At 59.9% G+C, this 113634-nt stretch carries 104 protein-coding genes and 3 pseudogenes (1 of these 107 running past the window's edge); 46 read left to right on the top strand and 61 right to left on the bottom strand.

Going from position 1 to position 113634, the window contains the following annotated elements; all coding sequences use genetic code 11:
• Window positions 1-199, bottom strand: partial view of a sodium/glutamate symporter gene (gltS, locus tag ACTG2J_RS16250; protein ID WP_005348115.1) — the 5' end (the start) only. Its footprint begins 1001 nt before the window's first position; 199 of the gene's 1200 nt are visible here — the first part of the coding sequence; its start codon is at window positions 197-199; its stop codon lies beyond the left edge, outside the window.
• Between the two features lie 446 nt (window positions 200-645).
• Between gltS and ansA the strand changes: the two genes are divergently transcribed.
• The gene (gene ansA, locus ACTG2J_RS16245) at window positions 646-1653 is read left to right on the top strand and encodes an asparaginase (RefSeq protein ID WP_005335195.1); all 1008 of its coding nucleotides are present in this window, start codon (window positions 646-648) and stop codon (window positions 1651-1653) included.
• Between the two features lie 262 nt (window positions 1654-1915).
• Here ansA and ACTG2J_RS16240 read toward each other — a convergent pair whose 3' ends face one another.
• Window positions 1916-2209, bottom strand: a complete 294-nt coding sequence (locus ACTG2J_RS16240) for a YeaC family protein (protein ID WP_005335194.1) — start codon at window positions 2207-2209, stop codon at window positions 1916-1918.
• A 71-nt stretch (window positions 2210-2280) separates the two neighbouring features.
• A complete protein-coding gene (locus ACTG2J_RS16235; RefSeq protein ID WP_429221016.1) occupies window positions 2281-3714 on the bottom strand; it encodes a glyceraldehyde-3-phosphate dehydrogenase in 1434 nt (477 codons plus the stop codon).
• A gap of 211 nt (window positions 3715-3925) precedes the next feature.
• Between ACTG2J_RS16235 and ACTG2J_RS16230 the strand changes: the two genes are divergently transcribed.
• Complete coding sequence (locus ACTG2J_RS16230; protein WP_245133110.1) at window positions 3926-4726, top strand: DUF2989 domain-containing protein; 801 nt, start codon at window positions 3926-3928, stop codon at window positions 4724-4726.
• A 7-nt stretch (window positions 4727-4733) separates the two neighbouring features.
• Window positions 4734-5294 (top strand): NUDIX domain-containing protein, encoded by a 561-nt coding sequence (locus ACTG2J_RS16225; protein WP_323910963.1) that lies wholly within the window; start codon window positions 4734-4736, stop codon window positions 5292-5294.
• Window positions 5295-5401: 107 nt separating this feature from the next.
• Here ACTG2J_RS16225 and lipA read toward each other — a convergent pair whose 3' ends face one another.
• The 14 genes from lipA to leuS form a co-directional block, all read right to left on the bottom strand.
• Complete coding sequence (gene lipA / locus ACTG2J_RS16220; protein WP_439997668.1) at window positions 5402-6370, bottom strand: lipoyl synthase; 969 nt, start codon at window positions 6368-6370, stop codon at window positions 5402-5404.
• On the bottom strand, window positions 6367-7044 hold the full coding sequence (lipB, locus tag ACTG2J_RS16215) for a lipoyl(octanoyl) transferase LipB (RefSeq protein WP_106842844.1): 678 nt from the start codon (window positions 7042-7044) through the stop codon (window positions 6367-6369). The genes lipA and lipB overlap by 4 nt, the downstream gene beginning before the upstream one ends.
• 61 nt (window positions 7045-7105) lie before the next feature.
• Window positions 7106-7369 (bottom strand): DUF493 family protein YbeD, encoded by a 264-nt coding sequence (gene ybeD, locus ACTG2J_RS16210; protein ID WP_005335178.1) that lies wholly within the window; start codon window positions 7367-7369, stop codon window positions 7106-7108.
• A 292-nt stretch (window positions 7370-7661) separates the two neighbouring features.
• The gene (locus ACTG2J_RS16205; protein ID WP_005335176.1) at window positions 7662-8858 is read right to left on the bottom strand and encodes a D-alanyl-D-alanine carboxypeptidase family protein; all 1197 of its coding nucleotides are present in this window, start codon (window positions 8856-8858) and stop codon (window positions 7662-7664) included.
• A 186-nt stretch (window positions 8859-9044) separates the two neighbouring features.
• Window positions 9045-10025, bottom strand: a complete 981-nt coding sequence (locus ACTG2J_RS16200; protein WP_113739666.1) for a septal ring lytic transglycosylase RlpA family protein — start codon at window positions 10023-10025, stop codon at window positions 9045-9047.
• The gene (gene mltB / locus ACTG2J_RS16195; RefSeq protein ID WP_113739667.1) at window positions 9967-10965 is read right to left on the bottom strand and encodes a lytic murein transglycosylase B; all 999 of its coding nucleotides are present in this window, start codon (window positions 10963-10965) and stop codon (window positions 9967-9969) included. The genes ACTG2J_RS16200 and mltB overlap by 59 nt, the downstream gene beginning before the upstream one ends.
• Window positions 10965-12068 carry a rod shape-determining protein RodA gene (rodA, locus tag ACTG2J_RS16190; RefSeq protein ID WP_005335170.1) on the bottom strand — a complete coding sequence of 368 codons (1104 nt, stop codon included), beginning with the start codon at window positions 12066-12068 and terminating at the stop codon, window positions 10965-10967. Before rodA ends, mltB begins: the two co-directional genes overlap by 1 nt.
• Window positions 12061-13989, bottom strand: a complete 1929-nt coding sequence (gene mrdA, locus ACTG2J_RS16185; RefSeq protein ID WP_429231227.1) for a penicillin-binding protein 2 — start codon at window positions 13987-13989, stop codon at window positions 12061-12063. Before mrdA ends, rodA begins: the two co-directional genes overlap by 8 nt.
• 103 nt (window positions 13990-14092) lie before the next feature.
• Complete coding sequence (gene rlmH / locus ACTG2J_RS16180) at window positions 14093-14560, bottom strand: 23S rRNA (pseudouridine(1915)-N(3))-methyltransferase RlmH (RefSeq protein ID WP_439997667.1); 468 nt, start codon at window positions 14558-14560, stop codon at window positions 14093-14095.
• 19 nt (window positions 14561-14579) lie between these two features.
• Window positions 14580-14921 (bottom strand): ribosome silencing factor, encoded by a 342-nt coding sequence (rsfS, locus tag ACTG2J_RS16175; protein WP_005335165.1) that lies wholly within the window; start codon window positions 14919-14921, stop codon window positions 14580-14582.
• A gap of 103 nt (window positions 14922-15024) precedes the next feature.
• Window positions 15025-15675, bottom strand: a complete 651-nt coding sequence (gene nadD, locus ACTG2J_RS16170; protein ID WP_439997666.1) for a nicotinate-nucleotide adenylyltransferase — start codon at window positions 15673-15675, stop codon at window positions 15025-15027.
• A complete protein-coding gene (gene holA / locus ACTG2J_RS16165) occupies window positions 15669-16706 on the bottom strand; it encodes a DNA polymerase III subunit delta (RefSeq protein WP_274160787.1) in 1038 nt (345 codons plus the stop codon). Before holA ends, nadD begins: the two co-directional genes overlap by 7 nt.
• Window positions 16706-17188 (bottom strand): LPS-assembly lipoprotein LptE, encoded by a 483-nt coding sequence (locus ACTG2J_RS16160; protein ID WP_005335160.1) that lies wholly within the window; start codon window positions 17186-17188, stop codon window positions 16706-16708. The genes holA and ACTG2J_RS16160 overlap by 1 nt, the downstream gene beginning before the upstream one ends.
• Before the next feature lie 113 nt (window positions 17189-17301).
• Entirely contained in the window at window positions 17302-19878 is a 2577-nt protein-coding gene (leuS, locus tag ACTG2J_RS16155; RefSeq protein WP_439997665.1) for a leucine--tRNA ligase, read from the bottom strand.
• A gap of 145 nt (window positions 19879-20023) precedes the next feature.
• Here leuS and ACTG2J_RS16150 point away from each other — a divergent pair, with 145 nt between their 5' ends.
• Window positions 20024-20518, top strand: coding sequence for a zinc ribbon-containing protein (locus ACTG2J_RS16150; RefSeq protein ID WP_005335155.1), 495 nt, complete (start codon window positions 20024-20026; stop codon window positions 20516-20518).
• Window positions 20519-20601: 83 nt separating this feature from the next.
• Complete coding sequence (locus tag ACTG2J_RS16145) at window positions 20602-21153, top strand: hypothetical protein (RefSeq protein ID WP_101529549.1); 552 nt, start codon at window positions 20602-20604, stop codon at window positions 21151-21153.
• 62 nt (window positions 21154-21215) lie between these two features.
• Here the strand turns inward: ACTG2J_RS16145 and ACTG2J_RS16140 are convergent, their stop codons facing one another.
• The 3 genes from ACTG2J_RS16140 to fldB all read right to left on the bottom strand — a co-directional run bounded on the left by ACTG2J_RS16140 (window position 21216) and on the right by fldB (window position 24677).
• The gene (locus ACTG2J_RS16140; RefSeq protein ID WP_307896333.1) at window positions 21216-22556 is read right to left on the bottom strand and encodes a TldD/PmbA family protein; all 1341 of its coding nucleotides are present in this window, start codon (window positions 22554-22556) and stop codon (window positions 21216-21218) included.
• Window positions 22556-23956: a TldD/PmbA family protein gene (locus ACTG2J_RS16135; RefSeq protein ID WP_307896334.1), complete on the bottom strand. Its 1401-nt coding sequence runs from the start codon at window positions 23954-23956 to the stop codon at window positions 22556-22558. Before ACTG2J_RS16135 ends, ACTG2J_RS16140 begins: the two co-directional genes overlap by 1 nt.
• A gap of 202 nt (window positions 23957-24158) precedes the next feature.
• Window positions 24159-24677 (bottom strand): flavodoxin FldB, encoded by a 519-nt coding sequence (gene fldB, locus ACTG2J_RS16130; protein WP_307896335.1) that lies wholly within the window; start codon window positions 24675-24677, stop codon window positions 24159-24161.
• A 250-nt stretch (window positions 24678-24927) separates the two neighbouring features.
• Here fldB and xerD point away from each other — a divergent pair, with 250 nt between their 5' ends.
• Complete coding sequence (xerD, locus tag ACTG2J_RS16125; protein WP_307896336.1) at window positions 24928-25827, top strand: site-specific tyrosine recombinase XerD; 900 nt, start codon at window positions 24928-24930, stop codon at window positions 25825-25827.
• A gap of 71 nt (window positions 25828-25898) precedes the next feature.
• Here xerD and mscL read toward each other — a convergent pair whose 3' ends face one another.
• Window positions 25899-26309 (bottom strand): large-conductance mechanosensitive channel protein MscL, encoded by a 411-nt coding sequence (gene mscL, locus ACTG2J_RS16120; protein ID WP_047438040.1) that lies wholly within the window; start codon window positions 26307-26309, stop codon window positions 25899-25901.
• A gap of 316 nt (window positions 26310-26625) precedes the next feature.
• On the opposite strand from mscL, the gene ACTG2J_RS16115 reads away from it, so the two are divergent.
• The 3 genes from ACTG2J_RS16115 (at window position 26626) to ACTG2J_RS16105 (ending at window position 30311) form a co-directional block, all read left to right on the top strand.
• Window positions 26626-27273, top strand: a complete 648-nt coding sequence (locus ACTG2J_RS16115; protein WP_429221013.1) for a disulfide isomerase DsbC N-terminal domain-containing protein — start codon at window positions 26626-26628, stop codon at window positions 27271-27273.
• Complete coding sequence (gene recJ / locus ACTG2J_RS16110; RefSeq protein ID WP_307896337.1) at window positions 27239-28969, top strand: single-stranded-DNA-specific exonuclease RecJ; 1731 nt, start codon at window positions 27239-27241, stop codon at window positions 28967-28969. The genes ACTG2J_RS16115 and recJ overlap by 35 nt, the downstream gene beginning before the upstream one ends.
• 157 nt (window positions 28970-29126) lie before the next feature.
• Window positions 29127-30311, top strand: a complete 1185-nt coding sequence (locus ACTG2J_RS16105; protein WP_047438033.1) for a MerR family transcriptional regulator — start codon at window positions 29127-29129, stop codon at window positions 30309-30311.
• A gap of 67 nt (window positions 30312-30378) precedes the next feature.
• Here the strand turns inward: ACTG2J_RS16105 and lnt are convergent, their stop codons facing one another.
• From lnt to miaB, 5 genes and pseudogenes are all read right to left on the bottom strand, one after another.
• Window positions 30379-31923: an apolipoprotein N-acyltransferase gene (gene lnt, locus ACTG2J_RS16100; RefSeq protein ID WP_439997664.1), complete on the bottom strand. Its 1545-nt coding sequence runs from the start codon at window positions 31921-31923 to the stop codon at window positions 30379-30381.
• 148 nt (window positions 31924-32071) lie between these two features.
• Window positions 32072-32956, bottom strand: a complete 885-nt coding sequence (gene corC, locus ACTG2J_RS16095; RefSeq protein ID WP_005354092.1) for a CNNM family magnesium/cobalt transport protein CorC — start codon at window positions 32954-32956, stop codon at window positions 32072-32074.
• Window positions 32957-33051: 95 nt separating this feature from the next.
• The gene (ybeY, locus tag ACTG2J_RS16090; RefSeq protein WP_236380149.1) at window positions 33052-33516 is read right to left on the bottom strand and encodes an rRNA maturation RNase YbeY; all 465 of its coding nucleotides are present in this window, start codon (window positions 33514-33516) and stop codon (window positions 33052-33054) included.
• Entirely contained in the window at window positions 33513-34562 is a 1050-nt protein-coding gene (locus ACTG2J_RS16085) for a PhoH family protein (protein ID WP_236380140.1), read from the bottom strand. Before ACTG2J_RS16085 ends, ybeY begins: the two co-directional genes overlap by 4 nt.
• Before the next feature lie 138 nt (window positions 34563-34700).
• Window positions 34701-36128: pseudogene (gene miaB / locus ACTG2J_RS16080) on the bottom strand (tRNA (N6-isopentenyl adenosine(37)-C2)-methylthiotransferase MiaB); the annotation flags it as partial.
• 265 nt (window positions 36129-36393) lie between these two features.
• Between miaB and ACTG2J_RS16075 the strand changes: the two are divergent.
• The 3 genes from ACTG2J_RS16075 (at window position 36394) to ACTG2J_RS16065 (ending at window position 39244) form a co-directional block, all read left to right on the top strand.
• Window positions 36394-37557, top strand: a complete 1164-nt coding sequence (locus ACTG2J_RS16075) for an FAD-dependent oxidoreductase (protein ID WP_439989369.1) — start codon at window positions 36394-36396, stop codon at window positions 37555-37557.
• Between the two features lie 49 nt (window positions 37558-37606).
• Entirely contained in the window at window positions 37607-38173 is a 567-nt protein-coding gene (locus ACTG2J_RS16070) for a cysteine hydrolase family protein (RefSeq protein WP_439989370.1), read from the top strand.
• A gap of 132 nt (window positions 38174-38305) precedes the next feature.
• Window positions 38306-39244 (top strand): sensor domain-containing diguanylate cyclase, encoded by a 939-nt coding sequence (locus ACTG2J_RS16065; protein ID WP_005335125.1) that lies wholly within the window; start codon window positions 38306-38308, stop codon window positions 39242-39244.
• Between the two features lie 94 nt (window positions 39245-39338).
• On the opposite strand, the gene ACTG2J_RS16060 is transcribed toward ACTG2J_RS16065, so the two are convergent.
• Window positions 39339-40247 (bottom strand): LysR family transcriptional regulator, encoded by a 909-nt coding sequence (locus tag ACTG2J_RS16060; protein ID WP_319920077.1) that lies wholly within the window; start codon window positions 40245-40247, stop codon window positions 39339-39341.
• A gap of 116 nt (window positions 40248-40363) precedes the next feature.
• Here ACTG2J_RS16060 and ACTG2J_RS16055 point away from each other — a divergent pair, with 116 nt between their 5' ends.
• Window positions 40364-40609 carry a hypothetical protein gene (locus ACTG2J_RS16055; protein ID WP_421330787.1) on the top strand — a complete coding sequence of 82 codons (246 nt, stop codon included), beginning with the start codon at window positions 40364-40366 and terminating at the stop codon, window positions 40607-40609.
• 20 nt (window positions 40610-40629) lie between these two features.
• Window positions 40630-41280 (top strand): HAD-IA family hydrolase, encoded by a 651-nt coding sequence (locus ACTG2J_RS16050; RefSeq protein WP_439997663.1) that lies wholly within the window; start codon window positions 40630-40632, stop codon window positions 41278-41280.
• 114 nt (window positions 41281-41394) lie between these two features.
• Here ACTG2J_RS16050 and ACTG2J_RS16045 read toward each other — a convergent pair whose 3' ends face one another.
• Window positions 41395-41997, bottom strand: a complete 603-nt coding sequence (locus ACTG2J_RS16045) for a nitroreductase family protein (protein ID WP_265783975.1) — start codon at window positions 41995-41997, stop codon at window positions 41395-41397.
• A 488-nt stretch (window positions 41998-42485) separates the two neighbouring features.
• Here ACTG2J_RS16045 and ACTG2J_RS16040 point away from each other — a divergent pair, with 488 nt between their 5' ends.
• Window positions 42486-42968, top strand: a complete 483-nt coding sequence (locus ACTG2J_RS16040; protein WP_439997662.1) for a YMGG-like glycine zipper-containing protein — start codon at window positions 42486-42488, stop codon at window positions 42966-42968.
• Window positions 42969-43048: 80 nt separating this feature from the next.
• Here ACTG2J_RS16040 and ACTG2J_RS16035 read toward each other — a convergent pair whose 3' ends face one another.
• The 5 genes from ACTG2J_RS16035 to ACTG2J_RS16015 all read right to left on the bottom strand — a co-directional run bounded on the left by ACTG2J_RS16035 (window position 43049) and on the right by ACTG2J_RS16015 (window position 47998).
• Window positions 43049-44005, bottom strand: coding sequence for a D-2-hydroxyacid dehydrogenase (locus ACTG2J_RS16035; protein ID WP_439997661.1), 957 nt, complete (start codon window positions 44003-44005; stop codon window positions 43049-43051).
• Between the two features lie 145 nt (window positions 44006-44150).
• Window positions 44151-44915, bottom strand: a complete 765-nt coding sequence (locus tag ACTG2J_RS16030; protein ID WP_111901766.1) for a DUF3530 family protein — start codon at window positions 44913-44915, stop codon at window positions 44151-44153.
• A gap of 134 nt (window positions 44916-45049) precedes the next feature.
• Entirely contained in the window at window positions 45050-45616 is a 567-nt protein-coding gene (gene efp, locus ACTG2J_RS16025) for an elongation factor P (RefSeq protein WP_005362323.1), read from the bottom strand.
• A 45-nt stretch (window positions 45617-45661) separates the two neighbouring features.
• Entirely contained in the window at window positions 45662-46858 is a 1197-nt protein-coding gene (gene earP / locus ACTG2J_RS16020; protein WP_439997660.1) for an elongation factor P maturation arginine rhamnosyltransferase EarP, read from the bottom strand.
• 96 nt (window positions 46859-46954) lie between these two features.
• Entirely contained in the window at window positions 46955-47998 is a 1044-nt protein-coding gene (locus ACTG2J_RS16015; protein ID WP_005348017.1) for a GMP reductase, read from the bottom strand.
• Between the two features lie 381 nt (window positions 47999-48379).
• Here ACTG2J_RS16015 and rloA3 point away from each other — a divergent pair, with 381 nt between their 5' ends.
• Entirely contained in the window at window positions 48380-48874 is a 495-nt protein-coding gene (rloA3, locus tag ACTG2J_RS16010; RefSeq protein ID WP_120415574.1) for a retropepsin-like aspartic peptidase RloA3, read from the top strand.
• A 38-nt stretch (window positions 48875-48912) separates the two neighbouring features.
• On the opposite strand, the pseudogene ACTG2J_RS16005 reads toward rloA3, so the two are convergent.
• The 7 genes and pseudogenes from ACTG2J_RS16005 to ACTG2J_RS15975 all read right to left on the bottom strand — a co-directional run bounded on the left by ACTG2J_RS16005 (window position 48913) and on the right by ACTG2J_RS15975 (window position 55494).
• A pseudogene (locus ACTG2J_RS16005) lies at window positions 48913-50347 on the bottom strand (ATP-binding protein).
• Window positions 50344-51030, bottom strand: coding sequence for a response regulator (locus tag ACTG2J_RS16000; protein ID WP_113739688.1), 687 nt, complete (start codon window positions 51028-51030; stop codon window positions 50344-50346). Before ACTG2J_RS16000 ends, ACTG2J_RS16005 begins: the two are co-directional and overlap by 4 nt.
• A gap of 130 nt (window positions 51031-51160) precedes the next feature.
• Window positions 51161-51793, bottom strand: a complete 633-nt coding sequence (locus ACTG2J_RS15995) for a tetratricopeptide repeat protein (protein WP_216950292.1) — start codon at window positions 51791-51793, stop codon at window positions 51161-51163.
• A gap of 1 nt (window position 51794) precedes the next feature.
• Window positions 51795-52664, bottom strand: a complete 870-nt coding sequence (locus ACTG2J_RS15990) for an SDR family oxidoreductase (protein WP_439989376.1) — start codon at window positions 52662-52664, stop codon at window positions 51795-51797.
• A gap of 42 nt (window positions 52665-52706) precedes the next feature.
• Window positions 52707-53360 (bottom strand): TenA family transcriptional regulator, encoded by a 654-nt coding sequence (locus ACTG2J_RS15985; RefSeq protein ID WP_439989378.1) that lies wholly within the window; start codon window positions 53358-53360, stop codon window positions 52707-52709.
• Window positions 53357-54823 carry an AMP-dependent synthetase/ligase gene (locus tag ACTG2J_RS15980; protein ID WP_439989379.1) on the bottom strand — a complete coding sequence of 489 codons (1467 nt, stop codon included), beginning with the start codon at window positions 54821-54823 and terminating at the stop codon, window positions 53357-53359. The genes ACTG2J_RS15985 and ACTG2J_RS15980 overlap by 4 nt, the downstream gene beginning before the upstream one ends.
• Entirely contained in the window at window positions 54820-55494 is a 675-nt protein-coding gene (locus ACTG2J_RS15975; protein ID WP_439989380.1) for a thermostable hemolysin, read from the bottom strand. Before ACTG2J_RS15975 ends, ACTG2J_RS15980 begins: the two co-directional genes overlap by 4 nt.
• A gap of 144 nt (window positions 55495-55638) precedes the next feature.
• On the opposite strand from ACTG2J_RS15975, the gene ACTG2J_RS15970 reads away from it, so the two are divergent.
• Window positions 55639-56286, top strand: coding sequence for a class I SAM-dependent methyltransferase (locus ACTG2J_RS15970; RefSeq protein ID WP_439989381.1), 648 nt, complete (start codon window positions 55639-55641; stop codon window positions 56284-56286).
• 39 nt (window positions 56287-56325) lie between these two features.
• On the opposite strand, the gene ACTG2J_RS15965 is transcribed toward ACTG2J_RS15970, so the two are convergent.
• Together ACTG2J_RS15965 and ACTG2J_RS15960 are read right to left on the bottom strand one after the other, a co-directional pair.
• The gene (locus tag ACTG2J_RS15965) at window positions 56326-57714 is read right to left on the bottom strand and encodes an NAD(P)/FAD-dependent oxidoreductase (protein WP_439989382.1); all 1389 of its coding nucleotides are present in this window, start codon (window positions 57712-57714) and stop codon (window positions 56326-56328) included.
• Window positions 57715-57742: 28 nt separating this feature from the next.
• On the bottom strand, window positions 57743-58666 hold the full coding sequence (locus tag ACTG2J_RS15960) for an ABC transporter six-transmembrane domain-containing protein (RefSeq protein WP_236294521.1): 924 nt from the start codon (window positions 58664-58666) through the stop codon (window positions 57743-57745).
• Window positions 58667-58773: 107 nt separating this feature from the next.
• Here ACTG2J_RS15960 and ACTG2J_RS15955 point away from each other — a divergent pair, with 107 nt between their 5' ends.
• The 3 genes from ACTG2J_RS15955 (at window position 58774) to ACTG2J_RS15945 (ending at window position 61541) form a co-directional block, all read left to right on the top strand.
• Entirely contained in the window at window positions 58774-59367 is a 594-nt protein-coding gene (locus ACTG2J_RS15955; protein WP_109867214.1) for a TetR/AcrR family transcriptional regulator, read from the top strand.
• Window positions 59368-59473: 106 nt separating this feature from the next.
• Window positions 59474-60700, top strand: coding sequence for a winged helix-turn-helix domain-containing protein (locus ACTG2J_RS15950; RefSeq protein ID WP_439989383.1), 1227 nt, complete (start codon window positions 59474-59476; stop codon window positions 60698-60700).
• Between the two features lie 91 nt (window positions 60701-60791).
• Window positions 60792-61541: a substrate-binding periplasmic protein gene (locus ACTG2J_RS15945; protein ID WP_439989610.1), complete on the top strand. Its 750-nt coding sequence runs from the start codon at window positions 60792-60794 to the stop codon at window positions 61539-61541.
• An 88-nt stretch (window positions 61542-61629) separates the two neighbouring features.
• Here the strand turns inward: ACTG2J_RS15945 and ACTG2J_RS15940 are convergent, their stop codons facing one another.
• From ACTG2J_RS15940 to mscM, 10 genes are all read right to left on the bottom strand, one after another.
• Window positions 61630-62754, bottom strand: coding sequence for a M20 family metallopeptidase (locus tag ACTG2J_RS15940; protein WP_439989384.1), 1125 nt, complete (start codon window positions 62752-62754; stop codon window positions 61630-61632).
• A 25-nt stretch (window positions 62755-62779) separates the two neighbouring features.
• Window positions 62780-63247 carry a YjiG family protein gene (locus ACTG2J_RS15935; protein ID WP_058059223.1) on the bottom strand — a complete coding sequence of 156 codons (468 nt, stop codon included), beginning with the start codon at window positions 63245-63247 and terminating at the stop codon, window positions 62780-62782.
• Entirely contained in the window at window positions 63244-63972 is a 729-nt protein-coding gene (locus ACTG2J_RS15930; protein WP_005335061.1) for a nucleoside recognition domain-containing protein, read from the bottom strand. Before ACTG2J_RS15930 ends, ACTG2J_RS15935 begins: the two co-directional genes overlap by 4 nt.
• A 251-nt stretch (window positions 63973-64223) precedes the next feature.
• Window positions 64224-64580, bottom strand: coding sequence for a fumarate reductase subunit FrdD (frdD, locus tag ACTG2J_RS15925; protein ID WP_005335059.1), 357 nt, complete (start codon window positions 64578-64580; stop codon window positions 64224-64226).
• Between the two features lie 10 nt (window positions 64581-64590).
• Entirely contained in the window at window positions 64591-64989 is a 399-nt protein-coding gene (locus tag ACTG2J_RS15920) for a hypothetical protein (protein WP_005335058.1), read from the bottom strand.
• Window positions 64990-65005: 16 nt separating this feature from the next.
• Window positions 65006-65740, bottom strand: coding sequence for a succinate dehydrogenase/fumarate reductase iron-sulfur subunit (locus ACTG2J_RS15915; protein WP_005335057.1), 735 nt, complete (start codon window positions 65738-65740; stop codon window positions 65006-65008).
• A complete protein-coding gene (gene frdA, locus ACTG2J_RS15910) occupies window positions 65733-67517 on the bottom strand; it encodes a fumarate reductase (quinol) flavoprotein subunit (protein WP_005335056.1) in 1785 nt (594 codons plus the stop codon). Before frdA ends, ACTG2J_RS15915 begins: the two co-directional genes overlap by 8 nt.
• 509 nt (window positions 67518-68026) lie before the next feature.
• Window positions 68027-69904: a methyl-accepting chemotaxis protein gene (locus tag ACTG2J_RS15905; RefSeq protein ID WP_199416147.1), complete on the bottom strand. Its 1878-nt coding sequence runs from the start codon at window positions 69902-69904 to the stop codon at window positions 68027-68029.
• Window positions 69905-70057: 153 nt separating this feature from the next.
• Window positions 70058-70741 (bottom strand): glycerophosphodiester phosphodiesterase, encoded by a 684-nt coding sequence (locus ACTG2J_RS15900; RefSeq protein WP_113739702.1) that lies wholly within the window; start codon window positions 70739-70741, stop codon window positions 70058-70060.
• Window positions 70742-70765: 24 nt separating this feature from the next.
• Entirely contained in the window at window positions 70766-74047 is a 3282-nt protein-coding gene (gene mscM / locus ACTG2J_RS15895; RefSeq protein ID WP_021229779.1) for a miniconductance mechanosensitive channel MscM, read from the bottom strand.
• A 155-nt stretch (window positions 74048-74202) separates the two neighbouring features.
• On the opposite strand from mscM, the gene ACTG2J_RS15890 reads away from it, so the two are divergent.
• Window positions 74203-75540 carry an MATE family efflux transporter gene (locus tag ACTG2J_RS15890; RefSeq protein WP_106842912.1) on the top strand — a complete coding sequence of 446 codons (1338 nt, stop codon included), beginning with the start codon at window positions 74203-74205 and terminating at the stop codon, window positions 75538-75540.
• Window positions 75541-75628: 88 nt separating this feature from the next.
• On the opposite strand, the gene ACTG2J_RS15885 is transcribed toward ACTG2J_RS15890, so the two are convergent.
• Entirely contained in the window at window positions 75629-76450 is an 822-nt protein-coding gene (locus ACTG2J_RS15885; RefSeq protein WP_201989895.1) for a peptidoglycan DD-metalloendopeptidase family protein, read from the bottom strand.
• Window positions 76451-76752: 302 nt separating this feature from the next.
• Between ACTG2J_RS15885 and ACTG2J_RS15880 the strand changes: the two genes are divergently transcribed.
• Window positions 76753-77532, top strand: a complete 780-nt coding sequence (locus tag ACTG2J_RS15880; RefSeq protein ID WP_005335041.1) for a BPSS1780 family membrane protein — start codon at window positions 76753-76755, stop codon at window positions 77530-77532.
• Between the two features lie 66 nt (window positions 77533-77598).
• Here ACTG2J_RS15880 and ACTG2J_RS15875 read toward each other — a convergent pair whose 3' ends face one another.
• The gene (locus ACTG2J_RS15875) at window positions 77599-78498 is read right to left on the bottom strand and encodes a LysR family transcriptional regulator (RefSeq protein ID WP_439989385.1); all 900 of its coding nucleotides are present in this window, start codon (window positions 78496-78498) and stop codon (window positions 77599-77601) included.
• 126 nt (window positions 78499-78624) lie between these two features.
• Between ACTG2J_RS15875 and ACTG2J_RS15870 the strand changes: the two genes are divergently transcribed.
• The 4 genes from ACTG2J_RS15870 (at window position 78625) to oxyR (ending at window position 83071) form a co-directional block, all read left to right on the top strand.
• A complete protein-coding gene (locus tag ACTG2J_RS15870) occupies window positions 78625-79485 on the top strand; it encodes a Vmh family MBL fold metallo-hydrolase (protein ID WP_439997921.1) in 861 nt (286 codons plus the stop codon).
• A 74-nt stretch (window positions 79486-79559) separates the two neighbouring features.
• Window positions 79560-80204 (top strand): DsbA family protein, encoded by a 645-nt coding sequence (locus ACTG2J_RS15865; protein ID WP_439997659.1) that lies wholly within the window; start codon window positions 79560-79562, stop codon window positions 80202-80204.
• 171 nt (window positions 80205-80375) lie between these two features.
• Complete coding sequence (locus ACTG2J_RS15860) at window positions 80376-82016, top strand: methyl-accepting chemotaxis protein (RefSeq protein ID WP_302245410.1); 1641 nt, start codon at window positions 80376-80378, stop codon at window positions 82014-82016.
• A 155-nt stretch (window positions 82017-82171) separates the two neighbouring features.
• Window positions 82172-83071 carry a DNA-binding transcriptional regulator OxyR gene (oxyR, locus tag ACTG2J_RS15855; RefSeq protein ID WP_439997658.1) on the top strand — a complete coding sequence of 300 codons (900 nt, stop codon included), beginning with the start codon at window positions 82172-82174 and terminating at the stop codon, window positions 83069-83071.
• A 48-nt stretch (window positions 83072-83119) separates the two neighbouring features.
• Here oxyR and ACTG2J_RS15850 read toward each other — a convergent pair whose 3' ends face one another.
• Window positions 83120-85591 (bottom strand): penicillin-binding protein 1A, encoded by a 2472-nt coding sequence (locus tag ACTG2J_RS15850; RefSeq protein ID WP_042054572.1) that lies wholly within the window; start codon window positions 85589-85591, stop codon window positions 83120-83122.
• Between the two features lie 300 nt (window positions 85592-85891).
• Here ACTG2J_RS15850 and tapM point away from each other — a divergent pair, with 300 nt between their 5' ends.
• From tapM to ACTG2J_RS15755, 19 genes and pseudogenes are all read left to right on the top strand, one after another.
• Complete coding sequence (gene tapM / locus ACTG2J_RS15845) at window positions 85892-86953, top strand: PilM family type IVa pilus assembly protein TapM (protein ID WP_040066887.1); 1062 nt, start codon at window positions 85892-85894, stop codon at window positions 86951-86953.
• Window positions 86941-87519, top strand: coding sequence for a PilN family type IV pilus biogenesis protein TapN (tapN, locus tag ACTG2J_RS15840; protein ID WP_005353997.1), 579 nt, complete (start codon window positions 86941-86943; stop codon window positions 87517-87519). Before tapM ends, tapN begins: the two co-directional genes overlap by 13 nt.
• Window positions 87516-88115 (top strand): PilO family type IV pilus biogenesis protein TapO, encoded by a 600-nt coding sequence (gene tapO / locus ACTG2J_RS15835; RefSeq protein WP_113739707.1) that lies wholly within the window; start codon window positions 87516-87518, stop codon window positions 88113-88115. The genes tapN and tapO overlap by 4 nt, the downstream gene beginning before the upstream one ends.
• Window positions 88112-88645: a pilus assembly protein PilP gene (locus ACTG2J_RS15830; RefSeq protein WP_005353995.1), complete on the top strand. Its 534-nt coding sequence runs from the start codon at window positions 88112-88114 to the stop codon at window positions 88643-88645. The genes tapO and ACTG2J_RS15830 overlap by 4 nt, the downstream gene beginning before the upstream one ends.
• A gap of 16 nt (window positions 88646-88661) precedes the next feature.
• Entirely contained in the window at window positions 88662-90887 is a 2226-nt protein-coding gene (gene pilQ, locus ACTG2J_RS15825) for a type IV pilus secretin PilQ (RefSeq protein ID WP_439989389.1), read from the top strand.
• 191 nt (window positions 90888-91078) lie between these two features.
• Entirely contained in the window at window positions 91079-91597 is a 519-nt protein-coding gene (aroK, locus tag ACTG2J_RS15820; protein ID WP_005335014.1) for a shikimate kinase AroK, read from the top strand.
• 14 nt (window positions 91598-91611) lie between these two features.
• The gene (aroB, locus tag ACTG2J_RS15815) at window positions 91612-92694 is read left to right on the top strand and encodes a 3-dehydroquinate synthase (RefSeq protein ID WP_113739709.1); all 1083 of its coding nucleotides are present in this window, start codon (window positions 91612-91614) and stop codon (window positions 92692-92694) included.
• Entirely contained in the window at window positions 92684-94264 is a 1581-nt protein-coding gene (locus tag ACTG2J_RS15810; protein WP_113739710.1) for an SPOR domain-containing protein, read from the top strand. Before aroB ends, ACTG2J_RS15810 begins: the two co-directional genes overlap by 11 nt.
• A 70-nt stretch (window positions 94265-94334) precedes the next feature.
• On the top strand, window positions 94335-95207 hold the full coding sequence (locus ACTG2J_RS15805) for a Dam family site-specific DNA-(adenine-N6)-methyltransferase (RefSeq protein ID WP_005335008.1): 873 nt from the start codon (window positions 94335-94337) through the stop codon (window positions 95205-95207).
• Between the two features lie 176 nt (window positions 95208-95383).
• On the top strand, window positions 95384-96058 hold the full coding sequence (gene rpe / locus ACTG2J_RS15800) for a ribulose-phosphate 3-epimerase (RefSeq protein WP_005335006.1): 675 nt from the start codon (window positions 95384-95386) through the stop codon (window positions 96056-96058).
• Window positions 96045-96713 (top strand): phosphoglycolate phosphatase, encoded by a 669-nt coding sequence (locus ACTG2J_RS15795; protein WP_113739711.1) that lies wholly within the window; start codon window positions 96045-96047, stop codon window positions 96711-96713. Before rpe ends, ACTG2J_RS15795 begins: the two co-directional genes overlap by 14 nt.
• 42 nt (window positions 96714-96755) lie before the next feature.
• Window positions 96756-97760, top strand: a complete 1005-nt coding sequence (gene trpS, locus ACTG2J_RS15790) for a tryptophan--tRNA ligase (RefSeq protein ID WP_005362251.1) — start codon at window positions 96756-96758, stop codon at window positions 97758-97760.
• A gap of 118 nt (window positions 97761-97878) precedes the next feature.
• On the top strand, window positions 97879-98094 hold the full coding sequence (locus tag ACTG2J_RS15785) for a hypothetical protein (protein WP_005334997.1): 216 nt from the start codon (window positions 97879-97881) through the stop codon (window positions 98092-98094).
• Between the two features lie 21 nt (window positions 98095-98115).
• Entirely contained in the window at window positions 98116-98697 is a 582-nt protein-coding gene (locus ACTG2J_RS15780; protein ID WP_113739713.1) for an aminodeoxychorismate synthase component II, read from the top strand.
• A 276-nt stretch (window positions 98698-98973) separates the two neighbouring features.
• A complete protein-coding gene (locus ACTG2J_RS15775) occupies window positions 98974-100191 on the top strand; it encodes an aspartate aminotransferase family protein (protein ID WP_439997657.1) in 1218 nt (405 codons plus the stop codon).
• A gap of 76 nt (window positions 100192-100267) precedes the next feature.
• Window positions 100268-101285: pseudogene (gene astA, locus ACTG2J_RS15770) on the top strand (arginine N-succinyltransferase).
• Window positions 101286-101357: 72 nt separating this feature from the next.
• On the top strand, window positions 101358-102827 hold the full coding sequence (gene astD, locus ACTG2J_RS15765) for a succinylglutamate-semialdehyde dehydrogenase (protein WP_439997656.1): 1470 nt from the start codon (window positions 101358-101360) through the stop codon (window positions 102825-102827).
• Window positions 102828-102891: 64 nt separating this feature from the next.
• Window positions 102892-103689: a DUF1338 domain-containing protein gene (locus ACTG2J_RS15760; protein ID WP_270905264.1), complete on the top strand. Its 798-nt coding sequence runs from the start codon at window positions 102892-102894 to the stop codon at window positions 103687-103689.
• Between the two features lie 234 nt (window positions 103690-103923).
• Window positions 103924-104184, top strand: a complete 261-nt coding sequence (locus ACTG2J_RS15755) for a hypothetical protein (protein ID WP_270905263.1) — start codon at window positions 103924-103926, stop codon at window positions 104182-104184.
• Window positions 104185-104269: 85 nt separating this feature from the next.
• On the opposite strand, the gene ACTG2J_RS15750 is transcribed toward ACTG2J_RS15755, so the two are convergent.
• On the bottom strand, window positions 104270-104872 hold the full coding sequence (locus ACTG2J_RS15750; protein ID WP_439989393.1) for an HAD family hydrolase: 603 nt from the start codon (window positions 104870-104872) through the stop codon (window positions 104270-104272).
• A 173-nt stretch (window positions 104873-105045) separates the two neighbouring features.
• Between ACTG2J_RS15750 and ACTG2J_RS15745 the strand changes: the two genes are divergently transcribed.
• Window positions 105046-106422 (top strand): MDR family MFS transporter, encoded by a 1377-nt coding sequence (locus ACTG2J_RS15745; RefSeq protein WP_439989394.1) that lies wholly within the window; start codon window positions 105046-105048, stop codon window positions 106420-106422.
• Between the two features lie 111 nt (window positions 106423-106533).
• Here the strand turns inward: ACTG2J_RS15745 and nifJ are convergent, their stop codons facing one another.
• From nifJ to ACTG2J_RS15720, 5 genes are all read right to left on the bottom strand, one after another.
• Window positions 106534-110079 carry a pyruvate:ferredoxin (flavodoxin) oxidoreductase gene (gene nifJ / locus ACTG2J_RS15740; protein WP_439989395.1) on the bottom strand — a complete coding sequence of 1182 codons (3546 nt, stop codon included), beginning with the start codon at window positions 110077-110079 and terminating at the stop codon, window positions 106534-106536.
• Window positions 110080-110307: 228 nt separating this feature from the next.
• Window positions 110308-111948 carry an alpha-glucosidase gene (locus ACTG2J_RS15735; RefSeq protein ID WP_439997655.1) on the bottom strand — a complete coding sequence of 547 codons (1641 nt, stop codon included), beginning with the start codon at window positions 111946-111948 and terminating at the stop codon, window positions 110308-110310.
• A gap of 200 nt (window positions 111949-112148) precedes the next feature.
• Complete coding sequence (locus tag ACTG2J_RS15730) at window positions 112149-112529, bottom strand: DUF1622 domain-containing protein (RefSeq protein WP_439997654.1); 381 nt, start codon at window positions 112527-112529, stop codon at window positions 112149-112151.
• A 67-nt stretch (window positions 112530-112596) separates the two neighbouring features.
• Complete coding sequence (gene yqfB, locus ACTG2J_RS15725; protein WP_439997653.1) at window positions 112597-112920, bottom strand: N(4)-acetylcytidine aminohydrolase; 324 nt, start codon at window positions 112918-112920, stop codon at window positions 112597-112599.
• 42 nt (window positions 112921-112962) lie between these two features.
• Window positions 112963-113634: a Crp/Fnr family transcriptional regulator gene (locus ACTG2J_RS15720; RefSeq protein WP_245133612.1), complete on the bottom strand. Its 672-nt coding sequence runs from the start codon at window positions 113632-113634 to the stop codon at window positions 112963-112965.

Below are 113634 nucleotides of genomic sequence, written 5' to 3'. Positions count from 1 at the left end.
GCAGGCTGGTATCAAATTGCAGCTCCATCTGCAGGGTGGAGCGCAACAGCAGCAGTACCAGCGCGACCACCAGGCCGCCGGCTACCGGTTTGGGGATGTTGAAGGTACGCAGCAGCCCGACTCGGGTAACCAACACCCGGCCAAGCAGCAATACCAGAGTGGCAGCGACCAGCGTTGCGTAGGAATCAAGTTGTAACATTCAGTACTCCCATGTTGATTGGCTGTGTCTTTCATAGCAAAAGACTTACAGATTCAGCCGGGATGAAACCAGTGTGGCTTATGTGCCAGCAAAGAAGGGGAAACATCTCCCCGCCCCAGGAAAGATGGGGCTTGTGCGGGCCTGAAATGCTCAGGCATCCAGATGAGATTTTAGTAAAATCCGGTGGATTGTAGCAAAAAGCATCGTTTAATTCCATCTTTGTCGTATTAATGCTCGTTTTAGTGGTTTATTGTGACATTTAACACTATGTGGGTAGAGGGCAGAAAAGCCGAAAAGGGTGCATGGAACGGCTGTCATTTGGGGCGCCAGTCTCTATAATTCGCCGGTTTCCGCTGCACGCAGAGGCGCTGGCGGGCGTTGACATTGTGGTTCACCCCGACATGGTTCATGTTCCGGCGGTGTTCACTTCATCAAGAGGAGAGGGTGTGAAGAAGTCTATCTACATTGCCTACACAGGCGGCACCATTGGGATGCAGCGTTCCGATCACGGCTACGTGCCGATGGCGGGCTTTATGGAAGACTGTCTGGCGCGGATGCCCGAGTTCCACCGCCCCGAGATGCCGGATTACCATATCCACGAATATGCGCCCCTCATCGACTCCTCCGACATGACGCCAGCGGATTGGCAGCGCATCGCCGAGGACATTCGAGACAACTACGAGAAATACGATGGTTTCGTGATCCTGCATGGCACCGACACCATGTCGTTCACCGCCTCGGCGCTCTCCTTCATGCTGGAAGACCTGCACAAGCCGGTCATCATCACCGGCTCCCAGATCCCGCTGGCCGAGCTGCGCTCCGACGGTCAGCAGAACCTGCTCAACGCCCTCTACATAGCGGCCAACTACCCGATCCACGAGGTGACGCTGTTCTTCAACAACCAGCTCTATCGCGGCAACCGCAGCAAGAAGGTGCACGCCGACGGCTTCCACGCCTTCGACTCCCCCAACTATCCGCCGTTGCTCAACGCCGGGATCGCCATCTCGCTGGAAGCGGGTGAGCTGGGTGTGCCCTCCGAGCGGCCGCTGGTGCTGCACGACATCACTCCCCAGCCCATCGGCGTGGTGACCCTCTATCCGGGTATCTCCAGTGAGGTGATCGCCAACATCCTGCAACAGCCGGTGAAGGCGCTGATCCTGCTGTCGTTCGGGGTCGGCAATGCGCCGCAAAACCCGGCCATGCTGGCGCTGCTCTCCGAGGCCTCGGCCCGCGGCGTCATCATCGTCAACCTGAGCCAGTGCCTGCACGGCAAGGTCAATATGGGGGGCTATGCCACCGGCAACGCCCTGTCGCGGGCCGGGGTGATCTCGGGCTTTGACATGACCGCCGAGGCAGCACTCACCAAGCTGCACTTCCTGCTGAGCCAGGACTTGCCATCCCACCGCATTCGCGAGCTGATGCAGCAGTCCCTGCGCGGGGAGCTGACTCCCTAAGCGATGCGGCCCTCACCCTAACCCTCTCCCGGCGGGAGAGGGGATAGAGCGAGGTGCTGTTGGCCACGAGGCTTGCCATGAAGAGCGTTGGCAGGTGGCCCGTTCACTGTTCGCAGGTGCGAGCCTGCTCCCTTCTCCCCTTGGCGGGAGAAGAGTTGGGGATGAAGTGGATGAGTCACCCGGCATCGATAGGAAAAAGAGGGGAGCCATCATGGCTCCCCTCTCTAGTTGCGGCCGCAGCTGGTGGCCTGCCGGGTCAGGTTCAGTGGTTGAGGTCGACCCGCACTATCTCTTCCTCGTCGCGATACTGACGCTTGAGCTCGCTCTTGCTCTTCATCACGATCTCGCCGTCACGACCGATGTTCATATGTTCGGGATTGTCGAGGTGCATCGCCTGCCAGGCCATCACAGCCTGTAGCGACGTGGCCTTCTGCTCGTCGGTGAGGGGCTTGCCATCAGGCCACTTGCCCAGCTCGACTGCGGTTTTGAGCCGCTCGTACACCTCTTCGGGCATCTGCCTGATAGCTTGTAAAAACTCACCCTGTTGAAACGACATTTGGCCTCTCCTTGAACTATTGAGCCATAAACAGCGGGATCTGACGGGCCATGCAGGTAGACCCTATCGGTCTATGCCGGCAGATCCTGGCGGACTACGCCAGCCATCTGCTCCATCACCCGCACTACCTGACAACTGTACCCGAACTCGTTGTCATACCATACGTAGAGCACACAGTGATCCCCCTCGGCGATGGTCGCCTGGGAGTCGACGATGCCCGCATAACGGGAACCTACCATGTCGGAGGAGACCAGCTCGGTACTGGCGCTGAAGTCGATCTGGCGGTGCAGGGCCGAGCTTAGCGCCATCTGCTGCAGATAGGCGTTGAGGCTCTCCCGATCGGTGGCCTGCTCCAGCGACAGATTGATAATCGCCAGCGAGACGTTGGGGGTCGGCACCCGGATGGCGTTGCCGGTCAGCTTACCCTTGAGCTCGGGCAGCGCCTTGGCGACCGCCTTGGCGGCGCCGGTGCTGGTCATCACCATATTGAGGGCGGCGCTGCGACCGCGGCGCTCGCCTTTGTGGTAGTTGTCGATGAGGTTCTGATCGTTGGTGTAGGAGTGGACCGTCTCCACGTGGCCGTGGCGGATGCCAAACCGCTCCTGCATTACCTTGAGCACCGGGGTGATGGCGTTGGTGGTACAGGAGGCGGCGGAGATGATCCTGTCATCCGGGCCTATCACCTCATGGTTGACCCCGAACACCACGTTCTTCATCTCCCCTTTGCCGGGGGCAGTCAGCAGCACCTTGGCGGCGCCACGTGCTTTCAGGTGCTCGGAGAGGCCTGCCTCGTCACGCCAGACGCCGGTGTTGTCGACGATCAGCGCATCGTGAATGCCGTAGGTGGTGTAGTCGATGTCGGCCGGGCTATTGGCGTAGATCACCTGAATGAAGGTGCCGTTGGCGATGATGGCGCTGCGCTCCACATCCACCTCGATGGAGCCATTGAAGGGGCCGTGCACTGAGTCGCGGCGCAGCAGGCTGGCGCGTTTCTCCAGATCTCCGTCGCGACCACCGCGTACCACGATGGCGCGCAGTCGCAACGGATTGGCGGCGCCGGTACGCTCGATCAGCAGGCGGGCCAGCAGGCGACCGATACGGCCAAAGCCGTAGAGCACCACGTCGGTCGGCTGCGGCATCTGGCTGCGGCCAAGAGCCGGTGCCAGTCGCGCTTGCAGATAGTCCTCGATCCCCGCTTCATTCTGATGATCCTGCCAGTAGCCAACTGCCAGCTTGCCAAGGTCAACCTCGGCGGCGGTGGGTTTGAGGGCTACGATGGCCTGAAGCAGGGGGAAGCTTTGCTGGATGGGGAGGGGAACGCCCTGGTGGCGGCGGACGACCCGGTGGGCCTTGAGGATATCGATGGTGGAGGCGTTTTGCAGCGGGCGGCCGTAGAGGGTGATCTCGACCCCTTGTTGTCGGTAGAGGCGACCAATCAAGGGCTGCATGGCTTCGGCGAGCTCCTGGCTCTCCTGCCACGCTTGCAGGTAGTGCTCGTGGGTCATTGACCAGATCCTTTATTTCACGTTGTTGGTGTAAATAGAAAATTCGTCGAATGCAGATCAGTGTAGGGGTGTATATTTCGTTATATTATTCTGCAATCGCGGCCTTATATGGCGCGCGCATTGTAATGGATATGTAACCGGTTTGCTAGCCGGAGGTGGCCCGTAAAGGCGCCAGTTGTTACCAACCCGCGTTACCAACAAGATGTGAACCATGGCCAATTTCCCCCTGCGACAGACCTTCATCATGCTTTCAGTCGGCCTTGCCGTGGCTGGCTGCAATGACGACCGGATCCACAACATCTGTGGCAATCATCCCGAGCTCTGCCAGGATCTGGTGGACGATGGTTGGTGTCGCTACGAGCGTACCGATGTGATCCGCAGTCGCTTCTATCTCAAGGAAGAGGGGACGGATCGGCGCAAGTACGAGCTGATGCGTAACCTTGAGCGCTATCTCAAGTGTGCCGAGCGCTCCACCAGCATTGAATACAAGAATGCCCGCGAGCAGAAGAGTCCACGGGTCGAGGGCATGCTGGCGGCCGGGGATCAGTTGGCCCAGCTCGATGCGGCGACCCGCAATTCACAAGATCCCTACCTGCTGCTCTGGCACTGGACCAACAACACCAACGAGCTGGCTCGCCAGCAGTTTATGGCGCTGGAAGGTACCAAGGCGCTGGATGAACCCGAGCTGCAACTGGCGCTCGGCGGTATCTACGCCAAGAGCGACCCGGAAAAGGCCATTGCCACCCTGCAGCACGGGCTCTCCCTCTATCAGGAGGGGGATAAGGTCAACAGCCGCATGTTCACCTCCCTCAGTACCCTCTATATGGGCCAGAAACAGTATGGGCTGGCCTATCTGTGGGGCAAGGTGAGCGAATCGTTTCAGGATAGCCCCGAGGTCTCCGCCAAGCGTTTTGGCATCTACCACACCCTGAGCAAGACAGAGCAGGATGGTTACGATGTGCGGGCTGCCGAAATTGTCGAGCAGCTCCAGCACGGCAACTACCGGCCCTGAGGCAGTGATGACGACGCACTCTCCGGCCAGCTGCTGGCCCAATCCGTTCGATCTCTCTTTCGTTCATGGCGAGGTACGTACTGATGGCCGTACTCTGGAGCGCCTCACGGTGCGTGCCGTGGTGCCCCGTGGCGACGAGCTGCTGCTGGTGCACTCCCGGGTCAACGGCGATCTGATGTTCCCCGGGGGCGGCATTGAAGCGGGGGAGAGCCACCATGTGGCGCTCGCTCGCGAGCTGCTGGAGGAGTGCGGTGCCGAGCTGCGGGAAGTGGGGGGCCTGCTTGGCGAGACCCGTGAATATCGCGCCGCCCGCGAGCCGGGGTTCGATGCCTACTGCATCCGCTCGCTCTACTACTTGTGTCGGATTGGCGATCAGCTGGTGGCCCCGCAGCCACAGCCCTACGAGATCCGCCTTGGCTTCGTGCCCGGCTGGTTTGCCCTCGACGAGGCGCTGCAAACCAACAAGACCCAGCTGGCGGGGCCCTGTCCCCAGTGGACGGCGCGAGAGACCCGGGTGCTGGCCCAGCTGCAACGCTGGCATCAGCAGGGGATCTTCGACCATGGCTGATGAGTACATCAAGCCGCAACGGTCAGTGACACCAACAAAAAGAGCGCCAATAGGCGCTCTTTTTTATTGCGAGGGTGACGGTTACTTGGCCACTCTGTCGTGCGAGATCATTTGACCTCTTCGCCCTTGGCTTGCAGATCAGCATGGTAGGAAGAGCGAACGAAAGGACCGCAGGCTGCGTGGGTAAAGCCCAGCTCCATGGCGACATCTTTCAGCTCGTCAAACTCTGCTGGCGGCACGTAGCGTTTCACCGGCAGGTGGTGGCGGCTCGCTCGCTGCAGATACTGACCCAGGGTCAGCATGTTGACGCCGTGGGCGCGCAGATCCTTGAGCACCTCGACGATCTCTTCGTTGGTCTCGCCAAGGCCCATCATCAGACCGGACTTGGTCGGCACGTGGGGGTGCATCTCCTTGATGCGGCGCAGCAGCTCCAGCGACCACTTGTAGTCGGCACCCGGGCGGGCAACGCGATACATGCGCGGGGCTGTCTCCAGGTTGTGGTTGAAGACGTCCGGCGGGGTTTCGCGGAACACCTCCAGCGCCTGCTCCATCCGGCCACGGAAATCCGGAGTCAGGATCTCGATGCGGGTCTGCGGGCTGTGCTCGCGGATCTCGCGGATGCAGTCGGCGAAGTGCTGGGCACCGCCGTCGCGCAGATCGTCGCGGTCCACCGAGGTGATCACCACATACTTGAGGTTCATCTCTTTGATGGTCAGCGCCAGCTTCTTCGGCTCGTCCGGATCGAGTGCCAGCGGGCGGCCGTGGGCCACGTCGCAGAAGGGGCAGCGACGGGTGCAGATGGCGCCCATGATCATGAAGGTGGCGGTGCCGTGGTTGAAGCACTCCGCCAGATTGGGGCAGGAGGCCTCTTCACAGACCGAGTGCAGCTTGTTCTTGCGCAAGGTGCTCTTGATGTGTTCGATCTTCTGGCTGGAGGGGGGCAGCTTGATCCGCATCCAGTCCGGCTTGCGAAGGAGTTCTTCGTTGGGATCCGGCATGAATTTCACCGGGATCAGGGCCATCTTGTCGCCATCGCGCAGCTTGACGCCCGGCTCCATACGAACGGGTTTGCTCATGATTCACTCTCGGTGTTTGTTATTGTTTGATAGCCAATCAGGTTGGCCAGTTCGGCCACCAGAATGGATTGCGCCTCGGCCACGCTTTGCGGGCCGCCCAGGGCGCTGGTCTGGGTCATGGCCATGCCCGCATAGCCGCACGGATTGATGTGCAGGAAGGGGGTCATGTCCATGTTGATGTTGAGGGCCAGCCCGTGGAACGAGCACCCCTTGCGGATGCGCAGACCCAGCGAGGCCAGTTTTGCCTCCATGCCAAGGTCATTTTTCACATAGACCCCGGGGGCATCGGCCTTGGCATAGGCCTGGATATCGCTTTTGGCGAGGGTGTTAATGATGGCTGTCTCCAGCGCGGTCACCAGCTCGCGAACCGAGAATTTGCAGCGGCGGACATCCACCAGTACGTAGAGCACCAGCTGGCCCGGGCCGTGATAGGTCACCTGACCGCCGCGATCGCTCTGCACCACCGGGATATTGCCCGGATTGAGCAGGTGTTCGGCCTTGCCGGCCTGACCCTGGGTGTAGACGGGATCGTGCTCGACCACCCAGAACTCGTCCGGGGTATCGCTGGTGCGGTTGTCGGTGAAGGCTTTCATGGCGTCCCATACCGGCTGGTAGGGGCGGCGACCCAGCTGCCTGACAATCAGGCTGGACTGGGCGGGGATCTGGGATGACATGGCGTCCTCGCGGCGTGCTGCGGCCAAAACAGTCGCCCCGCAGAACGGGGCGAGAGAGAAATTACAGTACGTATTTCACCAGCTCGATCTTGCCAAGGGCGTGGTACATCGCTTCGATGTGCTCCTTGCTCTGGGCAGTCACGGTCACGCGGACCGAGTGGTAGTTGCCCTTGGAGCTGGGCTGGACTGTCGGGCTGTAGGTGCCGGGGGCGTGCTGCTGCAGCACTTCAACCACCATTTCCGGCAGTGCCGGGTCGGCAACGCCGAGTACCTTGAACGGGAATTTGCAGGGAAACTCCAGCAGTTCATCAAACTTGGTATTCATTTACTCACCTTTTGCGTCATCACCGGGATGACTTCATCTTGGATGGCTAGTGGCCGATGGCCCGTGGAGGCCGCCATTTCAAGTCTATATGGGCACGGCTCATAACTATATGGGCGCGGCCCGGACCGGGATCAAGGCCAGGATCGGTCAGACAAGGATGGAAGTGCTGCTTTTTACCACAAATCAGGGTAAGGCGGAACCTGCAGTTTACAGGGTTATTCACTGCCTTTGCCGGTCACAGACAGCAGCGGCGCCTGTTGGCGCCGCTGTTTGGTGAGGATTGTGCGTTGGATTACTTGAACCAGCTGGTGACCAGCAGTACCAAATAGTCCCACAGACGGCTCATCAAGCCACCTTCCTGCACCTCTTCCAGGGCAACCAGCGGCACCTGCTTGATCTCTTTGTCGCCCTGTTTCAGGAACACGGTACCGACGCGCTGCCCCTTGGCCAGCGGCGCTTTCAGCTCGCTGTCGAGCTGGAAATCAGCCTTCAGGTTGTTACCCTGACCGCGGGTGACCAGCACGGAGACATCTTTGTCGACGCCCAGTTTCACTTCCGGTTTGTCGCCCATCCAGATCTTCTGGGTGACCAGCTCGGTGCCTGCCTTGTACGGGGTCAGGCTCTGGAAGAAGCGAAAGCCATAGGTGAGCAGTTTTTTGCTCTCGGCGGCGCGGGAGGCTTCGCTGCTGGCGCCCAGTACCACGGCGATCAGGCGCATGCCTTCGTTGTTGGTGGCAGAGGAGACCAGGTTATAGCCGACCTGGCTGACGTGGCCGGTCTTGATGCCATCCACTTGCAGGGATTGATCCCACAGCAGGCGGTTGCGGTTGTGCTGGGTGATGCCGTTGAACACGAAGGATTTCTGGGAGTAGATCTTGTACTCCTCCGGCAGGTCGCGGATCAGCGCCTGACCCAGACGGGCCATGTCGTGAGCGGTACTGTAGTGACCTTCCGCATCCAGACCGTGCGGGTTCATGAAGTGGCTGTCATTCATGCCGAGCTTGGCGGCCCAGCTGTTCATCAGGCTGGCGAAGGAGTCGGTGCTGCCTGCCAGGAACTCGGCCATGGCGACGCAGGCGTCGTTGCCGGACTGGATGATGATGCCCTTGTTGAGATCATCGACAGAGACCTGCTTGCCCACCTCGATAAACATCTTGGAGGAGTCGGAGTAGTTCTTGGACCAGGCATTCTGGCTGATGGTCACCATGTCGGTGCGCTTGATGTTCCCCTTCAGCAGCTCCTGGCCGATGATGTAGGAGGTCATCATCTTGGTCAGACTGGCAGGCGGCAGACGCTCTTCGGCGTTCTGCTCGGCCAGCACCTGACCTGAGTAGTAGTCGATCAGAATATGGGCCTTGGCGGAGATCTCCGGCGCGGCGGGAACCACCATGGGCATGGCATTCGGGGTCGGTGTCGGCACCGGCGTATTGGCCTGGGCGGTTACGCTGATCAGTGAGGCCAGAAGAACTGAACGGGCAAATTTGGACATCTTGAAATTCCTGCGAGCCAGATGGGGATAAAATGCGGGCCTAACTATACCAGATGCGCCCGCAGGTTATAGCCCGAGATGGCGATCAGAACTGGTTTTTTATCCATCACTCCCTGTCATCACGCCATAAAACGACGTGATGACAGTGAGTAAGCGGTTAGTCACATCCGCGGCAAAAGGGGGCGATCAGGGCACGATAAAGGCCTGTTCCAGTCCGCCCTGACGTACTTTTTCCAGCACACTTGCCTGCTGATCGGCGGCGACTGGGCCAATCAGTACTCGGAAAATGGCGCCATGGGCATCGATCCGGTAGGGCACGCCGTAACGCTGGGTCATCACCTTGCCCATCGCCTCGGCCCGATCCCGGGAGCCGCTGGCCAGAACCTGGATCATCTTGCCATCACCACTGCTGGCGGGCGCTGCAGCCTTGGCTGGTGCTGGCGTGACAGGTGCCGCTTTGGCTGGCTTGGCGGCGGGCGCCTTGACGGGAGCGGGTTCGGCAGCGGGAGTAGCCATCGCCAGTGCCGTCGGTTCACCCAGGAAGCCATCTTGCGACAGCGTGTTGGAGGCCGCAGCCGGAGTGGTCGGAGTCATTTCGATCGGCTTCATCGGCTCCATGATCACCATCTGATCCGGGGTGTCGCTGATCAGCTCCAGCCGTACTCGGGCCTCACCGCTATCGACCATCTCCAGCTGCTTGGCCGCTGCGTAGGAGAGGTCGATCAGGCGCGGGCTGTTGAACGGGCCGCGGTCGTTGACCCGCACTATGGTCTCCAGCCCGTTGTCCAGATTGGTGACCCTCACATAGCTCGGGATGGGCAGGTTGCGGTGGGCGGCACTGAACAGCTTGCTGTCCAGCACATCGCCGTTGGCGGTCTTCTGGCCGTCCAGATCCGGCGACAACCAGCTGGCGGTGCCCTCTTCGCTGTAGTGTTTGATGTCGCGCCACACCTCATGCTTCTGCTTGCCGATCCAGTAGTCCCGGTTGCCGCTGGCACTCAGGGGCTCGGGGCGCGGAATGGCGCCGGTGGCTTGCGGGATCTCGATAACGGGTGGCTTGCTGACCGGTGCTTGCGGCTCGACGGGGGCGCTCTGTTCCGGCTGGCTGCTACAGGCGGCCAGCAACAAGCTCAGGCTGAGTGGGAGGAGTTTGTGACGAAGATGCATACGCTTCCTGAATGGCTTGGCTAAGTTGATACACCGCCATCGCATAGAGTGGGCTGCGATTGTAACGGGTGATCACATAAAAGTTATGCCGTGCGACCCAGTATTCCGGTCCATCGGCTTGGGCAAACGCCAGTAACTTGACCGGCGTCTGTGGGGCCAGCGGCGTGGCGAGCTCAATCCCTGCCGCCGCCAGTTCTGACCACTGTTGTGTTAACTCGGGCTCAGGCCTGAGTAGAGGTTCGACTGCCATCAACCCGATCTGGGCCGGTTCCACCACGGATTCGCCCCAGCGCCACTGGTGGCTGGCAAAATAGTTGGCCACGCTGCCGATGGTATCGACCGGGTTGGCAAACAGATCCCGCTTGCCATCCCCGTCAAAATCGACGGCGTAGTGGCGGTAGCTGGAGGGCATGAACTGCCCCATCCCCATGGCGCCGGCATAGGAGCCCTTGAGGGCATCGAGTTGCCACCCTTCCTCTTTGGCCAGCACCACCAGCTGGGCAAACTCCTTGGCAAAGAAGTCCGCCCGCTCCGGGTAGTGGAACCCCAGGGTGTAGAGGCTATCGAGCACCGGATGACGGCCCATCTGGCGACCATAGAAGGTTTCTACCCCTATGATGGCCACGATGAGCGAGGCGGGCACCCGATAGGTCTGCTCTGCGCGGGCCAGCGTCTCGGCATGTTGTTGCCAGAACTGCTGGCCATCACGGATGCGATCCGGGGTAACAAACAGCGGCCGGTAGCGATGCCAGGGTTTGGCCTCCCACGGCTTGCTGATGGTGTCGAGCACCTCCTGCCGTAATTGGGCGCGGGCGACCGCGGCCTGCAGCTCCGCCAGCGGCACCTGCTGCTGGTCGGCGAGCAGGGCCAACCGATCCGGCGCTACGGCGGCGGTCGCCATCGTGGTGGCGAGCGAGAGCAGCAATCCGACCCGTCTCATCAGGCGAGCAGTCTTCTATGAGTCTGGATGGACATCAGGATACCGAATCCGGCCATCAGGGTCACCATGGAGGTGCCGCCATAGCTCACCAGCGGCAGGGGCACCCCTACCACCGGCAAGATGCCGCTCACCATGCCCATGTTGACGAACACATAGACGAAGAAGGTGAGGGTGATGGCGCCGCCCAGCAGTCGCTCGAAGCTGTTCTGGGCCTGCATCGAGATAAACAGGCAGCGGCTGATGACGTAGAGGTAGAGCACCAGCAGCAGGGCAACCCCTACCAGACCGAACTCCTCGCTGAATACTGCGAAGATGAAGTCGGTATGGCGCTCGGGCAGGAACTCCAGCTGGGACTGGGTCCCTTGCAGCCACCCCTTGCCAAAGACGCCGCCGGAGCCGATGGCAATCTTGGACTGGATGATGTGATAGCCGCGACCGAGCGGGTCCTTCTCCGGGTCGAGCAGCATCAGCACTCGCTGGCGCTGGTAGTCGTGCATCAGGAAGAACCAGAGCACCGGCATAAAGGCCAGCATCAGCAGGACCGCCAAGCCGATCAGCCACCAGCTGAGCCCTGCCAGGAAGATGACAAAGAAGCCGGAGGCGGCCACCAGAATGGAGGTACCAAGGTCAGGCTGGGCGGCGATCAGCAGGGTGGGCAGCAGCACCATGATGAGGGCGATCACCACATGGCTGAACTTGGGTGGCAGCGAGTGGCGACTGAGCCAGGCGGCCACCATGATCGGCATGGAGAGCTTCATCACCTCGGAGGGCTGGAACTTCATAAAGCCCAGATCGAGCCAGCGTTGGGCCCCCTTGCCGATGTGGCCGAACACGTCCACCGCAATCAGCATCAGCACCACCACGGCGAATAGCGGCACCGACCAGCGGGCGTAGAGGGAGGGGGGCAGCTGGGCCAGGCCGATCATCAGAGCAAAGGCGAGACCGCCGCGCACCAGCTGGCGCACGATGGAGTCCATATCCTGACCGGAGGCGGAGTAGAGCACCACCATGGAGAGGGTCATCACGGCCAGCAGACCGAGCAGCAGGGGCAAGTCGATATGCAGCTTGTACCAGATGCTCTGCTGGCGGGCAGAATTACTCATTGGGAGCGACCTCACTCGGTTGGGACGGCTTTTCCGGTGCCGGTGCCGGTGGCAGTTGCGGATCAGGGGGCAGCAGATAGGCATCCAGCATCTGGCGTGCAATGGGCGATGCAGCTCGACCACCACCACCTCCGATGGAGTTTTCCAGTACCAGAGCTACCACCGCTTTGGGTGCCTCGAAGGGGGCATAAGCAACGAACAAAGCGTTATCGCGATGCTCCGCCTTGACCGTCTTGATGTTGTAAACCTGATTTTCCTTCAAACCGACTACCTGGGCTGTGCCCGATTTGCCGCCTGAGGAGTAAGGCGCCTTGGCAAACGAGTGACGGCCACTGCCTTCACTGCCATGGTTGACTCGCCACATCCCATCCTGCGCCACTTTCCAGAAGCTGTCGTTCTTGAGCTTGAGGGCGATATTGGGGTTGATGGGGGCATCGACCACCCCCGCCTGGGAGGCTGTGCTCTTGAGCAGGTGCGGGGTGACGTCGTGACCATTCTGGGTCAGGATGCTGATCGCCTTGGCCAGTTGGAGCGGGGTGGCGCTCCAGTAGCCCTGACCGATACCGACAGAGATGGTGTCACCCTGATACCAGGGCTGGCGCCAACGGGCCATCTTCCAGTCACGGGACGGCATAACTCCCTTGGTCTCTTCATAGAGATCGACCCCGGTGTACTGACCGAAGCCAAACTTGGTCATGTAGCTGTGGATCTTGTCGATGCCGACCCGATAGGCGAGATCGTAGAAGTAGGTATCTGCCGAGACCTCGATGGCGCGATAGACGTCGAGCCAGCCATGACCCCAGCGGCGCCAGTCGCGAAACTTCTTGGTGGTACCGGGAATGGAGAAGCTGGGGCCGCCGAAATAGCGGTAGCCCGGGGTGATGGCCCCCTCGTTGAGACCCATGATGGACATCATGGGCTTGACGGTGGAGGCAGGTGCATAAATGCCCTGAGTGGTGCGATTCACCAGTGGCCGCGCCGGATCGTTGAGCAGCGCCGAGTAGTTGGCGCTGGAGATACCGGTCACGAACAGGTTGGGGTCATAGCTCGGGCTCGACTCCAGGGCCAGGATGGCGCCGGTTTTCGGGTCCATCATCACGATGGCTCCGCGCTGGCCAGCCAGCAGTTGCTGGGCCTTGAGTTGCATCCGGACGTCGATATTGAGGTAGATATCCTTGCCCGGAATAGGTGGCTGGAACTTGAGGGTGCGGACAATGCGGCCGCGGTTGTTCACCTCGACCTCCTGATAGCCCGCCACACCGTGTAGCTCATCTTCGTAATACTTCTCCACCCCCTGCTTGCCGATATCCTTGGTGGCCGCGTAGTTGGCGAGTTTTTCTTCCTTCTCGAGGCGCTCCACGTCACGGGTGTTGATCTTGGCCACATAGCCCAAAGCATGGGTGAGGGTGTCACCAAACGGGTAGTAGCGCTTGAGGTAGGCCTCGATGCTGGCGCCCGGGTAGTTGTGCTGGTTGACCGAGAAGAGGGCCACCTGATATTCGGTCAGCTTCTCGTAGAGGGCGACCGGCTTGAAGCGGCGCTGGCGCTTCACTTCGGCGAGGAACTTCTCCTTGGTGCCTTCCGGCAGACCCAGCAGGGTGATCAGCTGGTCGGCGGTTTTTTCGAGATCTTTGGTCTCTTCCGGCACGATTTCCAGACTGTAGACCGGGCGGTTTTCCGCCAGCAGCACACCGTTGGTGTCATAGATGAGGCCCCGTGGCGGTGCCACCGGCACCACGCGGATTCGGTTGGAGTTGGAGCGAGTCTGGTAGGTGTCGTAGGACTCGACCTGCAGATAATAGAGATTGCCCAGCAGCACCAGCATCAGCACGACGATGCCGATGTAGGCTACCAGGGTGCGCCGGAAGAACAGATTGCCCTCGGCACTGTGATCGCGCATTTCGATGCGTTGTTTCAGCATGCCTTTACCTCAAGACCCTTGGGGGCAATAAGAGCAGGAACTGCATTGTTCACTCTCTGTGATAGGGGTGAATATGAGAGGTGAGACTCCAGAGACGCATGGCTCACTCTCTATGATACGGATGATTGGTGGTGATGCTCCAGGCCCGATAGAGGCTCTCTGCCACCAGCACCCGCACCAGTGGATGGGGCAGGGTGAGCGGTGACAGTGACCAGCTCTGTTCAGCGGCAGCCTTGCACTCGGGGGACAAGCCTTCCGGCCCGCCTACCAGCAGCGCGACATCGCGGCCATCGAGTTTCCACGCCTCCAGCTGGGTAGCCAGCTGCTCCGTGGTCCAGGGCTTGCCCGGAATGTCGAGGGTGACGATGCGCGAACGCCCCGCAGCAGCCAGCATGGCTTCCCCTTCCTTCTGCAGGATGCGGGGAATGTCGGCATTTTTGCCCCGTTTGCCTGCGCCGATCTCGATGAGTTCAAACGGCATGTCTTTGGGGAAGCGGCGACGATACTCTTCGAAGCCATGCTCTACCCAGGCGGGCATCTTGGTGCCCACCGCAATCAACTGGATCTTCATGGTCGTTACACTTGTGCTCTTATTGCGTATTCATTTGAGCGGCACCGCTCCACAGCTTTTCCAGTTGGTAGAAGTCACGATGTTCATCCTGCATCACATGCACGATCACCGAGCCCATATCTACCAGCACCCATTCACCGCTCAGTTGCCCTTCCACGCTCAGCAGATCCAGACCCGCGTGGCGGGCCTCGCTGGCCAGATGGTGGGCAATGGCGCTGACGTGACGACTGGAGTTGCCGGAACAGATGATCATGGTGTCAGTAATGCTGGATTTGCCGCGTACATCGAGGGTGATGATGTCGCGGCCTTTCATGTCATCGATCTTGTCGATGATAAAGGCATGCAATTCTTGGCCTTGCAATGAGTCTCTCCTGTATTCCGGCGCGCTGCGTTTGCGTCAGGGCGGCGGATTATATCATGGTCACTCCCGTTTCCCATCGGATGGGGCGGGATTACGACAGGGGCTAGCAGCGGTTGGCGCGGTAGAGCCCCTGTTGATCAATATAGTGCGCAACCGACTCGGGCAAGAGGTAGCGGGTGTCTTGCCCCCCATCCAGCAAGGCTCGCAGTCGGGTGGCTGACAGTTCGATGGGCTGGTTGTCCGCCAGCCAGATATGACCGGCCAAACGCTGATGCAGCGCGTTGGCATCCGTGGTGTGATGGCGCGCCAGCAGCTGCGCTACTTCGGCCGGATACTCCGGTTGCCAGCCCGGCCGCACGCTCACCACCAGATGGGCGTAATCGAGCAGTTCCTGCCAGCGGTGCCAGCTTGGCAGGCTCAGCAGGGAATCCATCCCCATCAGAAAACAGAGCGGCGTATCGGGCAGCTCATGACGCAGCTCGATAAGGGTATCGATGGTGTAAGAGGGTTTGTCTCGTCTCAGCTCCCGCTCATCCACCACAAAGTGGTGGTTCTCTGCTGCCGCCAATTTGACCATGGCTAGGCGCTGTTCGCTTGAGCAGAACGGATTGGCACGGTGGGGCGGGATATGGTTCGGGATCAGCCGCATCTCGGCCAGCCCGAGGGCATCGCGCGCCTCGATGGCCGGGCGCAGATGGCCGATATGGATAGGATCGAACGTGCCCCCCAGCAGGCCAATGGGCGCCTTCAGCACGGGCTGCTCTCCATCACCAGCGGCAGCGGGGTGCCATCACGAAAGCCGAGGGCAATGGTCTGCAACATCAGCCAGGCCTGTTCGGTATCGAAGCTGCGCTGGGCGTCGTCCAGCTGGGCCATCAGTTGCCACAGTTGCTGCAACTTGGCAAACGGCAGTCGGGTCAGTGCTTGCTGAATGAGCTGCTGGCGGCTTTGCCAGATGCGCAGGCGGCTGAAGTGCTCACCCAGCGGCTGGCCGTTGCGCATCGCCAACGACAGCTCGGTCAGCTGCTCCAGCTCGCGGCAAAGGGTCCAGGCCAGCATCCCCGGCTCGGTGCCTTCTGCCCGCAGGGCGGCCAGAATGCGCTGGGCCCGGTTCACCTTGCCCTCCAGCAGGGTATCGACCAGCTGGAACGGGGTGAAGTGGGCGTGGCGGATAATGGTCTCTTGCAGATAGGTGACGCTGATGGGCTGGGGCGGCGAGAGCAGGGTCAGCTTCTCGATCTCCTGGCTGGCGGCCAGCAGGTTGCCCTCGTAGGAGTGGCACATGAAGTTGATGGCATCCGGCAGCGCCTTGAGGCCGAAACGCGCAAAACGGGCGCTCATCCAGCGCGGGAAGAACTTGGGCTCCGGATGGTTGACCGGCACATAGGTGCCAATCTGGTAGAGCTTGTCGAACCAGGCTGCCTTCATCTGGGTCTGGTTGAGGCGACCGCCACTCAGCACCAGCAGCAGGTCGGGATGAAGCTGTTTGCCAATTTCGCTGATGCGGGCAGCGAGATCCTTGTCCACCTTGGCGGGCAGCTCCAGCTCGATGATCTGGCGGGCGGAGAAGAGGCTCATGGCCTGACAGGCATCGTAGACCTGATTCCAGTCCAGCCCCTGTTCCACCACGAAGGTGTGGCGTTCATCGAAACCCTGCTTGCGGGCGACCTGACGGATGGCATCGATGGCCTCCAGTCGCAACAGGGGCTCGTCGCCAAAAACGAGATAGCAGGGCCGAAGCCCTGCTTTGAGGTGGTCACCAAATTGTTCCGGGTAGATCCGCATCAGAAGCTGACCTGACTCAACTGCCGGATCACCTGATTGGCCGCCTGCTCCTGCATCTCGCGGTTGAGCTGCTCCTGCTCACGGGAGGAGGCGAGTGCGGCATCCGGCTTGTTGAGGAAGCTGCGGTTGAAGTTGATGGGGAATACCTGAGTTGGCTTGCCCGGCACCGAGATGGTGAACTGGGTACCAAAGCCCAGCACATATTCGGTGTCCGTCCCCAGCGCGTTGACCGAGGCGACCTGACTGGTGCTGCCTACGCCGCCCAGAGTGAGCACCGGAATGCCCTCCTTGTCGGCCAGGGTTACGCCAGAGGCCTTCAGGCGGGTGGTAACCATCCGGTAGAAGTCGCTCTTGTTGTCGCCCACGACCTTCATGGTCATCAGCTCGCTCGGAATGCCGTTGCCGCGCATGTGAAAGCCGCAGCCTTGCAGCAGCAGACCAGCCAGCACGATGGCCATCCAGCGGGTGAAGATGGTGCCCATAGAAAATCCTCTTTGCATTAAGGGAAAGCGGCGGGCGCAGGGCCCGCCGTTATCATCCGTTTGCTGTCACAGATTGGCAATGATCAGTTGGTAACCAATCAGTTGGCAGCCAATTAGTTAGCGACAATATTGAGCAGCTTGCCAGGTACATAGATCACCTTGCGCACGGTCAGACCGTCGGTGAACTTCTGCACGGAGGCATCAGCCATCGCCAGCTTCTCGACGTCGGCCTGGCTGATCTCGGCCGGCACGGTCAGCTTGCCGCGCATCTTGCCGTTGATCTGTACTACTACCAGCTTCTCGGTCTCGACCATGGCCGCTTCATCGGCCACCGGCCAGGCTGCGTGATCGATGTCGTCGCCCTTGCCCAGCATCTTCCACAGCTCGAAGCCGATGTGCGGGGTGATGGGGTAGAGCATGACTACCACGGCTTCCAGCGCTTCCTGCATCAGGGCGCGGTCTTGCTCTTCTGAACCCAGCTTGGAGAGATTGTTCATCAGCTCCATGATGGCGGCGATGGCGGTGTTGAAGGTCTGACGGCGACCCACGTCATCACTCACCTTGGCGATGGTCTTGTGCAGTTCACGGCGTACCGCTTTTTGCTCGTTGGTGAGAGCAGCCACATCCAGAGCGGCAACGGCGCCACCGGAAACGTGTTCGAAGGTGACGCGCCACAGGCGACGCAGGAAGCGCTGGGCACCCTCTACGCCGGAGTCGGACCACTCCAGGGTCATCTCGGCCGGAGAGGCGAACATCATGAACAGACGGACGGTATCGGCGCCGTAACGCTCGACCATCAGCTGCGGGTCGATGCCGTTGTTCTTGGACTTGGACATCTTGGTCATGCCGGAGTGCATTACCTCACGGCCTTCGTTGTCGATGGCCTTGGTGATGCGACCCTTCTCGTCACGCTCTACCTTGACGTCGGTCGGGCTGACCCAGACGTTGCCGCCCTTCTCGTCTTTGTAGTAGAAGGCGTCGGCCAGCACCATGCCCTGGCAGAGCAGACGCTTGAACGGCTCGTCGCTGTTCACGAGACCTGCGTCACGCAGCAGCTTGTGGAAGAAGCGGGCGTAGAGCAGGTGCATACAGGCGTGCTCAATACCGCCGATGTACTGATCCACTGGCAGCCAGTGGTTGGCAGCCGCCGGATCCAGCATGCCCTTGTCGTAGTCCGGGGAGCAGTAGCGCGCGTAGTACCAGGAGGACTCCATAAAGGTGTCGAAGGTATCGGTCTCGCGGAACGCTTCCTGACCGTTGTAGGTGGTCTTGGCCCACTCGACGTCGGCCTTGATCGGGCTCTGGATGCCGTCCATCACCACATCTTCCGGCAGCAGTACCGGCAGTTGATCTTCCGGCGTCGGCACTACGGTGCCGTCAGCCAGGGTCAGCATCGGGATGGGGGCACCCCAGTAACGCTGACGGGAGACACCCCAGTCGCGCAGACGGTAGTTGACGGTGCGCTTGCCCTTGCCCAGCCCTTCCAGCTTGCTGGCGATGGCATCGAAGGCGCCCTGGAAGTCGAGACCGTCAAACTCGCCGGAGTTGAACAGCACGCCTTTCTCGGTATAAGCGGCGTCGCTCACGTCGATGTCGCCATCAACCGGCTTGATCACCGCCTTGATGTCGAGGCCATATTTGGTGGCGAATTCGAAGTCACGCTGATCGTGGGCCGGAACCGCCATCACGGCGCCGGTGCCATAGTTCATCAGCACGAAGTTGGCGACCCAGACCGGTACCTTGCGGCCATCCAGCGGGTGAATGGCGTAGAGGCCGGTGGCCATGCCCTTCTTCTCCATGGTGGCCAGTTCAGCTTCGGCTACCTTGGTGTTCTTGCACTCTTCGATGAAGGCTGCCAGCTCCGGATTGTTCTGGGCCGCTTGCAGCGCCAGCGGGTGACCGGCGGCGATACCGACATAGGTGACGCCCATGAAGGTGTCCGGACGGGTGGTGTAGACCTCCAGCTGTTCAGCCTGACCTTCGATATTGAAGCTGATGTTGACCCCTTCGGAGCGGCCAATCCAGTTGCGCTGCATGGTCTTGACCATCTCTGGCCAGCCTTCCAGATTGTCGATGTCGCTGAGCAGCTCTTCGGCGTAGTCGGTGATCTTGATGAACCACTGGGGGATCTCTTTCTGCTCCACCGGGGTGTCACAGCGCCAGCAGCAGTTGTCGACCACCTGCTCGTTGGCCAGCACTGTCATGTCGTTCGGGCACCAGTTGACGGAGGAGGTCTTCTTGTAGACCAGACCCTTCTCGTAGAGCTTGGTGAAGAACCACTGCTCCCAGCGGTAGTAATCCGGTTTGCAGGTGGCGACTTCACGATCCCAGTCATAACCCAGACCCAGCATCTTCAGCTGGTTCTTCATGTATTCGATGTTTTCGTAGGTCCAGGGCGCCGGCGCGGTATTGTTTTTGATCGCGGCGTTCTCGGCCGGCAGACCGAATGCATCCCAACCTATGGGTTGCAGCACGTTCTTGCCATTGAGGCGTTGATAACGGGAGATCACATCACCTATGGTGTAGTTGCGAACGTGCCCCATGTGTAGTCGACCAGACGGATAGGGGAACATGGACAGGCAGTAGAACTTCTCCTTGTCTACCTTCTCCACGGCCTTGAAGGTTTTCTTGGCATCCCAGTGCTTTTGCACTGCTGGTTCGATTGATTGGGGAACGTATTGCTCTTGCATTGGTGACATCCGGATCTGTGAAATGAATAGATAAATCAGCTGGGAAATCGCAATAGAATACCCATATCCTGCGGCGGCAACAACCGCCAGCGTCCCTTGGGCCTTAAGCCGGGCCAGATCAGGGTTTAGTAGAGGAGTTAGAGCCATGGACAAACGTCAAAAAGGGTACGAAGCCTTCATTGCCGAGCTGCAAAAACAGTGGCAAGAGACTGAAGAGTTCCAGGGGGAGCGCCTCAACCGGATGATTGCCAAGGTGCAGGCCTATCTGGAGGCTGCCAGCGACCTGACCCAAGACGAACTGGCGCTCATCGCCGAGTACGTGAAGCGGGATCTGGGCAACTATGACGAGGGGCGCCATGACGATAGTGCGCAGGTGGAAGAGTCTGCCTTTATGCTGGCCCTCAAAGACACCGCCTGGTCCTGGCTGGCGGATGTGACCGACCGCGCCCAGGTGGAGTGGCGCGAGCTGGCCGACGAGCTGGAGCACAAGGGTGTTTACGAAGCGGGTGACTGGGTGGGGCTCGGGGTCATGGTGTGCGACCAGTGCGGCTGGCGCCATACCGTGCTACACCCACAACAGCTCGATACCTGCCCCGAGTGTGGCTGCGCCGAGTATCACCGCGAGCCGCTTTCACCCTGAGTTTGAAAAGCTTATTGAACGACGTAGTTCGATACCGCAGCGTTGGTGTGAATTGAGAAAACACAATGTGAGGATGCAGTGCAGTGACGCAGATTTTTTTCAAGCCGTATATTGGCGACAAGTATTACGAAAGCCATTACGGTGTGCGAGTAATGGTTCTTGGTGAATCTCATTATGGTGATGCGGAAGATCTTTCTCCCGATTACACACAATTCGTTGTTAACGAACATGCTTTTTGTGCTGGGTCACCTTTTTTCACCAAGCTTACGAAGCTATTACGCTGTGAAGCAGGAGCGGTAAGTATTGAAGAGCGGCATGAAACATGGAGGCATGTTGCTTTTTATAACTACATTCAAGAGTTTGTTGGGGATGTAGGCCGTATCCGACCAACTACTGCAATGTGGGAGCGGGCTGTTTGTGCTTTGAAAGTGGTTGTGCAGGAACTACAGCCAGATGTGATCCTTGTTTTGGGGCATCAAATGTGGGAGCAGTTGCCTGAATTGCCTGTTGAATGGGCATGCGTTAAACATCCTAGTGGTGGAATGTCTTATGCCGATGCAATCCCTGAGTTTCTGGGCGCAATAGAAAGAGCACAAAAGCAATCAGCTAAAAAATCTGCAGCGTTTGTAGAATGAGATAAATAGCAAAAAGGCGCCATCAGGCGCCTTTTTCTTGCTTGCAGATTTCGTCGGGGCGTTTACTTGCCCGCGACGGAGAGGCCGCCAAAACGGATCTGCGGGGCGTAGAAGCCCTTGCCGTCGTTGTGGTGCAGGGTATCGCCGACCGCTTCCAGCTCGCCCAGCAGGCGGTAGAAGTTGCCCGCTACCGTGATGCCGCGCACCGGCTGCAGTCGCACCCCATCGCGGCAGAGGAAACCCGATGCGCCAAAGGAGAAGTCACCGCTCACCGCATCGGCACCCGAATGCAGGCCATCCAGCTTGACCAGCTCCAGATAGTCGCCGCTCTGCACTTCCGCTTCGCAGTGGGGGCCCGCGCCAAACACCAGATGGCGAGCGGTCACATCGAGGGCACTGCGGGCACCGCGAGCGGCCGAGCCGTTGCTGGCGACGCCAAAGTGGCGGGCGGTGGCGCTGTTGTGGAGCAGGGTTTTCAGCTCCCCTTCGCCAATCAGCAGCAGATCCGAGCTGGCAGCTCCCTCGCCATCAAACGCCTTGATGTTCATGCCGCCAGGCATATAGACCCGGCTTTCCAGAGTAAGCCAGCGTGACGCCACGCTCTGGCCGATCTTGCTGCGCCAGGGGTTGATCCCTTGTTGGGCCCACTTGCCCGACAGCACACCCTGAAAGCAGCCAAACAGGCTGGCGAAGCAGTTGGTGCTAAAGATGACGCTGTAACGACCGCTTGGTACTGCCTCGCCCGGCAGCAGGTCGCTGGCGACGGCGTAGATCTGCGCGATGAGCCGCTGGCTATCCAGCTCGTCAAAGCAACGGCCATACAGCCCTTGCGAGTGCATCGACTGGCGGCCATCCCGTTCGACCAGTGCCGAGGTGTAGCAGCCGACGCTGAACTCACCGTGCTGGCAGAGGGTGCCCTGACTGTTGGCGAGCCAGAGCTGGCTCTCCCCTTCGAAGAAGCTGTTGTAGGGGGCGCCGCTCACATCGGGCATGGCCAGCATGTCTGACTCCAGGCGCAGGGCCAGAGCGATCTTCTCCTCAATCGGCGTAGTATCGGGTTGATTGATCTCGGCGCAATCTGTGGTGAGCCGGCTACTGGCCACCGAGATGCGCTGATCCGGGTCTACCTTGGCAAAGCGGCTGGCATCTAGCGCATCCTGCAGCATGGCATCGAGCGCCGCCTCATCGAGGGATTCCGAGTAGGCGATGCCGACCCGGCCCTCCCTGATCAGACGAATGCCGAGCTGCTGACTGCTGGTCACCTTGTATTCGCCGAGTTCGCCCTTGTCGGCCTTGAGGGAGAAGGCTCTCTCCTGATTGGCGATGATGTCCGCTTCGGCGTTGAGTTCGGCCACCTTGTCCAGCAGGCGGGTGAGCAGTTGGTTCATGTCGAGTTGGCTCATCAGGCGTTCCCTCCCACCAGAATATTGTCCACTTTCAGCGCCGGCTGGCCCACCGAGGTGGGGACCGAGCCCGAGACCGAGCCGCACATGCCGGCGGCCAGCGCCAGATTGCTGCCCACCATGGAGATCTCTTTCAGCACCTGCGGGCCGGTGCCGATCAGGGTGGCCGACTTGAGCGGTCTGGTGATTTTGCCGTGCTCGATGAGGTAGGCCTCCTGCACGTTGAAGTTGAACTCGCCGGTGCCGGGCTGTACCGAGCCGCCCCCCATCTTTTTGGCGTAGATGCCGTGCTCCACCGTGGCCAGCATGTCGTCGAGGCTGTGGTTGCCCGGCTCGATATAGGTGTTGCGCATGCGCGAGGTGGGGGCGTACTTGTACGATTCGCGCCGACCCGAGCCGGTGCGGGCATAACCGGTCTTGAGGGCGCCCATTCTGTCCACCAGAAAACCGGTCAGCACACCGTCCTTGATGAGCTGGGTATGCTGGGTCGCCATCCCTTCGTCATCGACGTTGATGGAGCCCCAGACGTTGCTCTGCAAGCCTTCGTCCACCGCATTGACCACCGGATTGGCGATAAGCTGGCCCATCTTGTCGTGGAATACCGAGGCCTTCTTGGCCACCGAGGTGGTCTCCAGCAGGTGGCCGCACGCCTCGTGGAAGATGACGCCGCCAAAGCCGTTCTCCATGATGACCGGCAGGGTGCCGCTCGGGCAGGGGGCAGCCCCCAGTTTCACCAGTGCCTGACGGGTGGCGGTGAGCGCCAGCTCGCGCGGATCGATGCGCTCGGCATGTTCCCAGCCCATCAGGGCGCCCGGCGCCTCATAGCCGACGCTCTGCTCGCTCCCTTCGCGGGCGATGGTCTGGGCCATGATGCGGTTGTAGTGGCGGCGATCTGCCACTTGCAGCCCTTCGCTGTTGAAGATCTCCACCTCCTGCTCCCAGCCCAGCACGTTGCCGGAGAACTGGCTCACCTTGTCGCTCTCGGCGCGGGCCACCGCATCCATGGCGTGCAGATAAGCGATCTTCTGCTCCAGCAGCTTGTCTGCCGACAGCGGCAGCGCGACCGGGTTGCGGTCGGTCAGGCGGGTGAAATCGAAGGCGGTGGCGGTCACCACAGGGTCGCGGCGGTCTTTGGCCGCCAGCAGGGTGACGATACGCAGCAGCTCGTCGCGGCTGGCCAGATTGGTGTAGCCGTAGAGCACCTTGTGGCCATAGCAGAGGCGCACGCCGATGCCGAAATCGAGGCCACCGCTGATGTTCTCTATCTGGCTGGAGAGCAGGCTGAGCTGGCTGCGGCGCTTGCGCTCGACAAACAGCTCGGCGAAATCGGCACCCAGCGCCAGTGCGTGATCGAGCACGTCGCGGGCGATAGCGGGGGCCAACAGGGAGAATGGAGTCATAGAATATCCTTTTCTGGTCTGTCCGTTTGCTTCCGACATCCGGCTCTGATTGTTATGGGATGTCGAGTCCATTGTTGCAGACCAGCACAAAAAAGTCGCTATAGCGTCATGCGATGATACCGATTGAGAAAATCGGTGCGATAACTGCGCCCGGCGGCCAGGGCCAGGCGCTCAGGGTCGTTTTGCCAAAACGTGGGAAAGATCAGAGCAGGGCGTGAATTTCGCTCAGGATCTGCTCGACCCACTGCTCGATGCGCGGATCGGTCTGGTCATATTGGTTGGCATCATCGAGGGCCAGCCCGACGAAGTGACGGCCATCGTCGATCAGTGCCTTGGAGGCATCGAATTCGTACCCTTCGTTGGGCCAGTAGCCCACCAGCTTGACCCCTTTTGGCACCAGCTGAGCGTGCAGCATGCCGAGGGCGTCCTGGAACCATTCGCCATAACCGAGCTGATCGCCGAGGCCAAACAGGGCCACGATGCGTCCCTCCAGATGGAGATCGGCGATATCTTCCCACCGGGACTCCCAATCCTCCTGCAGTTCGCCAAAATCCCAGGTGGAGATGCCGAGGATCAGGATCTCGTAATCCTCCATCCGGCGCAGGGAGACATCCTTGATATTGTGAATATCCACCAGCTCGGGGCCGATGAGGGCGCGGATCTTCTCGGCAGCCATCTCGGTGTAGCAGGTGGTGGAACCGTAAAACAGACCAATCTTCATCGCTCTTCTCTCTGTTGGCGCTTTCTCGCTTGCTTTTGGCGCGTTCTCGCATGCTCGTGTGGGCAGCGCCATGTTGGCAACACGATGGGTAACGTAAGGGGAGGGCGCCAGTCTAGCAGATTGCCATTCGACCTTCACCGCCCGGCAAGGGGCGTGGCATACGAGCCTTACCTTTCCAATGAAAGTGCCTTGTCTTTCCAAGGAGTTGGCGCGTTACAATGGGCCATCTTTCCCCTGATTGCAGCGCACCATGAGCAAGCCTGACCCCCATCCCCTGATTGAACCCTTCCTCGATGCCCTCTGGCTGGAGCGGGGATTGTCTGACAACACGGTCAGCTCCTATCGCAGCGATCTGGAGAAGTTCTCCCTTTGGCTCGACGAGCAGGGGAGCTCGCTGCTGCTGGCGGGGATGGACGAGATCCAGCACTACCTCGCCTGGCGGGTCGATCACCAGTTTGCGGCCAGCAGTACGGCCCGCTTCCTGTCGGCCCTGCGCCGTTTCTATCAGTATCTCAACCGTGAGAAGCTGCGCAGCGATGATCCGACCGTGCTGCTGGGGGGGCCCAAGCTGCCGAAAAAACTCCCCTCCGATTTAAGCGAAACGGAGGTGGATGCGTTGCTGAGTGCGCCGCTGGTGGATGACCCGCTGGAGTTGCGGGACAAGGCGATGCTGGAGCTGCTCTACGCCACCGGGCTGCGGGTTTCCGAGCTGGTGGGGCTCACTGCCGAGCATGTTAGTTTGCGTCAGGGCTTGGTGCGCGTAGTGGGCAAGGGCAACAAGGAGCGGCTGGTGCCGATGGGCGAGGAGGCGATGCACTGGCTGGAGCGTTACTACCGGGAGGCCCGCACCCTGCTGCTGGGGGGCACCAGCTCGGATGTGGTATTTCCCTCCAAGCAGGCCCGTATGATGACTCGCCAGACCTTCTGGCATCGCATCAAGCTCTATGCCCTGCGGGCCGGGATTAACGGCGAGCTATCCCCCCATACCTTGCGCCACGCCTTTGCAACCCATCTGCTCAACCACGGCGCAGACCTGCGGGTTGTGCAGATGCTGCTGGGTCACGCGGATCTCTCCACTACCCAAATCTACACCCATGTGGCCAACGAGCGACTCAAGGCGCTGCACGGGGAGCATCACCCCAGAGCTTGAGTGGCTGGCCTCCCAAAAACAAAAAACCGCCAGCAGGCGGTTTTTTATCTCTACACGACAGGAGATGGCGCTTATTTCCCTTGCTGGGATTTCAGCAGATCACGGATCTCGGTCAGCAGCTCCTGATCCTTGGTTGGGCCTGCCGGGGCGGCGGCTTCCTCTTCCTGCTTTTTCTTGAGGGTGTTGATGGCTTTCAGTCCCATGAAGATGGCAAAAGAGATGATCAGAAAGTCGATGATGGTCTGGATGAACTTACCATAGGCGATAACTACGGCGGGTGTTGCACCTTCTGCGGCCTTCAGAGTGACCGCTAGGTCGCTGAAGTCCACGCCGCCCAGGATCAGGCCGATGGGCGGCATGATTACGTCACCGACAAAAGAGGAGACAATTTTGCCGAAGGCGGCACCAATGATGATACCGACCGCCATATCGATGACGTTGCCGCGGGCGGCAAAGGCTTTGAACTCTTGAATCAGACTCATTATTTCCTCCGAAATTAAACAAGATAGCGCGTTGATTACCCTTACCAAAGGGCGAACTCTTGTCAGGAAAAACAGAGGCTAAGCCGCGTTATTCCTGTCGTCCTGACTAGCTTGCGGGCGTTATGAGTCCTTGGCAATCGGGGGGAGCCATTTTTTTGGTACAAAGTGATATTAATTTTTTGGTAAGTAGCTGGTTGAATGATGAGCTGTGCTGCTGTAGTTTGCTGGGTCGATTCATTCATACCACGTGAGTAAACAAGTGAAGTATTTACTACTGGGAATGATGCTTTTGTGCACATTTGCTGCCAGAGCGGGGATGGATACCCAAGCCTTGAAACAGACCATCACGGCCCGGCTGGGGGTTCCCGTCTATCTGGTTGAACCGACCCCGATTGCGGGGTTGTATATGCTGGGCACCTCACAGGGGGTGCTCTACAGCGATGCCAAAGGGGATTATGTGGTGCAGGGGGTCATGCTGGATATGACTCGCGACATGAAGAACCTGACCATCTCGGGTATGCGCGAGCAGCGCCGACTTGGGCTGGCGCAGGTGGCTCATGCCCCCATCGTGCTCAAGGCCCGTGATGAGCGTCACCGGGTTGCACTGTTTCTCGGCGAGCAGGATGCCAAACGTCGTCAGCTCTCCGGCACCTTGCAACACCTGCAGGCATCCGGGGTGAGCGTGGCACTCTATCCGGTGATTGATCACGCCGAGCGGGCCGCCGACTGGTGCAGCGATCCCCTGCTGCAAAATGATCCGTTAAAAGCCTATTTGCCTCAAACGGCATGTAGTGAGACCCTTATCCAAAATATTGGCCTGAGCCAATGGTTGGGGGTCAAGGTACTGCCGGCCTGGGTCTCCACCGACGGGGATCTGGTGCGCGGGTATCAGAGCCCCGAACAGCTGCTCAAGATACTGGATCATATTGATGTCCCTGCAAATCCGTCGTCGTCCGCGAGTTGATGATTCCCATCTGCCTGCCACTTTGCATCCTCTGCTTCGCCAAATCTTCGCCAGCCGTGGCGTAGAGGATCCCGCCCTGCTGGAGCGCAGCGCCAGCCAGCTGTTGCCGCCCCAGCGCCTCTATGGGATGGAGCAGGCGGTGCCGCTGCTGGCGGATGCCCTGATTGCCCAGAAACGGATCCTGATTGTCGGCGACTTCGACTGCGATGGTGCCACCAGTTCGGCGCTGTGTGTGCTGGCCCTGCGCGCCATGGGGGGTCGCCACATCGATTTTCTGGTGCCCAACCGCTTCGAGTTTGGCTACGGCCTCACCCCCGAAATTGTTGAGCTGGCGGTGGCCCGCGGCGCCGAGTTTCTGATCACGGTGGATAACGGCATCTCCAGCATCGCCGGGGTGGCGGCAGCCAAGGCGGCGGGCATGCAGGTACTGGTTACCGATCACCATTTACCGGGTCAGGAGCTGCCTGACGCCGATGCCATCGTCAACCCGAACCAGCATGGTTGCGATTTCCCCTCCAAGTCGCTGGCCGGGGTGGGGGTAGCCTTCTACCTGATGGCGGCCCTCAACACCCATCTGCGTCAGCTCGGCTGGTACGAACGGCAAGGGTTGCGAGCCCCCAATGTGGCGGATTACCTCGATCTGGTGGCCCTCGGCACGGTCGCCGACGTGGTGGCGCTCGATGGCAACAACCGCATTTTGGTCCATCAGGGCTTGCAGCGGATCCGGGCCGGGCGCTGTCGCCCCGGCATTCAGGCGCTGGTGGATGTGTCGGGCCGCGATGGTCGTCGCCTCACCGCCGCCGACCTCGGTTTTGCACTGGGGCCACGCCTCAATGCGGTGGGCCGTCTCGATGACATGTCCCTCGGGGTCGCCTGTCTGCTCTGCGATGATCTCAATCTGGCGCGCCAGCTTGCGGCCGAGATGGACAGCCTCAATCAGGAGCGCAAGGAGATCGAGCAGGGGATGCAGCAGGAGGCCCTCGCCACTCTGGAGCAGATACGGTTTCGCGATGGCGAGGTGCCGTCGGGCATAGTGCTGCACCGCAACGAGTGGCATCAGGGGGTGGTGGGGCTGGTGGCTTCCAAGGTGAAGGAGAAGTACTACCGCCCGGTCATTGCCTTTGCCGAGAGCAGCGAGAGCGAGCTCAAGGGCTCCGGCCGCTCCATCCCCGGCGTGCACTTGCGCGATGCGCTGGAACTGCTCGATACCCGCCACCCGGGCCTGATGGGCAAGTTTGGTGGCCATGCCATGGCGGCGGGGTTGACCCTGCCCAAGGCCAACATTGAGGCGTTTGGTCGGGCCTTTGAGGCGGTCATCAGCGAGCTGGTGACGCCGGAGCTCTTGACCGGGGTGCTGCTCACCGATGGCGAGTTGTTGCCGGATGAGCTCAATATCGAGCTGGCGGAGCTGATTCGCGCCTCCGGCCCCTGGGGTCAGGCCTTCCCCGAGCCGCTGTTTGACGGCGAGTTCGTGCTGGTGCAGCAGCGGCTGGTGGGGGAGAAACACCTCAAAATGATGCTGACCACCGATTCCGGTCACGCGGTGGATGCCATCGCCTTTGGCGTCGATCTCAAGCGCTGGCCCGATGCCACGGTCAAACGGGTGCGGCTTGTCTACCGGCTTGACGTCAACGAGTGGCGCGGCAACCGCAGCGTGCAGCTGCTGGTGGAGCATCTGGAGGCAGCCGGTCTCTGAGTCAAGAGCATCGCAGCCCTATCGCTGACAACGGCCACCCTCGGGTGGCCGTTTTTGTTGGCGGATCTCTGGAAAAGGGCGTTGACCTGTCTATAGCTTTACAGTTTAAGCTCGTCTCTATCGGGTCACCTGAGGGCCCGCACCGTGAGTGATTGCCATGAAAATATCCGAACTGGCCCGCCGCTGCGGCCTCGCCCGCTCCACCCTGCTCTATTACGAGAAGCTGGGGGTGATTGCCGGCACCCGGGCCGCCAACGGCTATCGCCACTATGACGAGGGGGATCTGCAGCGACTGCAGATGGTGCAGGCCCTGCAGGCAGGTGGTCTCAGCCTCAAGCAGTGCCTCGCCTGTCTGGCTGGCGAGATAGATCAGGCGGCATTGCAGGCCCGGGTCAGGGAGCTGGATGAGGAGCTGGCGCGGATGCAGCGCGCCCGGGATCTGTTGGCGGATCTGGCAGGGCTGCGCCCGCGCTCCGGTGAGGAATTCAAGGCCTGGCAGCTGCAACTGCAGCGCGAGGCACCGGAGGCCTACTTCGCGTGGGTGATGAAACAGGGTTTTAGCGAGAAAGATCGCTACCACTTGCAATGGTTGAGCAAAGATATGAATGAACATGAGCGTTACATCAAAGACTTTATCCAGCTGCTGGATGGCATGAGTTACTGGGGGCCGGGGGATCGCGCCTTCACCCAGCAGCAGTTTGCCGCCTTGCCCATTCGGCCGCGCCGGATCCTCGACATGGGCTGCGGGCGCGGTGCCTCGACCATGGCGCTGGCTCAGGTGACCGATGCCGCCATTGTGGCCATCGATCTGGAAGAGGAGGCGCTGGCCGCCGTGGCGCACTCCGCCCGTGCAGCAGGCTTTGAGCATGTCTCCACCCTCTGCGCCAACATGGCGGCACTGCCGGACGATCTGGCCCCGGCCGACCTCATCTGGGCAGAGGGGAGCGCTTACGTGATGGGGGTTGCCAATGCGCTGAAGGCGTGGCGTCCGCTGCTCGCGAGCCCGCAGGCTTGCATCGTGCTGAGTGATGCGGTCTGGCTGACCGATAACCCGCCCGAGGAGGCATTGGCATTCTGGCAGCAGGATTATCCCGCCATGCAGACGCTGGCGGGCCTGCTTGAGACGGTACAAGCGGCAGGCTACCGCTGCCTGTCACACACTCCGTTGCCGATGAGCGCCTGGAACAACTATCTGGACCCTATCGAGGTCAATCTGGTGCGCTATCGAGACGAGCTGGGGGAGAGTGCTGCCTGGCAGGACTTGAGCCGGGAAGTAGCCATCCACCGCCAATATCTGGGCAGTTACGGCTATGTGATCTGCTGCCTGCAAAAAGATGCGTGATAAGTTGTCGTAAAAAAATGAGGCGCTTGCGGGCGCCTCGTTGTTTATCGGGGATTGCGGATGGCCATTACAGCTCGCGGGCCCAGGGGTGAGCCTTGGGGCGCAGCGCCAGCGCCAGACCCAGCAGCAGCACGGTCAGGCCGTAGAGGGGCCAGCTACCAAAGCGCATGTAGGGGGTCTCGCCGTGGGCGGGACGCACCTCGCTGCGCAGCACGCCCGCTTCAAACTGCGGGATCTGGCCGATGATGCTGCCGTCGATCTCGGTGACGATAGTGATGCCGGTGTTGGTGTCCCGCAGCAGCGGACGAGCCAGCTCCAGCGCGCGCATCCGGGCGATCTCCATATGTTGCCAGGGGCCGATGCTGGTGCCGAACCAGGCGTCGTTGGAGACTGTCAGCAGAAAGTCGGTATCGGCATTGACGTTGCGGCGTACCTCCTCCGGGAAGATGATCTCGTAGCAGATGGCGGCGGCAAACTTGAGCCCCTTGGCGATCAGGTTGGGCTGCACTTCGTCACCCCGGCTGAAGGAGGACATCGGCAGGTTGAAGAAGGGGGCGATGGGGCGCAACAGATCTTCAAATGGCACGAACTCGCCGATGGGCAGCAGGTGGTACTTGTTGTAGCGGTTGGGGTGGTTGTAGTAGTAGGACTCCTTGCCATCAACATCCTGCACCCCCATGCCGAGCACGGTATTGTAGAAGCGCTGTTGCTGCTCGTCGTAGTGAATGATCCCCGCCAGCAGGCCGGTATCGTTCACCTTCATCGCCTTGTCCAGATTCTCCAGATAGGGGCCCATCGCCTTCTCGATGGCCGGGATCGCCGACTCCGGCCAGATGATGATGTCGGCATCCTGATTCTCGCGGCTCAAGTCCTGATAGGTGCGCACCGTGGGGGCCAGCGCCTCCGGATCCCACTTGAGGGACTGGGCAATATTGCCCTGCACCAGTGCCACCTTGACCGGCTCGCCACGGGTCACCCAGTTGAGCTGCATCAGACCGTGGGCACCGGCCACCAGCAGGGCGGGCACCGCCAGCCACAGTGGCGAGCGGGATTTCCACACCAGCCAAATGGCGGAGGCGGAGAATAGCAGTGCTAGGGTGATGCCCTGTACCCCGAGAATGGGAGCAAATCCCTTGAGCGGGCCGTCGATCTGGCTGTAACCAAACCAGAGCCAGGGGAAGCCGGTCATCACCCAGCCGCGCAGCCAGTCAGCGACCAACCAGAGGGCCGGGAAGGCGAGCAGCCAGCGGCTCCAGTGACGGCCGCCAAAGAAGCGGGCAAAGACCCAGCAGGCGAGCGTCGGGTAGAGGGCCAGATAGGCGGAGAGCCCGGCCAGCAGCACAAAGGCGACCGGCAGCGGGATGTCGCCAAACTCGGTCATGCTGACATGGATCCACCATAGCCCCGGTAAAAAGAGTCCCATGGCGTAGCCAAAACCGCGCCAGGCGGCCTGTTTCGGCGTGGCTTTGTCCAGCAGGGCGTAGAGGCCAAGCAGGGAGGGGATCACCAGCGGCCAGTAGCCGAAGGGGGAGAAGGCCAGCACGGCGATGGCACCAGAGGCCAATGCACTGAGGCTTAACAGAATTTTGGAAGTAACAGGGGATAATCTCACGGGCGATGGTGCTCGTCTTGGTGTGCAACTGGGGTCGAATGGCCGGTATCTTAACCTGTAAGCGGGGCAACGGCGAGCCTCGATGCCGGTGGCAGAGAGCACAACGCCCCGAGGTCGGGGCGTTGTTTCACACATCGAGCGGATCTGCTTATTGCGGCTCGGATTGCGCCGCCGCGTGGTGCTCGGGGATCTTCACCTGCAGTTGCTGCAGACGGCGCCGGTCGGCATGCATCACCTTGAACAGGTAGCCGTCCAGCTCGATCTCCTCGCCCTTCTTTGGCAGGTGGCTGAATGCGTGCATCACCAGACCACCCACCGTGTCCACCTCTTCATCGCTGAATTTGGTGCCGAAGAAGTCGTTGAAATCCTCGATCTCGGTCAGGGCACTGATGGAGAAGACCCGCTTGCTGAGGCGGCGGATTTCGTCCGGTTCATCCTCGATGTCGTCAAACTCGTCGTCGATCTCGCCAACGATCAGTTCCAGTATGTCTTCGATTGTCACCAGACCGGAGACGCCACCAAATTCGTCGACCACGATGGCCATGTGGTAGCGCTCTTCACGGAACTCCTTGAGCAGACGGTCAACCCGTTTGCTTTCCGGCACGATCACCGTGGGGCGCAAGATTTTCTCGAGCTGCAGCGGCTCGCTGGCGTGATGGCCGCCAAACCCGAAGGGGAGCAGATCCTTGGCGAGCAGAATGCCCTCCACATGATCCTTGTCCTCGTTGATCACCGGGAAGCGGGAGTGGCCGGACTCGATGATCACCGGCAGGATTGCATCCACCGGTTGGGACTTCTCGATGGTCACCATCTGGGAGCGGGGGATCATGATATCGCGCACGCGAAGATCGGCGATCTCCAGCACCCCCTCGATCATGTCCTTGGTGTCCTGATCGATGAGGTCGCGCTCTTCGGCATCGGCTATCACGTCTACCAAATCATTGCGGTCTTTTGGCTCGCCCTGGAAGAGTTGGCTGAGTTTGTCGAGCCAGGTTTTCTTCGGCGAGCCGGTACTAGGGTGATCGTCGGTCATTTTCTCTCTTGGTTACTCGTATGAACACACTTGAAATAGTTCGGGTTATATAAGGATGGCCATCTGCTGTTTCAAGACGATGACCATCCGGTTCTTTACTCTTCGTCGTTCAGATAAGGATCGGCAAAACCGAGCTCCTGCATGATGTCGCGCTCAAGCGCTTCCATCTCTTCGGCTTCCTCATCCTCGATATGGTCATAACCTAGCAGATGCAGACTGCCGTGCACAACCATGTGGGCCCAGTGGGCCATCAGGGGCTTGCCCTGCTCCTCGGCCTCGCGCTCTACCACCTGACGGCAGATCACCAGATCGCCGAGCAGCGGCAGCTCCAGACCGGGTGGCGCCTCGAACGGGAAGGAGAGCACGTTGGTGGGCTTGTCCTTGCCGCGATAGGTGAGGTTGAGTTCGTTGCTCTCCGCCTCGTCGACGATGCGCACCGTCACTTCGGCCTCCTGCTGGAAGCCGAGAATGGTGCCGTCGAGCCAGCCCTGCAGCTGGGCCTCGCTTGGCAGGCCGTCGGTGCTGGCACTGGCCAGCTGCAGATCCAGGGTTACGCTCATTGCTCGCTCTCTTTGCTGGTGTTTGCTTGGCCGGCAACCTTCTCGGCTGCCTGCTTGGCGTCGAATGCCTCATAGGCCTGCACGATGCGGGCCACCACCGGGTGGCGCACCACGTCGGTAGACTGGAAGAAGTTGAACGACAGACCATCAACGTCCTGCAGCACTTCCAGCGCATGGCGCAGGCCGGACTTGGCGTTGCGCGGCAGGTCGATCTGGGTGATATCGCCGGTCACCACTGCCTTGGAGTTGAAGCCGATCCGGGTCAGGAACATCTTCATCTGTTCGGTGGTGGTGTTCTGGGCCTCATCGAGAATGATGAAGGCATCGTTGAGAGTACGACCGCGCATATAGGCAAGCGGCGCCACCTCGATGATGTTGCGCTCCATCAGCTTCTCGACCCGCTCAAAGCCAAGCATCTCGAACAGGGCGTCGTAGAGCGGGCGCAGGTAAGGGTCGACCTTCTGGGAGAGATCGCCGGGCAGGAAGCCGAGCTTCTCGCCCGCTTCCACCGCAGGACGGGTCAGCAGAATGCGGCGGATCTCCTGACGCTCCAGTGCATCCACCGCAGCCGCCACCGCCAGATAGGTCTTGCCGGTACCGGCCGGGCCAATGCCGAAGCAGATGTCGTGGCGCACGATATTGGCGATGTACTGGGCCTGATTGGGGCTACGTGGCTTGATGAGACCGCGCTTGGTCTTGACCGTTACCTCCTTGCCATAGGGGATGGAGGGGGCCGGTTCGTCATCCTGCTCCAGCACCCGCGACTCCAGAATGGCCAGATGAACCATGTCGGGAGTGATGTCGGTTACCTTGCCACCCTTGAGGGGCTGGGTTTCCACATAGAGGTGCTTGATGATGACGGCGGCGGCATCCAGTTGGGCCGGTTTGCCCACCAGCTGGAAGTGGCTGTCACGGTAGCTGATCTCGACGCCGAGGCGGCGCTCCAGCTGCTTGATGTTGTCATCGAAGGGGCCGCACAGGCTGGCAAGGCGCTGGTTGTCGGCGGGCTCCAGATGCAGATTCAGGGTCGAGATGTGTCGGCTCAAAATATCCTCGTCTCAAGGCGCTCCCCATCCGCCGGGCGAATGGGGAGGAGGGGATTAATGGGGTGTGAAAGCGGCCACGCCCAGCTCGTCCGGTACGTTATCCGGGCGGTTGGATTTAACCGGGATTTCGCTCTGGGCGGGGGTAAACGCGGCTACTCCGAGTTCGTCCGGTACGTTATCCGGGCGACGGGCCAGGATTTCGCTCGGGGCGGTGGCGATCCGCAGGTTCATCTCGCTCTCGCCGCGGATGAACTTGCCGCGCAGGGAGTTGGGACGCACCTCGGTGATCTCCACGTCGGCAAAGCCGCCGATCAGGGTGTGCTGGCCTTCAAAGTTGACCACCCGGTTGTTCTCGGTGCGGCCACACAGCTGCATCGGGTCGAGCTTGGAGGGCCCTTCCACCAGGATGCGCTGGGTGGTGCCCAGCATGGCACGGCCAATCTGCATCGCCTGGTTGTTGATGACGTGCTGCAGGCGGGCCAGACGGGCTTTTTTCACTTCCATGTCGACATCGTCGGGCATGTCGGCGGCCGGGGTGCCCGGGCGCGGGCTGAAGATGAAGCTGAAGCTCATGTCGAAACCCACATCCTCGATCAACTTCATGGTCGCTTCAAAGTCTTCGTCCGTCTCGTTCGGGAAGCCAACGATGAAGTCGGAGCTGATGGTGATGTCGGGACGGGCGGCACGCAGGCGACGGATCTTGGATTTGTACTCCAGGATGGTGTGCGGGCGCTTCATCATGGTCAGAATACGGTCGGAGCCGCTCTGCACCGGCAGGTGCAGGAAGCTGACCACTTCCGGGGTATCTTTGTAGACTTCGATGATGTCGTCGGTGAATTCGATCGGGTGGCTGGTGGTGTAGCGAATGCGATCGATACCGTCGATGGCGGCCACCAGACGCAGCAACTCGGCGAAGGTGCAGATGCCGCCATCAAAGGTCGGACCGCGGTAGGCATTGACGTTCTGGCCGAGCAGGTTCACTTCGCGCACGCCCTGCTGGGCGAGCTGGGCGATTTCGTAAAGCACGTCGTCCAGCGGTCGGCTCACCTCTTCACCGCGGGTGTAGGGCACCACGCAGTAAGTACAGTATTTGGAGCAGCCTTCCATGATGGAGACGAACGCGGTAGCCCCTTCGGCGCGCGGTTCGGGCAGGCTGTCGAATTTTTCGATCTCGGGGAAGGCGATATCAACCTGGGCACCACGGCCCTCTTGCACTTCCTTGATCATGGTGGGCAGGCGATGCAGGGTCTGCGGGCCGAACACGATATCCACATAGGGAGCGCGCTGGCGAATCGCATCGCCCTCCTGAGAGGCAACGCAGCCACCCACGCCGATCACCAGACCGGGCTTTTTGGCCTTGAGCTTTTTCCAGCGTCCCAGCTGGTGGAACACCTTCTCCTGCGCTTTTTCGCGGATGGAGCAGGTATTGAGCAGCAAGACATCTGCCTCTTCGGGCTCTTCGGTAAGCGTGTAGCCATTGCTGGCATCCAACAGGTCGGCCATTTTGGACGAGTCATACTCGTTCATCTGGCAACCCCAGGTTTTAATGTGAAGTTTCTTGCTCATTGCTTCTCTTGACTTGTTTTGAAATCGGCATGGTCAAAGGACCGCGCATTTTACTCCGCAATCTGGATACTGCCTAGCTAATATCCAGCTGGCAATGGTGCTCACCCGATACCTGTTGCCAGCAAGCTCAATAAGCTTTCTCCTTGATTTGACGCAGCAATTCCCCGTTTGTCTCACTGTTTATCAGCCGCCCTTGCGCTATCATGCAGCCATCCGGTTCACGTCCGGGCGTTGTCGCCGGACGCACCCTTTCAGGAATAAATGTATGGAACAGTGTGATATCGCCATCGTCGGCGCCGGCATGGTGGGCGCCGCCACCGCCTGTCTGCTGGCGGCTCAGGGCCTCTCGGTGCGGGTCATCGAGACCCAACTGCCGGAGCATTACGCGCCGGATCAGCCGCTGGATCTGCGGGTCTCCGCCATCAGTCAGGCCTCGGTGGCGCTGCTGGAGCAGGCCGGTGCTTGGCACCATCTGCAGCAGATGCGGCTCTGCCCCTACCGCCGACTGGAGACCTGGGAGCTGGACGGTTTTGCCACCCGCTTCAATTCCGCCGATCTCGGTCTGCCCCAGCTTGGCTACATCATCGAAAACCGGTTGGTACAGCTCGCCCTGCTCAAGCGGATGGAGGATTTTCCCACCATCCAGACCCACACCCCGGCGGCGGTGACCAGCCTGCGCCAGAGTGCAGATGAAGCTGTGCTGACTCTGGATGACGGCACTGAACTGGCCGCGCGCTGGGTGCTGGCCTGCGACGGTGCCGAATCCCACACCCGCAAGCTGGCGGGTATCGGCGTATCGCGCTTCGAGTACCGCCAGCACTGCATGCTGATCAATATCGACACCGACTTTGCGCAGGAAGATATCACCTGGCAGCAGTTCACCCCGAGCGGCCCGCGCGCCTTCCTGCCGCTGCCCGGCCAGCACGGCTCCCTGGTGTGGTATGACAACCCGGCCCGTATCCGCGCGCTGGCGGCCATGAGCAACGAAGGGCTTGCCGCCGAAGTGCGCCGCCACTTCCCGAGTCGGCTCGGCGGATTTACCGTCACTGGCAAGGGGAGTTTCCCGCTGGTGCGTCGCCACGCCAACAACTATCACGTCGGTCGGGTGGTGCTGCTTGGCGATGCTGCCCACACCATCAACCCGCTGGCGGGGCAGGGGGTCAACCTCGGCTTCAAGGATGTGGCCTGCTGGGCTGATCTGCTGCAAGGAGCTGGCGCCGACTGGCATCAGCTGGCGTTGGCCGAGCGTTACGAGCTGCGCCGTCGTCCTGACAACCTGCTGATGCAGTCGGGGATGGATCTCTTCTACGGGGTGTTCAGCAACGAGATTGGCCCCCTCAAGCTGGCCCGCAATCTGGCCCTCAATCTGGCGGACAAGGCGGGCCCGCTCAAGGAGATGGCGCTGCGCTATGCACTGGGGCTGGTTTGACAGGTAGGAACCAGATAACACGGGCTGAATGCGCGAAGGAGCAAAGGTGATGAACAAGGCACTGCTGGTGATCGATTTTATCAACGATATTGCCCATCCCGATGGGCGCATTGCCGCCTCGGCTGCCCATGTGCTGGAGCAGGATGCCATCGCGCATGCCAATCAGGCGCTGGCCCATGCCCGCGCCCACTGCTGGCTGGTGGTGCTGATCAAGGTGGGCTTTGACGGCGGCTATCAGCTGCAGCCCAAGGGGTCTCCCATGTTTGGTCGCGCTCACCAGTTGGGGGCGCTCTCCTTGGCTGACAGCGGCACCGACTTTCACGCCGACCTCGATGTACAGCCCGGCGATCTGGTGCTGACCAAGCCCAGGGTCAGCCCTTTCTATGGCACGGCGCTGGAGCCTGCGCTGCGGGCCAATCACATCGACCACCTCTATCTGTGCGGGGTGAGCACCAGCTGGGCCATTCAGGCGGCAGCGCGGGATGGTCACGATCGCGACTACGCCATCACCATTCTGGAGGATGCCTGCGCCGCCGCAGATGCCACCGAGCATCACACCTCACTGCGGATGCTGGGTCGCATCGCCGAGATCATCAAGGTGTCCCAGCTGGCCTGAAACCTTGCCGGATGGTGTTCGATGGTGAAATTTGGTCTCAGTTGGCTAAGTGGGAATGGGGTGCTTTACTCTATCTGATGACTTAATTGTTAATAGATGGCGGTATGCCACTTTTGCCACAGGATGGCCACCATGGCGGATGATATACAGACGCGGCAGAGTCACTTCGCCGAGCGAGCCCATCATCTGGCTGCACTGCTGGATTCGCTGGAAGACCAGATATCGGTGATAGATCGGGATGGCGTGATCCATTACACCAATCTCGCCTGGGATCTGTTTGCCGAGCAAAACGGTATGCCAAAGGGATATAACTGGATTGGGGTCAATTACATGGGGGCTTGTGACGCTGAATCCGAGCCCTCTGGATTGGCTGCCGTGGAGGGGATCCTTCGGGTTATCCGTCATCAGCAGGAGAAGTTCTATCTGGAATACCCCTGCCACAGCCCCGACACCCAGCGCTGGTTTATGATGCGAGTCGCGCCGGTACCCGGGCTTGACGCCGAGTATTTTTCCATCGCCCATATCAATATCACCGAGCGCAAGCTGCTGGAGCTGGAAGTTGCCAGCCTCTCCCAACATGATCCCTTGACCGGACTGGCCAATCGGCGGCTGTTCAACAGCTTTTTGCATAACGAGTGGCGGCGCAGCATGCGTGAACATACCCCGCTCTCCCTCATCATGCTGGATCTGGATAACTTCAAGGCGTGCAATGACCATCTTGGTCATCAGATGGGGGATGGCTCCCTCCAGTTGGTGGGCCATCTTCTGCAATCCTTCTGCCAGCGTCCGGCGGATCTGCCCTGCCGTTTTGGTGGTGACGAGTTTGCCCTGATCCTCGGCAATACCGATCGAGATGCGGCCCAGCGGATTGGAGAGGAGATCCGCCAGGCCATCAACGATCTCGATATCGTGGTGGCAAATAATATTCAGCTTAGCGCCAGCATTGGCATTGCCACCTACACGGCAGAGCAACTGCTGGAGGGGGAAGGGGCGTTGCTGGCCGCGGCCGATGCGGCGCTTTATTGCGCCAAGGGGGCGGGTAAAAACCGTAGTCACTGCGCCAGCTGTTGAGCCGCATTGCCGCTTTTGTCCTGCATGCGCCCCCTTGATGGGGGCGCACTGTTTTTTGGCTGGTTACGGTGTTAGCCACCAGCGAGCGTTGGTTTCAGCGCTCGGGCGTGGCTGACACCGGCAAGGGATGGCTGGCGATCACCTGCCTGACGAAGTGATCCCGGATGGGGTCGGCAAAGTCCGGATTCCATACCATGCTGACCTCCCACTCGGAGCTGGGGCCAGAGAGCGGATAGAGGGTGACATCGGGCCCTGCGATAAAGCTGACGCTGCGTGGCAGGATGGCGTTGCCGATGCCCGCCGCAACCAACGCCACCAGCGTCTGGATATCTTCGGCCTCCTGGACCATGCCGGTCAGCCGATTGGCGCCGAGAAAACCGGCGATCTGCTGGCTGAGCCCAGGGCAGCGGTGGCCCACCATCTGCAACAGGGGTTGACTGGTCAGTGCCTGCTGGACGTCGAATGCGGCCGGGTCTGGCTCGGTCATCCGTGTCGGCACCGCCAGCACCAGCCGGTCGATCAGCAGTCTGTGTTCCTGCAACTGCGGCACCTGCGGTCTGCGCATAAAGCCCAGCTGCAACTGGCCGGAGAGCAGCTGCTCCTGCTGGATGGCTGAGGGCATATCCTGTAGATGGACCATCACGTCCGTGACCTGCTGCTTGAAGCGGGCGACCAGCGAGGGGGCCAGCGCGAAACTCGACAGGCCAAACCCAATCTTGAGCCGACCGGCCACGCCACTCGCCACTGCCAGCGCGTGACGTTCAAACTCCCTGCCGTGTTTGACCAGTGCGCTTGCCTGAGTGAGCAGCTGGGCGCCGAGCGCCGTCAGCTCGGCGCCGTGGCGGCCCCGTTTGAACAGGGTGCAGCCCAGCGTCTGCTCCAGCCCCTGGATCTGCTTGGTGAGGGCCGGTTGGGTGATAAAGAGGCGGCTGGCCGCTTCCCGGTAGTTGGCGGTGTCGGCCAGCGTCACAAACGCCTGCAATTGCCTCAAGTCAAATTTCATTCCAATTTGTTATCAAAGGTGGCCATTTATTGATTATAAATTATCTAATCGCCTTGTTCTAATGGCTCGGCAAGGGGGGAATCGCCCTCCTCTGAACCGGAACAAGGAGCCATATCATGTCTACCCAACGCTATCTCTTTTTGATCAAGGGCAAGCTGGTGCTGGCCCAGCCATTGGCGGCCCCGGAGACGGGGGCGCTGCTCGCCAGCCTGCTGCAACAGGGGTTTGTGGTCGGCCCCTTGCAAGTGTGGGCTGGCAGTGCCGAGCAGGCGCTAGCCTGTTATGAGCGTGCCGCCCAGCAGCAGGCCTTTGCCGATGCGCTCTCTGGCTCTCTGCCCGAGCTGGCCGGGGTGCCTGTATGAGTGTCTGTATGAGTGCTGGCATGAACACGATCACCCTGTCGGTATCCGCCCTACTGCTCGATATGGATGGCACCCTGGTCTGCTCGACCGGCGATGTGGAGAAGGTGTGGCGGCTCTGGTGTCAGCATCATCAGCTGGCCCCCGAGCCGGTGCTGGCGATGTGCCACGGTATGCGCTCGCGAGAGGTGATCCGGGCGCTGGCCCCGCAACTGGATGTCGAGCGGGAGGCGGCGCGCCTCGACGAGCTGGAGATGGAACATACCGGTGGCGACGCCATCTTTGGGGCTGGCGAGTTGCTGCGCCGCTTGCCGCCAGAGCATTGGGCCATTGTGACCTCCGCCAGTGAGCGGGTTGGTCGCCATCGCCTGAGTTGTGCCGGTTTGCCGCTGCCCCATGTACTGGTGGGGGCCGAAGCTGTGATCCATGGCAAGCCCGATCCCGAGCCCTATCTGCTGGGGGCTGAGCGGCTTGGCGCCTCGCCCGATTGTTGTCTGGTGTTCGAGGATGCCCCGGCCGGTATCGAGAGTGCCCTGCGTGCAGGTTGCACCGTGGTGCAGGTAGGGGGCGATGCGCCGCTCAATCCGGCGGTGGTGGCGGTGATCCGCGACTGGCGCGAGGTGAAGGTGGAGTTGGAGGAAGGCGAGTCCCTGCTGGTAAAGCTGCCCGCCTGAGCGGTGGATAGAGCGTATTACGACCGCAGATTGCGGTATGAACCATCGCCATCAACACTGTATGCCGCAATAAAAACGCCCCCGAGATGCGGGGGCGTGTTGCTTTCTCAACGGTTATTTGAAAACACGGAAACGGGTAGCGTCGTCGATAAAGGTCTTGTCACCGGCCGGTTGCTTGATGCTGCCAAAGGGCATCTGGGCACGCAGCAGCCAGCTGGCGGGTAGGTTCCACTCCTTGCGTACCGCCTCGTCGATCAGCGGGTTGTAGTGCTGCAGGGAGGCACCGACTTTCTCCTGCGCCAGCGTTGTCCAGACCGCAAACTGGGCGATGCCGGTGGCATGTTCCGACCAGATGGGGAAGTTGTCGGCATAGAGAGCAAATTTTTGCTGCAGATCCTTGATGACGCCGGTGTCTTCGAAGAACAGCACGGTACCGAAGCCTGCGCGGAAGCTGCCATCTACCTTGGCCTCACTCTGGGCGTAGGCATCCGGCGGCACAATCTTTTTCAGCTCGGCTTTGACGATATCCCACAGCTTGTGGTGCTGGGCGCCAAACAGGATGACGGCACGGGAGCTCTGGGAGTTGAAGGAGGAGGGGCTGTGCCTGATGGCATCCTGGATCAGGGTCGTCAGCTGCTCCGGCGTATGGGACACCTGGTCGCCCAGGGCATAGATGGTACGACGTGCTTTGATCTGTTCGATAAACGGACTGCTCATAACATCTCCTTTGCTTGATAGTCACCGGGCGCCAGCCTTGTGGCCAGCCATCCCCTGTTGTTCAAGCTATAGACTATACCACCCGATTATCTTCCGGGCGTTTACATGCAGTGGTGACACTTTCAACTGAGGGTTAACACCCCGCACATAGGCGATCCTGTTGCTCCCCAGTGAACGGGGTTGAGGCGCGCTGAACTGCCAGCCCAGCTGAGATTGCGCCACCCAACCCTGCGCAGGTGACAGGAGCTGTCCGATCGCCAGTAGTTGGGGTGGGGCTGCGACAGCCTCCCGCCCCTGCCGAGGGACACGCCATACCTGTGAAATAAAAAATTTCTTGTGGTTATTCAAGAGATTGAAGTCGGGCTTGCCGGTCACGCCTATTGCCGGGTTTCAAGTGAAAATCTACTTGCCGCTAGTCACCCACTGGTTTGCTGCCTGCCGGTTTGTATAGTGCCGCTGAATATTAATCAGGTTTGACAGGAGTACCCATGGAGATGAATTCGCGTGCTCTTCGCGCACTGGCATTGCTGGGCGCCTTGCTGGCTGGCAGCACGACCGTGCACGCCTCCGAGACCTTCAGTACCATTTTGGGTGGCGGCGCAGGTGGTGTGGCGGGCACCATGATCGGCAAGGAGCTGGGTGGCGATACCGGTGCGCTGGTTGGGGCTGCGTTGGGCGGTGCTGCCGGTGGGGCTGCGACGGCCAACAAGGGCAACAAGAATGAAGCGGCCCTTGGCGGCGCTGTAGGGGCGCTGGGCGGTGCCGCCATCGGCAAGAGTGTCGGTGGTGATACCGGTCAGCTGATCGGCGCCGGGGTCGGCGGGGCGAGCGGTTCGGCCATCGGTGCCAAGACCGGCGATGGCCACAAGAGCCAGGATCGCTATTACGATGATGACGACGATCATCACCATCACAAACACCACAAGAAGTACAAAAAGCATAAAAAGCACAGATGGCATGACGACGATTGATGCGTGTGCAGTGAGTGCGGAAGATGCAAAACGGGGCCTGTTGGCCCCGTTGTGCATTGTGTGGTGACTCGATCGTGTAGTCACACCAGCCGGTGCTGGCGGCGACCGGCGGCAAAGGCGTTGATGTTGTCGATCAGCTGATCGGCGAGACGCTGCATCGACTCCTCGCTGGCCCAGGCCACATGGGGGGTCAGAATGAAGTGGGGGTATTGCAGCGCCTTCATCAAGGGATGGTCGGGGGGCGGGGGTTCGACGTTCGCCACATCGAAACCGGCGCCACCGAGGCGACCGTTGGCCAGCGCTTGCAGCAGCGCCTCCTCATCCACCAGCCCGCCACGGCCGACGTTGATCAGCAGGGCGCCCGGTTTCATCAGATCCAGCTCCCGCTCGCCAATCAGGTTGCGGGTGTAGGGGGTGAGCGGGCAGTGCAGGCTGATCACATCCGAACTTTGCAGCAACTCGTCGAGGGGCAAGCGATCCTCGTCGTGACTGGCGCCGACCTGGCTCTGGGCGTAGCGCACACTCATCCCCATTCCTTTGGCCCGCTCGCCGAGCGCCTGTCCGAGTGTTCCTTTGCCGATGATGCCAAGCTGCTTGCCGTGCAGATCCATGATGTTGTGGTCGAAGAAGCAGAACTGGCCGCTCTGTTGCCAGCGCCCCTCCAGCAGCGACTGGCGCCAGCAGAAGAGGTTGCGCGACAGGGCCAGCATCAGCGCCATGGCGTGCTCCGGCACCGAGGGGCCCGAGTAGTTGCGGATATTGCACACCCCGACGTTGGCGGCGCGGCACGCCTCCAGATCCACGTTGTCGCTGCCGGTGGCGGCCAGGGCGATGAGTTTGAGCTCAGGCAGCTGGGCCAGTTCGGCGGCGCCGATCCGTACCTTGTTGATGATGGCAATGCTGGCATCTTTGAGCCGTTCAACCACATGTTCCGGGGCCGTGCAGGGATAACTCTGCCAGTGGTGGGGGAAGTCGGGGTGATGCAGGGTGATGCCCGCATCCAGGGTATCGCTGTCGAGAAATACGATTTGCTGCATGGACCTTCCTGCCATTGTTCAGGTTCGAGAGGCCATGATGCCAAAGAGGATGCAGTCAGAGCCAGCCCATCGCCGTGGTAGGGTTGGGCTTTATCCGGCAGATGTGAGCTGGCGCGCGCTTTATTGCGCCACGGTGGCGGCTGGTTTAGAGCCAGCCCAGATGGTTGAGCCAGCCCTGAATGCGGGTGGGGGTCTCCTCCAGCTCCATCAGGGCGTAGGGGCGATAGTTGAGCTTGTTGCTGCGCCGGCTCTCGCTTCTGCGGGCCTCGGCGGCCAGCAGGGGCCAGCGACCGCCATCCTCCTGATAGAGGTCCAGGGTCGGGATGGCCGCCTGAGCCACCTGTTTGGCCAGGGTCTGGTTGCTCTGCTGATTGGGGAAGAAACCATCGAGCAGCACCAGTGCATCGGGGGCGGGTAACTGTTCGCTGGCGATAAGGTTGGCAGTCCAGGCGGCGCCGGTACCTTGCGCCAGGATCAGCTTGAAGCCCCCCTCCTGCAGCTTGGCATCGGCCAGCTTGCTGATCCGCTCGGCAAACTGTTTGCGAAATGTATCGCTGTTTTTCGCTTTTTTCTCGGCGGCTGGGTCCAGTTCGGTCTGCTGGGGGGAGGGCAGCAGCAGCAGGGTATCAAAGCCCAGTCGGCCGAGGGCGCGAGTCAGTTGCCAGAGCTGGCCGCTGCGCTGCCAGTCGGGCAGTAAAATGGCGAGCCCCAGATAGTTTTCACTGTCGTGTTTGGCGAACAGCACCGTCTGTTTGTCGATTTGGGTAGCATCGGGCAACCCTTTCCAGTCGCTCGCTTGCCAGTGGTCGAGGGGCATAGGTTCGGCAACGGGGGGCGCAACCTCGCTCGCCTCAGCCCCATGGCCAGCCAGCAAGGTCAATAACAGCAGTGATAAGGATAATCTGGCCATAGTGTGCTCCCCCGGTTATCTGGGTTAGCGGCGGCGGCGGGATTTTCTGAAGGCGGGCGCTGTGATGGCAACTCGCAAGCAATAAAAAAGCGAGCCGGTGGCTCGCTTTTTTGCAATCAATTCAAAGCGGTCAATTAGTTGACGCGACGCTTGAATTCGCCGGTGCGGGTATCGATTTCGATCTTGTCACCGATCTCTACGAAAGCGGCAACAGCCAGCTCGTAGGTAGTGCCTTTCAGACGGGCAGGCTTGGTCACTTTACCGGAGGTGTCGCCACGGGCAGCCGGCTCGGTGTACTCAACTTCGCGCACGATGGTGGTCGGCAGTTCTACGGAGATGGCTTTCTCGTTGTAGAAAGTCACTTCGCAGATGTCTTCCATGCCGTCTACCAGGTAGTTCAGCACGTCACCCAGGTTGTCTTTCTCTACGTCGTACTGGTTGTACTCGGTGTCCATAAAGACATACAGGGGGTCGGAGAAGTAGGAGTAGGTGCACTCTTTACGTTCCAGCTGAACAACGTCCAGCTTGTCGTCGGCCTTGAAGACGGTCTCGGTAGCGCTGCCGTTCAGCAGGCCCTTCAGCTTCATTTTGACCACGGCGGAGTTACGGCCGGATTTGTTGAATTCAGCCTTCTGAACCACCATCGGCTCGGTGCCGATCATGACTACGTTACCAGCGCGGATTTCCTGTGCGGTTTTCATGTAAAAAATTCCTGTTCGTGAAACGGACGGATAAAAACTGCCAGATTATATACGGCTTTCTAAAAATTTCACCAACCGTGTGACGAGATCCCCATCCCGGAGCAACTTCTGTGACCAGCTTCGCCCATGTTGCTGCCAAATGGCGCTATATCGGGGCCATTGGGCCCAAAGTTCGCCGCAATCTTCGCCACGGTTGAGAGCCAGATTAAAGCGGCGCAGCCATTGAGCACATTCGGCGGGCAGATCGGCAAGATAGTGGTCAAGGAACTGCTCCAGCTTGACCAGATGAGCCTCCTCCTCCTGTTGGTAGATATGCCAGAGGAAAGGACGAGCTGCCCACTGGGCCCGCACGAAGGAGTCCTCGCCGCGCACCAGATTGAGATCGCAGCTCCACAGCAGTCGATCGTAACCGGACTGATCGGTCATTGGCAGCAGCTTGATGGTGAGGCTGCCCGAGTGGAGCAGATCCCCCGCTTTGGCCGCAGGGATGGCATCTGCCAGACCGGCGCCGGTGAGCACATCGTTGAGAGAGCGCCCCAGCGGCAGCAGCAGGGTGACGGGCGTGGTGCTTTGGCACCAGCTCTCGACCAGGCTTTGCAGCGCATCGCTCTCGTAGGTAAAGAGGCTGACCCGCAGCTCGTTCTCTTGTCTGGGCGGCAAACCGAGGCTGGCCCAGTAGGCTGCCAGTCCCGCATCATTTTGCTGCCACTGCTCCCGTTCGGTGATGAGGTCGTGCTCGCACAAAAGGCCGCCGGTTTTAGCGGTAAAGCCCGGGAAGAAGAAGTATTTGTTGAGGCTCTGGTTGCCAACCCGCTGGGGCGAGGCGAGGCCGTGGCAATCCTCGACCCAGCTCTCCGCCGAGAGGTACTCCAGATTGATCCAGCATGGGGGGCTGGGTTGGCTCGCCATCAGCTCTATGAAGGGGGCGGGCAGCTCGCAGGCAAAGGCCTCGATCACCACCTTGGCCGGTGTCATGTCGCTCGGCAGGGTCTCATGCCAGTGCTGGATATAGATCCCATCGACCCACTGGCCATCCTGCGCCGGGTCGAGGCCCGGACAGATGCGGGCAAAGCTTGCCAGATCGTCCACCCAGAGCCGCACCTGAACCTCATCGCCATGTGCCGCAATATTCCCCTCCCGTTTTAGCTGGCGGGCGAGTCGCCAGGTGACGCCGATGTCACCGAAGTTGTCGACGACGCAGCAGAAGATGTCCCAGTCAAACGGGGGCAGGGGAGTGGTCATGGCTCGGGGTTCCAAATGCAAAAAAACCGGTGCGCAGGGTAGCACACCGGTTGACTGGCTTCTAACCGTCAGCGCGTGACGGCGGTCTGTGGCAGGTTACTCCTTGCCGTAGACGTTGTTCTCTTGCTCGCGTACCCGGATGAAGGTGGTGCGCTTGGTGAGCTCTTTCAGCTGGCTGGCGCCCACGTAGGTACAGGTGGAACGCACGCCGCCCAGAATATCGCGCACGGCGTTCTCGACCGGGCCGCGGTAGGGCAGCAGCACGGTTTTACCCTCGGAGGCGCGGTACTCGGCGACGCCGCCGGCGTGCTTGTCCATGGCGCTGGAGGAGCTCATGCCGTAGAACTTCATGAAGGGTTCACCGTCTACATCAACGATCTCGCCACCGCACTCTTCGTGGGCTGCCAGCATGCCGCCCAGCATCACGAAGTCGGCGCCGCCGCCGAACGCTTTGGCGACATCGCCCGGACAGGTACAGCCGCCGTCACCGACGATCTGGCCGCCGAGGCCGTGGGCCGCATCGGCACACTCGATGATGGCGGAGAGCTGCGGATAACCGACACCGGTCTTGACGCGAGTGGTGCAGACGGAGCCCGGGCCGATGCCGACCTTGACGATGTCGGCGCCGGAGAGGATCAGCTCTTCGACCATCTCGCCAGTCACCACGTTGCCCGCCAGAATGACGTGGTTGGGGCAGGCTTCACGAATTTTGCGCACGAATTCGACGAAGTGTTCGGAGTAGCCGTTGGCCACGTCGACACAGATGAAGCGCAGCGCTTCGGACATGGCGAGGATTTGGCGGGTCTTGGCGAAATCTTCAGCCGAGGTGCCGGTGGAGACCATCACATGGCCCAGCAGCGCCGGGTCGGTCTCGTTGACGAAAGCTTGCCACTGCTCAAGGCTGTAGTGCTTGTGTACCGCGGTCATCATCTCGAAACCGGCCAGCGTGCGCGCCATGGCGAAGCTGCCGACGGTATCCATGTTGGCGGCGATGACGGGTACGCCTTGCCATTGGGTCTGAGTGTGTTTGAAGGTGAACTGACGGGTCAGGCTTACTTGGGAACGGCTCTTGAGAGTAGAGCGCTTGGGGCGGAACAGGACATCCTTGAAACCGAGCTTCAAGTCTTCTTCGATACGCATTACAAATTCCTTATTGAGCCTTGTTGAAAGTCACTTTTGCAGTGGCAAATTTTCGGCAGGCGCAAAAAAACCGGTGGTTTTCAGGCCCTCCGGTTTACAACAGTGTAGGCAAAAATCCCTTCAGAACAAGACTGATAATTTGTAAATCCTTGTGGTAGCCTTTGGCGTCACAACCTGAGGTTAACCACCAGTTTCATCCAGCACCGTTCGGTGCCTTGCTCTCCTTCGATATTCCTGCCCGCTTGGGCCGCCGTTCGGCCACTCTTTGTCGTCTCTCTCCTGACCCGCCAGATATTATCCAAGTAGCTGAAATAAATCGGATTGACCCACAATGGGACTGTGGTAGATCTGGGCGCAGGATTGACAAGGCAGGGCAGTAAAATGGGCAAGATGATGGTGGGGATCGCCTTGATGCTGGCACTGTGTGCCAGTGCGCTGGCAGAGACCCCGACCAGCTATGGCTGGATCGAGAAGGGACTTATTTTGCCTACCGGCGTGGCGGTGAAGATGAAACTCGACACCGGGGCGCTCACCTCTTCCCTCGATGCACGCTCCATCACCAGATTCAAACGGGATGGCAAGCCCTGGGTGCGCTTCATGCTGGTTGTGACCGATGCCGACAGCGGCAAGCTGGTCAAGCAGCAGTTCGAGAGGCGGGTCGAACGCAGCGTGACGGTGCGCGGGGCGGGCGGCATGGAGCAGCGGCCAACGGTGACCATGTCCATCTGTCTGGGGGACAAGGTGTATGAGGAGTGGTTCACCCTGCGGGATCGCAGCAAGATGATCTATCCGGTGCTGCTTGGCCGCCGCCTGCTGGCGGAGCTGGGCCCAGTGGACTCCAGTCGAACCTTTACCGTGCAGCCAGATTGTCATTGAAAGTAAAGAGCCCGCATCGCGGGCTCTTTACTTATCGCTTATCTTGCCGGCGGGAGCGGGAGTAACACGCTCACCTCCAGCCCCCCTTCCGGTCGGTTGTGGACATCGAGGTCGGCGCCGTGCAACTGGGCGATACGCGAGACGATGGCCATGCCGAGACCCACGCCATCCCCCTGCTGGGGATTGACCCGAAAAGCGTTCATACAGCCGGGGCAAGGCGCTGGCGGGAATGCCGGGGCCGTTGTCGCTCACATCCACCCTCACCCGGTTGCCCTCTCGCAGTACCCGCACCCTGATCTCGCCCTCTGGCTGGGTGTAGCGCAGCGCATTGTCGATGAGATTACTGAACAGCAGCTCGAGCAGGGTGGCCTGCCCCATCACCAGCTGCGGCAATTCACACTCCAGCGACAGCTGCTGATCCTTCTTGAGCGCGATGGGTGCCAGGGTCGCGAGGGTGCCTTGCAGCAGGTGGCCTATCTCCAGCTCGGTCAATACCAGCCCCTGCTGGTTGTCGATACGGGCCTGGGTCAGCAGTTGGCGGATCAGCCGATCGCTGCGGTCTAGGGCTTGCAGCATCTTGTGCAGGGATTGCTGGCGGCTCACTTCATCTTCGGCAGCCAGGGCATTTTCACTGTGGATCCGCAGCACCGCCAGCGGGGTGCGCAGCTCGTGGGCCGCCTCGTTGGTAAACTGTTTCTCCCGCTCTATGGTCTCCGCCAGCGCCTGCATCAGCCGGTTGATCTCGTTGGTGAGAGGCGTCAGCTCCTGAGCGCTTATCTTGAGGCTGAGGGGGCTCAGGTTGGCGGGGTGACGTTCACTGATGGCCTGGGCCAGCTGACGCAGGGGGGCCAGCCCGCGGGTGATGAGCCACCAGAGCAGGGCCAGCAGGAAGGGCAGGGTGATCAGCAGCGGCAGCATGGTGAGGGTGGCCATCTTGCTGGCCAGTTCGCTGCGCTCGTCGTCCCGCTCGGCCACCACCAGCCAGGTCTGCTCCTGCTGGTTGTAGAGAGTGAAGGTGCGCCACTGGTGATTATCTTTTTCGACCGTGTCGAAGCCGATGGCCAGGGTGACCAGCGGCTGATCCGGGGCGCTGGGGGCGCGCAGCAGCAAGCCGCCCTTTTCATCGAGCAGCTGGAAGTAGAGATTGCGTTCGAACTCGTGGCCGTAGGGGGTGATCTCCCGATCCTCGCCGGTCAGGTTGAGACTGGGGTCTTTTTGCCACTCATCGGGATTTTGCGCCTCCCACTCCTGATAGACGGTGCCGTTGGCGGGCAGTTGCCCCTGCTGGGCCATGTAGCGAGCAAGCAGCTGATTGGTGATGCGGGCCGACTGGGCGAGGCGGGCATCAAACAGCTCCTCCATTTCGTGGCTCGCCTCCATGTAGCCGATAAAGGCGCTGATGGTAAGACTCAGGCTCACCAGCGTCAGGATACCGGTGAGCAGAAAGCGGCGAATGGAGCGGGGACGTTTCATCGTGGGGGTGTCCGGCTTGGCTGTTCGAGCTGGGGAATGATGTAGCCGACCCCGCGAATATTGCGGATGAGGTCGCTGTAGAACTTCTTGCGCAGATGGTGGATATGCACCTCTACCGCGTTGCTCTCGGCCCCTTCATCCCAGCCGTAGAGGCTCTGTTGCAGCTGATCCTTGCTCAGCACCCGGCCGCTCTGGCTGATCAGCTCCTGCAGCAACTTGTATTCATGGGGGGTGAGTTTGACCGCTTCCCCCTGATAGGTGACCTGCTGGGATTCGGGATAGATGAGGATGTCGCCATACTCCAGTACCGCCTGAGCCTGCCCCTTGCTGCGACGAACCAGGGCGCGCAGGCGGGCGTTGAGCTCCTGCAGGGCGAAGGGCTTGACCATGTAGTCATCGGAGCCGGCATCAAGGCCGACCACCCGATCGTCCAGCGCATCGCGGGCGGTGAGGATCAGCACCGGCAACTGGTGGCCTTCACGCCGCAACTTGCGCAGCAGGCTGAGGCCATCGATGTCGGGCAGGTTGAGATCGAGGATCAGGGCGGCGAACTCGTCGCTCTTGAGGGCTGCCAGAGCGGGCAACCCCTGTTGCAGCCAGTCCACCGTGTAGCCGCTATGGCGCAGTGCATCCTGCATACCATCCCCCAGCATCACATCATCTTCCACCAGCAGGATCCGCATTCTTTTCTCCCTGTTTGTTGGGTGTGGCGATCTGGCTCAGCGCCAGGGCGTGCCGTGGCATAAACAACCCTGCCCACCAGTATGCAAGCTGGTGGGCAGAGTTTAAATAGTTCTTTGATCCATCAGGATTTTATAGCTTGGCCAGCCGATCGCGGATCTCCATTCTGCGCCCTTCGTCGGCCACTTCGCGGCCCGGGCGAGCCGGGGCGGCCAGCGCCTTGTCGAGATAGGTTTTGGCCTCGGCCTTGCGACCCTGATCCAGCAGGAAGTCGCCATAGAAGAAGTTGGGGTCGATGCCATCCGGATTGATGGCCAGCGCCTGCTTGAGCAGCTGCTCTGCCTTTTCGTCATCGCCAAAGCCGACCGGCCAGCCGGGCACCTGATAGTAGAGGGAGCCCAGACTGGTGTAGGCAGAGCCGTCCAGCGCCTTGGGATCCTGCTTGAGCGCCAGCTCCAGCTTGGCTTTGGCCTCTTTCACCAGACCCAGTGCCCCCAGCCCCCCTTTGGCCCCCGCCCAGGTGCTCTTGACGATGGCCGACCAGATCAGCAGATCGGCGCGAAAAGGCTCCTTGGCGCTGGCCGCTTCGGCCTGGGTGCTCAGGGTTTCGAGGCAGCTCTCTTTCGCCTTGCCGCTCTGTTGATACTGGCAGACGGCCCACTGTTGCTGGATGGGGACGAGGGCATCACCCGCGGCCATGACTGAGGTGGATCCCAGCAGGATGGCGATGGCACAAGAGGTCACTGATTGACGGAAAAAGTTCATATTAATGCTCCTTCTTGGTCGGGATCGGGCGGGACAAGTCTGGTTGTGGCGCGCTGTTGGCGCCAGCATCAGCCGTCCCTGGCTGAAGATGACGGGCATAACGTTTGATGATCGGCAGCTGTCTGGCCAGCGCCTTGTCGACAATGCCGGGCAGCATGGCATTGAGCCGCACGAACATTTTTTCCGGCCAGCCGAGCCAGCTGCGGCGGGTTTCGTTGCACAGGGCGATGACCGCCTCTTCGGCCACCTCCTGCGGGCTGTCGGTCTGGGTGCCTAGCGCTGCATTCATCTCGTAGGCAGCCTCGGAGTTGAGCTTGGTGCGGGTGGCGCGGGGGGCAAAGTGCAGCACCTTGATGCCGCTCCCCTCCAGCTCCCGTCCCAGCGCTTCGCTAAAGCCGCGCAGGGCAAATTTGCTGGCGCAGTAGACGCTGTAACCGGGGTAGCCGATGCTGCCCAGGCTCGAGCCCATGTTCATGATGATCCCCGGCTTGCGCATGGTTGGCAGCAGGGCACGGGTGAGCTGGATGGGCGCCTCGATATTGAGCAGCAGTTGGCGCTCTACCTGCTCGAAGCTCTGATCTTCCAGCCAGGCAAACTGGTTGCAGCCAGCGTTGTTGATCAGGATGTCGATCCCATCCTCCAGCGCAGGGTGTTGCAGCAGCTTGGCCCGCTCCTGTGCAGAGCCGAGGTCGGCGAGCACCACCTGATGGCGCTCGGGGTGGGGCAGTGACTTGCACAGCCGCTCCAGTGCCGGGCCACGACGACCGTGCAGCAGCAGGTGTGCCCCCTGGGCCGCCAGCTCCTGTGCCAGCTCCTCACCTATGCCACCGCTGGCGCCGGTGAGCAGCACGAGTTTCCCTTCAAGGTTCATGGTGTGGGTTCCCTTTTTGCTGTCTGCTGATCCGCTGCCAACTTACGGTGTGGCGGTGAGGTTGTAGAGCATCTCGCCGTAGAGGCGGTAGACCACCTTGGTGGAGTGGATGATGGCGGCCTGATCTGCCGGGCTCTCGACCTTATCCATCAGGGATTCAAAGAACTTGAGGTGCTCCTGATCCAGGGCGCCGTGGGAGCTCAGGTAGCTCATCGCCTGCGGTGGCAGGCTGAGTCCCTTTTTCAGCTGGTCGGCGACGGTGAGGGCGATGGCGACGCTGGTGCCTTCCAGTACCTGCACCATGCCGAAGAAGCCCATGGGGTTGCCGCGCTGGATCTGGTCGTAGAGGAAAGCGACCATCAGCTCGATGGGCAGCCCGGGCTGGCCGTGGCGCACCGCCTCGGCATCACCGCCACAGGCGCGGATATCGCTTAAGATCCACTCCTGATGGCCATACTCCTCGTCGATGTACTCGGCAATGGCGCCGCGCACCCACTCGTACTCCTGACCCAGCTTGCCGCCGGTGGCCATCAGCAGTGGAACTGTGTGGCGCACGTGGTAGTAAGCCTGCGCCAGAAAGGCGAGATAGGTGTCACGGCTGATATCGCCACGGCGACAGGCTTCGATAATGGGGGCGTTGAACAGATGCTCACGCTCACTGGCAGTGGCTTGTTGCAGAGTCTGGTAGAAGCTCATGACGATTCTCCTGTAAGGCATTGGCTGATTTGCCGGGAAAAGTGTTGGTAAATCTCGTTGCGACGGGGGCGCCCGTTGGCGGTCAGCAGCCCGGGATGTTGATCCAGCGCCACCGGCAACCAGTGGTGCAGCCGGGCATAATCGGGCAGCCGCTGGTTCAGACCTGCGATCTGGCGGGGCAGATCCGCCTCTTTGCCCGGCAGGGGCTGGATCAGCGCCACGTTGGCGGGCTGGCCATCGCCGAACACCACGATGCGGGCGATGGCGGGGCAGAGCTGGGCTTCAGCCTCGACCCACTCGGGGGAGAAGTTGCGGCCAAAGGCGGTGATCTGGACATTCTTCTTGCGCCCGGTGATATGGAGGTAGCCCTCATCATCCAGATGACCCAGATCGCCGGTGGCAATCTGTTCGGGAGTCGGTTCGTTGCTGCCGAGATAGCCCAGCATGGCGCTGCCGCTCACCATAATTTCGCCGTCGCTGGCGATGGTGACCTGACAGTGGGGCAGGGGGCGGCCGACGCTGCCGGGCTTGTCAGCATCCGGGCTGTTGAGCGCCACCACGGAGCCGCACTCCGAGAGGCCATACCCCTCATACACCGGCAGGCCGAGCTGGCGGGCATGTTTGATCAGGTCGGGTGCTACCTTGCCGCCACCGACGGCAATAAAGCGCAGGCTCTTGAGCTGCTGGGCCAGCGTCGGGGTGCTGGTGCAGAGCGCCAGCAGCAGGCGCAGCAGTTCGGGCACCAGCACCAGACTGTGGGTCGACCAGCGCAGCAGGGCCTCCCCCAGCATGGCCGCATTGAGCGAACTGGATCCGGTGAAACCGAGCTCCCCGAGGGACGGAATGCGGCTGCAGGCGCCGGTCAGCAGCGGCACATAGAGGCCGGTGATGTTCTCAAGCAGGGTCGCCAGTGGCAGCAGGGTCAGGTGTTTTTCCACCTTGGCTGGCGCGACCCGCTCGGCCAGCGCATGGCTCACCGCCATCATCTGGGTCAGTGGCAGGCAGACGCCCTTGGGCTGGCCCGTGGTGCCGGAGGTGTAGGTGATCTTGGCGGTGCCCTTGGGCAGCGCCGGTCGATTGACTGGTGCGTGGCGCCAGAGCGGCAGCTCGCCGGTGATCAGCGAGAGCGGCTCGGCGGCATGCCACCCCTGATGGTGTGGCCCCACCAGCGCATCGGCACCACTGCTCTCCAGCAGCCACTCTTGTTGCGCCAGACTAAAAAAGTGGGGCACCGGGATCACCACGATACCTGCGCGGGTGCAGGCGAGATCCAGCAGCGCCCAGGGCAGGCCGTTGTCCAGTTGCAGCGCCAGACGGCTGATGTCGAGATGTTGCAGCTGGCTGGCCAGACGCTGGATCTGTTGCCACAGGGTCTGGTAATCGAGACGCTGCTGGCTGCTCAGCAGCGCTGGGGATTGCGGATCCTCGTGGGCATGTTTGGCGATGGCGTCGAACAGGTTCATTGGGCGCACCTTTTTTGATGGGGCTGGTTATCACTGCTCTCGCCGGCATCGTCAAACAGGGTCGGCATGGGGGCCAGCAGATTGAGCAGCAGGCTGCGCTGGGCCAGCACCTCGCGCCCCTGATTGATGTCGCCCACCATCACCTTGGGTTGGCAACGGTAGTACTCACCCCAGGCATCGGCGTCGGCCCCCACCTGATGGGCCTGTGCGGGGGCCAGCTCCACTGGGTTTAGTTGCAGGCGGGCAAAGCTGTTGCGCAGCTTGGCTGTGCCGGTAAAGACCACGTAGTCGAGGGCGTTTTCACACAGCAGACGACACAGGGCTGCGAACATCAGGCGGGCATTGCCCGGTTCGCTGCAGGCCAGATTGCCCACTTCGATAATGCGGTTGCGTGCCGGATAGACCCCGAGGCGGGTATTGATGGCGGCCTCGATGGGTTGCTCCAGATACTGTTCCAGATAGAGAGGCCCCTCACTGGCATGATTGAGACCACAGGCACCGACCAGCGTCCCGTCCGCCCTGTAGAGTCCCAGCAGGCAGGGGAGAAAATGGGGGATGTGGGCGTTGAACTCGAGGGTATAGGCTGCCTGGATATAGGTTTGCAGTGCCATGACCTGCTGCGGGGACTTGGCTAGCAGCAATCGGTAGGGGGCCTGGATCTCGATGGTCATGGGTGACTCCTTCTCTTGCGATGGTTTGAGAGTAAAAGGGCAAACTTAAGAAACCCTTAAGGAGCAAAAAAAGTTGTCAGCGACGCGACGGGCAGGCAATCTGCGCCGCTGTTATCCAACAGGAAGCCCCCAAGAGGAACCGTCATGTCATCCACCGTCAGCTGCCCCCTGTGTGCCAGCCATCGCAGTTATCCCCTGCCGGTGGCGGGCAAGCGCTATCATCGCTGCCTCGCGTGCGAGCTGGTCTGGCTGGATGAGGCCGATCATCTGGATGAGGCGGCGGAGAAGGCGGTCTATGACGGTCACGACAATCGGGTGGATGATCCCCGTTATCGCACTTTTCTGATGCGGGCATTTGGTGAGGTACTAGCGCGAGTGCCGCTACCTGCCAGTGGCCTCGATTTTGGCTGTGGCCCGGGGCCGGCGCTGGTGGCGATGGGGCGCGAGGCGGGTTACCAGATGGCGGGGTATGACAAGTTCTACGCCGATTTTCCAGAGTTGCTGACGCGTCAGTATGACTTCATCACCAGTACCGAGGTGATCGAGCATATCGCCGAGCCGCGCACGGTGCTGGCGCAGTTGTGGGATTGCCTCAAGCCTGGTGGCCTGCTGGTGCTGCAGACCCAGCGGGTGCTCAGTGACGAGCGGTTTAAAAACTGGCGCTATCGCCACGATCCGACCCACATCGTCTTCTTTGCCGAGGCATCGTTTCAGGTGCTGGCCGCCCGCTGGCAGGCCGAGCTCAGCTTCCCCCACGCCGATGTGGCGGTATTGCAAAAAAGCACGCCCTGAGGCGTGCCTTCGTCTGTTACTCGTCGGGTTCGCCCGGCGCTACTCCTTGTAGCTCTTGTCCTGCCACTGGTAGTACATCAGGGCAGATTTGACGCCGATTGACTTGAACGGCTCTGGCGGCAGCCACATCGGAAGAGTCTGCTCGGCATGGTTGAACCAGGGATGCTCCTTGCCCTGATAGAGGCTGGCTACGATATCGCCAAACAGGAAGGAGAGATTGATGCCGTGGCCGTTGTAGCCGAGGGCGTAGTAGATGTTCTTGTGAGCCCCCATCACCCCCACCGCTTCAGTGCTGTCGCCGGTCATGCCGAGCACCCCGTCCCACACCAGCTCAAATTTGATCCCCTTGAGGGCCGGATAGAGGGTCACCAGCTCGGTCATCATCATCTCGCTGACCCGGTTGAGATCGCCCTTGTAGTTGAGGCCGTCGTTGAAGACGTACTCGGCATTGCCGCCACCGATGACGATGCGGTTATCCGGGGTCAACACCAGATGGAACAGGATGTTGCGGGTGTCGTAGTAGGGCACCCGACTCTGCCACTGGATGGCGGCCAGCTGCTTTTTGGTGAGCGGCTCGGTGACGGCGCTCTGGGCGTGCACCGGAAAGACTCGCCCGCTGAAGTAGCCAAGTTTTGAGGTATAGCCGTTGGTCGCCAGCACGATGCTGTCGGCGGCCACCTTGTACTTGTCGGCCACATTGAGCTCGATCTGCTTGCCCTCCTTGATCCCCATTACCGGGCTCTGCTCGTAGATGGTGACGCCCGCCTGCTCCACCGCCTTGCGCAGGGCATTGACCAGTTTCATGGCGTGTACCTGACCGCCATTGGGGTCGTAGACCGCCCCCACGTAGCGATCGGTGCCGAGTTTTTCCTCTGTGGTATCGGCGTTCCAGTACTGGAGCGGGATGCCGAGGCGATTGGCGGTTTTCACATAGTCGCGGTACTCGGCTATATCCTCCTCATCGAGGATCGCCTCCACATAGCCATCGAGCTTGAGATCGGCCTTGACGCCGGTTGAGGCAACCAGCGCCTGCAGCTTGCGCATGCTGGCGACGGTGAGATCGTAGTGGCGTTTGCTCGCTTCCCCCTCTTCGTAGAGATCCATCACCTCGGAGCCCGGCAGCACCATGCCGCCATTGCGGCCCGAGGCGCCGCTGCCCACCTGCTTGGCTTCGAAGATGGCGATCTTGAGCGACGGATTGGCCTTGGCCAGATGCCAGGCACTGGAGAGGCCGCTGTAGCCGCCACCTATGATGGCGATATCGACCTTCAGGTCTTGCGCCAGCGGGGCACTCTCCTCTGCCGGTTTCTCCTTGAACCAGTAGCTGGTGTTGGGCTCAAAGTCGCTCATCTTGGGGCCGCAGGCGGCGAGGAAAAAACAGCTGATACACATGGTCAACGCTCGTTGGCAAAGGGTGGTCGGATTCATCTTCTACTCCGGTTACAGATACAAAATGTCAAATCAGTTCATCAGGTTGGGCGGTATTGACCCGGCGACCGATATCTCGCAGCCGGGCCAGCTGATCGGCAAGACCGGGCCCCTCATCCAGGCTGGTGACAAAGTTCCAGAGGTAGGTCATCACAGCATAGACATGGCCTGCCGAGACCTGGGGCTGGGCCATCAGCATGGTGATGGCCAGCAGGAATAGCAGGGAGGCGCTGATACCGACCGCCAGAAAAGCGAGTGCCTCCCGATCCGAAATCCGGATGCGGAGCCAGGCCAGCGCGCGGTAGTGGCGGGCGAGGCTGGCTGACTGGGCATGGGTGACCAGTTTGACCTCGTGTTCCAGCCGATCGTTGAGCCGCTCGTGCAGCAGCTGGTTTTTGCGCGAAAAGCCGGGCAGCAGCAGGCCGAACAGCAGCAATACCCCCATGCAGGCGATGCCGACCCAGAACTCGATCACCATCAGCATCACGGCCGCCCCGACGATGGAGATCAGGCTGGTGGCCAGGATCGGGATATGTTTCTCGAAGAAGTCGACAAACTCCCGCGCCAGGGTGACCCGCGCCACTATGGTGGATTGCCCCTCCTGCTGCTGGCGCTGGGTCAGGATCACCGGCACCGCCAGTGCCGCATAGATATGGGTAAAGGTGCGGGTATCGACCGCCCGGCGCAGGGCGCCGATAAGCCAGAACAGCAGCACGATCAGGGCGTAGCTTGAAGCCTGCCACCACTGGCCCTTGACGATGGCGTCGATGGCAAAGCCGGCGAACAGGGGATAGACCACCAGCAGGATGTTTTCGAGGGCCACCAGCGAGAAGGTGCCCGCCAGCTTGAGGGGATTGGCCCGCGCAATCGCCCCCAGCGAACGACCGGCCGAGTGTGGCAACGGCGTGGCCTGCTCGTCGCAACTGGCTGCCGAAGTGGTTGGTGTTGTCATGGGTTATCTCCTAAGATGTCGGAAACGCTAAGTTTGAGCGAGTGCTCAAAGTTTGTTTGAGCGACTGCTCAAAGTCAAGCAGATCGATTGATATCGCAGGAGGTCAGATGGCACGCCCATCAGCAGAACAGCGCAAAGAGATGATCATCGAGGCCGTACTGGCCCTGTTTCGAGAGAAGGGGATGGCGGCATCGTCAACCCGTGATATTGCCGAGCGCACCGGTCTGGCGCGCAGTCACGTCTACCACTACTTCAAGGATTGGAAGGAGCTTTGCCTCTGCGCCGTGGAGCGTTTCACCTATCAGGAGATCGCCGAGCAGCGGGAGTGGCTGTTGCCGCTGCCAGCCCGCGAAGCGTTGCCGCTCTTTGTGCGAGACAACCTGCCGACCAGTCAGGATGCCTCCTGGGCCATCTACCTCGATGCCTGGAACGAGTCACTGCGCGACCCGGTATTTGCCGAGAGCTACCGCAAAATCATTCTGGCGTGGCGCGAGGTGCTGGAGCTGATCCTGCAAAAGGGGATCGACAGCGGCGAGTTTGTGGCGGGCGATGCCCGGCGACTGGCGCGCCAGATCACCTCCCTCATCAACGGCTATGCCGATGACCTGATTCTGGAGCCGACCCCCGAGACGGTAGAAGCCACTTATCAAGAAATCATGCTGGTGGTCAATCAGCTGGTCTTGCCCCCGGCCCATTCATAGCGGCGCTGGTACACAGGGAGGGGAGGCATACCAGCGTGGTGCCTCCCCCGGTTTTGTTGGCCATCCGCCGGGCGTGCGATGGCCAGATAGCAGGGAGCGGTTGTTGATGTCGATTACCCATTTGTCACTGCAAGATGCCCGTCATCTGCAACTGGCGGCGCAAGGGCTGCTCGCCCCCCGTCGCAGCAAGGCGACTCCGGCCGATCTGTTGGCCACCATTCGCCGCATGGCGCTGCTGCAGATCGATACCATCTCGGTGGTGGCGCGCAGCCCCTATCTGGTGCTCTTTAGCCGCCTTGGCCAGTACGAACCGCGTTGGCTGGAGCAGCTGCTGGCCGACGGCGAGATCTTCGAATATTGGGCCCACGAGGCCTGCTTTGTGCCCCGCGAGGATTACCGGCTGTTGCGCCATCGGATGCTCGACCCCGTCGCCATGGGCTGGAAGTTTTCGGCCAACTGGCTAGCCACCCATCAGCAGGAGATTGGCCAGCTGATCGAGCGTATTCGCCACCATGGCCCGGTGCGGGCGGCTGACTTTGAGCGCACAACCGGCAAGGGGAACGGCTGGTGGGACTGGAAGCCGGAGAAACGCCATCTGGAGGTGCTCTTTACCACAGGTCAGCTGATGGTGCGGGAGCGGCGCAACTTTCAGCGGGTCTATGATCTCGCCGAGCGGGTCATCCCCGAGTGGCGTGATGAGCGGGATCTGCCGAGCGTCGAGCAGGCGCAGCGGGATATGGTGCGCGCTAGTTGCCGGGCATTGGGGCTGGTCAAAACTGGCTGGGTCGCTGACTACTATCGGCTGCGGCGCGGCAAATATGACGCCTTGCTCCATCAGCTGGCGGACGAGGGTGAGCTGCTGCCGGTTCGGGTGGAGGGGTGGCAGCACGGCGCTTTCGTGCACGCCTCGCTGGCCGATGAGCTGGTGCAGGCAGAGGAAGGCCGTCTCAAGGCAACCCATACCACGGCCTTGTCGCCGTTCGACCCGCTGGTGTGGGATCGCAAACGGGCCAGTGAACTGTTCAACTTCGACTATCGCATCGAATGCTATACCCCGGCCCCCAAGCGCCAGTATGGCTACTTCGTGTTGCCCTTGCTCCATCGCGGCAAGCTGGTGGGCAGGATGGATGCCAAGGCCCATCGCCAGCAGGGGATCTTCGAGATCAAGAGCCTCTATCTGGAAGCCGGTGTGAGAGTGACCCGTACGCTTGCACAGGATCTGGCGAAAGCCCTGCAAAAGCTGGCTGACTGGCACCAGACCCCGCAGCTCCGTTATGGTGTCATTCCGGCCAATTTGCTGGCGTTATGGCATGAAAGCGTCCCTGCAAAGTGAGCAAAATCTCTTCTGGGCTAAGCTGCAAGAAGGATAAACAGTCCGGGAGCGGGAGATGAAACGAGCGGGAACATGGTGGGCGGGATTGGCGATGGCCATCTTGTCCCCCGCGCTATGGGGGCAAGAACCGCCAGTGAAGGTCTGTCTGGGGGAGGGCAACGAGTGGGCCCCCTTTACCTACTGGGAGCGCAAGGACGGGGTGCCCGATACCAGCCGCCTGACCGGTTCGGCGACGACGCTGGTGCTCGATACCCTGCAACAGAGCGGGCTTTCGCACCAGATCCGCTATCTGCCCTGGGCACGGGTGCAGCAGGAGCTGGCGGATTATCGTCAGAATGGCCTGTGCGAGCTGACCTGGGATGCCAGTTACAAGCCGGAGCGGGCCGAGTTTGCCTTCTACAGCGTTCCCCTCTACTACACCCACCTCGGTTTCTTCTATCTCAAGCGCCGCTACCCCGAACCGCCGGATCTGCAGACGGTCAATCGCTCCCGGGTGTGCGGGGTGATTGGTTACAACTACACCCCCTACGGGCTTGCGCAGGAGCCACGCCGGGTCAAACAGTTGCAGCAGGCGCTCGATATGCTGGAGCGGGATCGTTGCGACTTTCTGCCGAGCGAAATCGAACCTCTGGTGGCAGGCATCAGCCTTGGCATCTACCGCAGCGAGAGCGGGTTGCTCAATCTCGCCCTGCCCAGCCGCAAGGGATTCTATCTGCTGGTGAGCAAGGGCTCCCCCCGCGGCCACCAGCTGGTGAACATCCTCAATCAGTCGCTGGTGGCATTTCAGGAAGGGGGGCATACGGATGAGGTGATGCGCCGCTTCTTGCCACCGATGGAGTAATAGCGAAGGGTTGCTGTCATTCTGGGGAGCAGATAAACAGAGGGCCAGCCGGTGCAAACCGGCTGGCCCTTTTTTACGTGAGAGCTTGTCAGGCTGCCAGACGGGTCAGTACCTTCACCAGCAGCTCGATGCGCGGGGCAATGCTGGCCAGATCCAGATACTCCTCGTCACTGTGGAAACCGGCACCGATGGGGCCCAGACCATCCAGAGTGGGGATACCGAGGGCGGCGGTCAGGTTGGCATCGGAGCCGCCCCCCACCTCCTGCCAGCTGATTGGCAGTCCCAGTTCGGCGCCACACTCCTCCACCAGCTGCATCAGCGCCAGAGTGCCTTCTGATGGCACCATGGCCGGTTTGTGGGCCTCGCGGGTCAGCTGGATGGTGACGCCGTCCAGATGCGGCCGCTCGGCCAGGGTCAGCAGATGATCGTTGATCTGGTGGTACTCCTGATTGTCCCAGAAGCGGACGTCTACCACGGCGCTGGCATGGGCCGGCACTATGTTGGCGCCATTGCCCCCCTCGACAATGCCGATGTTGAGGGTGGTGCCGCTCTCGAAGTTGGTCAGGGCGTTGATGGCCAGGATCCAGTGGCCCAGCTCGGTGATGGCGCTGCGCCCCTTCTGCGGTTCGTTGCCCGCGTGAGCCGCCTTGCCGGTGAAGTCGATGCGATAACGGGCCATCCCCTTGCGCGCCTTGACCAGCGAGCCATCGGCGCGGGCTGCTTCGGCCACCAGCACCTGTTTTGCCTGTTTGGCCACCGTTGCCAGCCAGTCGCTGGAGTGCAGGGAGCCGATCTCCTCATCCGGGTTCATGCAGACGCAGATGCTCAGGCGATCGCGCACCTCGCGGGGCAGTGCACGCAGGGCATAGACGATGTTGAGCAGGCCGGATTTCATGTCGGAGACACCGGGACCGTAAGCGCGCTCACCATCGATGCTCATCGGGCGGGCGGCGGCGGTACCGAGGGGGAAGACGGTATCCATATGGCCAATCAGCATCACATCGATCTGCGCCGCATCAGGCTGGTTGCGGATCTCCAGCCCCACCCCGGCGGCGCCGCAGTCGACCCGCTTGATCTGCCAGCCACCCATCGCCTCATATTTGGCGGCCATCAGATCGGCCACTGCCGCAATGCCCGGCTGGTGCAGGGATCCGCAATCCAGATTGATCAGCGGGGCCAGTTCGGTCAGGTATTGATCCAGAGAAAAAGTCATTGTTTGCTCCACTATCAGGTTCGGGTCAGAGAAGGATGTTCATCACCAGCATGGCGCCGAAGGCGTTGAGTACCGAGATGGCGACCATGATGGGGATGTAACGCCCTTCGGTGCCGATACAGCCGAGGATGCGGCCCATGTACTGCACCTGGGAGCCCATCAGGTAGATGGCTGGCGCCAGAATGGCGATGTGAGTGCCGTTGAGGATCCCCTGATCGAACAGGGTGATGACCACACCGACTGCACCGCCCATCGACATCCAGGCGCCGATCAGCACGGCTGCCGCCTCACCGGGCAACCCGAAGATGGCCATGATGGGGGAGAAGATGGCGCCCATGGCATCCAGCGCGCCGGTGATCTGCAGCGCCTTGATGATGACGAAGGCCATCAGTACGTTGGGTACGGTGGAGGTGGTGGCGATGACCCAGCCCTTCTTGGCCCCTTCGACGAAGATATCGGTGACGATGGGTTTCTTGATGTTGGCCTGGCTCATTTGGCTTGCTCCTGAGTGTTGAGGGTCTGCTGGGTGTTGTTATCGGTCTGCTTGCCTTCGCTCATATTGAGGTAGACCCGGAACAGGTTGGCCCCGACAAATTTGAAGGCGAACATCACGATGACAGCCAGACCGATGGAGGAGCTGACCGCCGGGCTGCCATCCGCCAGTGTCAGAGTGAACAGCACGGCGCCTGAGGAGAAGAAGTTGACAATGGTGGCACCAGCGGAGAACTGGAACATGGTGAACACGTCGGTTTCACGTTTGGTGATGAGCCCTTCATCCTTGAGCTGGCGGGTCATGGCGGCACCGGCATCGGTACTCTGCAGGGAGGCGATCAGCGCCAGACCTGTGTTTCCCGGGATCCCCATCAGTGGGCGCAGCAGCGGGGTCAGCAACTTGCGGGCCGCTTCCAGCGCGCCGTAGTGTTCCAGCACATTGATCATGCCGAGGGCAAACATCACGGTGGGGATCAGGGTCAGGGCAAACAGAAAGCCATCGCGAGCGCCGTTGCCCCCCTTGCCGCGCATGTCGGTCATGGCGGTCTTGATGCCGTCACCATTCTCGCTGACGCTCTGGACCATGGTGCCGAACGAGCCGTTCAGCGTGGTGAAATCGAATACCCCGTACCACTCGCCGGATTGCAACAGTCCGGAGAAGAAGACCACGGCGAAGGCCAGTGCCAGGTAACTGCCTATGCTCACCGAGCGTGTTTTGTCTGTCATTAGCTAGCTCCATATGAATAATTATTTAATCTGAATAATTATAATTGATATGGATGTCACTAAATTGATGGTGGTCAAAATGGTTTGCTACAAATGACGAATTTATTGGTGTTATGTGACTGTGATCGCCATATGATTGGACGATAATCTGGTTTTTCTCGAATTGTTTGAGTGAATAAAAAGCAGGGGCGGGATAGCGGGGCAAAAAAAACCGGGCACGAGGCCCGGTTTGGTCAATCAGTCAGATGTGATTACTGGAGTACCAGTACCATCAGCAGGCCGACACTAATGGCAGATACCAGGAAGGCAAAGCCATAGAACACATAGTGGTGCAGCTTGGTGGTGTGGATCCCCAGATCGTGCAGACCGTGGTAGATACGGTGCATGCCGTGCCAGACTGGCAGAGCGATGATCACCAGCAGGATGCAGGCACCCCACCAGGAGCTGGCGAACGCGTGCACGCGGTCATAGCTCATGGTTTCCACGTCCATGATGCCCATGGGCACCAGCAGACCAGTGATGAGGACAATGACCGGCAGCAGCATGGCAACGACCATGCCACCCGCACCAAACAGACCCCAGTAAATTGGTTCGTCAGAACGTCTCATTGTTTTCTCCTCAGGCCACGATGATCAGGACAAGCAGGGACACCACCGCCAGCGCCACATACTGGGCGAGAACGATCGGCTTCTCCGGTACCAGGTCTTCACCACGGAAGATACGCATGGCTTTCGGCGCCAGGGCGAACCAGGTTTTGGCATGGAACAGGCACGCCGCCAGAGCGACGACATGGAACAGGATGGCGATCGGGCTTTGCAGGGATTCCAGCCAGCCGTTGAACGCTTCCTGACCCTGAACCAGGCGCATCAGGCCCCACATCAGCACAACGGCGTAGATGGAGACGAAGATACTGGTGCCTTCACGGATCATGTAACCGGTGTAGAAGGCGTTCTTCAGCCACCAGTCTTTCTTCATTTCGCGGACGTAAGGTTTACGTTTGCTATCAGTGTTGTTCATGGTCTTAATCCTGCTCTCAATCTGGCTTGAACATGGCGATCATGTAGTCCTTGGCGCTTTCGACCTTGCCAAGCTGGATGGCCGCCGCCGGATCGACGCCTTTCGGGCACACTTCGGAGCAGTAGCCCACGAAGGTACAGCCCCAGACGCCTTCGTCCTGGCTGATGATGCGCATACGCTCTTTGGCGCCGGCATCACGGTTGTCGACGTTGTAGCGATAGGCCAGAGCCAGTGCCGCTGGACCGGTGAACTTCTTGTTGATGCCGTACTGCGGGCAGGCTGCGTAGCAGAGACCACAGTTGATGCACTGGGAGAACTGCTTGTACTGCGCCATCTGGGCCGGCGTCTGGATGTACTCGCCATCACACAGGCTGCGCGGCTCGCTCGGGATGATGTACGGCTTGATGCTCTCCAGCTTCTCGATGAAGTCGGACATGTCGACCACCAGATCGCGCTCGATCGGGAAGTTGTTGAGCGGCTCGACGGTCATCTTGCCCGGCAGATAGTCGCGCAGGAACGCCTTGCAACCCAGCTTGGGCACACCGTTGACCATCATGCCGCAGGAGCCGCAGATCGCCATCCGGCAGGACCAGCGGAAGCTCAGGGTAGAGTCCAGGTGATCCTTGATGTACTGCAGGGCGTCCAGCAGAGACATCTCTCTCTGGTAGGGCACCTGGAAGGTTTGCATCCAGGGCTCGTTATCCTGTTCCGGACGGTAGCGCAGGATCTCAATTTCAATCATCTCAGCCATTCTTCTTAGCCTCGTCTTGTTTCTCACCCTCGGAGCCGTACACGCGTTTTGCCGGCTGGGACTTAGTGATCTTCACATCGGAGTAATCGATGGAGGGCGTTTCGCCATTTTTGTAGAACGAGAGCGTGTGCTTGAGGAAGTTCACGTCATCGCGCTCTTCGTAACCATCCAGACGCTGGTGGGAACCGCGGGACTCTTTACGATTGATGGCGGAGTGCGCCATGGCTTCAGCCACGTCCAGCATGTAACCCAGTTCGATGGCGTACAGCAGATCGGTGTTGAAGACAGAGGACTTGTCGTTGATCTTGACCTTCTTGTAACGGGCTTTCAGCTCGTTGATCTTGTCGATGGTGCCCTGCATCAGCTCTTCGGTACGGTAGATACCGACACCGGCTTCCATGGACATGCCCAGCTCGTTGCGGATATCGGCCGGGTTTTCGGTACCGTCTACATCCATCAGGGAGAGGTGCTGCTTGATGAGCGCCTCGGCCTTGGCGGCCAGCGCTTCGGTGTTGCCATGCTTCTGAGTCTTGGCAAATTCACCTGCCTGCTCACCGGCCAGCTTGCCGAATACCACGATCTCGGACAGGGAGTTGGAACCCAGACGGTTGGCACCGTGCAGACCGACGGAGGCACATTCGCCCGCGGCGTAGAGGCCGGGCAGACGGGTGGCACACTTGTTGTCAGTCTCGATACCACCCATGGTGTAGTGGGCAGTCGGACGTACCGGGATAGGCTCTTTGGCCGGATCCACGTTGACGTAGGCTTTGGCCAGTTCGCAGATGAACGGCAGACGCTCTTTCAGGTACTTCTCGCCAAGGTGACGCAGGTCGAGGTGAACCACATCGCCCATCGGGCCCTGAATGACGCGGCCTTTCTGCTGCTCTTGCCAGAATGCCTGGGAAACGCGGTCGCGCGGACCCAGCTCCATGTATTTGCTCTTCGGCTGGCCGATCGGGGTTTCCGGGCCCAAGCCGTAGTCTTGCAGGTAGCGGTAGCCATCCTTGTTAAGCAGAACGCCACCCTCACCACGACAACCTTCGGTCATCAGGATGCCGGTGCCCGGCAGGCCGGTCGGGTGATACTGGACGAACTCCATATCACGCAGCGGTACGCCGTGACGGTAGGCCAGTGCCATGCCGTCGCCGGTGACGATGCCACCGTTGGTGTTGTAGCGATAGACACGGCCAGCGCCACCAGTGGCCACGATCACGGATTTGGCCTGGATGAAGCGGGTGATACCGTTCTGGATGTCGAAGGTCAGTACGCCCTGAACGCGGCCGTCGTCCACGATCAGATCAAGACAGAAATGCTCGTCGAAGCGCTTGATGCTCGGGTATTTGACGGAGGTCTGGAACAGGGTGTGCAGAATATGGAAACCGGACTTGTCTGCGGCGAACCAGGTACGGGGAACCTTCATGCCACCAAACGGACGCACGTTGGCTTTACCATCCGGCTTGCGGCTCCAGGGGCAGCCCCAGTGCTCCAGCTGGATCATCTCTTTGGTCGCGTTGTTGACGAAGTATTCCACTACGTCCTGCTCGCACAGCCAGTCACCACCGGAGACGGTGTCGTTGAAGTGGTTTTCGAGGGAGTCGTCATCACGGACGACACCGGCGGCGCCGCCTTCGGCAGCAACCGTGTGGCTGCGCATCGGGTAAACCTTGGAAATCAGGGCGATGTCCAGGTCTGGCTGTGATTCGGCTATAGCGATAGCGGCGCGTAAGCCGGTACCGCCAGCACCGATGATGGCCACATCGGTCTTGATAATATCCACATCTGCCTCCTTAGGGATAGATTTGCTGGGCACGATTTTGCTCTATGAAAAAAATTCAGGCTTGATGCAAGTCAAACTGCTAGGTTTTATTCCCTTTTTATTGGTTGTTTTTCTATAAAACACCCAAATCCCTGGATGAAAATGTCGTTATTATCGTCATTTTTTGGTGTTACTGAGCAGTTGAACACCTAGCTACGAGTACTTTAACTTCTGGATTGTACGTAGTTTTCTTTCAATAAAATGCGAATCACCTCTCTTTTTAGGTACTCGCGAAAAAAATTTTAAGTTTTTTATTGTAATTTTTTAATGAGAATTATTGGCATTTATCTGTTCGGATAGAAATAGGTAATCCGAAATGCGGAGGTGACCACGGCGGTGATCTGATAATTCCAGACGAATTACAAGGATTTCAAGGCGGGGTATTTGGCGGGTAATGTGAGATTACTCACTGAAAATTAAGCGCTATTTAGAAAAATAAAAGGGGCCTGTACGGCCCCTTTTGCTCATGCTCAAATGCGGAACATGCCGACCTGATTGCTCAGTTCACCCGAAATATTTTTAAGTTGTTCAGAGAGATGGCGTGAGCTGTCTGCATCCACTGCCAGTTCGTCCGAGACATCTTTCACCGCCTGAATGTTGCGGCTTACCTCGTCGGTGACGGCCCGCTGCTCTTCAGCCGCGCTGGAGATCTGGGTCGCCATGTCGGAGATCTGGTTGATCGAGGTGGTAATTTGTTCCAGCGCATGGGTGGCGTTGTTGGCGTCATCCACGCTGTTTTGGGCCAGCAGCTGGCCTTCGTGCATGGTGCTGACCGCTCCCTGGGTATTGCGTTGCAGGGTTTCGATCATATTGCGGATCTCGACGGTGGAGCTGTGGGTACGCTGTGACAGGACGCGCACCTCGTCGGCTACCACCGCAAAGCCGCGGCCCTGTTCACCGGCACGGGCCGCTTCGATGGCGGCGTTGAGTGCCAGCAGGTTGGTCTGCTCGGCGATGCCCTGAATGGTGGAGAGGATGGTGTTGATCTCCTGAGCGTTTTTCTCCAGTTCCTGAATGATGTTGGAGGCCTGTTCCACCTGGGTGGCCAGATCGGTGATGGAGCGCTGGTTGCGGGCGATCACCTGCTTGCCATGCTCGCAACTGCTGGAGGAGCTGCGGGCCGCTTCGGCGGTCTGCTCGGCGTTGCTGGCAACCTCGACCGCGGTGGCCGACATCTCGTGTACCGCAGTGGCGATCTGGGAGATCTCGTTTTGCTGGCGTGCCAGCCCCTGATTGGCCTTCTCCGCCATGCTGTGGGAGGACTTGGCCTGTTGGTTGAGTTGGCCGGAGGAGTTGGAGATATCCTGCACCATCACATGGATCCGCTCGATGAAGGTGTTGACGTGTTTGGCAACCGCGCCCACCTCATCCTCACGTTCAATCTTGATCCGGCGGGTCAGATCGCCGTTGCCACGGGAGAGATCGGCAATCGCTTCGCCCAGGGTTTTCAGAGGGGCCAGCGAGCCGTTGATGGCGACATAGGAGAAGCCTGCCACGATCAGTATGGTGATAAGCCCCTGAATAAGAGAGGAGGTAACCATGCGGCGCACCGACTGGTAGGCGGTCTCCTCATCCACCATCATGCCGTAATACCAGTTGGTATTGGGGATGGCGTTGAAGTCAAAAACCTCTTTCTTGCCGCTGATCACCAGCTCGTTGATCATGCCGTCATGGGCTATCTGGTTGATGTAAGATGCGGTTAGTTCCGGTGCCAGAGCGGTAGCGGATTTGAGGCTCAGGGAGGCATCGGGGTGAGCGATGATGGTGCCATTGCTGTCCACCAGCATGGCGTAGGTGCCCTCGGTGGTGACCGCCAGAATGTCCGAGATCAGTGAGCTGATGGAGACGTCACCGGCGATGACCCCCTGGGTATTGCCACGCTGGAACGGCTCGGCAATGGTGACAATCAGCTGACCGGTGGAGATGTCGGCATAGGGGGCTGTGATGACCAGTTTGCCTGCGGCGGCCGCGTCCTTGTACCAGGGGCGTTGACGGGGGTCATAACCGGCTGGCAGGTCGGTTGGTTTGCTCTGGATCATCTTGCCGTCTGCGGTACCGGCATAGACCAGGTCGAAGCCACCGGCATTCATGGACTGGGCCAGATGACTGATGGGCTCGTCTTCTTTGGCGAATGCTTCCTTGGTAGTGCTGACCATGCTGATCCGGGAGTCGACCCAGCGGGAGATCCCCTTGACGTTGGCCATGGAGCTTTCGTCGATGATGTTCCAGACCAGTCGCTGGGTCTCGCTGCGCAGTTGCGAGGTGTTGTACCAGACCTGCAGGCAGGTGATCACCAGGATGATGACCCCGATAGCCAGGACAAGCTTGTTTTTAATGGATAAGTTCATAGTTACATCCTTGTGAGCGTCAGTCTGAAGTGTGTGGAATCTAGTTATTGTTATGAGCCTCTGTTTATCGGCTGAAGTTGAACTCTTTGTATCCCGGTCAGCTATTTAAAGTTAGTGCCTAAATCAGTGGTTATCCATGTGCGTATCCCCCCCTCACTGCGCCAGAAAACGATCTGGTCGATTGGTGAAGATTCCATCGACCCCCATGCTAGAGAGCGTTTCATAATCTTCTGGATAATCAACGGTATAAACCAGAACTTTGAGCCCCCGGCGATGGGCATCATCGACCAGCGCGGCGTCGATGAAATCAACATCGCAATTTATGGACCAGGCTCCCAGCTCGTCGGCAAACTGCGCCAGGTTGAGCGGCAGGTTGGCGGTCAGGGCACCGAGCCGGATATTGGGCCGCGAGGCGGCAAATCGGGCCAGCTCCGGGTGATGGAAGGAGGAGACCACCCACTGGCCGGGAGTAAAGCCCAGCTCGGCCTCTGCCCGTCGGGTCAGGGTTGCCACCGCATCGGCGGTATGAGCCCCCTTGAGCTCGATATGCAGCTCACAGCGTCCGGCGATGATCTCCATCACCTGCCACAGGGTCGGGATCACCTCTCCCTCACCGGCATCGAGCTGTTCCAGATAGGAGCGGGATTGCTCGGTCAGTACCCCCTTGCCATTGGTGCAGCGCTCCAGCCGCCGGTCGTGGAAGACCCACAACTCGCCATTGGCCGCCTGCACGTCGATCTCGATGGCTGATGCTCCGAGCTCCAGCGCTTTGGCCATCGCCTTGAGAGTGTTTTCGGGGGCCAGGCCGCTGGCGCCACGGTGGGCAATAATCTGCATGTTCTGCTCCTTTCAACTCGCGGATCAGCCGCGGCTCAGGTGAATGTCGATCTGTTGATGGGGCAGGGTAAGTCCCTGCTGCTGCATCTTCTCCAGCACCAGCGAGTGAACCTCGTGGGTGATGGGCATCCGGTGATCCATGTTGTTGACGTAGAGGCGGATCTCGTAGATCAGTGCCGAGTCGGTGAATTCGATCAGGAAGACCTCTGGCGTCGGCGTCTCCAATACCAGGGTCGATGCCTGGATGGACTCTTCCAGAATGCGCTGCACCAGTTTCGGATCCCGGGTCAGGCCGATCCGGATCCGCAGTTTGACCCGGGTGATGGCATCGGAGAGCGACCAGTTGATGAACTGCTCGGTGATGAAAGCCTTGTTGGGCACTATGATCTCCTTGCGATCCCAATCCACGATAGTCGTCGCCCGGGTTTTGATCTTGGTGACGGTGCCGGTGAGATCGCGGATGGTGACGGTGTCACCGAGCCGGATCGGCTTCTCAAACAGGATGATGAGGCCGGAGACAAAGTTGGCGAAGATCTCCTGCAGACCGAAACCCAGCCCCACCGAGAGGGCGGCGACCAGCCATTGGGTCTTCGACCAGTCGATGCCGAGCATGGAGAAGCCGGTGAGGGCGCCGATCAGGATCACCAGATACTTGCTGGTGGTCGTGAGGGCAAAGCCGGTACCCGGGGAGAGGCTGAGGTGTTGCAGCAGGGTCAGCTCCATCAGCCCCGGCAGGTTGCGTGCTGTCACCACGGTCAGAATGAAGACGAAGGCGGTCAGCATCAGATCCTGCAAGGTGATGGCCGAGAGCTGCTCGATGCCGCCAATCTTGCTGCTCACCTGCCACACCTCGATATTGCTGAGGAAGCTGAAGGCGGAGTTGAGATCCGACCATTGCACCACCACCAGCATGGTAAAGCCCAGCATCAGCAGGGTGCGCACCAGTCCCAGCGACTGGGCGCTGATGGTATCGAGATCCAGCTCAGTCTCTTCCACCACGTCCGGGGTCTCGGAGCTGAGCTCGTCATGCCCCTCTTCCCGGCCGCGCTGGGCCAAGATCTCGGCCCGCTTGCTCTTGGCGCGCTCGAAGGCAAGGCGGCGGCGCTGGATCAGCATCCAGCGTCTGGCCAGATAGTAGACCAGCAGGCAACCCAGCCCCATCAGCAGGCTAAGCTCCAGCTGGCGCAGCAGGGTGCGCGAGGTATAGAAGTAGCCAAACAGGGCGCCAATTACCGCCAGCAGCGGCGCCAGCATCAGGCTATTCCAGATGAAGTGGTGCAGCAGATGGGGCTTGGTCATGTCGGTCTGGCCCCAGGTGAGTGGCAATCGCTCCCGGTTGAGGCGGGCAAAGAAGAGCAGCAGCCAGAGTGCACCGATCATGAAGGCCATCCGGCCGAGAGAGTCGTAGAAGGCGTGCTCCTGATAGCTGTTGGCCATCCCCTGCACAAAGAAACTCGGGATCAGCACCAGCAGCAGGGTGCGAAACTGCCCCCATACCTTTTGCACCTGTTCCCTAGGCCAGCGGAAGTGGTGGATCAAAATCCCCCGCTCCAGCGTCAGATGGCGGGCCATCACCAGCGCCAGCAGCAGGAACCAGATCTCGCCAAGACCGCGCGCCACCGCCACCGCAAACGGGTATTGCCAGGCCCCTTCGAGCAGGCCGCGCACCATCAACACCATGGCGGGCAAGGGGAGGGCAGCAAGCAGGGAGCGCAGCAGCAAGCGGCTGGTGAGGCTGAATTTGTCCTGAGTTACCTTGCCGATCCGCGGCGCAATATGGTCGCAATAGAGGCTCAGATGACGGGCCAGCTTGAACCAGCTCCAGGCCAGCACCAGCAGACCAATACCGGCCAGCGTGAGGCTCAGCGGGCTGTTCTCGGCGATGGCGTAGGGCAGTTGCAGCCAGTTGTCCGGGTTGAAGGCTAGGGTCAGCGCGGCGGGAATGCCAAGCATCACCTGTGGGGTAAAGGGGCGCACATCCGGCATCCAGAACAGGTGGCTGGCGCTTATTTCACGGATCTCGTCGATCTTGCTGTTCTGGCGGCTGTATAGCAGCTTGAGACGAGTCTGCTCCTGAATGAGGGTGTCGGAGGCGTCGTTGAGCCGGGTCAGCAGCTGGCGCCGGGCCTTGAGCAGGTTGTCGAGCACCGCTTGCTGCGGCCGATCGAGCGTCACCTCCTCTTCGGCCATCAGCTTGTCGCGCAGCTGACGGGTATCCTTGAGCCCATCCTGCTCGCTCTCGTACTGGTACTTGGCCATGCGGGCGCTGACGATGGCGGACTCCAGCTTGTCGAGGGGAAACTGGGGAGGCAGATCGGAGAGTTTGCTGCGCAGGTTCTCGCCGTAGGCATTACTGATCTGCAGCCACTCCAGCTGTTCGCGCACCGAGTTGACCAGCTCATTCAGTTCAAACAGATTCTTGTCGACGCTACGCTGCTCATCCTGCACCCGCTCAATCTGATCCTCCAGCGTGCCGAGCTGGATGGAGAGCGCCTGATTCTGCTGTTGTTGCTCCAGCAGCAGCGGCATGTCGGTGGTGAGTTGTTTGCGCAGCCGTTCGCTCTCCTCCAGCGCCTGCTCGGTCTTCTCCCTACGCAGCTGGTTCTGCTGGGTCAGCAGGCTGGCTTGCCACTCATCCTCGTCGGCGATGGCCAGATTGAGCTCCTGCAGTTTCAGCTTGCCGAGATCGTTGCGCTGCTGGGCCGAGAGCTGCTCCAGCTCCAGCATCTGGATCCGGTCGGAGAGGCTCTGCTCTTTCATTCTGGTCAGCAGCAGTTGTGCCTCCTGCTGGCGATCCGATTCGCTGCTGAAGCTCAGTCGCTCCAGCTGGCTGCGGGTCAGTTGCAGTTGTTTGCGCAGATCGTCCACCCGCAGGTGATACTCCTGACCGGTGCTCTCCAGCTGGTTGAGGCTGTCCATCACCCCCTGCCGCTCCTTGCGCAGGTTGAGCTGGCGGTTGCTGCTCAGGCCAATGGCCTGGCGCAGCGCCTCCTCCTTGAGGCTCGCCAGCGGCGGGCGAGCTGCGGGCTGATAGTTGTGCAGGCTCTCCTTGAGGCGTGCCGACTCCTTGGGGTAATCGATAAGGATCTGCTGATAGGCTTTACTCTGCTCCCGGTAACGCTCGGCCTCTCTGGCAAATTGCAGCGCCTGCTGGTAGCTCTCCCGCAGCTTCTGGTTTTCCGGGGTATCGCTCTTGGGCACGCTCTGCAACAGGGATTCGGCTTGGGCAATGGCATCGTCGGCGCGCACGGCTGGCGGCAACAAGATAAGGGAGAGCAGCAAGAGGGTGAGCAGGCGTTGCAACATGAGGCTCGTTTCCGTTCAGAAGAGGTGGCCCTAGCCTAAAACAGGGCAGGGAGGCGGGTAAAGCAGTCTATATTAATGATTCATAACACAAATAACAGGAAGTCGTGCTGCCGTTTCGCTATGATCCCGGCCGCTTTCTCTCCACCGAGTCGAATATGTCAGCTGTTGATCTGGGCACAGCCCCGCTATCTCGCCTTTTCTGGCGTTACGTAACCCCGACCGTGGCGGCCATGCTGATCACCGGCATCTATGTCACCATCGATGGCATCTTCGTTGGCCATGTGCTGGGTCAGGATGGCATGGCCGGTCTGATGCTGGCTTATCCCATCTGCGCCGTGCTCTATGCGGTGGGGGCGCTGATCGGCATGGGGGCCTCGTCGCTGGTCTCCTTCTATCTGGGGCAGGGCAACCCGGCCAAAGCCCGCCATATCGTCGGCAATGCGCTGGTGATGGTGTTGCTGGCCTCGGCACTGCTCAGTTTTATCGGGATCCGCTATGGCGAGCCCATGCTGGCCTGGATGGGGGCGGAGGGGGAGATCTTCACCGCCGGGCTCTCCTACCTGCAGGCCTACGCCTGGCTGGGCGTCTTTGCAGTGCTGTCGATGGCGTTCAGCTCGCTGCTGCGCAACGATGGCCGCCCCGGGTTTGTCACCCTCATCATGGTGGTCGGGGGGCTGCTCAACGTGCTGCTCGACTATCTGCTGATGGTAGTGTTTCCGTTCGGACTGGCCGGGGTGGCGACGGCCACTATGCTCTCCCAGGCGGTGACGGGCCTTGCCTGCCTGTGGCACTTCTTCACGCCGCGTAGCCAGTTGCGGATAAGCTGGGACACCTTGCGCCCTGATCTACGGCTGATGGGCGAAACGGTGCGCCTCGGGGTCTCCAGTTTTCTGATGTACCTCTATCTCTCGGTAGTGCTGGCGTTGCACAACAAGGCGTTGCTGGCGGTTGGCACTTCGCTGCATGTGGCGGCCTACGGGGTGATTAGTTACACCGAGGCCTTCTTCTATCTGGTGTTCGAGGGGATCGCCATGGGTATCCAGCCCATCGCCAGCTTTAACGCGGGCGCCGGTCACTGGCGGCGGGTGCTGCGGATCCGCAATCTGGCACTCGGAGTGACGTTGGGGATCGCCCTGTGCGCCATGTTCCCGCTTTATCTGTGGCCGGAGGCGGCGGTCTATCTGTTTGCCGGGGACAACGCTACCCTGCTGCCGGTGGCGAGCCTCGGGATCTGGCTCTACTTCTGGGGGCTGCCGATGGAGGGCTTGCTGCTGGTGGGGGCCACCTACTTCCAGGCCATCAATCGGGCCCGCATCGCCTCCCTGCTCACCGGTGGCAAGCTGGTGCTGATCGGCGGTTTCTTGTGGGGATTCTCGACCCTGTGGGGCGTGCCCGGGGTCTGGCTGGCATTGCCAACGTGCAGCTCCTTGCTGGTGTTGGTGATGTGGCGGGCGATGCGTCGGGAGTCCGGCGCCCACGCGCTGGCCGGATAGGTAATCAGGTTCGACGTGCAGATAGCAGACAGGCAGCCATGGGCTGCCTGTTTTGTTAGAGGATGTTTTGTTAACGGGCTCTGCCGATTCAGGGCTTGAAGGCGCCGATAAAGATAGCGGGATCGACCCGGGTATCGTTGAGGCTGACGTTCCAGTGCATATGGGGGCCGGTGGCGCGACCGGTCGAACCGACTCGCCCGACGATGCCGCCACGCGGCAGGCTCTGGCCGAGCTTCACATCGATCTTCGACATGTGGCAGAACATGCTGATGAGCCCCTGACCGTGGTCGACAAAGACGGTATTGCCATTGAAGAAGTAGTTGCCGATCAGGATCACCTTGCCGGCGGCGGGGGATTTGATCGGGGTGCCGGCGCCCACTGCGAAGTCGAGGCCGGAGTGGGGATTGCGCTCCTCGCCATTGAAGAAACGACGCAGGCCAAACGGGCTGGATAGGGGGCCGTTGACCGGCTTGTCGAACATCAGGTTGCTCGGCTGGTTGGGGCTGAAGGTCTGGTAAGCCCGAGTCTGCTCCGCCAGCTCGCGGTTGATGCGGGTCATATCCTCGGCGAGTGGATTGACCTGACGGCTGTTCTTGAGCTTGATGTGCTGCTCGCGGTAGTGCTTGGGGGTGACGGTGAAGCCGAGAGTACGGCCATCACCTGTGGTCAGCTGCTGGGCCCCAAGCGGGTTTTTGAGAGAGATGCCGACGATGGCGATCCACTGGTTGTCTTCGCGCACCACCAGCACAGGTTTGTCGTGATAGCGGGCCGTGGGTGCAGTGGCAGATGCGCCAAGAGGGATCACCGCAACGCCACCCGGCACCGGATGGTTGAGCAGGCGACTGATAAAACCCTCGGCCAGGGCTGACTGGCTGGCCAGTAACAACAACAGACAACAAACAACTCTCATGACGATACCACTCGATGTTAAAGCGCCCGGGATGGCGGGATGACAACCCCCTGTCCGGCAGTCGCCGATCACTAAAGGGTGATCACGACATGCTGGCCACGACAGGCGCGGCAGGGGGAGGGAGCAGATTGTGCCTCGTTATAGTCGGGGCAGCCAGAGGCGGGGCGTGGCTGACGCCCCTTTTGTGCATAGCTGCGTCAGGTTTTATGTCGTGGTCGGGCCGCTTCGCCATTGAGTCGCCCCCGCCCTGGCTCTAGAATCGGCTTCCGGCACTGATGCCACCGACACTCCGAGGAGACGATATGAACGGATTACCCCCTTTGCGCACCACACCGGCCCGGTACACGACAGGTCGTGGCTGGCTCTGGGTTCGCAGCGGGTTCGATATCTTCAACAAGGGGATGGGGATCAGCGTGGCCATGGTGCTGGTCTGGTTTATGGTGGGCATGCTGCTGGAGCAACTGCCAGCGGGTGGCCTTATCTCCCAGCTGCTCTACATGGTGTGGGGCGCGGGTTGGGTGGCGGTCGCCGCTCGGGGTTATCGGGGGGAGCCACTGCAGTTTGCCGATCTCTTCGCCGGTTTTCGCCACAAGCTGACCCCGCTGATGCTAGGCGGTCTGCTGGTGTTGCTGCTGTTCAGCCTGGTGGGCCTCGTCTGTCTCGGTCTGCTCTCCATGTGGGGGCTGCTCCCGCTGCTGACGCAGGATCCCGAGAGCATGGTGGTCTCAGCCAGCCAGTTGCAACAACTGCTGCTGGTATTGCTGGTGGGGATGCTGCTCATCATTCCCGTGCTGATGGGGGTCACCTTTGCTCCTGCGCTGATCTTCCACCACGATATCGGCATCATCCAGGCGGTACGGCTGAGCTTCTTCGGCTGCTGGCGCAATTTTTTTCCCTTCTTCTGGTGGGGGCTGCTCTCAGCCATTTTGTTGCTGTTTGGCGCTGTGCTGTTGCTGGTAGGTCTGCTGGTGGTGATCCCGGCGCTCAACTACTCCATCTATGTGGCTTATCGGGATATTTTCCTGGACGAGAGTGCGCAGCCGGAAGCGCCGCACTCAGAACCATTCGGATTTGAAGCCTGATCAAGGGATCAGAGTGAAGAAGGGGCCCGCAGCGGCCCCTTCTTCATGATCGGGTTTGAGGTATGTTCACTCCTGCCAGATGGGATCCGCCGCCATGCGAGCCAGCAGAAAATCGAGGAAGCTGCGCAGTAGCGGCGACATCTGCTTGCGGGTGGCATACACCCCGTAGACCCCGAGCCGCTTGGGCTGCCAGTCGGTCAGCAGGGGCACCAGTTCCCCGCGCTCCAGATAGGGTTGGGCCGAGTAGCGGGGCTGCAGGCTGATCCCGGCACCTTCAAGCGTTGCTTCCAGCAGCAGGTTGGAGATATTGGCGCTCAGGTTACCGCTGACCGGCACTGACTCGGGACCGTCCGGTCCATTGAACTCCCACAGGCTCTTGCCGAAGTAGGTGTAGGTGAGGCAGTTGTGCAGCGCCAAATCCTGCACCTTGTGTGGCATCGGATGACGGGTCAGATAGGCCGGGCTGGCACAGACTACCGAGTGGCAGGTGCCGAGACGACGCGCCACCAGATTGGGGTCGAGGTCGTTGGTGATGCGCACCGCCAGATCGATCCGCTCCTCTATCAGATTGACGGTTCTGTCGAGCAGCAGAATGTCAATGGCCGTCCCCGGGTATTGCGCCAGATAGTCGTTGGCCGCCCCGACCAGCAGTGCTTCTGACAGGGAGTAGCTGCTGGTGATCCGCAGTTGCCCCTTGGGGGCGTCATCCCCCTTCACGGCGATTTGCTCCATCTCTTCGCCGAGCGCCAGCATGGCACGGGCCCGGTTCAGCGCCTCCTCTCCTGGCCCTGTCAGGCTCAAACGACGGGTGGTGCGGTGCAGCAGGCGGGCGCCCATCCAGCTCTCCAGCTCGGCCAGATAGCGCGACACCATGGCGCGCGACATATCCAGTTTCTCTCCGGCGCCGCTCAGGCTCCCTTGTTCGACTACGCTGACAAAGACCCGCAATGCGGTCAGTCGATCCATGTATGGCTCTCTATATGTTCGGTATGTGCAACAGTGATGCGCTTTTTATGCTGTATTTGCACCTTAAGTGATCCAATACACTGTGTCCATCAAATGAACCCCCGAATACTTAATGAGGAATAGATGATGAACAACACCCTGATCCGCAACCTGACTCTGGCTACCACCCTGCTGAGTGGCGCCGCACTGGCCGCCCCCCTGAGCGTGACCGTCTACAACCCTGGCGAGAAGGCGATCTTCCCGGTCTCCTCCTCACTGGTGACCGGTGACAAAGAAGCCATCCTGATCGATGCCCAATTCGACGTGCAAAATGGTCAGGCGCTGGTCGACATGATCAAGAAGAGCGGCAAGAAGCTGACCACTGTCTATATCAGTGCCGGTGACCCCGACTTCTACTTCGGTCTGGAGCCTGTCATGGCGGCGTTCCCGGATGTCAAAGTGCTGGCCGATCAGCATGTGGTTGACCATATCAACCAGACCAAGGATGCCAAGCTGAGCTACTGGAGCCCGATCCTCGGGAAGGGTGCACCGAAGAGCCTGACCGTGCCGCAAGTGATGACCGCCAGCCACCTGACGCTGGATGGCGAGAAGATTGAAATCAAAGAGATGAATACCCCGAATGCCTACCTCTGGGCCCCTTCCATCAAGACTGCTTTTGGTGGTGTACCGGTCTACCACGGGGTGCATGTCTGGATGGCGGACAGCCAGACCAAGGCGGCCCGCAGTAACTGGGTCAAGGCGCTGGGCAACCTGCTGGCCCTGAAACCCGAGCGCGTGGTACCGGGCCACTTCCTGGGGACTGCTCCCAAAGGCACTGCTGCTGTGACCTTTACCCGTGACTATGTAGAGCGTTTCGAACAGGAGCTGGCCAAGGCGAAAAACTCCGGTGAGCTGATTGATGCTCTGAAGAAGGCCTATCCGGCACTGCCGGTTGACGATGGTCTGGCCATCGGTGCCAAGGTCAATACCGGCGAGATGAAGTGGTAAGCCACTGAGCCTGCTTTCCCTATGTTTTTTACCGGGCCTAAGGGCCCGGTTTTTTATCCGAGATTGAAGTGAGAATGAAGATGAGCGAACAACAAACCACCCTCCATTATGTCTATGACCCGCTCTGTGGCTGGTGCTACGGTGCCGCCCCCCTGTTGCAGGCGGCAGCCACCATTGCCGGACTCAAGATCGAGCTGCATGCGGGCGGTCTCTGGCTGGGTAGTCGCCGTCAGCCGATGGGCGAGGCATTGCGTGATTATGTGCGCCCCCATGATCAGCGGATCGAAGCGCTGACCGGCCAGCATTTTGGCGAACGCTACTTTAACGAACTGCTGCTGCGGGAAGGCTGTCTGCTGGACTCCGAGCTGCCGATCCGTGCGGTTTTGGCCGTCACGGCGTTGGGGGGCGATGGGCTGGTCATGTTGCACCGGATCCAGCAATCCCACTATCGGGACGGGATCTGGATTGGTGAGCCAGCGTTTCTAGCCACGCTGGCGGCAGAGCAGGGGATTTCAGCCGAGGCATTCCAGCAAGCTTATCTGCAGGCCCCCTTGCTGCAACATCTGGCAGATAGCCAGGGCTGGATGAAACGGCTAGGCGGTCAGGGTTATCCCACCCTTGGGTTGATGCACAACGGTAAGGTGAGTGCTGTTCGAGTGGCTGACTTTTTGGGCGATCCTGCCGGGTTGCGTCAGCATCTTCTTGAGTTGATGGAATAGTTATTAGAATGTGAACGGACAAGGTCTCTTTAGAAGTGAAGTGAACGGGCCGATATTCCTGTATGCAGAAGCGATATGAAAGCCTTCGACTTTCTGCTTGCAGACTATGCTCTATGTGACCATTCCCGGCGGATTTGCGGGAGTGCAGACTCATTTCAAGGAAGCCCTCATATGTTCAAAAACATGTCTATTGGCCAGAAACTGAGCGCCGGATTTGCCATTCTGGCCTTGCTGGTTCTTGGCTTGGCCTGGTTCTCCATCAGTCAGTTAGCAAAGCTCCATAGTGATACCGAGACCATTACCGGCAATTTGTTGCCTTCTACTCGTCTGGCGAGTCAGATGCATGTCGCCGTGCTGGATGCGCGCCGTTCAGAGCTGGCCCAGGTAATTGGTGGCCTTAACAAGGATGATCAGGAGGTGAGTGAACGAGCTCTAACCTTCAACAAGGCCAAGCAGGAGTTTGAGCAGGCCGTCCAAAAATACGGTGCTTTACCTTTCACTACTGGTGAAGAGAAACAGGTTTATGAGCAGGTGGTTGCGGCGGGGGCCAAGTATTTTGCGGTGCATGACCAGTTGTTAAGTGCCTTTGCTACTGGCGATCTGGAGCGAGTCAGAAGTCTGCGCAAAAACGAAACCCGGGTCGCGCTGGAGGAGGTGGAAGCAAAATCCTTCCGCCTGCGGGAAATCAATAACGAGATTGCGGCCCAGATGACAAAAGATGTGGAGGCGCTCTACAGCAGTGCCAGAACCATGAGCGTCATTGTCAGTCTGGTGACGCTGGGTTTTGTTGTGGCAATTGCCTGGCTGCTGACCGGTCAGATCCGCAATCCGGTGATGGCGTTGCTGGAACAGACCCGGCGGGTCTCCTCTGGTGATCTCACCTCCCGCATCGATATGCAGCAGTTCAACAATGATGAACTGGGAACCCTTGCCAAAGGGTTTGGTGAAATGCAGACCAATCTGCGCACTCTGGTGAGTGAAGTGTCGGGCTCTGTGGTGCAACTGAGTTCCGCCGCGGAGGAGATCAGCTCTGTTGCCAGCCAGTCAGCCAACAACATGAATGCTCAGCAACATGAGCTGAACCAGCTGGCGACGGCGATGAACGAGATGCAGGCTACGGTGCAGGAGGTTTCGCGCAACACCAGCGATGCGGCCAGTGCCGCCACCTCGGCCAGTGAAACGGCCGAACTTGGTGCGCAAACGGTGAATGACTCCATTCAACGTATTGAACGGGTCGCCGGTGCCATCGAGAGTACCGCGGTGGTGATCCGCCAACTGGGCGATGACAGCCGCAATATCGGCATGGTGCTGGAGGTGATCCGCGGCATTGCCGAACAGACCAACCTGCTGGCATTGAACGCCGCCATTGAAGCGGCCCGTGCCGGTGAGCAGGGGCGGGGGTTTGCTGTGGTGGCGGATGAGGTGCGTACTCTGGCCAAGCGCACCCAAGACTCCACCTCCCAGATCAACACCATCATTGCCGAGTTGCAGCAGCGTGCCGAACAGGCGGGCAGTACCATGCAACAGAGTCAGGAGCTGATGAACACCACGGTTGCTACCGCGCGGGAAGCGGGCGAGTCCATCTCCCAGATCAGTGGCTCGGTCAGCAGTATCTCCCACATGAACATCCAGATTGCGACAGCCACCGAAGAGCAGGGGGCGGTGAGCGAGGAGCTCAACCGCAACGTGGTCAATATCAGCCATGCTTCCGAAGAGGTGGCCGCCGGTGCCACCCAGATGGCTCAGGCGTGCAATGAGCTGAACCATCTGGCAACCCAGTTGCAGGATATGGTGCGCCGTTTCAGGGTGTAATCCCTCGGCGAGTCAAACAGCCCGATTACCGCAAGGTGATCGGGCTTTTCTGTTTGGAGAGGTAGCCAGAGAGGTTCACCGCGAGCGGATGACTTGTCCCGCCGGACGATATTGTGCATGCTGATGGCCCATTTTCCAGGCAGGACTCTTGCTGTATGAATCTTCGCGATCTCGAATATCTGGTGGCGCTGGATGAGGAAAAACATTTTCGCAAAGCCGCTGAACGCTGCTTTGTCAGTCAACCCACCCTGAGCGGCCAGCTGCGCAAGCTGGAGGATGAACTCGGGGTCATTCTGATCGAACGTACCTCGCGCAAGGTGCTGTTTACTCCGGCTGGTGATGCCATGGCCCATCAGGCTCGTCGGGTGCTCAAGGAGGTGCGCGAGCTCAAGAGCATCGGTCAGCACTTCTCCGAGCCGATGTCAGGGGAGATCCATATCGGTTTTATTCCGACCGTGGGCCCCTACCTGTTGCCCCGCATTATCCAGACCCTGCGTGAGCGTTTTCCCCAGCTGGAGTTCTACCTCTATGAGGAGCAGACCCAAACCCTGCTCAAGCGGTTGGAAGAGGGGGAGCTGGATTGCGTCATTCTGGCCGAGATGCCGGGGATGGAGGGGTTTGGTTCAATCCAGCTCTATCATGAGCCGATGTGGTTGGTTGTGCCTTGCCATCACCCCGAAGCACAGGCAAGGCAGGTGCCCCTTGGCAATCTCAAGGGCAAGAAATTACTGATGTTGGCCGATGGTCACTGTTTGCGGGATCAGGCGATGGGATTCTGTTTCGCCGGCGGGATAGGTGAGGATCAACGCTTCAAGGGCACCAGTCTCGAGACCCTGCGCAACATGGTGGCCGCTGGTAGCGGCATGACTCTGGTGCCAAAGTTGGCCGTACCTGCCGATCATGATGAGGGAGGGGTGAGCTATCGACCTGTGGTTGACCCTGTGCCGGGGCGTACCATCTCGCTGCTCTATCGCCACTACTCGGTGCGTCGCCCCTGTTTCAACGAGCTGGCCGCCTCGATCGCTACGCTGATGAGCAAGCAGTTGGCCCAATAAAAAACCGGCAGCCAAGGCTGCCGGTTTTGCTTCTGCCGCGAGAGCAGCTTAGAAGATATCGTCGGTTGAGACAGGCCCTTCCACATCGGGGTTGTCACCGCCGTAGACCTGATTGCCATCCGAGCTCGGTGCTGCGTAGCGGGTCGGTTCGGTCCCTTCCTTGAAGTATTCGTCGGTGCCGCCACTGGTTGCCAGCAGGCCGGTTTCGCTATCAATCTTCACCGTCATGATCCCCTCGGGAACCGGCATCTTGTGCTCAGGCAGCTTTTTGAGGGCGACTTTCATGAAGTCGATCCAGATAGGCTGCGCGGCGCCACCACCAAACTCGGCACGGCCAAGACCACGCTGGTGGTTGTCAAAACCGATCCAGGAGGTAGCAACGATGTCCGGGGTGTAGCCGGAGAACCAGGCATCCCGCGATTCGTTGGTGGTACCGGTTTTACCGGAGATGTCGTGACGTTTCAGGTCGCGGGCTGCACGCCAGCCGGTACCACGCCAGCCGTTGCCACCCCAGATGGCTGTGCTCAGGGTGTCGGTGATCAGGAACGCACTCTGGGCACTGATGGTATGCGGGGCGATGGTTGGCGCGAGAGGGGTCTGCGTGCCATCTTGTGCGGCGCCATCAACAGTTGGCTCTGGCAGTGTGCTCTGCTCGGGTGCGGCCTGCTGTTCGCAGGTGGTGCAAGCAATAGCAGGATTGGCCTGATAGAGGGTGTTCTCCAGACTGTCGGTCACTTTGTCGATGAAGTATGGGGTCACCAGGAAGCCACCGTTGGCGAGAACCGAGTAACCACGCACTACCTCGAGGGGGGTGAATTCGGCAGCGCCCAGCGCCAGCGACTCATGGGGAGAGATGAAGTCGCGAGGGAAACCAAAGCGGGTCAGACCGTCGATATAGGTATCCAGACCGATGGCGCGCATCAGTCGAACCGACATCACGTTTTTGGACTTGGCCAGTCCCAGACGCAGCGGAGTGGGACCATCATAAACGGCCGGGGAGTTCTTGGGCTGCCACATGGGCCCTTTTGACGGATCCCACTGGTTGATCGGCGCATCGTTGATGAGCGACGCCAGGGTATAACCGTGCTCTAGCGCGGTCGCATAGAGGAAAGGCTTGATATTGGAACCGATCTGGCGACGCGCCTGATCGACCCGGTTGAATTTGGAGAGTTCGAAGCTGAAGCCACCGACCAGTGCTTCCAGCGCCCCATTTTTCGGGTTCATGGCAACCAGCGCGGCGTTCACATCCGGGATTTGGGCCAGCAGCAACTCTTCGCCCTCTTCCCGCACCCAGATCTGGGCGCCGACTTTCAGCACATCGCGCGCCGATTTCGGGGCATAGCTCTGACGGTCGTCGGTAATAAAGGAGCGGGCCCATTTAATGCCGTTCCAGCCGAGCTCTGCTTCCTTGCCATTCTTCAGTACCAGTGTGGCGCTGCGATCACCAAGCTTGGTCACGACCGCCGCCATCAGCGGATCATAAGTGGGCTGTTTGCCAAGGTGAGCGACGATCTGCTCGTAATCCCAGGCTGTCTCGCCAGCCTTCCATAACTGAGCCGTCGGGCCGCGATAGCCGTGGCGCATGTCATAGGCAAAAACGCCATCCAGCAGTGCCTGTCTTGCCGCCCGCTGACGTTCGGCAGAGACGGTCGTGTAGACGTGCAGGCCCATGGTGTAGGCATCTTCACCGAACTGCTCGACCATCTTCTGGCGCACCATTTCCCCCAGATAGGGGGCGTGCAGGGTCACTTCGGCGCCGTGAAAACGGGCCTTGATCGGCATCTTGGACGCTTCGTCAAACTGAGCCTGGGTGATCTTGCCAGTTTCCAGCATCCGGCCCAGCACCACGTTGCGGCGAGCAAAGGCCCGCTCGGGGGAGCGGATGGGGTTGAGCATGGACGGGGCTTTTGGCAGACCGGCAATGATGGCGATCTCGTCCAGTCCCAGATCCTTGACCTCTTTACCAAAGTAAACCTGTGCCGCAGCACCGATCCCGAAGGAGCGATAACCGAGGGGGATCTTGTTGAGGTAGAGTTCGAGGATCTCATCTTTTGAGAGATTCTGCTCGATCCGCCAGGCCAGGAAGACCTCCTTGATCTTGCGGATGATGGTCTTCTCATTGCTCAGGAAGAAGTTGCGGGCAACCTGCTGGGTGATGGTACTGGCACCCTGACGGGCATGGCCGGAGACAGCCCAGACGGATGCAGCTCGAATGATACCAATCGGGTCAATGCCCGGGTGCTCATAGAAACGTGCATCTTCGGTCGCCAGTACGGCATCGATCATGGGTTGCGGAATTTCGTCCAGACGCAGCGGAATGCGACGAATTTCGCCATATTGGGCGATCAACTCCCCATCCCGACTGTAAACCCGCATCGGGGTTGCCAGCTTGACGTCACGCAGTGCGGTGACATCGGGCAGTTGGGGTTTGATATAGAAGTAGATACCGATGAGGCTGGCAACACCCAGCACTGCACCCAGCATCATGACAATAAACAGGCGAACGAGCCATTTCAGCATGGAAGAACTACCAATCGTCTTAAAATTAGCCAACGGGCGCAGAGTATAGCCCTTTTGCCATCGGGAATTCGAGGTTTTCCTGTGGCGAGCCACCCACCTCAAAAGGATGCGAGAGGTTAGCACTACGGGGAGCAATAACCAAGGAGGGCCACTTGCCATGAAGAAAGCGAGATGGGTCACTTTTCGGCATAAACTTTATGACATTGATAGTTAGAGCATTTAGGATGAGTGAAGCACTCCTCTGATCGGGTGTCCTACACTCTGTTCAGGAATAAAACCAAATAACGCATGGATGTGTATATGTTTGGGCTTTTTAACAAGGGATCCCTCCTCCCTCTGGTGGGCATTGATTTTGGCAGCCAGACTATCAAGGCCGTTACCCTCAGTGGCCGACCCGGCAAGCTTCATCTCGAATCTGTCGCCGATATTGCCACCCCGAAAGGGACGCTGGTTGACTATCAATTGCAGGATATCGAGCGCGTCAGCCAATCTCTCAAGACCCTCAAGCGTCTTATTCCAACTCACAGCGACTATGCCGCCACTGCGGTGACCGGCTCCAACGTGATAACCAAGGTGATCCAGATTGATGCCCGCCTCAGCGACAAGGAGCTGGAGAGTCAGGTGCAGCTGGAGGCCGAGCAGATCATTCCCTTCCCCCTCGATGAAGTGAGTCTCGATTTTGAGGTGCTGAGCACCAACAACAGTGAAGATCGTCAAGATGTGCTGCTGAGCGCAGCCCGCACCGAGAGTGTCAACGGTCGGGTCAGCGCCCTTGCCGAAGCCGGTATTGCCGTCAAAGTGGTGGATGTGGGCGCCCATGCGCTGGGCCGTGCCGTGGTGGCCTGTCTGCCCGAATTGCAGGAGAGTGAACGGCCGATCGGGGTGATAGATATCGGTGCCAGTGCCATGACCTTTGCAGCGCTGGTCAAGGGGGAGGTGATCTACTCCCGCTTGCAAAACTTCGGTGGCGATCAGTACAGCCAGGCGCTCTCCTCCTTTTATGGCATGACGCTGGATGAGGCTGAGCAGGCTAAAACCAAAGGTACCTTGCCTGTTGACCATGAGCTGGATGTGCTGATGCCCCACATCAACTCGCTGTTGCAGCAAGTGCGGCGCAATATCCAGCTGTTTTGCAGTTCATCCGGTTATCGCGACATCGCAAAACTGGTGCTGACGGGGGGAGGCAGTCTGCTACCCGGTTTGTTGGTGCAGGTAAAAGAAGAGGTCAATTGCGAGGTGTTGCACCCGGATCTGTTCGCCCTGTTTGGCAAGCCGAAAGGGGAGGCCGAGCTGGTACATGGTGCTAAATATATGACGGCATTCGGGTTGGCTCTGAGGAGTTTCACACCATGTCAAATATAAACCTTCTCCCCTGGCGTGAAGCCCGAGCCCAGCGCCAAAAGAAACAGTTCGGGGCCTTGCTGGGGATTTTTGTGCTGGCCACGGTCGCGCTGGGATTTTTTGCCAACTGGCTGGTTGATCGCCAGATCGTCGCCCAGCAGCAGCGCAACCAGAGGCTGGTTCAGGAGATGACTATTCTGGATGCCCAGCTGGGGGAGATCCGTCTGCTCAAAGAGCGTCGCAAGGAGCTGATCGATCGGATGCAGCTGATCGAGCAGTTGCAGATGCGCCGCAATGTGCCCGTCCGCCTCTTTAATCAACTGCCTTCACTGGTGCCCAACGGGGTTTACCTGAACACCCTTTCGATGCAAAACAATATTATTGATGTTAATGGCAAGACCGAAGCATATGGTCGGGTGGCCAGCATGATGCGGCGGATTGATGGTTCCGGTTGGTTGGGTCAGGCAAAGATAAGCACTATTTTTGCGGCTGATGTTGCGCCAGTGTCATTGAGCCAGTTTTCCATGATGTTCCTGATCGCCAACAATGCTGCGGCTGCAGGGAATGTGGCCAAGGAGCAACAATGAACCTTCAGCAACTCAACGAGTTGGATATCAATGACATAGCAAGCTGGCCAAAATGGGCAAAAGGGGTCTTCATCTTTTTCTGCTGCGTGTTGATCGGCGGCGCCATCTACTACTACGTGATTGCCAACTCACTGACCAGTTTGACTCAGGAAGCGGGGAAAGAGACCGAACTGAAAGCCCAGTTTGAAAGCAAGGCGATGCTGGCTGCCAACCTGGGGGCATACAAGGCGCAAATGGTTCAGCTTGAGCAACTGGTCGATACCCAGCTCAAGCAGTTGCCCAATACCCATGAGGTCGCCGGTCTGTTGGACGATATCAGCTTTATTGCTACCGACAATGGCTTGAAATTGAACCGGATCAACTGGGAGCCAGAGGTAAAGCACGAGTTTTCAACCGAGCTACCAATGCGTATCGAGGTAGTGGGCACTTACCATGAAATTGGCAAGTTCACCGCTGACATGGCCGCCTTGCCCCGTATCGTCATTCTTGACTCCTTCACTCTGGGTCAGAGCAAGGATGAAGGGGAGCTGATTTCGATGTCGATGCTGGCTAAGACCTACAAGTACAACGGTAAAACAGTGGAGCCGAAACAATGAGACGCATCTGCTGGTTGTTGCCTGCTCTCTTGCTGGCGGCCTGTGGTGGCCAGGAGGATATGGATAGCTATGTCGCCCAGACCAAAGCAAGGCCACCCATACCTATCGAGCCCTTGCCCGAGCTGAAGCCTTTTGCCCCTATGCACTACCAGCAACGCGAGTTGCGCAGCCCCTTCATGGTTCCCCAGCCTGAGGCGACGGTCGGAAGTACAAGTACTGCCAAGGCCCAGCCTGATTGTGCACAGACCCTGATGGAGCGTGAGAAAGAGGTGCTGGAAAATTATTCGCTGGCCAGTCTGTCGATGCATGGCTCTTTGGGTAAGGCGGGTCAGTTGTGGGCCTTGATCAGCACCCCGGATGGCAAATCGATGCGGGTCGGGCTCAACCAGTATATGGGGCTTGATCAGGGCCGGGTCATCAAGATCACTGACACTGCCGTGGATTTGCTGGAAACCATTCCGGACGGGAAGGGGTGCTGGGTAACAAGAGAAACCCAGTTGGCAATGGCCAATGTGCAAGAAAAACAATAATCAGGGACGAACAGCAATGAGAACAACAATAGAGAGTGTATCCAAAGTGGCTTTGCTGTTTTGCGCCAGCGCCCTCAGTCAGGCGTGGGCAGTGGCAACCCTGCAGGAGATCAAGGTCAATCCGCTGCTTGCCGATCAATTGCTGGTGGAGCTCAGTTTCAGTGAGCCGGTCACGGGCTTTACCGATCGTCTCTCTTACCAACCCAATCAGCTGTTGTTGCATGTTCCCGGTGCGGTAGGGGCGCTGAAAGTGAACCCGCTGCCGATCCAGCGCCTAGGGGTAGATAATATCAAGGTTGAGGGTAAGGGCGCAGGTCTGGATATCAAGATCGCACTCGATCAGCTTGCTCCCTATCAGGTGCAGCAACAGGGGAACAAATTACTGGTGTCATTGGGCGAGGGGGCCTCTTCCGGGCTCATCAATGGTGAGAGCGCGCTGATTGCACCCGCAACCTCGGCTACTCCTGTGCCAGCGCCCTCTGCGATGGTGGCCACACCCTCTCCTTCGGCACTGCTCAACCCTCAGGTCGTCGCCCGGTCGATGCCTGTTGCGCCCGTGACTACGCCGGTAGCCACACAGCCTGCCAGCAAGCCGGTACTTAACAACTATCAGAACAGTGGGGGCGGCGCCTATTTCAACTCGGTTACCGGTGTGGATTTTCGTCGTGGCAAAGATGGCCAGGGGGAGTTTCTGGTCACGCTGGATAACAGCTCGGCCGCCGTCGATGTGAGCAGCCGCGGCCAGACCGTACTGGCCAAGTTTCATGGTACTCGGGTGCCGGATGGTTTGCTTAATCTGATCAATGTGCAGGATTTTGCAACGCCGGTCTCTCAGGTTGAAGTCTCCCGGCAGGGCAGCGATACCCTGTTTGAATTGTCGATCAATGGTCAGTTTGATTACCGTTACGATCAGGCAGACAAGCTCTTCATTATCGAGGTGAAAAAGCGGACGACGGCCACGGCATCCAAGCAGTATCAGGGAAAGCCCATCTCATTGAACTTTCAGGATATTCCAGTCCGTACCGTATTGCAGCTTATTGCCGATTTCAACAACCTTAACTTGGTAACCACAGATTCGGTATCAGGCAATATTACCCTGCGTCTGGATGGGGTGCCGTGGGAGCAGGCGCTCGACATTATTTTGAAGGTGCGGGGTCTGGATAAGCGGTTGGATAACAACATCTTGCTGGTAGCGCCTGCAGAAGAGATCGCAACACGCGAGAAGCAACAGCTGGAGAGCCGAAATCAGGTTGCCGATTTGGCTCCGCTCTATACCGAATATCTGCAGATAAACTATGCCAAGGCCTCGGAAGTGGCTGCCCTGCTCTCTTCCGAAAGTACCAAGTTGCTGTCACCCCGTGGTGCGGTGAGCGTGGATGAGCGAACCAACGTGTTGGTGGTCAAGGATACCGCCGATGTCATCAGCAGTATCAAGCGGATGCTCGATATTCTCGATATTCCGGTCAAGCAGGTGGTTATCGAGGCGCGGATGGTGACCATTGACGACGGCTTTGATGAAGCGCTCGGGGTGCGGTGGGGGGTGACCAAAAACGATGGTCATGGCAACAGTACGTCCGGTTCCATAGCGGGGAATGATGGCTCTGGTAACAACAATGGTGGCTCGGCAATTACCAGACCGACAAAAGACGAACGGTTGAACGTCAACCTGCCGGTGACCAATGCGGCCGGTACTTTGGCCTTCCAGGTTGCCCGTTTGGCTGATGGCACCTTGTTGGATCTAGAGTTGTCGGCGCTGGAAAAAGAGAGCAAGGCCGAGATTATCGCCAGTCCGCGGGTGACCACGGCGAACCAGAAACCGGCGCTGATCGAGCAGGGTACCGAGATCCCCTATGTGGAGTCCTCTTCCAGTGGCGCTACCTCGGTTACCTTCAAGAAGGCGGTATTGAGCCTGAAGGTTACCCCGCAGATCACCCCTGACAATCGGGTGATTCTCGACCTGACCGTAACCCAGGATACCAAGGGTGAAACGGTACCGACCGGTACCGGTGATGCGGTTTCCATCAACGCCCAGTCCATCACCACTCAGGTGCTGGTGAACAATGGCGAGACGCTGGTGCTGGGCGGCATCTATCAGCAGACCATCAAGAGCGATGTGACCAAGGTGCCGCTGCTGGGTGATATTCCCGGATTGGGGGCCTTGTTCCGCAAGACCACCAGCGAGAACAAAAAGCGGGAGTTGCTGATTTTCGTGACGCCCAAGATAGTTACCGACGCCTTCTGAATGCTTTACATGTGAGGGTAAAACACATATAACCTTACGCCCCAATAAGGCTGGGGCGTAAGGGCTGCGGTTGCCAGTCCCGATATCTATTGAGATAATCCCCCTCCTGATCCATCGCAAGATAAGGTTCATAGGTACCCCGATCCAGTATTCATCGGGGTCGTACAGTTTGTAATTACTAACGAAAAGACATGGCTGAGAAACGCAATATTTTCCTGATAGGTCCCATGGGTGCGGGCAAGAGCACCATAGGTAGACATCTGGCAGAACAACTGCATATGGAGTTTTTCGACTCAGATCATGAGATTGAGCGCCGCAGTGGTGCTGATATCGGCTGGGTGTTCGATGTTGAAGGCGAAGAAGGTTTCCGGATTCGCGAAGAGAAGGTGATCGGCGAATTGTCAGAGCAGCAGGGTATCGTGCTGGCGACGGGTGGCGGTGCCATCAAGAGTCGCGAAACCCGCAACAAGTTGTCTGCTCGTGGCATCGTGGTCTACCTCGAAACCACTATCGAAAAGCAGCTGGCGCGCACACAGCGAGACAAACGCCGCCCTCTGCTACAGACCGAAGAACCGGCACGCGAAGTGCTGGAACGTCTGGCACAAGAGCGCAATGCCCTGTATGAAGAGGTTGCCGACTTTGTTGTGCACACCGATGACCAGAGCGCAAAAATCGTTGCCAATCAAATTGTAAAGCTGATCGGTATGTAATCTAGAGGACGTCCATGGAACGGTTGAAGGTCGAACTGGGTGAACGCAGCTATCCCATCGAGATAGCTGCCGGGTTGTTGCAGCGCCCCGAGGCGCTGGTATCGACCATCAAGGGCAAGCGGGTGATGATAGTGACCAACACGGTCGTTGCTCCGCTTTATCTTGCACGGGTAACCGCTCTGCTGTCGGGTTTTCAGGTTGAACACCTGATCCTGCCTGACGGTGAGGCGTACAAGAGCCTGGCGACCTTTGAGCAGATCATGTCTGCTCTGCTTGAAACCAACCATGGGCGCGATACGACACTGATCGCTCTGGGGGGCGGCGTGATCGGGGATCTGGTGGGCTTTGCGGCAGCAAGCTATCAACGTGGCATTCCTTTTATCCAGATCCCGACCACTCTGCTCTCCCAGGTTGACTCCTCTGTCGGCGGTAAAACCGCTGTCAACCACCCCCTCGGCAAGAACATGATTGGGGCTTTTTATCAGCCCAAACAAGTTGTTATCGATACCGAATGTCTGAGTACCTTGCCAGCCCGCGAATTTGCCGCAGGGATGGCCGAGGTGATCAAGTACGGCATCATTTGGGATGCTGATTTCTTCAGCTGGCTGGAGCAGAACATGGTGCGTCTGCAACAGCTGGAACCTGCCGCGCTGGCCTACGCCATCAAACGCTGCTGCGAGATCAAAGCCGATGTGGTCGGTCAGGATGAGACCGAGCACGGCGTCCGTGCGCTGCTCAATCTGGGTCACACCTTTGGTCATGCCATCGAGGCCGAGCAGGGGTATGGCAACTGGCTGCACGGTGAAGCAGTATCCGCCGGCACCATGCTGGCAGCCTGGACTGCGCAGGCCCGTGGCGATATGAGCGAAGCGGACGTTGCGCGTGTGCGCGCTCTGCTGCTGGCCGCCAATCTGCCCATTCATGCGCCTGCCGAGATGGATTTCGCCGCCTTTATTCGCCATATGCGCCGTGACAAGAAGGTGCTTGAAGGCAAGCTGCGTCTGGTATTGCCGGTTGGCATCGGCCATGCGCAGGTGGTGGGGGATGTGTCCGATGTCGAGTTGCTGGCGGTGATCGAGTCTGGTCGTGACGAATAAACTGCTAAAACTTCCTTCCCAGCGGCAGCTGGTTGACCGGCTGCTGCATCTGATTGAATTCAATCACCCTTTCATTTTTCTCTCCGGTAAACCCGGTTGTGGTCGCGGTACCCTGTGCGAATCCCTGCTCGGCGTGTTGCCGGAAAAAGTGCGGGTGGTAAGCCTGATTGGTACACCTGCCATGAAGATGGTGGATGTACGCCAGTTGTTGCTACCACAGGTGGTGGCGCGCCCGCTGTTCAATCCACAGGATGCGCTGGCGGAGAGCTTCTTTCGCATGCTGGAGGGGAGCAAGCCTGCCACCCTGTTGCTGCTGATAGAGCGGGCCGACCAGTTGCCGGTCGAACTGCTGGGAGAGTTGTGGGCGATCATCCGTCATAACGATACTCTGGCGGCGCCCCATCAGCTGGCCATTATCGTCTCGGGCAGTGACGTCTGGTGTCGTACCCAACGACCGCAGCTCAAAGAGCGTGCCATGCCAGCACTTGAGCTGGAAGTGCCGCCACTGAGCCCGCCCGAGCAGCGCATCTTCTTGTATGAGAAAGCCAAAGAGCTCAAGATCCCGGCGACCCTCTTGCCCAAGCCGCAAGTGGAGGAGATCCTGAAAACGGCGAACGGACATCCGTCCACCATCATGCAGTTACTGGAGGATATCATGACCGACAGAAGGCCCAAGAAGCGTCAGGCGGAGTTGCCTGTCAAGAAGATTGCCACTGCTATCGCGCTGGTCGCTGGCGGCCTGCTGGCGCTGAGCTACCTGCTGCCTGCGCTGTTTGACAATGAAAGCAAACCGGCACTGCAGGATCCGGCGCAAAACACGGCATTGCCGATCCCGGTAGCGGGAGGCGATCCCCTCACCGCTGGCGGTTCGAACACCGATGCCGCTGCACAAGGCACGCAAAACAGCGATGCAGCCAGCAATCCCAACGGAGTGGTGAAAGATTGGCAGCCGGAGGCGAAAGTGCTGCCCAAATCGGTGGAGAGCGAAACCGTGACCACCGAATCAACCAATTACGAAGGGCGTCGGGTGGTGATCTCTGACGAGGTCGTGCAAAAGCTGATGACCGAACCCAAGGTGAGCGGTGCATTGCCGACCGATGTGGTGGACGAGCTGACCGGCAAGAACCCGAGTGGCACAGCCCCCAGTGGTGCAGTCGCAACCACGGCGCCAGCCAGTACCGCCAAGGCACTGAATCCGGCGACAACCACAACGCCTGCGGCCACCACCAAAACCGCCAGCAACGAGCCGGTTGCCGCGCCTGCACCCAAGGTGGCCCTGACACCGGTCGCCACCTTGAACAAGAAGCCGCGTAACCACTACAGCGTTCAGCTGATGGGGGCGAGCAACACCAAGGCGGTGGATCAATTTGTTGCCGAGCATGGTCTGGCGGGCAAGGTATGGGTCTATCAGACCAAATTCCGTGGTAGCCCCTGGTATGTGGTGCTGCAAGGGGATTATGCCGGTCTGACCCAGGCCAAGAGTGCCATTCGCAAGCTTCCGCCAGCCTTGCTGAAAGGCCAGCCCTGGCCCAAGTCGTTTGCACAGGTACAAAAAGAGCTGAAGCAATAGCCTTGATACCGGATAAGGGGGTAGAATCGTCCCCCTTTTTGGGTCTTGCCTTCTTACACACCGGATTTCCATGAAAAAAACACGCGCTTTTTTAAAATGGGCCGGGGGAAAATACTCCCTGGTTGAAGAGATTGCCGAGCGCCTGCCGGCCGGGCGTGTGTTGCTGGAGCCCTTCGTCGGGGCCGGGTCAGTGTTTCTCAACACCGACTACGACGCGTATGTGCTCAACGACATCAATCCGGATCTGATCTGCCTGTACAACCACCTCAAGCTGACGCCGGACAGTTTCATTGCCGAGGCGCGCAAGCTGTTTGTGGCAGAGCACAACCACAAGGCGGCCTATTACCGGCTGCGTACCCAGTTCAATCAGACCGAGACCACCTTCGAGCGGGCACTCTTGTTCCTGTTCCTCAACCGTCACGGTTTCAACGGACTGTGCCGCTACAACAAGAAGGGCGGCTTCAACGTGCCGTTCGGTTCCTACAAGAAACCCTATTTCCCGGAAAAAGAGCTGTGGGCCTTTGCCGAAAAGGCGCAGAAGGCGACCTTTATCTGCGAGAGCTACGCCGATGCCATCAAGCGTGCCGAAGAGGATTGGGTTATCTATTGTGATCCACCCTACGCGCCGCTCTCCACTACGGCGAGCTTCACCACCTATGCCTCCGGTGGGTTTACCCTGGATGATCAGGCGATCCTGGCGCGATTGGCCCGCCACACCGCCGCTCACAAAGGGGTGCCGGTACTGATCAGCAACCACGATATCGAGCTGACTCGTGAGCTTTATCGCGGTGCTCGCCTCGACGAGATCCTGGTCAAGCGTACCATCAGTCGCAACGGCGGCACCCGTAACAAGGTTGCCGAATTGTTGGCGCTCTATCCGCCCGGAATCGAACCGGAGCAGGGCTACTATCCCAGCGACAGTGAACTGCTGCCACTGACGTAACAGACCATGCGCCGTTTTTTATGGGCGAGTCCGCGCCCGTGCCGATGTCCTATAACCCGGGTTGCTGGGGGAGGGGAGGTGATTGCCCCATTTACCCCGCATTCGAGTCGTTTTCGCCCGCCTTTTACGTTAAAATTGCGCCGCTTTTTCTCCCTGGCTGCCAATGGATGATGCTGATGAAAGACTTTCTGATTGCCCCCTCGATCCTCTCTGCCGATTTTGCCCGTCTGGGTGACGATGTAGCCAAGGTACTGGCTGCCGGTGCCGACGTGGTTCACTTCGACGTGATGGACAACCACTATGTCCCCAACCTGACCATTGGCCCCATGGTCTGTCAGGCGCTGCGTGACTACGGTATCGAGGCCCCCATCGACGTGCACCTGATGGTCAAGCCGGTGGATCGCATCATTCCTGATTTTGCCAAGGCGGGTGCTTCCCTCATCACCTTCCATCCGGAAGCATCCGATCACGTTGATCGCTCTTTGGGCCTCATCAAGGAGATGGGCTGCCAGGCCGGTCTGGTGCTGAATCCTGCTACCTCGCTCTCCTGCCTCGAGTATGTGATGGACAAGCTGGACGTGATCCTGCTGATGTCGGTCAATCCGGGCTTCGGTGGTCAGAGCTTCATCCCCGGTACCCTCGACAAGCTGCGTCAGGTGCGTCGTCTGATCGACGAGAGCGGCCGCGATATCCGTCTCGAGATCGATGGCGGGGTGAAGGTCGACAACATTCGCGAGATCGCCGAAGCGGGTGCCGACATGTTTGTCGCCGGCTCTGCCATTTTCAGCCAGCCTGACTACAAGGCGGTGATCGACAAGATGCGTGCGGAGCTGGCTCATGTCACACGCTGAGCGCGCATTTGATTTGGTGCTGTTCGATCTGGACGGCACCCTCATTGACAGCGCCGCCCAGCTGGCGCTGGCAGTCAATCTGACTCTGGCAGACCTCGGTCTGGCACAGGCTGATGAAGTTGTGATCCGTACCTGGGTCGGCAACGGCGCCGACAAGCTGATCCAGCGGGCGCTCGCCTATCGCGAGGCCGATCCCGAGCTGTTTGCCAAGGCCCGCCCGATCTTTTTCCAGCACTACAACGCTTGCCTGCTGCAAGGGCTGGCGATGTATGACGGGGTGGCGCAGAGTCTGCGTCGCTTGCAAAGCCTGGGCTACAAGCAAGCGATCGTCACCAACAAGCCGAGCGATTTCGTGGCCCCCATCCTCGATGCCCTCGGCATCAGCGATTGTTTCGAACTCTGGCTTGGCGGCAACTGCGTGCCGGTCAAGAAGCCGAGCCCGGAGCCCTTGCTGCACGCTTGCCTGGAGTTGGGGGTGAGCCCGGCTCGCACCCTGATGGTGGGTGACTCAGAAAATGATGTGCTGGCGGCCAAGGCGGCTGGCATGAAGGTGGTGGGTCTTACATACGGCTACAACTATGGCCGTCCCATCGCCGACTCCCATCCAGACTGGGTATTCGAGCAGTTTGCCCAGCTCGATGCACTTTTGGTCTAATAGCGCAGCTGGGCTGGCTGAATAACAAGGATTAACACTCTCATGACTAAACCAATCGTATTGAGCGGAGCGCAACCCTCCGGTCAACTGACCATCGGCAACTACATGGGGGCCCTGCGTCAGTGGGTCAACATGCAGGATGAGTTCGACTGCCTCTACTGCATCGTCGACCTGCACGCCATCACCACTCGTCAGGACCCGGCAGCCCTGCGCAAGGCTTGTCTGGACGCGGCAGCCCTCTATCTGGCGGTCGGTATCGATCCCAAGAAGAGCACCGTCTTCATCCAGTCTCACGTGCCGCAGCACGCCGAGCTGGGCTGGATCCTCAACTGCTATACCCAGATGGGTGAGTTGTCGCGCATGACCCAGTTCAAGGACAAGTCCGCCCGTTTCGAGAACAACGTCAACGTCGGCCTGTTCGGTTATCCGGTGCTGATGGCCGCTGATATTCTGCTCTATCAGGCCAATCAGGTGCCGGTCGGCAACGACCAGAAGCAGCATCTCGAGCTGACCCGCGACATCTGCACCCGTTTCAACAACCTCTATGGTGAGGTATTCACCATGCCGGAGCCCTTCATTCCGACCGAAGGGGCGCGGGTGATGAGTCTGCAGGATCCGACCAAGAAGATGTCCAAGTCGGATGACAACGAAGCCAACTTCATCGGCCTGCTGGAAGATCCCAAGCAGATCGTCAAGAAGATCAAGCGTGCGGTGACCGACTCCGACGAGCCGGCGGTGGTGCGTTTCGACCCGGAAAACAAACCGGGTGTCTCCAACCTGCTGACCCTGATGTCCGGTGTGACCGGCCGCTCCATCCCCGAGCTGGAGCAGCACTTCGAAGGCAAGATGTACGGTCACCTCAAGACCGAAACCGCCGAAGCCGTGGTTGCGCTGCTGGAACCGATCCAGGCCCGTTTCCACGAGTTGCGTCAGGATGAGGCCCATCTGATCGCGATTCTGGCAGAAGGCGCACAAAAGGCGCGCGAAAGAGCTGAAAAAACCCTGACCAGCGTATATGATGTAGTCGGCTTCGTTCCTCGAGCCTGACATACTGGGAAGGTGTAGTAGAAGAGAGCTGGGTATTTGCCTGGCTTTCTTTATTTTCTGCCCGGCTATTTTGTTTAATTTCTTTATTTCAACCTGGGTAATATCCCCAAGAGAAAGCATGCCTGTTCAACCAACTATTTCTGCTGAAGAGCTGAGTGACAAAGGTCACTGGCTACGTAAATTTCGCAAGGCGAAAAACCTCAATACCCTGCAGTTGATGGTCTCCAATGCCATCGACAAGCACCATAAAACCCCTGCCGTTGCTGCCGCCATCTATCTGGCCGAGTGTCAGCGTGAACGGGAAATGGAACAGGGTCGTTATCTCGATCGTTAATTCTCCGCTGTTGGTTATCTCATGCTGTTGTTGATCGATAACTACGACTCTTTTACCTGGAACCTGGTGCAATATTTCGGCGCCCTGGGACAAGAGGTTGTGGTCAAGCGCAATGATGAACTGACGCTTGATGCCATAGCGCAGCTCTCCCCCCGTTTTCTGGTGATCTCTCCCGGTCCCTGTACGCCCAATGAGGCGGGGATCTCTCTCGACGCTATCAGCCACTTCGCTGGCAAGCTGCCCATTCTCGGTGTCTGTCTCGGTCATCAGTCGCTGGCGCAGGCCTTCGGTGCCCGCGTAGTGCGTGCCCGTCAGGTAATGCACGGCAAAACCTCGCTCATCCACCATCGCCATGAGGGGGTGTTCAAGGGGCTCAACAACCCGCTGAGGGTGACTCGTTACCACTCCTTGGTGGTGGAGCGCGACACGCTGCCCGACTGCTTCGAGATCACCGCTTGGAGCGAGCATGCCGATGGCTCGTTTGACGAGATCATGGGACTGCGCCACAAGACGCTCCCTGTCGAGGGTGTTCAGTTCCATCCGGAGAGCATTTTGAGCGAGCAGGGCCATCAGTTGCTGGCCAACTTTCTGGCGCGTTCATAAAAAGTTGTGATCGCCTTCTCAAGTTCGAGAGAAGGCAAAAAAAATTTCCCTGACACTTTATTCACCCCCTCTCCTGCCCAAATTATCTCTTGCCAAGCCCCCATGAGTCGTTATGCAATGCGGTTGCCTAAAATCTCAAGAGCAATCGAACATTGTTCCTTATAGGCCGTCTTGTTACAGACTTTTTACTTTATTTCTGTGATAATTCCGTCACGTTTACACGGATTTAACTTTTGGGCGGTGGATTATTCTGTCGCCAAATCGAAGGAGAGCTATATGTCAGAGTTGTTGGCAGTGACACGTGAAGTGTTTGATGAAGTGATGGTTCCCAACTATGCGCCCGCCAAGATCATCCCGGTGCGTGGTGAAGGGTCACGTGTCTGGGATCAGGAAGGGCGCGAGTATGTCGACTTCGCCGGTGGCATCGCCGTCAACGGTTTGGGTCACTGTCATCCCAAGCTGGTCGAGGCCCTGAAAACCCAGGGCGAGAAGCTGTGGCACCTCTCCAACGTCATGACCAACGAGCCGGCCCTGCGTCTGGCCAAGAAGCTGGTTGCCGCCACCTTCGCCGACAAGGTCTACTTCTGCAACTCCGGCGCCGAAGCGAACGAAGCCGCTCTCAAGCTGGCTCGCCGCTACGCCATCGAGAAGTTTGGCGAGCAGAAGACCCAGATCATCGCCTTCAATCAGGGCTTCCACGGTCGTACCTTCTTTACCGTCAGCGTCGGTGGCCAGGCAGCCTACTCCGATGGCTTCGGTCCCAAGCCCGGTGACATTACCCACGTACCCTACAACGATCTGGCGGCGCTGGCCGAGGTGATCTCCGACAACACCTGCGCCGTGGTGATGGAGCCGCTGCAAGGGGAGGGTGGCATCATTCGTCCTACCGACGAGTTTGCCAAAGGGGTGCGCGAGCTGTGCGACAAACACAATGCCCTGCTGGTGTATGACGAAGTGCAGTCAGGGGTCGGCCGGACCGGTGATCTCTATGCCTATATGGGTCTGGGCGTCACGCCGGACATCCTCACCAGCGCCAAGGCGCTGGGTGGCGGTTTCCCCATCGGCGCCATGCTGACCACCGACGAAATCGCCTCTTACCTGAAAGTGGGCACTCACGGCTCCACTTACGGCGGCAACCCGCTGGCCTGTGCGGTGGCGGAAGCGGTGATCGATGTGATCAACACTCCGGAGGTGCTGGCGGGCATCAAGCAACGCGAGCAGCTGTTCCGCGAGGGGCTTGAGGCAATCAACGCCAAATACCACTGCTTTAGCGAGATCCGCGGCAAGGGTCTGCTGCTGGGCGCTGCCCTGAGCGATGCCTACAAGGGGCGCTCCCGCGACTTCCTGCTGGCCTCCATCGATCAGGGGCTGATGGTACTGGTGGCTGGTACCAACGTGGTTCGTTTTGCCCCTTCACTGGTGATCCCGGAAGCGGACATCAAGGAAGGGTTGGCCCGCTTCGAGAAGGCGGTTGCCCAGGTGGTTAACGCCTGATTCCAAATTGAGGTGGGGAGCTCTCCCGGCAGGAGCCGGGACCCCACCTGTCGTCAATGAAAGGGAGTTGTCATTTATGTTGGTTATCCGTCCCATCGAGCAAAAAGATTTTGCCGGGCTCAAGACCTGCGCCATCGAGTCCGGCACCGGCATGACCTCGTTGCCCGTCAACGATGAGCTGCTGCAGCGCAAGATTGACGCCTCTACCCAGACTTTTTCCGACAAGCCCGCCGGTAAGGGGGACTGCCTCTACTTCTTCGTGGCCGAGGATCTGGAGACCGGCGAGATGGTCGGCACCTGTGCCATCGATGCTGCGGTTGGCCTCTCCCAGCCGTTTTACAACTACCACATCGGCAAGGTGGTGCACTCTTCTCCCAAGCTTGGCATCTACAACGTCGTTGAAACCCTGACCCTCTCTAACGACTACACCGGCAACTCCGAGCTCTGCACCCTGTTCTTGCGCGAATGTGCCCGCGAGGGGCTCAACGGCCGCCTGCTCTCCAAGCACCGCTTTCTGTTTATGGCCGAGCACCCCGAGCTGTTTGACGAGACCGTCTTCGCCGAGATGCGCGGCGTCTCCGATGCCAACGGTCACAGCCCCTTCTACGAGTGGCTGCAAACCCATTTCTTCTCGATGGATTTTCCCACCGTCGACTATCTGACCGGCATCGGCAAGAAGCGCTTTATCGCCGAATTGATGCCCAAGTACCCCATCTACGTCAATTTGCTGAGCAAAGAGGCGCGGGCCGTTATCGGCCAGACCCACGAGAAGACCCGCCCGGCCATCAAGATGCTGCAGGACGAGGGCTTCGTGAACCGTGGTTACGTCGATATTTTCGATGCGGGCCCCACCGTCGAGTGCGACGTGAAGAATATTCAGCGTGCGCCGCAGCAAGAAGCTGCGGGTGCTGGTGGGCGAGCCCATTGGTGGCAAGACCCACCTTATCTGCAACAGCCGTTTCGAACATTACCGCGCCTGCTACGGCAATATCCGGGTCGATCTCGACAAGCACGAAGCCATCATCCCGCCCAAGATGGCGGCGGCACTCACGGTGCAGGATGGCGACATGGTGCGGGTGGTCGACCTCGACTGAGGCAAACAGGACAAGCAAACCGATTATCAGACAGGCAGCCGAGGCTGCCTGCCAGCGACAGGGAGTGAATGGATGAGCCAGTTAGTGCAATTTATCGACGGTCAGTGGCTTGCCGGTGAAGGCAAGCCGTTCGAGTCAACCGATCCGGCCAAGAACGAGGTGATCTGGCAGGGGGCTGCCGCCAGTGCGGCGCAGGTGGATGCCGCCGTCAAGGCCGCCCGTGCCGCCTTCTACCACTGGGCGGACATGAGCCTTGAGGATCGTCTGGCCATAGTGCGTCGTTATGCCGACCTGCTTGGCGAGCAGAAAGAGGCGCTGGCCCTGACCATCGCCCGCGAAACCGGCAAACCGCTGTGGGAGACCCGCACCGAAGTGGCCGCCATGCAGGGCAAGATTGCCATCTCCATCCGTGCGCACGACGAGCGTACCGGCACCGTTGAAAATGCCATGCCGGGCGCCAAGGCGTTTGTCCGTCACAAGCCCCACGGTGTGGTGGCGGTGTTCGGCCCCTACAACTTCCCGGGTCATCTGCCCAACGGCCATATAGTCCCGGCGCTGATTGCGGGTAACGCCGTGGTGTTCAAACCCTCCGAGCTGACCCCCATGGTGGCCGAGGCCATGGTCAAGGTGTGGCAGCAGGCCGGATTGCCCAAGGGGGTGCTCAATCTGGTGCAAGGGGAGGTCGAGACTGGCAAGGCGCTGGCTGGCAACCCGGATATCGACGGCCTCTTCTTTACCGGCTCGTCTCGCACTGGTCATTTCCTCCATCAGCAGTTTGCCGGCCAGCCGGGCAAAATTTTGGCCCTCGAGATGGGCGGCAACAACCCGCTGATCGTGAAAGATGTGAGCGACATCGACGGCGCCGTCTATGCCATCGTCCAGTCGGCGTTCATCACTTCCGGTCAGCGCTGCACCTGTTCCCGCCGTCTGTTTGTCGAGCGCGGCGAGCGGGGCGATGCGCTGGTCAAGCGACTGGTTGAGGTGGTCGGCCAGATCAAGGTTGGCCTCTATGACGCCGCCGAGCAGCCTTTCATGGGTTCGATGATAAGCGAGAAGGCGGCCCTCGGCATGGTCGAGGCGCAAGCCAACCTGCAGCGCCTCGGTGGCGAGAGCCTGCTTACCCTCAAGCACCTGGAAGCGGGCACAGGCTTTGTCTCCCCGGGTATTATCGACGTGACCCTAGTTGCCGCACTGCCGGACGAAGAGTACTTCGGCCCGCTGCTGCAACTCATTCGCTATGACGATTTCGATGCCGCCATCGATCAGGGCAATGCTACCCGTTATGGTCTCTCGGCTGGTCTGCTGGGGGACAAGGAGGCGGACTGGCACCACTTCTTCAAGCGGATCCGCGCCGGTATCGTCAACTGGAACAAGCCCATCACCGGTGCCTCCAGTGCCGCGCCGTTTGGTGGTATCGGCGCTTCCGGCAACCACAGGGCGAGCGCCTACTACGCTGCTGACTACTGTGCGTATCCGGTTGCCTCCGTGGAAGACAGCAAGGCGGCTATGCCTGAGCAGCTCTCGCCGGGCCTCTTCTTCTAAACAGACAACTACAAGGGGCACCCATCGGGGCCCCGTTTCGTACCCGCAATCAAAGGAAAGAGAGATGCAAAAGGATATCGACACCCTGTTCAGCCATCTGTGGGACAACTACATCAAGGTGACCCCGAGCGCCCTCAAGGTGCACACCCTGCTGGGTGGCGGCGAGCCCATCGTCAACGATCACGTGGCGTTTCGTACCTACAACCTGCCCAAGCTGGGGCTGGAGAAGCTGGCGGCCCACTTTCTGGCGCTCGGTTACGAGCAGAAGGGCGAGTACGTTTTCAAGGCCAAGAAGCTCTACGCCAAGCACTTCGAGCATCAGGATCCGGACGCTCCCAAGGTGTTTATCAGTGAGCTGAAGGTGGAAGAGCTCTCTCCGGCTGCCCAGGCCATCATCCACAAGCTGGCGGATCAGGTGCCCGATCATCTGACCGATACCCCGGCATTTCTCTACACCGGCGCCCCCTGGCAGGTCTCCTATGCCGATTATCAGACTCTGCTGGCGGAGAGCGAGTACGCGGCATGGATGGCAGCATGGGGCTATCGTGCCAACCACTTCACGGTCAATATCAACAAGTTGAAGGATTTCGACACCATCCATCAGGTCAATGCTGCGCTCAAGGCGGCGGGTTTTGTGCTCAACAGTGTGGGTGGCGAGGTGAAAGGGGACCCGCAGGTGATGCTGGAGCAATCCTCCACCATGGCGGACAAAGCAGAGGTGCCGTTCAGCGATGGGGTGCGTACTATCCCGAGCTGCTTCTACGAGTTTGCCCTGCGCTATCCGCAGGCTGATGGTGCGCTCTATCCGGGCTTTGTCGAGGCCTCGGCGGACAAGATCTTCGAATCGACGAATGCCATGTAACGGGAGCCACCCTGTTTCAGTCGCAACGCCTCCTTTGTGGAGGCGTTTTGTTTGGCGCAGACTGACGGTATCGGGTGTTGTCTGACGCCGTGTGAAGAGGAGATTTGGACGGCGCCCAACCGGTAAAGGTTTGTTGATAAAAATGTGAAATAGATCACTTGATACGTCACAGATTGACGCTGGCGGCGGAGCAAAAAGGAGTAGAATGGCGCTTTATTTTTGCGGGGCCAATCGATGCCTAACTATCACTTTTTCAAGCAGGCTCAGGCGCTTACCTATCTAGATGCCAATGCACCCAGCTATAGCGATGAGCGTCGTCAACTGGTCGAACAGGGATTTGCCGCCATCGCCGCCCCCACCTTTGCAGATACCCCGGCCGAAGCCCTTGAGCTGCTTCGTACTCATCAGGCACTACAGGATGAGGCCAACGCCAACGCCCTTTGTCTGACGGTTGCCACTATTCCGGCTGCGATCGCAACTCTGTCCGGGCACTGACGCTGCCGCTATGCTCACGTAAACAAAAAATGGTGCCACTGTGATGGCACCATTTTATTGGTTTGCCTGCTTGCCCCTGAGCCGTTTAGCGCGGGTGCAGGTCACCTTCGATAACCAGCACGGTATCCATCCCTGCCGCCTTGCCAGCCTCAAGCCCGATCCGGGTATCTTCAAACACCAGACAGTTGGCCGGATTAGCGCCGAGCAGCTCGGCCACCCGCAAAAAGGTGTCGGGATGCGGCTTGTGGTTGGTGACATCATCGGCGCTCACTACCACCGAGATATAGGCATCGAGCCCGGTGCTTTTGAGGATGGAGTCCGCCTGATTGCGCGGTGAGCCGGTGCCAATCCCCATCTTGACCTTGCCGTGATAGTGCCTGACCAGCTCCCACATCTTGGGAAAGACGCTGACTTTGTCGATATGTGCCATATAGAGGGCAATCTTGCGGCGGGTAAAGGCTTCGACATCCACCGTCAGCCCCTGCTGCTCGGCCAGCATGGCGATGATCTTGCGGGTGGGAATGCCGCCGTACTGATAGAGCTGATCCCGCTCGAAGGGGATGCCGAATTCGGCGCAGGTGAGCTCCCAGGCATCGAGGTGGAGGGGCATGGAATCAACCAGAGTACCATCCATATCGAAAATCAGGGCATCGTAGTGATCAAACCCGTACTGCTCACGCTCGCTCATGGGGGCTCCTCGAATCAAATAGAGCAGGCTAGCAGAAACGATCGGCGTTTTGTGGGATCGGCCTCATGGTTGGGCATATTGTGGCCGCCGTTTTTTCTATCTCTTGCTGATTTGTGAGACAATAATCCGTTCATTGCCGGATACTTTGGCATATCAGATCAGCGAGTCCGCTTATGACCTCGAAAATATCCCCCAAAACCATTTTCTCCAGTGTGGCGCTGGTGATCGCGCTCGGTTCACTGGAAAAGAGCATAGTCACCACCCCGCTGCCCATGATTGGCGCCGAGTTGCACGCCGGTGGCGCCCTCACCTGGGTGGTCACCGCCTACCTGTTGGCGGCCACCGCCGTGCTGCCTCTCTACGGCAAACTGAGCGATCTCTTTGGCCGGGTGCGGATGCTCAATATCGGCATCGGCCTGTTTCTGGCGGGCTCGGTGGCCTGTGCTCTTTCCCAGGATCTGCCGACCCTTTTGGCGGCACGGGTACTGCAAGGGCTGGGGGGCGGCGGCCTGATTGCCCTCGCGTTTACCGTGATTGCCGACACCATTCCGCCGCGGGAGGTGGGCAAGTATCAGGGCTACATCTCGGCGGTCTATGCGGTCTCCAGTATCGCTGGCCCCTTGCTCGGCGGCTACTTCACCGAGCAGCTCAGCTGGCGCTGGATCTTCTGGATCAATCTGCCGCTCGGGGCGCTGGCGGTCTTTCTCATCAACCGCAACCTCAAGCAGCTCAACGTCCGTCGCCACAGTCGCTTCGACTGGAAGGGGGCGGCTCTGCTGATTACCGTCACCACGCTCACCCTGTTGCTGCTCTCGCCGGAATCGGCGCTGCCCGCCGTCTGGCTCTCGGCGGCGCTGGGCGTTGCACTGCTGCTGCTGATTCTGATTGAACGGCGCGCCCACGACCCCATATTGCCCGCCCATCTGGCCCGGTTGCCCGGCTATCTGGTGAGTGTGCTGCTGGTGATGCTCTCCCAGTTGCTGATGTTTGCCGTGCTGGTCTATCTGCCGTTGCAGATGCAGTGGCAGAAGGGGATGAGCGCCAGCGAGAGCGGCGCCATCATGGTTATCTTCATGATTTGCATCACTGCCGGCGCCTTTGTCGGAGGCAAGCTGATTGGCCGTACCGGCCACTACAAGAGCTTTGTCGCGGTGGGCTTTGGCCTCGCGGCGGTGGCGCTCTGGCAGATCCACTTCGACGCCTGGGTCAGACTGGCGCTCGGGTTTGCCGGTATTGGTCTCGGTCTGGTGCTGCCCGCCCTCTCGGTAGTAGTGCAAAATGCCCTGCCACGGCAGGATCGCGGCATCGGCATGTCGCTGTTCAACTTCGGGCGGGAGCTCGGCGGTGCCGTCGGCGTGGCCATCTGCTCCATGCTGTTCCACTTCCGCCTGCCAGCCGGCAGCGATGGCGATCTGAGCCGGCTCGCCCCCGATCTGCTGGCCCCGGGCTTCAGCGCGACCTATATCGGCATGGCACTGATCGCCACGCTGGCGCTGCTCATCACATTGCTGGCGTTGAAGCGCCACGAGCTGGCATCCATCAGCGCCTGATCCGGCCTGCGCCGACATTGGCTCACCATAGCTAGCATCAGGGCTCCCCGCGGGGAGCCCTGATTGTTATTTGGCGAATAGCGTGGCTGCTGCCATCAAGCCATGAGCGAGTTACTCCTGCGCCGGACTCTCCTTGCCTGCCAGCTGGCTCAGCCAGGCGAAGCGGCGGTTGGCCTCCTGCTCCGCCTCTTCATAGAGCTGGCTGGCCACCTCCGGCAGTTGGCGCTCCAGCCGCTGGAAGCGGGGCTCATGGCGCAAGGTCTCGGCCAGCGAGGCATTGGGTGCTCGCGAGTCGAGTGCCAGCGGCAATTTACCCTCGTCAGCGCGGCGCGGATCGAAGCGGTAGAGCGGCCAGAAGCCGGTGGCGGTCAGCTGTTTCATCTGCTCATGGCTCTCGGCCATGTCGTAGCCATGCTCCTCGCAGGGGCTGTAGGCGATGATGAACGACGGCCCCGGGTAGGCCTCCGCCTCCTGAATCGCCTTCACCGTCTGGTTCATCTGGGCGCCGAGGGAGATCTGCGCCACATAGACGTGGCCATACATCATCACGCTGGCCCCGAGATCCTTGCGCGCCTTGCGTTTGCCCTGCTCGCCAAACTTGGTGATGGCCCCGAGTGGCGTCGCCTTCGATTGCTGGCCGCCGGTGTTGGAGTAGCACTGGGTATCGAGCACCAGCACATTGATGTTCTCCCCCAGACTCAGCACATGGTCGAGTCCGCCAAAGCCGATGTCGTAGGCCCAGCCATCGCCACCGATGAGCCAGACCGATTTTTCCACCAGATAGTCCGCATCGCGGGCCAGCTCAAGGGCCTCCGGAGCCTTGCTCTGTTGCAGCAGCTCCCGCAGCTGCTGGATATGGGCCCGCTGCTCGGAAACCGGCAGGGTGGCATCGCCGAGCGCCTCGCGCAGCGCTGCCGGAATGGTGTCGCCCAGGCTCGCCAGCAGACGGCGCACCCGCTCCCTGTGCTGATCGACGGTAAGACGGAAGCCCAGTCCGAACTCGGCGTTGTCTTCAAACAGCGAGTTGGCCCAGGCCGGCCCGCGCCCCTCGGCGTTGGTGGTGTAGGGGGTGGTAGGCAGGTTGCCGCCATAAATGGACGAGCAGCCGGTGGCGTTGGCAATCAGCAGTCGATCGCCATAGAGCTGGGTCAGCAACTTGATATAGGGAGTCTCGCCACAGCCGGAGCAGGCGCCCGAGTATTCAAACAGCGGCGAGATGAGCTGGGAGGTGCGGATGTCGATGCGCTCCAGCTGCTCGGCGCTGCGCTCTGGCAGGTCGAGGAAGAAGTCGTAGTTGGCCTTCTGCTCGTCGAGGTGATCGAGGCGCGAAGCCATATTGATCGCCTTGCGATCCGGGTTGCTGCGATCCTTGGCCGGGCACACCTCGACGCAGAGATTGCAGCCGGTGCAATCCTCCGGCGCCACCTGCAGCACGTACTGCTGGCCGCGCATGTCACGGGATTTCACATCCAGCGCATCCAGGGTAGCGGGAGCAGCGGCCAGTGCATCCGGTTCTACCACCTTGGCGCGAATGGCCGAGTGGGGACAGGCGGCGGCGCAGTAGTTGCACTGGGTACAGAGCTTCGCCTCCCAGATGGGGATCTCCTTGGCGATATTGCGCTTCTCCCAGCGGGTGGTACCGACCGGCCAGGTGCCATCCGGCGGGAAGGCGGAGACCGGCAGGTTGTCCCCCAGCCCCGCCAGCATGGCGGCGGTGACGGTCTGGACAAAGTCGGGGGCTTTGGCCGAAACCACCGGTGGGCGCGGGCGGCTGGCGGGATCCAGCTCGCCAAGTGGCACCTGGGTCAGGGCGGCGCAGGTTGCCTCCAGTGCCTGCCAGTTGCGTTCGACCAGTGTCTGCCCCTTGCTGCCATAGCTGGTAGCGATAGCCTGCTTCAGCAGGCTGGTCGCCTCTGCGGGGGGGATGATGGCGCTGAGCTGGAAGAAGGCCATCTGCATCACGGTATTGATGCGGTTGCCGAGCTGGCAGTCGCGGGCAATTTTGGCGGCGTTGATGATGTAGAAACGCGCCTCTTTCTCGCGCAGGGCATGCTGCACCTCGCTGGGGAGACGTTGCCAGATATCCGCTTCGCTGTAGGGGGTGTTGAGCAGGAAGATGCCGCCCGCTTTCAAGCGCTCCGCCATCCGGTACTTGTCGACAAACTGCCACTGATGGCAGCCGATAAAGTCCGCCTCTTCCACCAGATAGGCCGATTGGAGCGGCCGCTCGCCCACCCGTAGGTGAGAGACGGTGAGGCCGCCCGCCTTCTTGGAGTCGTAGACGAAATAGCCCTGCGGATAGAGGTCGGTGTGGTTGCCGAGGATCTTGATGCTGTTCTTGGCCGCCGAGACGGTGCCATCGCTGCCAAGGCCGTAGAAGAGCGCCTCCAGCTTGTGTTGCTGGCCGTGGATGGGGCTTTGCGAATCCAGCGCGGCCAGTGGTAGCGAGAGACCTGTGATGTCATCAAAGATGCCGACGGTAAAGCGCGGACGCGGGTTCTCCTGCGCCAGTTCGGCAAACACCGCCAGCGCGCAGGCGGGGCCGAACTCTTTGGAGGAGAGGCCATAGCGGCCGCCGATGACCCGCGGCAGGCTTGCCCGCTCGCCCCGGCTGACCGCTTCGGCCAGCGCCGTCATCACGTCGAGATAGAGGGGCTCGGCCTGTGCGCCCGGCTCCTTGGTGCGATCCAGCACGGCGATGGTGCGGGCACTCTCGGGAATCGCGGCCAGCAGGTGCTCGGCCGAGAAGGGGCGGAACAGCCGCACCTTCACCAGACCTACCTTCTCCCCTTGGGCCAGCAGGCGCTCGATCACCTCTTCACAGGTGCCGATGGCTGAGCCCATCAGCACCACAATCCGCTCCGCCTGCGAGTGGCCGACATATTCAAACGGCCGGTAGTGGCGGCCGGTCTGCTTGCCAAAAGCTTGCATCGCATCGTTCACATGGCCATAGGCGGCGTCATACCAGGGGTTGCTCGCCTCCCTGCACTGGAAGTAGGTGTCCGGGTTGGCGGCGGTGCCGCGAATGACCGGTTTGTCGGGGGTGAGCGCCCGGTCACGATGGGCACGGATGGCATCTGCGGGCAGCAGGGCACGCAGGGTGTCGTCAGCGAGCGGCGCTATCTTGGCGATCTCGTGAGAGGTACGAAAACCGTCGAAGAAGTGGATAAAGGGGAGGCGGCTGTTGAGGCTCGCTATCTGGGAGATCAGGGCAAAATCCTGCGCCTCCTGCACATTGCTGGCACAGAGCATGGCACAGCCGGTCTGGCGCACCGCCATCACGTCCGAGTGATCGCCAAAGATCGATAGCGCATGGGTCGCCACTGTACGCGCCGCCACATGCAGCACGAAGGGGATGAGCTGACCTGCCAGCTTGTAGAGGTTGGGGATCATTAGCAGCAAACCCTGCGACGAGGTAAACGAGGTCGCCAGCGCGCCGGTCTGCAGGGCGCCGTGGACGGCGGCGATGGCCCCCCCTTCCGATTGCATCTCGACAACCCGGGGGACATCCCCCCACAGGTTCTTGCCCCGCTCGCTCGACCAGGCCGACGACTGCTCAGCCATGGCCGAGCTGGGGGTGATGGGGTAGATGGCGATGACTTCGCTGGTGCGGTACGCCACCGAGGCGACTGCGTTATTCCCGTCTGTGGTGATCATCTGTTTTCCACTTTGCTATGCCAGTTTGAAGGCCGATAGTTGCATCGGCAATGGATAGGTCGCAGGCATAGTAAGAGGGGCAATGAGAGCGTATCAAACGGGATAAATAATCAATTAATAAGTCAGTAATAGTGGTTAATTTAATCCCGCCGAGTGGGGGCGTGATTTTCTGCTGGTAGCCGACGGGTGGCGATTGACGAGCCATTGACATGGCCCGTCAGCACGGGGTTAATCCTGATCCACTCGCAGCCAGATGGCGCACTGATAAGGGGCGAAGAGTGGCAGCGGTTCGCCTGGGTAATTGGCCAGCAGTAACCGCATCTCGTTTGTCACCTTGTCGAAGTGGGGCATCGGCAAGGGGCTGGTCGTGAGATTGGCGAGCAGCAGCAGGGTGTGCCGATCTCCGCTGGCCGGATCCTGCCAGTGGCGGCGATAGCTGATGCGCTCGGGATCATCCCCATCCAGCAGCTCGAAATTGCCGTGGCGAATGACCGGGTGAGCCTTGCGCAGGGCGATGAGCTGGCGATAGCAGTGAAACGGCGAGTCGGGGCGGGCCAGCTGCTCGGCGGCATTTATCTCGACGTGGTTGGCATTGAGGGCAATCCAGGGCGTGGTGGTGCTGAAACCGGCGTGGGGGCCGGCGTCCCACTGCATCGGGGTACGGGCGTTATCGCGGCCGATGGCATCGAGCCGCCGACTCAGCTCGGCAGGATCCAGCCCTGATTGGCTGGCGCGGTAGTTGATGGCCTCCACATCGCGCAGCTCGCCCGGCTGCCAGTGGCGGTTGGTCATGGCGAGCTCCTCCCCCTGATAGATGAAGGGAGTGCCCTGCATCATGTGCAGCACCATGGCCCACAGTTTGGCGCTGGTTTCCCGCCACTCGGGCCTGTCATCGCCAAAGCGGGAGACGGCGCGGGGCAGGTCGTGGTTGCCGAGAAACAGGCTGTTCCAGCCTCGGCCATGCAGCCCTTGCTGGTGGCGGGCCATGGCCCGTTTGAAGGCGAGGGGAGCAAAGCGGGATGACCACTTGTCACTGCCTAGCCCCAGATGCTCGAAGTTGAACACCATGCTGAACTCGCTGCCGTCGTGGTTCGAATAGTTCTGCATATGGGCAAGATCGGCCCCCCAGGTCTCCCCCACCGTAATGATCCCCTTGCCGCCGAAGCTGGCGGCATTGAGCTCGCGGATATAGTCGTGCAGGCGCGGGCCGTTGCTCATGGCCAGTCGGTCCCACTCCTTGCTCACCATGTCGATCACATCGAAGCGAAACCCCTTGATCCCTTTGCCCAGCCAGAAGTTGATCACCTCTGCCATCTCAGCGCGCACCGCCGGGTTGTCCCAGTCCAGATCGGCCTGACTGGGATCGAAGTTGTGCAGGTAGTAGCGATCAAGCGCTGGCACATACTGCCAGCCGCTGCCGCCAAAAATCGAGGTAATGGGGTGAGCGTCAACGAAGGCTTGGTCGCGAAACACGTAATAACTCTGATAACGGGGATCCCCGGCCAGTGCCTTCATAAACCACTCGTGCTCGGTGGAGGTGTGGTTGGCGACGATATCCATCATGATGCCGATGCCGTGAGCGGCCGCTTCGGCTATCAGCTGCTCCATCTCGGTCAGGGTGCCGAAGGCGGGGTCGATGGCACGGTAGTCCGCCACGTCATAGCCGTTGTCCCACTTGGGGGATCGATAGATGGGGGTGAGCCAGAGCATATCGACCCCGAGGGTGGCCAGATAGTCGAGGCGCTGACGAATGCCGTTGATGTCGCCCATGCCGTCGCCATCGCTGTCCTGAAAACTCATGGGGTAGATCTGGTAGATGACGCAGCTATCGAGGTCGATATCGGGCGTGTGAAGGGGTTGCGGGTTCATCAGCTTGGCCGGTTGGGGGAAGAGATTTTCTATCTTACGCAGATGAGCGGGCACTCAACAGGGATGAGGAAACCTTGAAAAGGGTTCCATTGATGGCTGATTGCCAAAAGTGCGGGAAGGGTCACAAAGGTGCCATCCCGGGCCACGGCTATGGTTGGGATGACACGGCACTTAGCACTGATACTCTGCAGGAATACAGGTTATTGAGCTGCCTTGGCCTGCTTGCTGCGCTGCTCCTGCTGGTGTTCCGCTTGTGCCTCCAGCTCCTTGCCGAGGAAGTAGTTCAGGAAGGTGCGGATCACCGCGATGATGGCGAGGCGGATCAGCTCCTCCTTGCTCGGTGCGACCGTGGTGGCCAGGATATCGGCGGCCAGCTGAAACTCCAGCGCCAGAATGAGCCAGCTGCCAAAGCAGAGGCGAATGCGCGGAAATCCGGGCTGGTGATCCCGCACTCTTGCCGCCAGCCAGAGGGTTTTGCCAAGCCCTATCACCACACAGGCGATGGAGATGATCTCCAGCAGCAGCTGGAACAGTTCGACCCCGTGCATCATCCCCTCTTTCAGGCTCGCTATCTCAAACACTCGGGTCACCTCACTGATTCAAAAGAGCACACTATTAACATATCGCTCGGCAAAGGCCAAATCCGGTTCAGGCAATCAGTTTGAATTCAATCACATAGAGCGGCGGCAGATTGGGGTAGATATCGCGGATCACCTGTTTGAGCTCGGGGAGGGTCATGTTCTCCTGACGGGCGTGCTCGTCGTTCAGTTCATCAAAGGCCACTGCGTTGACGGAGATCACCTCGATGGTGCCGAAGGGCTGGTGCTCCGGGTTGGTAAACAGCGCCAGCCGCTGGCCGGGCTGCCAGTTGGCCTCGTTCTCGTCGCGGATGGTGATGGTCTTGCGGCCCGCCTGAATGTCGGCAACGAAGCGGCTGAAGAAGGTGAATTCGGGATAGGGATGGGCAGACATGGTGACTCCTGACAGGGTGAATCGAAATGGGATGAATGGAAATCAAAGGTCGAGATAGGCGCGCAGCCTGGTCAGATCGGCGATAACGGGGCCGTCGCTGCCGTCGGCAACTATGCCCTGTTCGACCAGCTCCTTGAGGGCGCGGCGGTAAACCCGCTCTGTGGTGCCGAAGCGCGCCGCCTCGTGGGCCCGCTTGCGTGACCCCAGCATGGGGGTGCGCTGGCGCTCACGCCATAGCTCATAGGCGATGTTGTAGGCGATGGGGTGGAGCAGTCGGCTGGTGGTGATCTCCAGGGTGTCGAGATAGTCGCTGGCAAGTGCGGCGGCGAAAAAGAGGGTCAGCTCAGGCTCGGCCAGCAGGCGCTGGGCCAGCTTGTGGGCGCAGATGACCCGGGCATCCAGCTCGGTCTCGGCCACCACGTTCCACTGCACCGGGGTGGCGCTGAAGAACTCCATCTCACCGAAGATCTGGCTGTGGCACTCAATTTCGCCAAGCTGGAAGCGGCGGCCAGAGTGTACCGTGCTGTTGAGGGAGACCCGGCCATGTTCGACCAGATAGAGCTGCTCGCTCTGCTCCCCCTGCCGCATGATCAATTCGCCCGGCAGGTAACGGCGCAGAAACAGGGTGCAGGCGTCGAGCGCCGCGGCAAAGCGGGGTTCAAGCTGCTGGAGTTCGGCGTGAAAACGGCCGAGGGGGTAGGGCTGTTGCTGCAT

Origin of the sequence: Aeromonas sp. 6P (assembly GCF_051919525.1) — a bacterium.
Lineage (GTDB): Bacteria > Pseudomonadota > Gammaproteobacteria > Enterobacterales > Aeromonadaceae > Aeromonas > Aeromonas veronii.
The sequence above is the reverse complement of the archived record's forward strand: the minus strand, read 5'-3'. Positions and strand labels throughout refer to the sequence as shown.

Excerpts from the sequence above, each read along its gene's own strand:
- ACTG2J_RS15905 (WP_199416147.1), bottom strand. The coding sequence starts at position 69,904 with ATGAACTTATCCATTAAAAACAAGCTTGTCCTGGCTATCGGGGTCATC.
- ACTG2J_RS16240 (WP_005335194.1), bottom strand. The coding sequence starts at position 2,209 with ATGTCGTTTCAACAGGGTGAGTTTTTACAAGCTATCAGGCAGATGCCC.
- ACTG2J_RS15860 (WP_302245410.1), top strand. The coding sequence starts at position 80,376 with ATGTTCAAAAACATGTCTATTGGCCAGAAACTGAGCGCCGGATTTGCC.
- ACTG2J_RS15985 (WP_439989378.1), bottom strand. The coding sequence starts at position 53,360 with ATGAGCTTCTACCAGACTCTGCAACAAGCCACTGCCAGTGAGCGTGAG.
- pilQ (WP_439989389.1), top strand. The coding sequence starts at position 88,662 with ATGAGAACAACAATAGAGAGTGTATCCAAAGTGGCTTTGCTGTTTTGC.
- rodA (WP_005335170.1), bottom strand. The coding sequence starts at position 12,068 with ATGAGTAATTCTGCCCGCCAGCAGAGCATCTGGTACAAGCTGCATATC.
- ACTG2J_RS16205 (WP_005335176.1), bottom strand. The coding sequence starts at position 8,858 with ATGTCCAAATTTGCCCGTTCAGTTCTTCTGGCCTCACTGATCAGCGTA.
- astD (WP_439997656.1), top strand. The coding sequence starts at position 101,358 with ATGAGCCAGTTAGTGCAATTTATCGACGGTCAGTGGCTTGCCGGTGAA.
- ACTG2J_RS15990 (WP_439989376.1), bottom strand. The coding sequence starts at position 52,664 with ATGAACCTTGAAGGGAAACTCGTGCTGCTCACCGGCGCCAGCGGTGGC.
- mrdA (WP_429231227.1), bottom strand. The coding sequence starts at position 13,989 with ATGCTGAAACAACGCATCGAAATGCGCGATCACAGTGCCGAGGGCAAT.
- ACTG2J_RS15870 (WP_439997921.1), top strand. The coding sequence starts at position 78,625 with ATGAACAACACCCTGATCCGCAACCTGACTCTGGCTACCACCCTGCTG.
- ACTG2J_RS16140 (WP_307896333.1), bottom strand. The coding sequence starts at position 22,556 with ATGAGCCAACTCGACATGAACCAACTGCTCACCCGCCTGCTGGACAAG.
- ACTG2J_RS15850 (WP_042054572.1), bottom strand. The coding sequence starts at position 85,591 with ATGCTGAAATGGCTCGTTCGCCTGTTTATTGTCATGATGCTGGGTGCA.
- ACTG2J_RS15945 (WP_439989610.1), top strand. The coding sequence starts at position 60,792 with ATGGCCATCTTGTCCCCCGCGCTATGGGGGCAAGAACCGCCAGTGAAG.
- leuS (WP_439997665.1), bottom strand. The coding sequence starts at position 19,878 with ATGCAAGAGCAATACGTTCCCCAATCAATCGAACCAGCAGTGCAAAAG.
- ACTG2J_RS15980 (WP_439989379.1), bottom strand. The coding sequence starts at position 54,823 with ATGAACCTGTTCGACGCCATCGCCAAACATGCCCACGAGGATCCGCAA.
- ACTG2J_RS15780 (WP_113739713.1), top strand. The coding sequence starts at position 98,116 with ATGCTGTTGTTGATCGATAACTACGACTCTTTTACCTGGAACCTGGTG.
- ACTG2J_RS15735 (WP_439997655.1), bottom strand. The coding sequence starts at position 111,948 with ATGAACCCGCAACCCCTTCACACGCCCGATATCGACCTCGATAGCTGC.
- ACTG2J_RS16030 (WP_111901766.1), bottom strand. The coding sequence starts at position 44,915 with ATGGCCAGATTATCCTTATCACTGCTGTTATTGACCTTGCTGGCTGGC.
- ACTG2J_RS16060 (WP_319920077.1), bottom strand. The coding sequence starts at position 40,247 with ATGAAATTTGACTTGAGGCAATTGCAGGCGTTTGTGACGCTGGCCGAC.
- rpe (WP_005335006.1), top strand. The coding sequence starts at position 95,384 with ATGAAAGACTTTCTGATTGCCCCCTCGATCCTCTCTGCCGATTTTGCC.
- tapN (WP_005353997.1), top strand. The coding sequence starts at position 86,941 with ATGTCAAATATAAACCTTCTCCCCTGGCGTGAAGCCCGAGCCCAGCGC.
- rlmH (WP_439997667.1), bottom strand. The coding sequence starts at position 14,560 with ATGAAGATCCAGTTGATTGCGGTGGGCACCAAGATGCCCGCCTGGGTA.
- mltB (WP_113739667.1), bottom strand. The coding sequence starts at position 10,965 with ATGAGACGGGTCGGATTGCTGCTCTCGCTCGCCACCACGATGGCGACC.
- ACTG2J_RS16105 (WP_047438033.1), top strand. The coding sequence starts at position 29,127 with ATGAAAATATCCGAACTGGCCCGCCGCTGCGGCCTCGCCCGCTCCACC.
- aroB (WP_113739709.1), top strand. The coding sequence starts at position 91,612 with ATGGAACGGTTGAAGGTCGAACTGGGTGAACGCAGCTATCCCATCGAG.
- frdD (WP_005335059.1), bottom strand. The coding sequence starts at position 64,580 with ATGAGACGTTCTGACGAACCAATTTACTGGGGTCTGTTTGGTGCGGGT.
- ACTG2J_RS16115 (WP_429221013.1), top strand. The coding sequence starts at position 26,626 with ATGGATACCCAAGCCTTGAAACAGACCATCACGGCCCGGCTGGGGGTT.
- lipA (WP_439997668.1), bottom strand. The coding sequence starts at position 6,370 with ATGAGCAAACCCGTTCGTATGGAGCCGGGCGTCAAGCTGCGCGATGGC.
- ACTG2J_RS16055 (WP_421330787.1), top strand. The coding sequence starts at position 40,364 with ATGTCTACCCAACGCTATCTCTTTTTGATCAAGGGCAAGCTGGTGCTG.
- ACTG2J_RS16150 (WP_005335155.1), top strand. The coding sequence starts at position 20,024 with ATGGACAAACGTCAAAAAGGGTACGAAGCCTTCATTGCCGAGCTGCAA.
- ACTG2J_RS15745 (WP_439989394.1), top strand. The coding sequence starts at position 105,046 with ATGACCTCGAAAATATCCCCCAAAACCATTTTCTCCAGTGTGGCGCTG.
- ACTG2J_RS15915 (WP_005335057.1), bottom strand. The coding sequence starts at position 65,740 with ATGGCTGAGATGATTGAAATTGAGATCCTGCGCTACCGTCCGGAACAG.
- ybeY (WP_236380149.1), bottom strand. The coding sequence starts at position 33,516 with ATGAGCGTAACCCTGGATCTGCAGCTGGCCAGTGCCAGCACCGACGGC.
- ACTG2J_RS16075 (WP_439989369.1), top strand. The coding sequence starts at position 36,394 with ATGGAACAGTGTGATATCGCCATCGTCGGCGCCGGCATGGTGGGCGCC.
- ACTG2J_RS16070 (WP_439989370.1), top strand. The coding sequence starts at position 37,607 with ATGAACAAGGCACTGCTGGTGATCGATTTTATCAACGATATTGCCCAT.
- ACTG2J_RS15935 (WP_058059223.1), bottom strand. The coding sequence starts at position 63,247 with ATGAGCCAGGCCAACATCAAGAAACCCATCGTCACCGATATCTTCGTC.
- ACTG2J_RS15830 (WP_005353995.1), top strand. The coding sequence starts at position 88,112 with ATGAGACGCATCTGCTGGTTGTTGCCTGCTCTCTTGCTGGCGGCCTGT.
- ACTG2J_RS15995 (WP_216950292.1), bottom strand. The coding sequence starts at position 51,793 with ATGAACTTTTTCCGTCAATCAGTGACCTCTTGTGCCATCGCCATCCTG.
- recJ (WP_307896337.1), top strand. The coding sequence starts at position 27,239 with ATGTCCCTGCAAATCCGTCGTCGTCCGCGAGTTGATGATTCCCATCTG.
- ACTG2J_RS16235 (WP_429221016.1), bottom strand. The coding sequence starts at position 3,714 with ATGACCCACGAGCACTACCTGCAAGCGTGGCAGGAGAGCCAGGAGCTC.
- tapM (WP_040066887.1), top strand. The coding sequence starts at position 85,892 with ATGTTTGGGCTTTTTAACAAGGGATCCCTCCTCCCTCTGGTGGGCATT.
- mscM (WP_021229779.1), bottom strand. The coding sequence starts at position 74,047 with ATGTTGCAACGCCTGCTCACCCTCTTGCTGCTCTCCCTTATCTTGTTG.
- ACTG2J_RS16035 (WP_439997661.1), bottom strand. The coding sequence starts at position 44,005 with ATGCAGCAAATCGTATTTCTCGACAGCGATACCCTGGATGCGGGCATC.
- corC (WP_005354092.1), bottom strand. The coding sequence starts at position 32,956 with ATGACCGACGATCACCCTAGTACCGGCTCGCCGAAGAAAACCTGGCTC.
- ACTG2J_RS15960 (WP_236294521.1), bottom strand. The coding sequence starts at position 58,666 with ATGACAACACCAACCACTTCGGCAGCCAGTTGCGACGAGCAGGCCACG.
- ACTG2J_RS15920 (WP_005335058.1), bottom strand. The coding sequence starts at position 64,989 with ATGAACAACACTGATAGCAAACGTAAACCTTACGTCCGCGAAATGAAG.
- efp (WP_005362323.1), bottom strand. The coding sequence starts at position 45,616 with ATGAAAACCGCACAGGAAATCCGCGCTGGTAACGTAGTCATGATCGGC.
- aroK (WP_005335014.1), top strand. The coding sequence starts at position 91,079 with ATGGCTGAGAAACGCAATATTTTCCTGATAGGTCCCATGGGTGCGGGC.
- lipB (WP_106842844.1), bottom strand. The coding sequence starts at position 7,044 with ATGTCATCCCAGATCCCCGCCCAGTCCAGCCTGATTGTCAGGCAGCTG.
- ACTG2J_RS16045 (WP_265783975.1), bottom strand. The coding sequence starts at position 41,997 with ATGAGCAGTCCGTTTATCGAACAGATCAAAGCACGTCGTACCATCTAT.
- fldB (WP_307896335.1), bottom strand. The coding sequence starts at position 24,677 with ATGAAGATTGGTCTGTTTTACGGTTCCACCACCTGCTACACCGAGATG.
- ACTG2J_RS15950 (WP_439989383.1), top strand. The coding sequence starts at position 59,474 with ATGTCGATTACCCATTTGTCACTGCAAGATGCCCGTCATCTGCAACTG.
- nifJ (WP_439989395.1), bottom strand. The coding sequence starts at position 110,079 with ATGATCACCACAGACGGGAATAACGCAGTCGCCTCGGTGGCGTACCGC.
- mscL (WP_047438040.1), bottom strand. The coding sequence starts at position 26,309 with ATGAGTCTGATTCAAGAGTTCAAAGCCTTTGCCGCCCGCGGCAACGTC.
- ACTG2J_RS15875 (WP_439989385.1), bottom strand. The coding sequence starts at position 78,498 with ATGGATCGACTGACCGCATTGCGGGTCTTTGTCAGCGTAGTCGAACAA.
- earP (WP_439997660.1), bottom strand. The coding sequence starts at position 46,858 with ATGACCACTCCCCTGCCCCCGTTTGACTGGGACATCTTCTGCTGCGTC.
- holA (WP_274160787.1), bottom strand. The coding sequence starts at position 16,706 with ATGCGGATCTACCCGGAACAATTTGGTGACCACCTCAAAGCAGGGCTT.
- ACTG2J_RS15885 (WP_201989895.1), bottom strand. The coding sequence starts at position 76,450 with ATGAGAGTTGTTTGTTGTCTGTTGTTGTTACTGGCCAGCCAGTCAGCC.
- rloA3 (WP_120415574.1), top strand. The coding sequence starts at position 48,380 with ATGGGCAAGATGATGGTGGGGATCGCCTTGATGCTGGCACTGTGTGCC.
- ACTG2J_RS15805 (WP_005335008.1), top strand. The coding sequence starts at position 94,335 with ATGAAAAAAACACGCGCTTTTTTAAAATGGGCCGGGGGAAAATACTCC.
- ACTG2J_RS16230 (WP_245133110.1), top strand. The coding sequence starts at position 3,926 with ATGGCCAATTTCCCCCTGCGACAGACCTTCATCATGCTTTCAGTCGGC.
- ACTG2J_RS15760 (WP_270905264.1), top strand. The coding sequence starts at position 102,892 with ATGCAAAAGGATATCGACACCCTGTTCAGCCATCTGTGGGACAACTAC.
- ACTG2J_RS16040 (WP_439997662.1), top strand. The coding sequence starts at position 42,486 with ATGGAGATGAATTCGCGTGCTCTTCGCGCACTGGCATTGCTGGGCGCC.
- ACTG2J_RS15940 (WP_439989384.1), bottom strand. The coding sequence starts at position 62,754 with ATGACTTTTTCTCTGGATCAATACCTGACCGAACTGGCCCCGCTGATC.
- ACTG2J_RS16200 (WP_113739666.1), bottom strand. The coding sequence starts at position 10,025 with ATGCATCTTCGTCACAAACTCCTCCCACTCAGCCTGAGCTTGTTGCTG.
- ACTG2J_RS16225 (WP_323910963.1), top strand. The coding sequence starts at position 4,734 with ATGACGACGCACTCTCCGGCCAGCTGCTGGCCCAATCCGTTCGATCTC.
- ACTG2J_RS15755 (WP_270905263.1), top strand. The coding sequence starts at position 103,924 with ATGCCTAACTATCACTTTTTCAAGCAGGCTCAGGCGCTTACCTATCTA.
- xerD (WP_307896336.1), top strand. The coding sequence starts at position 24,928 with ATGAGCAAGCCTGACCCCCATCCCCTGATTGAACCCTTCCTCGATGCC.
- ACTG2J_RS15785 (WP_005334997.1), top strand. The coding sequence starts at position 97,879 with ATGCCTGTTCAACCAACTATTTCTGCTGAAGAGCTGAGTGACAAAGGT.
- oxyR (WP_439997658.1), top strand. The coding sequence starts at position 82,172 with ATGAATCTTCGCGATCTCGAATATCTGGTGGCGCTGGATGAGGAAAAA.
- ACTG2J_RS15955 (WP_109867214.1), top strand. The coding sequence starts at position 58,774 with ATGGCACGCCCATCAGCAGAACAGCGCAAAGAGATGATCATCGAGGCC.
- ACTG2J_RS16000 (WP_113739688.1), bottom strand. The coding sequence starts at position 51,030 with ATGCGGATCCTGCTGGTGGAAGATGATGTGATGCTGGGGGATGGTATG.
- ACTG2J_RS15970 (WP_439989381.1), top strand. The coding sequence starts at position 55,639 with ATGTCATCCACCGTCAGCTGCCCCCTGTGTGCCAGCCATCGCAGTTAT.
- ybeD (WP_005335178.1), bottom strand. The coding sequence starts at position 7,369 with ATGAATACCAAGTTTGATGAACTGCTGGAGTTTCCCTGCAAATTCCCG.
- ACTG2J_RS15930 (WP_005335061.1), bottom strand. The coding sequence starts at position 63,972 with ATGACAGACAAAACACGCTCGGTGAGCATAGGCAGTTACCTGGCACTG.
- ACTG2J_RS15975 (WP_439989380.1), bottom strand. The coding sequence starts at position 55,494 with ATGACCATCGAGATCCAGGCCCCCTACCGATTGCTGCTAGCCAAGTCC.
- ACTG2J_RS16135 (WP_307896334.1), bottom strand. The coding sequence starts at position 23,956 with ATGACTCCATTCTCCCTGTTGGCCCCCGCTATCGCCCGCGACGTGCTC.
- ACTG2J_RS15720 (WP_245133612.1), bottom strand. The coding sequence starts at position 113,634 with ATGCAGCAACAGCCCTACCCCCTCGGCCGTTTTCACGCCGAACTCCAG.
- ACTG2J_RS15865 (WP_439997659.1), top strand. The coding sequence starts at position 79,560 with ATGAAGATGAGCGAACAACAAACCACCCTCCATTATGTCTATGACCCG.
- ACTG2J_RS16160 (WP_005335160.1), bottom strand. The coding sequence starts at position 17,188 with ATGGGCACCATCTTCACCCGCTGGATGGCCATCGTGCTGGCTGGTCTG.
- ACTG2J_RS15775 (WP_439997657.1), top strand. The coding sequence starts at position 98,974 with ATGTCAGAGTTGTTGGCAGTGACACGTGAAGTGTTTGATGAAGTGATG.
- ACTG2J_RS15795 (WP_113739711.1), top strand. The coding sequence starts at position 96,045 with ATGTCACACGCTGAGCGCGCATTTGATTTGGTGCTGTTCGATCTGGAC.
- ACTG2J_RS16015 (WP_005348017.1), bottom strand. The coding sequence starts at position 47,998 with ATGCGTATCGAAGAAGACTTGAAGCTCGGTTTCAAGGATGTCCTGTTC.
- trpS (WP_005362251.1), top strand. The coding sequence starts at position 96,756 with ATGACTAAACCAATCGTATTGAGCGGAGCGCAACCCTCCGGTCAACTG.
- ACTG2J_RS15750 (WP_439989393.1), bottom strand. The coding sequence starts at position 104,872 with ATGAGCGAGCGTGAGCAGTACGGGTTTGATCACTACGATGCCCTGATT.
- ACTG2J_RS16050 (WP_439997663.1), top strand. The coding sequence starts at position 40,630 with ATGAACACGATCACCCTGTCGGTATCCGCCCTACTGCTCGATATGGAT.
- ACTG2J_RS16065 (WP_005335125.1), top strand. The coding sequence starts at position 38,306 with ATGGCGGATGATATACAGACGCGGCAGAGTCACTTCGCCGAGCGAGCC.
- ACTG2J_RS15900 (WP_113739702.1), bottom strand. The coding sequence starts at position 70,741 with ATGCAGATTATTGCCCACCGTGGCGCCAGCGGCCTGGCCCCCGAAAAC.
- yqfB (WP_439997653.1), bottom strand. The coding sequence starts at position 112,920 with ATGTCTGCCCATCCCTATCCCGAATTCACCTTCTTCAGCCGCTTCGTT.
- ACTG2J_RS15880 (WP_005335041.1), top strand. The coding sequence starts at position 76,753 with ATGAACGGATTACCCCCTTTGCGCACCACACCGGCCCGGTACACGACA.
- ACTG2J_RS15965 (WP_439989382.1), bottom strand. The coding sequence starts at position 57,714 with ATGAATCCGACCACCCTTTGCCAACGAGCGTTGACCATGTGTATCAGC.
- tapO (WP_113739707.1), top strand. The coding sequence starts at position 87,516 with ATGAACCTTCAGCAACTCAACGAGTTGGATATCAATGACATAGCAAGC.
- ACTG2J_RS15890 (WP_106842912.1), top strand. The coding sequence starts at position 74,203 with ATGTCAGCTGTTGATCTGGGCACAGCCCCGCTATCTCGCCTTTTCTGG.